This is a genomic window from Paenirhizobium cremeum (assembly GCF_047553425.1).
Taxonomy (GTDB): domain Bacteria; phylum Pseudomonadota; class Alphaproteobacteria; order Rhizobiales; family Rhizobiaceae; genus Allorhizobium; species Allorhizobium cremeum.
Map to the genome: position 1 here is coordinate 785061 of NZ_CP180217.1, position 108129 is coordinate 893189.

A 108129-nucleotide genomic window follows, 5' to 3' on the forward strand; every position below is an offset into this window, starting at 1 on the left:
GCGTCGCTGCAGCATGCCGCCTCCTGTTTGCCGCCCGGACCTTGGCGGAAACGGCAGCATGCGGCAAGCGCCGCCGTCGATCACGGTTAAGACGGCTGTCGGCGGGGAGGGCGGCGACCGGCAGGCCGAGGGTGCGACAAAAACGCCATTTCGCGCTGCGGGGAAACCGTTTGCGCCAGATCAATGCTGTGTTGCCGGGAAAGCATAGTTTCAATTTTAGCGATGAACGATGGAGGCCCGGATGTTTCGTCTTGCTGCAGTATTGTATATCCTCTGCGCCACGGTGTTGGGCGGAGGCGCTGTGACCGCGGTTTTGGCCATGAGGATGATGGAGCGGTGGCAGATCGCCGGCGCTTTCCTCGCGGGCTGCGTGGTCGCATTGCCGATTGCGGCGGTGCTCGCAAAGAAGATCTACACCGCGATGAAGCCTCCGGCTGCGGCCTGAGGGCGGGAATACACGAGGAATAAACGGGCGCGTCCAGCTTGCTGGCGTCTCTTTAGGCGGACTGGCGACAGCGGATCGTAGCTGCCAACGCGCCCGGCTCCGGCCGGCCTTCTTGGGGGAGGGTCGGCCGGATCAGTCTCTCCGCCGATTGTCCACAGGATGAATTATTCCCGGGAGGCAGCCCGTGCCGTTCCATAATCCATATCCGCGTCCGCGGCCCGATCCGCGTTTTCCGCCTCGAACTGCTGCAGCCGACGGTCGAAGCCGTTGAGGAAGCGGTCGTAGAGCTCGGCGAAGCGCTCGATATCCTCTTGGGGCCAATCCGCGACGATCCCCTGGATCGTCTCGTGCTTCACGTCCTCCACCTTTTTTAGCAGTTCCTGTCCGAGCGGCGTAATCACGACGATGGTGCGCCGGGCATCCTCCTGCGACACCTCGCGCCGAAGAAGCCCCTGCCGCACGAGATCGGCGACAATCCGGCTCGATCGGGAAGGATCGACCCGCAATTGCTCGGCGATGGCGCCGATGGTCGCTTCCTGCCCGTCCGCAAGACGCCGCACCATGGCAATCACGTCGAGATGGGAAAGCTCCATGTTCCCGCTGAGCCGGCTGATTGCCAGCTTGCCGATGAAACGGCGGCCGATCATCAACCGCATACGGCCCATCGAGCGGCCGATACGGGTGATCGTCTCGTCCAGGCTGGCGTGCGGCGCGGCGTTCTTTTCGTTCATTCCCTCTCCTTGAGGCGTTTCTGTCGGGCGAACTGGTTTTTCATGCGCCCGGCGGTCATCCTTTTCAGCTTCGCTCCCGACGCTTCGGCCCTTCTTATTATCCCTGCCTCCGCTTTCTTCACATCCCTAGCAGATATGCGGCTGGGCATAAAGCAATTTGATGCCGATGTCATGTGTATGCAATTGACAAATATTTGCGAAAGTCACATAAAATGACGATCCTCAAATCCGGAGCCCCCGTCATGGATGTGAAATCGCCGCAGAAGCCTGCCGTGGATGTGGCCGGTGCCGAGTCCTTCGTTCCGCTGGTGCCGGACCCGCGGCTGCGTCTCCTGGCGTTCCTGCTGCTTCTGACGGCGATGTTCATGGCGACGCTCGACAACCAGATCGTCTCCACCGCGCTGCCGACCATTGTCGGCGAGTTCGGCGAACTGGAACGATTCGCCTGGGTCGGCTCGGCCTACCTGCTGACGACGAGCGCCGTCATGCCGCTCTATGGCAAGCTCGGCGACCTCTTCGGCCGTAAATACGTCATCATGGCCGCGGTGGCGATCTTCACCCTCGGCTCGCTGGTCTGCGGCATGGCGATTTCCATGGATACGCTGATCGCCGCCCGCGTCTTGCAGGCGCTCGGCGGCGGCGGCATCATGGTGTCGATTTTCTCGATCAATGCCGACCTCTTCGAGGCGCGCGAACGCGCCCGCTACCAGAGCTATGCCAGCCTTGTGCTGATGGCCTCCGGCGCGGTCGGTCCGGTCCTCGGCGGCACGCTGAGCGATCTCTTCGGCTGGCGTTCGATCTTCCTCGTCAACCTGCCGATCGGCATCCTCGTGCTGTGCGGGCTGGCGTTCCTCCTGCCGTATCGCAAGCCGCACCGCCGGCCGAAGATCGATTACGCCGGCGCGCTGCTGCTGGCCGGTGCGGTGGCAAGCGTCGTGCTGTGGGCGGACAGCGCCCAGATCTTCGGCTCGCTGGTCGCGCCGCAAAGCCTCGCCGTCGTCGGCTTCGGCCTTGCCTGCGCGCTTGGCTGGGTCTTCGTCGAGCGCCGCGTCGACGAGCCCGTCGTGCCGCTTTCGCTCTTCGCCAATCCGACGGTCAATCTGCTGCTCGTCATTTCGCTCGTGTCGGGCGCGATCGGCATCGGCTCGGTGAACTATGTCGCGCTCTTCCTGCAGACGACCACCGGCCTGTCGCCAACGGTTGCCGGTCTGTTCTTCATCGCGCTCACCGGCGGCATTGCCACGGGTTCGCTCGCCGCCGGTCGCGTAATCTCGCGCACCGGCCTCTACAAGCCCTTCGCCGTCGCATCCACTGCGACCGGTGTCGTCAGCATGGCCATCTTCAGCCAGTTGCATGCCGGCACGCCGCTTTTCTTCATCGCCGCCGTCATGCTGCTTCAGGGCATCGGCGTCGGCATCGGCCAGCAGGTGCCGGTGATCGGCGTGCAGAATGCGGCAGCCCGCGGCGATGTCGGGGCTGCGACCGGAACCGTGACGCTGACCCGCATGTCGGGCGCGGCCATCGCCATTTCGATCTACGGGGCGATCATCGGCTCGCGCCTTGCCGGTGCGGCCGTCGAATTGCCGGGCGGCGTGGATTTCCGCGAATTGACCCCGCGCGTGATGGCCTCGCTGCCGGAGGCGAGCCGCGCCGCCATCGCCGAGGTCTATGCCGATGCCTTCTTCCCGCTGTTCCTTACCGCATCGGGCATTGTGGGCCTCGGCCTCGTCGCCGCCCTCCTGCTGAAGAACGTGCGCCTGCCGGTTGCCGGAAAGGCCGCAAGGCACTGAAAGGCGACCGGAGGAAAGCTTCGCGCCAGCCGCGTTTGCAAGAGTGACGGCAATTCTGTCGGCTTGAAGCGGTGAATCATGGTGTCTCGGCCTTCTTCCATGCGGTCCTTTTCGCGTTCCGCCCTCGTTACGCGCATGCTCGGCCTTTCTGCCGGAGGCCTTGCGCTCGCCAGCCTGTCGGGCTGCCTGTTCGTCACCGATACGAGCCGGATGAATGTCGAGGTCTTCCAGGACGAGGTGGCGCCCGTCTATTACGATCCCGCAAGGGTGCAGCCGGCGGCCACCCAGCCGGTGCCGCAGAAGCGCGAGCTTTACCAGACGCAGTTCCACCAGACCTACGGTCTGCCGGTCAGCAATCCGCTGCACAAGGCGCTTTACGGCGTCATCAGCGACGAGGGCCATACGCTGCCGGCGATCCCGCTCGACCGTGTCGATAGCCGCTATCTCCGCCAGGAGGTGAGCTACCAGACGACGGAGGCGCCCGGCACCATCGTTGTCGATACCAGGGCGCGTTTCCTCTATCTCGTGCAGCCCGGCGGCAAGGCGATCCGCTATGGCGTCGGCCTCGGTCGCGACGGTTTTGCATGGTCGGGCCGCGGCGTGATCGAGATGAAGCAGAAATGGCCGCGCTGGACGCCGCCGGGCGACATGGTCGAGCGCCAGCCCGATCTGCGCACCGTTTCCGCCGAACGCGGCGGCGCCGTGGGCGGTCTCAACAATCCGCTCGGCGCCCGCGCGCTCTACATCTACCAGAACGGCAAGGACACGCTTTACCGCGTCCACGGCACGCCCGACTGGCAGTCCGTCGGCAAGGCGACCTCCTCCGGCTGCGTGCGCATGTTCAACCAGGATGTGATCGACCTCTACGACCGCGTCGGAGCCAAGGCCCAGATCGTCGTCATCTGACCGCAGACGAGCCGCCCGCACAAGGGCGGGGCGGCTGAGCCTGCTCTTCGGGTCAGCCTTTCAGAGCATGGCCAGCCCCACGCCCCCCGCCGCCAGCAGCGCCACGACGATCCAGGGCGGCATTTTCCACGCGACCAGAAGGACGAAACCGGCAAGCGCCAGCGCGAAGTCGCGCGGTCCGAGGATCGCGCTCGTTGAGACAGGGCTGTAGAGGGCCGCGCCCAGAATGCCGACCACGGCGGCGTTTGCGCCGCGCATCGCCGCCTGCGCCAGCGGTCTCCGGCGGAAGTGATCCCAGAAGGGCAGCGCGCCGAGAAGCAGCAGGAAACCCGGCAGGAAGATCGCGACGAGAGCGATCGTCGCTCCGACGAAGCCGTTCGGTGCCGGTCCGGAAACGGCACCCAGATAGGCCGCGAAGGTGAAGAGCGGGCCGGGAACCGCCTGCGCCGCGCCATAGCCCGCGAGAAAATCGCCGGCGCTGACCCAGCCGCGGCCGACCGCTTCCGTCTGCAGGAGCGGCAGCACCACATGACCCCCGCCGAAGACCAGCGAACCGGCGCGGTAGAAGGCATCGAAGAGCGAGAGGCCCTGCGATCCGGCCGTGGCCGCCGCCACCGGCAGCAGGACGAGCAGCAGGAGGAAGGCCGCCAGGCAGGCTGCGCCGAAGCGGCGCGAGACGCGGAACGACAGATGGCCGGATGTCGCGGCGGGCCCGTTCCGGCAGAAAAGCAGCCCGGCGAGCGCGCCTGCCACGATGGCCGCGATCTGTCCGGCGGCGGTCGCGGAGAACACCACGATCAGCACGGCGAGAAGCGCGATTGCCGCGCGCTCGCGATCGGGCGTCAGGCTCTTCGCCATGCCCCAGACCGCCTGCGCCACCACGGCGACGGCGACGATCTTCAGCCCGTGCAGCAACCCGCTTCCGACGACCCCGCCGAAAGCTGTAGACGCCATGGCGAAGGCGACGAGCAGCAGCGCGGAAGGCAGCGTGAAGGCGGCCCAGGCGGCGAGCGCCCCGAGCGGCCCGCCGCGCAGCAGGCCGAGCGCGAACCCGACCTGGCTCGACGCCGGCCCCGGCAGGAACTGGCAGAGCGCCACGAGATCGCCGTAGCCGGCCTCGTCGATCCACCTGCGCCGCACCACGAGCTCATCGCGGAAATAACCGAGATGGGCGATGGGGCCGCCGAAGGAGGTGAGACCGAGCTTCAGGAAGGCGCTGAACACTTCTCCCGGCGTGCCCTGCGGCCGTTCGGCGGCCGGTTCATTCGTGGTTTCCGCTGATGACTTCACGAAAAAGCTCCCTGGCCCTTTTCCGCGCCATGTCAAGCGCGGCGATCCCGTAGGGCGTGGCGTTGTAGATCCTGCGATGCGTCCGTCCGACCCGCTCTGTCCGCGAGGTCAGGTAGCCCTTCTTCTCCATGGAATGCAGCATGGGATAGAGCGTCCCGGCACTCACCCTGTAGCCGTGATGCGCCAGCTCCTCGATCATCCACAGCCCATGCAGGTCGCCCTCTGCCGCATGATGCAGCACATGGAGACGGACGAAGCCGGAAAGAAGGTCCTGGTGTTCCATGGCCCACCCTGGGAAGCTCGGTTTTGCGGATAACGATATCGAAATTCGATAAAGAAGTCGCGCAACTCCATGACATCCGTATGAAGACATCCGGATGAGCGGCCGCCCGCGATATCCTCGACGGCCCGGCGGGGAGGGACGGCGGAGGAGGGATAGCCGGGGATGCGGGGACATGCGGTGCACTTGCGCATCGCTTCGGGAAAAATTCGCGCGCCTCTCGCAAAGTTGAGCCGCTCTTCCGTTGCAAGGTTAATACATTCCTGTTGCATTGCATGATATGTCGGAACAAATCGGGTTCGAGCAGCTTGCTCTGCCGTCGTTTCGCGTCGTCTCTGAATAGGAAGTTCCCTTGCCCATGTCGTCTTCGCGTAGCCTCTCCCGCAGATCCTTTCTGTCTTTGTCCGGGCTGGGGGCCGCCAGCCTTCTGGCCGGCTGTGCCTCTTCGCGCCCCGTCGTCACTCCGGGCGGTTTTGCCGTTTCCTATCGCGGCGGCATGGGCGGCCCGGTGGAATATGCCCGCTCGGAGCCGGGATCGGCCGAACTCGACGCCATGTATGGCGAAATCTACGATAACGGCTATGTCATCCCGGCCGTGCCCTACCAGAAGATCGATCCCCGCTATTATCGCCAGCGCGTGGTCGATCCGACCGGCCAGCCGCCGGGCACCATCGTCGTCGATACCCCCTCGCGCTTCCTCTATCTGGTCGAATCGGGCGGCACCGCCATGCGCTATGGCGTCGGCATCGGCCGGGAAGGGTTCGCATGGCAGGGCACCGGCGTCATCCAGTGGCGTCAGAAATGGCCGAAATGGACCCCGCCGGACGAGATGATCGCCCGCCAGCCGGAACTCGCCAAGTATTCCGCCACCAATGGCGGCATGCCGCCGGGCCTCAAGAACCCGCTCGGCGCGCGCGCGCTTTACATCTTCCAGAATGGCGAAGACACGCTCTACCGCCTGCACGGTTCGCCGGAATGGAACTCCATCGGCAAGGCCGTATCGTCAGGCTGCGTGCGCCTGATGAACCAGGACATCATCGACCTCTACGACCGCGTGCCCAACAAGGCCCGCATCCTCGTCTGGCAGTAAGAAGCCCGCCCTCTCGCCGGGGAGGGCGAAGGGTCCGGATGTGCACAAACCTTTCCTCTCCCCGCCGGGGGAGGGGCGATACGCTGGAAAACGCCCGCCAAGCGGTATGTCCGATCCGCCTCATGAGAGGATGGCCGACGGGCGGGAAGGGGTTGCCGATGTGTGGGCAGGCTCCTTCAAAGACCGATTGTCGGCTTGCTGCCCGGCTGTCTTAGGTCGGCTGTGCGCCTTCATTTCGGTCGTTCGGTGACTGTCTGACCGAGCCCCGAAGCCGCCGTCCGTCTAGGTGAATCTTATTGGGGGACGTCCTCGAAATCCTCCGGTCCCAGCGAATCCATGCAGACTGCGTAGTGATGGCCATCTATGACTACTTCAACGACCGAAAGTAGCGAGGGCTGACTTGATCTGGCCCCGTCTTCATCGACATGAAATGGCGTATCCCCAAGTTCATGTAAACCGGGCAGGTCGTCGGGGTTGTACAGATAGATGTGTCGATCGAGCAGCTGCCGGGTGTTCAGGCCATCAGGAACAGACCCGAACCGCTTGAGAAAATAGTCCTCACGGCGCATCGGTCCCTGGCTGCCGCACCAGCCCACGATCCTGGCGATCGTCGCTTCGTTCGGTCGCACGGCGGCATTGTCGCTTTGACGTCGGAATTCGAAGCGCCCATCGATCACAAACCGGCCGATACGCTGCAGCGGCTCGTAATACGTCAGGAGTTCGACGGGGCCGAGTTTCATGCGCGCGCATAAGTCATGCAGTGCAGAGTAAAAATTCCAGAGCGAGTCCTCCCGATATCCCAGAGGAAATGGCCATGACTCTGTCGTGATACTTTCGCTATCGAGGCACTTTTGGAAGACATCCTTGCCTTGATGACTAATGGTCCCAATTCCAAGCACGCAGACGTAGTTCGGCCAGAGCTCGGGCGGATGACGCTGCTCCCACTCCCGTAGATTTGCCGTCAAAGAATCCAGCGAATTCCCCGCGAGATTGTAGGCGAAGATCATTCCGAACGGCCTTGGTCGGGGAAACGATATGGTCACGCCGCCTCTTGACAGCCAGACGTGCCCACCAGGTGCCATCGACTTGAAGGCGGCGATCTTGTCCAAGGCGTCGATGAATTCGGTCTTCGACAGAGCGGACTTTACCTCGATGATCCCGTAGACGCAGTCGATGGGATAGACTTGGGTATGCTCGTCATAAAGGAGCGTGACGCCGTCAATCTTGTCGTAGATGATGAGGTCAGACTGACGCGACGTGTCCTTGATACGGCCGACAATCTCTCCGGAGCCAAGGCCGTATTTAGACGGTAGCCGACCTTCATCTAGAAACTTCCTGAGGATATTTTCCCGGATGGTTCCCTTGGAACCGTGATGCGCAACCTGGGCCGACGCTTTGAAATCTGCGTGCATCTTGCTGCTGATAGCTTGAAAGAGCGCCTTAGTGTCCATAATGGTTTCTCGCAGAAGTAGAAGGCGTATTGAACAAGCGGCAACTTTTCATCGCGAACCGGCACAAGCACGTGTTCAAGAGAAGCCGTTCCGACAAGTGTGCTATTTACGCATTGTATCCCCCGAAAGCAGTCAGTCGTCAAACGGCCCCAAAGCTGCCGACACGGCGCCGGTATTTCCTGGCGGCATCCGCGGCCTGATTTTGGAGAGCGGAAAGCCCCATAACCGGCAGACATACCGCTGCAGCCTGAGACCTGCCGTTTTTTAATCGCGCATGTCTTTGCAGAGGCCTTGCCCTCACAATGCGTCCGTCAGCACGTCCAGGAAGGCGCGCACGGCCGGGTTGGTGCGGCGGCTTTCCGGCCAGACGGCCGTGATGTTGTGCCGTTCGACCGCGAAACCGGCAAGAACGGGGACCAGTTCTCCACGCTTGACAAAGGGTGTCGCCATGAAGCTGGTGGCCATTCCGATGCCGGCTCCCGCCGCGACTGTCGCGATCACGGCTTCGCTCGCATCGACGATGATCTGAGATGGCGGCACGATCTCGATCTCGCGGTCCCCGACCCGAAATGGCCAACGGAACAATTGGCCGCTGCTCTGGTAGCGCAGGTTCACCGTCTCGTGAGCCTGGAGGTCGTCCGGATGGACGGGCGGGCCTGCCGCGGCCAGATAGTCCGGCGAGGCATAGCAGCAGAGCCGGTAGGGCGAGAGTTTCCGTGACAGGAGGCGCGAGTCGGGAAGGTCGCCGATGCGCACGGCAATATCTATGCCCTCCTCGATCAGATCCACCTTGTAATCGCTCAGCCTGAGGTCGACCGAGACCTTGCGATGATGTGCGCGAAAGCCCGGCAGCAAGGGGGCGATGACATGCAGGCCGATCGGAAGCGAGGCCGCAATGCGCAAGGTGCCGGCGGGCTCGGACCGGGCAGCCTTGGCAGCCTGTTCGATCTCCTCCGCATCGCGCAGCAGCTTCAGCGCGCGCTCGTGCAGGTCGCGGCCCTCATTGGTGAGGGTCAGCGAGCGCGTCGTGCGGGTAAAGAGCGGAACGCCAAGCTGACGTTCCAGACGCTGGACGCTCTTGCTGATCGCCGAAGGCGAAACGGAAAGCGAGCGCGCCGCAGCCGTATAGCTGCCCAGCGATCCCGCGCGGGCAAAGGCGATAAGGCCGGTCAGCCTCTCCAATCCGATTTGTTCCGTCATGGCACTATTAAAGCGAAACGGAGAGCCATTATCAATCTCAAAGTCCAGCCATATATCCGGTCGAAGCAAATCCGAAACGGAAAGAGGTTCCGATGAACGAGACGATGAAAGCCGTACGCCTGCACGAATTCGGCGGACCTGAGGTGCTGCGTTACGAGGAGGCCCCGCGGCCTGTGGCCGGAGCGGGCGAGGTGCTTGTCCGCGTGCATGCGGCAAGCCTCAATCCGCCGGATCTTTATCTGCGGGACGGCTACCGGGCGCTTCCGCCCGAGTGGCGACCCAGCCCGGTCTTTCCGTTGATCCTCGGCACGGATATCTCCGGTGTCGTCGCAGCCGTCGGAGAGAACGTTACGGAATTCGGCGTTGGCGACGAGGTCTTTTCGATGGTGCGTTTCCCGCACGATCTGATGACCGGCAGCAATGCCTATGCCGACTATGTCAAGGTCCCGGTCTCCGATCTCGCGAAGAAGCCTGCGGGCATCGACCACATTGAGGCCGCCGGCGCTCCGATGTCGCTGCTCACGGCCTGGCAGTTCCTCGTCGAACTCGGGCATGACGCACCCAATCCGCTCCAGGACCTCGCCCATGCGCCAATCGCGCTCGAAGGAAAGACCGTGCTGGTCAACGGCGCCGGCGGCGTCGGTCACCTGGCGGTTCAAGTGGCGAAGTGGAAGGGTGCCCGCGTCATCGCCGTTGCCTCTGGCAAGCACGAAGCCGTGCTGCGCGATCTCGGCGCCGATGCCTTCATCGACTACACCAAGCAGAAGGCCGAGACAGTTGCGCACGATGTCGATCTGGTCATCGACGCTGTCGGCGGCTCCAACATGGAGCGCTTCCTGACCGTAATCAAAGACAATGGCGCCCTCTATCTGGTCAATCCCCTCGGCTTTTCAGGCCGTGAGGAAGCGGCAAAACGCGGGATCACCGTTTCCACGACCCAGGTGCGCTCCAATGGCGCGCAACTGGCAGAAGCCGGGCGCCTGCTCGGCGACGGGACGATCAGGGTCGTGATCGACAGCGAGTTTCCGCTTTCGCAAACCGCCGCAGCGCATGAGCGGGCCTCCAAGGGAAGTATCCAGGGCAAGATCGTTCTCGTCAACGAATGAACCTGTGTGCCCCGACCGGAACCCGGTCGGGGAAACTCGAATCCAGGGACGGAAACCATGCTGATTGTAACCGGATATGTGAACGTCGACCCCGCCGATCTGGCGGAATTCGCCGCGGAACTGAAATCCCTTGCGGCGGCGACGCGCCAGCGTGTGGGCAACATCTCTTACGATGCGGCTCTGGATGATCCTGAAACCGGCCGATTGCTCGTCGCGGAACGGTGGAGAGACCAGGCCGCGCTCACCGCGCATCTTGAGGCAGAAGATACCCTGGCCTTCGTCAATCGCTGGCAGGGACGCATGCGGGGTGACATTCGCAAGTACGATGCCTCGAATGAACGCGCGCTTGGGGACGATTGACCGATAGAGAGGTCATGCATTCGCTGTGTTCATTGGAGCCGTGACGGGCCGGATCGACGAGAAGCTCCTCCAAGATGCCATCGCGATGCTTTGAACGCCCGCTTTCGGCCTCATCGCTTCCAGCAACGGACGGTCTCCTCCCGGCCCCGTAAAAGTCCCTCGCGTAACCCGAGCCAGGTGCCACGTCCGCCCCCGAGGCCGGCGGCCTCAGGCCACGGCGTCCAGCTCGTCCTTCAGCTTTTTCAGATTGTCGCGCAGGCTTTCCAGTTCCGAAAGCGAGCGGCCCGTCGCCTGGCCGATGGCGCGCATCACGCCGACGGCCTTGCCCTTCATCGTCCGGCCGTTCTCCGTCAGCGTGACATAGACTTGGCGCTCGTCGGCCGTATCCCGCTGCCGTGTGACATACCCCGCCTGTTCGAGCCGCTTGAGCAGCGGCGAAAGCGTGCCGGAATCGAGCCCGAGCCGTTCACCGAGCGTCTTCACCTTCAATCCGTCTTCCTCCCAAAGCGCCATCATCGCGAGATATTGCGGATAGGTGAGGCCGAGCGGCTCCAGGAGCGGCTTGTAGGCCCGCGTAAACGCATGCGCCGCGCCATAGAGGGCAAAGCAGATCTGTCGATCCAGCTTCAGTTCCTTTTCCAGTTCCTTGTCGTCCATCGGTGGATCGAAGCCCCTTGTCTGCGCGCAGGGGAATTGTCGCCAATTCCCGGTTCGGAAGCAATGTGAAAAAAGACAGTTGCACACAATTAATTTTTGCGATATACAAAATCCATCGCCAACCCCCACGACCCTATCAACCAGACAAACCTGCAAGGAGAATGACAATGGCTATCCTCTACACCGCACAAGCTTCCGCCACCGGCGGCCGCGCCGGCCGCGCCGTTACCGACAACGGCGTCCTCGACGTAACGCTCACCGTCCCGAAGGAACTCGGCGGCGATGGCGCCACCGGCACCAATCCGGAACAGCTTTTCGCTGCCGGCTATTCCGCCTGCTTCCTCGGCGCGCTGAAGTTCGTCGCCGGCAAGGAAAAGGTGAAGATTCCGGAAGACGCGAAGATCACCACCCGCGTCGGCATCGGCCCGCGTGAAGATGGCACCGGCTTCGGCATCGAAGTCGCCATCACCGCGGAGATCCCCGGCCTCGAGCGTGAAGTGGCCGAAAAGCTGGTCGCTGCCGCCCACATCGTCTGCCCCTACAGCCACGCCATGCGCACCTCGACCGAAGTTCCGGTCACTGTCGCCTGATCTCTTTCCGGCGCCGTCCCCCGCGGCGCCGGTCTGCCCCGCATGTTGATCCACCGCCAAAGGCCGGCCTTGCGCCGGCCTTTCTGCTGTTGCCGAGGGGGCCTGTCGAAAACCGGTGCATCCTCTTTAGTTATGCCCCATCGGGGCCGGATGCCGATACCGGCGCAGGACAACCGTCCAACGGTCGAAAAGCTTGTCCATGGAAAGAAAAGTGCTATATCTTATCCATGGAAAGGAATGATGACATGCTTCACGCGCTTGAAAGCCCCCAGGCTCCGGCCTCCGAAGCTGCGACCGTCACCAAGGCGGTGATTGCCGCAGCCGACCGGCTGGGTCTCTCCGCCCGCCAGCTTGCCGGTGTGATCGGCGTGTCGGAGGCGAGCGTGTCGCGCATGAAGCGCCTCGACTTCCAGCTCGAGCGCGGCACGAAGCCGTTCGAGCTTGCACTTTTCCTCATCCGCCTTTTCCGCTCGCTGGATGCGATTGCCGGTGGCGACGAAGGTGTTTCCCGCGCGTGGCTGCGCGCCGGCAATGTCGCGCTCGGCGGCGTGCCGCTCGAAAAGATCGCAACTGTTTCCGGCCTGGTCGATGTCCTTGCCTATCTGGACGCCCGCCGCGCTCTCGTCTGAGGCTGCCGCCATCTCCGGCGCCTTCTGGCGTCTGGTCGAGGCGCAGCATCAGGTGTCGACCATGAAGCTGGTCGATACCGTCGAGGAGCAGACCCTGCTCGAAAGCCTGCTGGAGGAGACCAAGCCCGTGCTTCCGCCGGAATGCGCCGGGCTCGATTATCTGCTGGCGACACCCTTCCGTTATGGCGGCGTCTATCCCCATGGCTCCCGCTTCCGCCGCGCCGGGCGAACGCTTGGCGTCTATTACGCGGCCGGCCGCGTCGAAACCGCACTGGCCGAAATGGCCTTCTATCGCTTGCTGTTCTATGCCGAATCGCCGGAAACGCCGCTGCCGGCCAATGCCGGCGACTACACCGCCTTTTCCGCCGCGATCGCCACGGAAACCGCGATCGACCTCACCTTGCCCCCACTCGTCCGCGACGAGGCGGCATGGACCGATCGCCGCGACTATACCGCCTGCCAGGCGCTGGCCGATGCCGCGCGGGAAGGGGGCGTCGAGGCGATCCTCTACCGGTCCGTCCGCGATCCCTCCGGCGGCATGAATATCGCGCTGCTGACGGCGAAGGGTTTTGCCGCGCGCGAACCCGTCGAGCGCCAGACCTGGCGCATCCGCCTGTCATCCGCCGGCATCCAGGCGCTCTGCGACTTCCCCCGCCGTCTCGTCGGTTTTTCCATCGCGGATCTCTCGAGCGACGAGCGGCTGAAGGCGCGGTTCGGGTGAGGGCGGCTACGAATAGGTTGGTCGCGAGCGCCACCGATAGCGATCTTTTGCTCAAAGTAGATCGCTATACAGCAACACCTCATGCGGATGCGCGACTCGACAGCTGTTTTAAGCGGCAAGGCGGGATATGGAAAGAGCGGACGAATGGCGTAAACCATTCGTCGAAAACGTTACTTAGAAAATTTCGCTTTTAGAGCTTCCAGTTTTGGAGCGATATCAACATCACGATGGTCGATGGTTCTAAGTCCGTACATTTTTTGCGATCCATAGTGATTTTCACTCTGAAAAACTACTTCGGAAAGAGGCGTGTGGTACTTTTGGCAATGAGAGTAATCCAAAAGGCCTTTTTCCAAGACTGCCACGTCTGAGGAGAGTTTATGTCGGTAAACGTCGGCATAGATCATACCAGACACGATGTCGGCGATTTGCAGTCCAGCAGTAATTCCCGAGTCTGCAAACATTGGAGCTTCAACGATTCGCTTCAGGAGCTTTCCTTCATTATTTCCAAATATAAAGCTCAGGTAGCTAGTCGCGACAGTGTAATCGACACCGTTCCCTTTGCGCATGTGAGCCATGCGTGAGTCCATGATAATGATGCCCTGCTCATCAGATTCTCGCAGGAACACATCAAATCTTTCAGCTAATATCTGCAATCCCTTTGTGTAAATCGAGGAGCGCGGCATAGGATTATTTACGCTCTTCAAAAAATTTACTCCGAAGGCTCTTCCTTTATATTCTTTTATGAGGTCGAGAACTTTATAAGCGAAAACCTTATTTCGTTCGGATGCTGCATTTCGAGGTGCGAATAGATCGCTACCTTTTACCTCCCAAACAACGTCTATCTTTGTCGAGGCATCGATTTCTTTGGCAAAAAACTCGCGCTTCAAACGAAGATATCCGCGATCATAGTCGCGCCATCGATCTATGGGAAGCGCGACCCCTGCCAACGTAAACATGGGCGTTATACCAGGTTTTAATGGAACCGTGTGAGCATCCGTCGTCCCGGTTTCATCAAGATAAAGTGCCCACGCGACCATTAAGTGCCCCCAAAACACAGACGGCCCTTCCTAAGAAGAGCCGCCTTAATCGCTCACTTTGATCATGCGATCCATCGTCCCTATCGGACAATTAAGTGAGCATTTCATAACTAGGTTCATTTGACCGGGCCGTCAATATGGCCATCGTTTATAAAACGACCATGCGCTGAAATGGTTTCAATTCTGGAAATTTACAAATGCTTTGCCGTTCGATCAGCCATTCAAAAATGAACGAGATGTTTCCGACTTCTAATGGGACGGTAGAAAACGCGTTTTGGTGTGAAGCAAAGTGCCGCCTCCGTCCGCCTATCTCGAAATCTCCATCAGATCGCGCCTGAGGCTGTCCGCATCGCCGGAGGAAAGCTCGGCCTCCACGGCGGCATGGGTGTCCCGCCAGATCGGCAGGGCCGCCGAAAGCACCGCTATGCCGTCTTCCGTCAGACGCAGGCGCCTGCCGCGCTTGTCCTTCGGGTCCGGCTCCACGGATACCCAGCCCCGGCGAGCGAGCGGTTTCAGCGCGGCGGTCAGTGTGGTGCGGTCCATGGCGAGCAGATGCGCCACCGGTCCCATGGGCGGCGGCTCGGGCCGGTTGAGCGCCATCATCAGCGAGAATTGCCCGTTGGTCAGCCCGAGCGCCTTGAGCGCGGTGTCGAAGCGCCGCGCCAGCGCGCGCGCCGCCCGCTGCGCATGCAGGCACAGGCACGTGTCTCGCACATGGATCGTTGTCGAAAAGGGAATCAGACGCTCATTTGACATGTGATAAATATATTGATATCAACCTTTTTGTCAAGTCGGAACGTTCCGGGGGAGTAAAGCGTTGGCGTGCCATGCACGCGATTTGGCGCAGACCGCGCACCGAGGAGGAGGAGAAAATGCAGCATCCTGTCGTATCCCGTGAAGAATGGTTGGAGGCGCGGCGAGCGCTCCTGTTGAAGGAGAAGGAGGCGACCCGTCTCCGCGACCGGCTGAACGCCGAGCGCCTTGCCTTGCCCTGGGTCGAGGTCGACAAGGACTATGTCTTCGACACGCCCTCCGGCCCGAAGACCCTTGCAGGCCTGTTCGATGGCCGCAGCCAGTTGATCGTCTATCACTTCATGCTGGGGCCCGACTGGGAGGCCGGCTGTCCCGGATGCTCCTTCCTCGCGGACCATCTGGACGGCGCGCTGCCGCATCTCAACCATCACGATGTCACGCTGGTCTGCGTCTCCCGCGCGCCGCTCGACAAGATCGAGGCCTACAAGCGCCGCATGGGCTGGCATTTCCCCTGGGTCTCGGCCTTCAACAACGATTTCAACAGGGATTTCCACGTCTCCTTCACGCGGGAGGAACTCGCCTCCGGCCATGTCCTCTACAATTTCACGCAGACGCCTGCGGAGCAGGCCCATGACGAACTGCCCGGCCTGTCGAGCTTCTACCGGGACGAGGCGGGCCGCGTCTTTCATACCTATTCGAGCTATGCCCGGGGCCCGGAGGAACTGATCGGGACGCTGATGATCCTCGATCGCGCGCCGAAAGGCCGCAATGAGGGAACCACCATGGATTTCGTCCGCCGCCACGACGAATACGAGGAACGGCCGAAGGCGGCGACCTGTTGCCATTGATGCGGCCGACCGGGAGGAAAGAGCATGGAATTTTCAAAACCTCGGGAAGAGCATCGCTTCCTTGAAAAGCTGGTCGGCGACTGGATCATCACGTCCTCCTCCAGTCACGAGGACTACGATCCCGCCGATCCCGCCAAGGTATGGACCGAGACCGTGCGATCGGTCGGCGGTCTCTGGTTCGTTGCCGAGGGCAGGGGCGTCACGCCGGGCGGAACGCCTGCCACGACGGTCATGACGCTCGGCTACGATCCGCGCGCCGGCCATTATGTCGGCACCTGGATCGGTTCGATGATGGACACCTTCTGGGTCTACAAGGGCTGGGTCGAGCCGGATGGCAGGACGCTGACGCTGGAGGCCGAAGGGCCCGATTTCGAGGCCCCCTCGAAGACGGCGGTTTATCGCGACGTCACAAAATTCCACGATGATGACCGCCGGCAGTTTTCCGGCAGCGTGCGCCAGCCCGACGGTTCATTCAAGACTTTCATGACGAGCGAAATGTTGCGCCGGGGCTGAAGGACGGTCCCGATGCCGACGGGCGGCGGGGAGGTGCGATCCTCTCGGCCGAATACCTTGGCGGGCCGTGGGGCCCGGATATTCCTGAACAGGCAATCTGAAGAGAGAGGACCTTCCCATGCAAGGCGGATTTATCTGGTACGAACTGATGACGCCGGATACAGCGGCGGCAGCCGATTTCTATACGAAGGTGGTCGGCTGGACGGCGGCCGACAGCGGCATGCCGGGCATGGCTTATACGCTGTTCAACGTGCCCGGCTTCGAGATGGGCGTCGCCGGCATGATGGAGCTGACGCCGGAGCTTGCTTCCCGCAACATCCCGCCGAACTGGAGCGGCTATGTCATGGTCGATGACGTCGACGCCAAGGCGAAGGAATTTGCCGACAATGGCGGCACGGTGCATCGCCAGCCGGAGGATATTCCGGGCATTGGCCGGTTTGCCGTGGTCGCCGACCCGCAAGGGGCGGTCATCAATCTCTTCAGGCCCAACATGCCTGATGGCCCGATGCCGCCTTCTACGGCGCCGAATGCGCAGGGCACTTTCGGCTGGCACGAACTCATGGCCGGCAACGGCGAGGAGGCCTTTGCCTTCTATGCGAAGATGTTCGGCTGGACCAAGGACATGGCGGTCGATATGGGGGACATGGGCATCTACCAGTGCTTTGCCCATGAGGGCAAGGCGATCGGCGGCATGATGACAAAGCCGGCGGAAGTACCGGCTCCCTTCTGGGGCTACTACATCAATGTCGACGGCATCGATGCCGCCCTGGAACGGGTGAAAGCCGGAGGTGGGACGATCGTCTTCGGCCCGCAGGAAGTGCCGGGCGGCAGCTTCATCCTGCAATGCCAGGACCCGCAGGGCGCCTATTTCTGCCTCGTCTCGAACAAGCGGTGAGCCGATATCGGGCAGGGGTGCGGGCTTGTCCGGCGCCACCCCTGCGCCTCAGGCCGGAACCCGCTCGCCCTGGGCCAGAGTGGAAGCAGGAGCGACGAGCCTTGCTGCATGGTCCCCGGGCGCGATCAAGCCCGTGGGGTGGGTGACGGCGATCACCGTCATCTCGCCGGCGAGCGCCCGCCGGCGCGGCAAGGCCTCAGCTTTGCGGTCTGGCCGAGGCCGGCAGGCCGAACAGCCTGTCGAAGGCGAGATTGAAGACATAGGTGAAGGCGAGAAAATAGATCAGCAGCCCGACATTGGTCACGAAGGCCTCGGCGAACGGCATGCCGAGCGTCAGCGAAAGAACCGGCGTGAGCACGAGGGCAAGGCCGCCCTCGAACAGGACCGCATGCACCGCACGGCGCAGCGCGCTTCTTCCCTTCACCGGATTGCCGCTCTCCCACCATTCGAAGAGCGTGGTAAAGACGAAATTCCACGCCACCGCCGCGATGGATGCGGCGAGCGCCGCAATGCCCGAAGAGGTCGTATCGTTTCCGAGCATCGCGAAGACCAGCATGCTGGACAGCAGGGCAAGGCCTTCGAAGGAGCAGACATAGACGATCCGGCGGACGACGGGTGACATGACGATGTGCCTCCGGGACATGGCTGGCGAGAATGCGGGAGAGCCGGGCGGTGCGCCACCGTATAGCAAATACATCGGCCCCGCAGGAAGGCGATGCGCGAAAACTCTTGTCCGCCGGACCGGCTGTTTGCTTCGGTCGGTTTCGCATATGCGGCTGCGGCCGCCCTCGGAAAGGAAGTGTCGGCAGGGAGGGAGGCGGTAGGAAGGCCAGACTGTCTCCGCTTGCGGAGAAAGGCAAAGGTTCAGCGTGTGGCGGTCTTTTTCGCGGGGCGGCGGGCCTTTGGCGCAGGTTCGCCGGTCCGCCCTTCGGCGGCGTCACGCTCCAGCCGGAGCGCCTTCAGCTTTTCGGTCTTCTTGTCCCGGGCGATGACTTCCGCCTCGATGATGCCGCGGGCTGCGCTGTCTGTCGTCTGCGCCTTGTCGCGGGCGTTGATCTTTTCCGGCTTGAAGAATTTTTCCTTGGTCGCGGTCACGGGGGTCCTCCGATGATGGGGGCCATGCGCCCGTCGGGCGCAAAGCCGGGGAAGAATGGTCAGCGGCCCGGACGGGCCACTTTCTTCGGCGCGGGCAGGAGCCCTTCGCGCTGCAATTTCTTGCGCGCCAGCTTGCGTTGGCGGCGAATGGCCTCGGCTTTTTCGCGGGTGCGTTTTTCCGAGGGCTTTTCATAGGCGCTGCGCGCCTTCATTTCACGAAACAGTCCTTCGCGCTGCATCTTCTTCTTGAGAACCCGAAGTGCCTGATCGACATTGTTGTCCCGAACGAGAACCTGCAAGTGAACTCCTTTCCTGGCGGTAGAGCACCGCCTCTGTTGACTGGTACTGACGCTTGCCGGCGGGGCCGGCGGCTGTCAGTGGTGGATGCGGATGGACGAAGGCTTGAGCCAAGGCTCGCCCTTCGCGGTTGCTTCCGGCTTTTCCGGCGGCGTCGAGACCGTTGCCAGCAGATCGATGTCCGAGAGCACGATACGTCGATCGAAGTTTTCGGTTTCGAAGCGGATGCGATACTGCTTTTCGCCGCTGTCGCTCGGCAATATGGCAACGATCCGGCACGACGTCCTGTTCCGGCCCGTGCCGGAAAAACCGTCCTTGAGGATGACGACGTCACCGACTGCGGGGTCTGTTGAAGTCATGGCCACCTCCTTTTGCTGACGTTGCGCTTTTCTCTTCACGAGGGATTGGCCGGGTCGCGGCACTGGGCCGCCGGCTGCGCAACATCCCGGCGCCTCAGCGATGCCCTTGGGCGGTGCGGAGGGCGGAATCCTCGCGAAAAAACAAAAAGGCCGGGAATGAACCCGACCTCTTCTCGTCACTCAAACCCTGAAGCGCATTGCGCTCTTGCTGCCAGTACATCCGTGGTCAGCCAGGGCGAATGACAATCACGCAGCCCGAAGGTTGTCTGCCGAGCTCTTGCCCGACCGGTTGTCGCGCACGATATCGTAGGAGATCTTCTGGCCTTCGCGCAGTTCGCGCATGCCAGCCCGTTCGACGGCGGAGATGTGCACGAACACATCCGTAGAGCCTTCGTCAGGCTGAATGAAGCCGAAGCCCTTGGTGCTGTTGAACCACTTTACGGTGCCGGTATTCATAACGATTTCCTTTCAATCGTTTGGTTCGCCGGGGAGATATTCGTCCGGCTTGATCGATGTTGAGAGGAAATCTGACCGTGCGCCGCAGCGCTTAGACAAAGGTCACAAGCAATCTTCGATAGCGTTAATATAGGCGTTACCGTCCATAATGCAATGAAAGAATGAAAAATATCCGAAATTTCGATTTTTGCGAGTGCCGGAAAAAACTGCCAAGTCCCCTGTTTTGTTTGGGATAATCTTGCCGCAGATCGATAATTTTCTGGCGGCCCAGAGGGTTGAGGTCCGGGCTTCCGGATAGCGTTGTGGCCCGTCTCGTCGTCATTTTGGGTAGCGTGCGCCACAATTTCGGCACGCTCCGGGGCGAAGGCTTCGGTCGGTTTCGCAACCTGTCATTTTGTCCGTCCGATTCTCTCCCTCGTTCTTGAAGCCTCCGTCCATGTCGTCACCCCTGCGATTGTCCCGCCGCGCCTTCTGCGCCTGTCTTGCCTGCGCTCTTGCGGCCCCGCGCGCTTTGGCGGCAATGCCGGAAGCAGCGTCGGCTGTTCCGTCTGCCGGCCCGGAGGTGTTGAAGGAGACGGTGGAGCCCCGCCTCACCGTCGCGAAAGGCGGAAACCGGGCAGCGCCGCATGTGGCCCTGACGCTCGATGCCTGTTCCGGCCATGTCGACATGCGCATTCTCTCCGTGCTGATCGAGGGCGAGATCCCCGCTACGATCTTCGTCACGGCCCGCTGGCTGCGCCGCAACGCCGAGGCGCTCGCTCTCCTGAAAGGTCGACCGGACCTGTTCGAGCTCGAGAACCACGGGCTGAACCATGTCCCGGCGATCGACCGGCCGGGCACCGTCTATGGCATAGCGACGGCGGGCTCGATGGAGGCCGTGGTCGGCGAGGTGGAAAACGGGGCGAAATGGATGGTGAAGGACGGTCTCGATGCACCGCGCTGGTTTCGTGGCGCCACCGCCCGCTACACACCCGCCGCCATCGCCGCGATCGAAGCGATGGGCTACCGCATCGCCGGCTATTCTCTGAATGCCGATCAGGGCGCCACTCTGCCTGCCGCGGCGGTCGCGAAGCGGATCGCCGCCGCCCGCGACGGCGACGTGATTATCGCCCATGTCAATCATCCCGAGCGCTACTCCGGCGAGGGCGTCGCCCGGGGCATCGAGGCGCTGAAGGCAAAAGGTGCGGTCTTCGTCCGGCTGGATACGCTCGACGGGAAGGAGATCGCCGGTGTGGCGCAGCAGTGACGAGGAGGAGACGGCGCCTCGTGCCGCCGTCCTTGCAGCCGCTTTCGGCCGTTCCGCATCGTCATGGCCCTTGCCGTGCCGGTCAAGACGCGGTTTACCATTCGCCGTTAATACTGTCCGCATAGCCGCATCTGTGCCGGTCGCACTTTTCTTCCAACCTCATTTCAGGAGGTTCAATGCCCGAGGCATTCGATTCCGATATCTTCAATCTCGCCCCGATCGCCATGTGGATCGAGGATTTCAGCGAGGTGAAGGCGCAGTTCGACATCTGGCGTGCCGAGGGCGTCACGGATATTCGAGGCTTTCTGCGGGCGGATGTTTCGCGCATTGCGGAGTGCTCCAGGCGAATCCGGGTGCTGGATGTCAACCGCAAGACGCTGGAGCTTTTCGAGGCAGACGACGCCGATCATCTTCGGGCGAACACGTCGAAGATCTTTCGCGACGACATGCTGGAAACGCACATCAACGAACTGGCCGAGCTTTTCGACGGAAAGCAGGCCTTCTCCAGCGCGACGGTGAACTACACCCTCTCCGGCAGGCGGCTCGATATCCAGCTTCGCGGCGCCGTGCTGCCGGGTTATGAGGACACCCTCGGCAAGCTGCTTCTGACGACGGAGGACATCACCGCCCGGGAAGACGCGCGGCGCGCCGAAGTCGCCCAGAGGCTCCAGGCAGAGGGCATCTTCAAGCACTCGCCCGTCTCTCTGTGGATTGAGGATTTCAGCGGCATCAGGGCGTTGATCGAGGACGTTCGCGACCGCGGCATCGTCGATTTCCGGACCTTCATGGACGTTCATCCGGAGTTCGTGCGCCAGTGCATGAGCGAGATCAGCGTCATCGACGTCAACCAGGCGACGCTTGACCTGTTCTGTGCGCCGGACCGGATGACGCTTCTGCAGCGGCAGAACGAGATCTTCCGCGACGATATGGAAAAGCCTTTCCGCGAACAGCTCATGGAGCTCTGGAACGGCAATCTCTACCACCATCGCGAGGTCATCAATTACGCGCTGGACGGCTCGGAGCGGCACATTCTGCTGCATTTCTCGGTTTTTCCCGGTCATGAGAAGGATTGGTCCCGCGTTCAGGTGGCGCTCGCGGACATCACCGCCCGCAAGAAGGCCGAAGCCTATCTCGAATATCTCGGCAAGCACGACGTTCTCACCAAGCTTTACAACCGTGCCTTCTATACGGACGAGATCAACCGGCTGGAGAGAAAGCCGCTGCGGCCGGTTTCGGTCATCATGATCGATCTTAACGGGCTGAAGGAGGCAAACGACCAGCTCGGTCACGATGCCGGCGATGCCCTGCTCAGGCGCTTCGGGGAAATCCTGAACGGCGCCGTCTCGCCGCCCAACCATGCAGCGCGGATCGGCGGCGACGAATTCGCCGTCCTGATGCCGGGGGCCGACGCCAAGGCGGCGGGCGCCATGGTCGATACGATCAACGAACTTTTGAAGATCAACAACCAGTTCTACTCGAACGCTCCGCTCGGCATGTCCCTGGGTGCGGCGACGAGCGAGCCCGGCGAGACCATGGAAGCCGTCGTCAAGCGCGCGGATACGCTGATGTACGAGCAGAAGAAAGCCTATTACGAAGCAAGGGGTATTGTTGGCATGGCGGCCGCAAGGATGGCGGGCAGGGTTTCCTGATGCATGTCGCCGGGCTTCAAGCCGGCGGGGACCCTTGTACTTTCCTGCGTGACGTGAACTGGCGTCTGCCGAAAAGCTTCCTACATGAAGCCGCGCTGTTGAACGAAGCTACGAAGGAACCTGTCCGATGGAATCTCCGGCGCGAAAGCTGACGACGCTGAAGTCGATCTCGGACGCGGAAATCGAGGCCGAGCGCGCCCTGGCGGTGCTCCGGCTCTTTTGCGCGCTGGTGCTGCTGGCGCCCCATTTCGTCGAGCCGCTACTCAGCATGCCCGGGCAGCCTTTCCGCTGGCAGGTTCCGTCGGTGCTTTCGCTTGTGACCCTGTCATTGAGCGGGCTTGTCGCGCTCTTGCTCATAGGCCTTGGGAAATTCCGAGCCTGGATGCGCTACCTGTTCTCGTTCATGGACGCGGCCATGGTGGCGGCCGTCTGCTATCTGTCTTTAAGCTTCCACCAGCTTTCCGGCGCGTGGATCTTCGCCGCGCCCGTCACCTGGTCCATTCCGCTGCTGCTGACGGTCGGCGCATTGCGCTACCAGCCGGCGATCCAGATCTGGTCGACTTTCCTGTTCTTCATCGCGCTCGTGGCTGTCGCCATGCTGCTTCCGCTGGAGATGGGCGAACAGGCCGCCATACCCGCCGGCGTGTGGGCGCTGTTTTCGCCGCTGCCGTCATTCGCGCGTTTCAGCCTCCTCGTCCTCACCGGGCTTGCCTCCGTCGTGGTGATGTATCGCGCCCGCTCGCTCTTGCGCCGCGCCCAGCAGGCGGCTTATTCCACCGCGGAATTGTCGCGCTTTCTGCCGCCGGAAGTCGTTCCGCTGGTGACCCAGGGCGATGAGTGGCGGCAGGGTCGCAGACAGGTGGTGTCGATCCTCTTCGTCGATATCCGCAATTCGACGCAGATCGCCGAGGGCCTCGATCCCAAGGCGCTGTCGAAGCTGATCCGTTCCTTCCGCTCGATCGTCCAGCGCGCCTCCCAGGCCAATGGCGGCGTGATCGACAAGTTCATCGGCGATGGTGCCATGCTGTTGTTCGGCGTGCCCGATCCATCGGAAGACGATGCGGCAAGGAGCCTGAACTGCGCCCGCGACATCCTGCGGCTGATCGACGAACGCAACGGCTCGGTCGACGACGCCGTCCGTTTCACCGTCGGCATCGGTGTCCACATCGGCAAGGTCTATTGCGGCATCGTCGGTGACGACGCGCGGCGCGAATTCACCGTGATCGGCGATGCCGTCAATGTCGCGTCCCGCATCGAACAGGCGACCAAGCAGTTCTCCACCCCGCTGCTCGCCTCCGGCGAGGCCGTCGCGGCGGCGAAGGAGGACGGCCTCTGGGAAGTCGCCAGTTCCGAACCGCTCCGCGGCCGGCAGAAGGCGATCTGCCTGATGGCGCCGAAGGCCGCGGTCCAAGCCTGAGGCATGCGCATGTGCGGCGGGGCGGAAGTCTCCCTCACGCCGCAGCAGTCAGCGTCAGGCCGATGCCCCACGGGTCTTTCAACGCATGGCCCTCGGCGGTGCGGGTCACGGGGATTTCGAGGCTTTCCAGCGTGGCGAGCGCCTTGTCGAGCGCATTCCTGTCGTTGAAGGTCAGCGAATAGTCCGAAAGGCCGGACATGCCGCCTTCGCGGACGGTGGCGCCGCGGCTGTTCCAGATATTGGCGGCGATGTGATGATGATAGGTCCCGGCGCCGAAGAAGCTTGCGCCCGGATAGGCAGCCATCTTCTTCAGGCCGAGCACGCCCTCGTAGAAACGGTCGGCCTGCGGAATATTGCCGACCTGCAGATGCATGTGGCCGATCGCCGCCCTGTCCGTCATCCCGCCCCAGGCTGTCTTCGGAGCCTTGTCGTAGAGACCCTGCAGGTCGAGAGGCAGCGTCGCCATCTCCACCGTGCCGTCCGACAGGAACCTCCAGTCCCTGACGGGGCGGTCGGCATAGACCTCGATGCCGTTGCCCTCCGGATCGGAAAGATAGATCGCCTCGCTCACCAGATGGTCGGAGGCGCCGTCGAGGCGCACGCCATGCGCCACGGCATGGGCGAGCCAGTGGCCGAGTTCGTTGCGGTCGGGCAGGAGGAAGGCGGTATGGAAGAGGCCGGCGGCGTTGCGCGGTGCCCGCGCGACATCGCCGCCGGTCGTCAGCGTCAGCAACGGCTTGCCGCCCGCGCCGAGCACCACGCCGCTCGCCGTCTGCTCGATGGCCCGCAGGCCGAGCATCGTCTCGTAGAACTGTTTCACCCGGTCGAGATCGCTCACCACCAGATGGCTCCGGCCCACATGCACCGGTCGGGTAAGCGCAAAGCTCGGGGTTTCGTCTGCCGCAAGCGTGTCTGCCATGGAAATCTCCTTCGGATCGCCGCCGCTTCGGCTTTCGGCCAAGCGCTTTCGCACCGGTCTCGCCGCCGGCGGTCGGGCCGCGCCGCCGATCCTTTTCCTCATCTCTGCCCGGCGTTAATATGGAGATGTCGCATCGTTCACGAAAGGCTGAATAAAGTGGATTTATCGTTCGACGATTGTTGACGATGACTGTTTTCTTTGCCCGGCGAAAAATTGATCCTGATCAATGCGGGAAGGGCCGCGGCGACCCATGTTACGGACAAAGAGAGGAAACGCGGCGGGGACGGTCGCAGGTTAAAGGAGAAAGTCATGTACAAGAAAATTATTGTTCCGGTGGATTGCGGACAGCTCGACAAGGGCGAGAAGATCCTGCGCAAGGCCGCTTCGCTGCTCGATGCCGGTGGTGAGATTATTCTGCTGACCGTGGTCGAGGACATGCCGGGTTATCTCGCCATCGACCTGCCGGTCGACGTCATCGAAGGCGCGATCAAGGACGGCAAGGCCAAGCTCGTCGAGATCAAGGAAAAGACCGGCATCGACGCCCGTGTCGAGATCCGTTCGGGCGCGCCGGCCCGCGAAATCCTGGCGGCTGCCGGCGAACACGGCGCCGATCTCATCATCATCGCCTCGCATATTCCGGATCTCGCCAACTATTTCATCGGCGCCACCGCCGACCGCGTCGTCCGTCACGCAAAATGCTCGGTTCTGGTTGACCGCTGAGCGGCCGGCCCTCAGACTGCCATAGAAGAACAAGGAAACACCCGGGATGGACACCGCAAGATACGAACAGATCCTGAAGGACAGGCAGCAGGAGATCTTGGCCCGCCTGCAAAAGATCGACACCGATCTTGGCCGGCCCCGGGACCAGGACAGCGAGGAGCAGGCCACCGAGGCTGAAAACGACGAGGTCCTCGAGGAGTTCGGCGAGGTCGGCGAGAAGGAGCTGAAGGCGATCGATGCGGCGCTCGACCGCCTCGCCAAGGGCACCTTCGGCACATGCGTCAAGTGTGGCCAGCCGATTTCCGAACAGCGCCTCGCAGCCGTGCCCTACACGCCCTTCTGCCAGGAATGTGCATCCGGCAAGTAAGATATCCGGCCCGTCTTCGTTTTAACGGAGGCGGGCCGGTTTCAAATGATCCCGTCAAATCGTTTCGCCTTCGTCAGGTTGGTCCTCAAGGCATCTTGAGCAATGCGCCGATGGTGCCGCCGACGAGCAGCACGAGGCCGATCAGGGTGGTGAGTGCCGCGCCCGGCCCGCGTTTCCTGGCGTCGGAGTAATATTCCGTGGCATAGAGGGCACGCGCCGCCGTCCAGCAAAGGCCGAGCAGCCCGGCCACGGCATCCGAGGTATAGGTGCCGAACAGCCAGAGTGCCGGCAGGAACAGCACCAGCTGTTCCGCGGTGTTCTGCTGCACCCGGAAAACCCGTTCGAAATCGAGATTGCCGGACACCTTGGGCGCCTCGACGCCGAACTGCTTGCGGGCGCGCGCCACCTTCACCATGAACCAGACATAGGTAATCAGCGCCGCGAATGTGGCGAGCACGGTGAAACGCATGGCGTCGATCCTCGAAAAACAGCCGGAACGGCGAGGAATTTCTAGGTTAAACCGAAACGCTCCGCAAGGCGCGGGCACGCTCTGGCGATTGCCGCCTGACAAGGCGGGGGAAAGGCGCGGGGCGCGCCGGCGCGATCACGGAGTATTCCACCTCCGCCCGAAGGTTGACTTGTCCGGTGCCCTAAATTCGCTCATGATCTAATTGATGGCATGCAAGATGAAACATCAGGAAGTCCCGCGTCGATGACCGATCAGTTCCGCTTCGGGCGGCCCTACGATTTTCACGAACTGGTGGCCGATGGCATTGTCCACGCCGTCGGCGTGGTTTTCGCGCTGGTCGGTGCTACCGCGCTGATTTTCTATGCGACGGTCTGGTCTTCCCATGCGGAAATGGCGGCGGCCTGGATCTATGGCCTCGGTCTTGTCATCGCGCTCGGCGTTTCCTGCACCTACAACATGTGGCCGCATTCGCGCACCAAGTGGATACTGCGCCGTTTCGACCATTCGGCGATCTTCGTGCTGATTGCCGCCACCTATACGCCGTTCCTGGTCAAGGGTTCGGATGACTGGCGCATCATGGCGCTGCTCGGCGCGGTCTGGCTCACGGGCGTCATCGGCATCTGGCTGAAGTGTCGCTATCCCGGCCGCTACGACCGGCTGGCGATCCTGCTCTATCTCGCCATGGGCTGGAGCGGCGCCATCGCCCTGGGCCCGATTTCCAAGATCCTGCCCGGCATCACCATCACCCTCATCCTCGCCGGCGGCATCCTTTATTCGGCCGGCGTGATCTTCCACGTCTGGGAGCGCCTGCGCTTCCAGAACGCCATCTGGCACGGCTTCGTGCTCACCGCCGCGATGGTGCATTACTCGGCGGTGTTTACCGCGATCACTCTCTGAGGTTTCGCCAGCCTTTTGCTGATCTTGGAGCCATTTTCGATCCGAAACGGAATGAGATGGCGGTTACGATCCAGCTCAGTAGTGAGCCAAAAACGATGGCAAAGCCGAGTATCCCGATAAGCGTGCCCGAGGCCAGTGATGATGCGTCAAAGGGAAGGCCACCTGCTGCATAGGAGATGGCCAGCGAAATTAACGCCAGCACGAGTTGCGGCAACAACAAAACGGTCGAAATCCGCCAGCACTCGTCCCATTCCGCGAGACGGCCCTCGCGTTTGCGAAAATATGCTCCGGTTAGTAACCCGCTGGCGAAAGTTACACCTGTACCGGCACTTGATCCCACTTTCTCGACTACATTGAAATGAAGAAGCAGGGCAACCAGTGCTATCAGGGCTGCGGTGAACGCGAGCGATATCAAGAAATAACGAATAACAAGCGGCACAATGAAGTTTGGCATGGAGGCCTCCGTCGAAAATGGCTAATGAAACCACGACAACTTGAGGGTGATTCTTGCGAACATTCAAGTGGTGCGAGAGGGTCTGGTCTTTCTGATGCGCGTCAGGGAAGCCGGTGCGCCCTTCACCGCCCCTTGAGCAGCACCACCGCGTATCGGCAGGCTTCGCTGCTCTCGTTCACGAAAGCGCAGTCGGCGGGCGGGCCGAGCGCCAGACAGTCTCCCGCTGCGATGTGGTGGCGCGTCTCGCCCTCGAGGAAGACGAGGCTGCCCTCCTGCACCCAGATCATCTGCTGAAGGAAGGCGAAGGCCGCTGCATCGTAGGGAACCCTGGCGCCGGCCGGCAGGGAAACCTCGACGATTTCGAGCGGCATGTCGACAGCAGGTGAAACCTGCCGCCGCACATAGCCTGTTTCAGGATCGGTCCACACCGGCTGGTCCTGCGCCCGGGAAAGCCGCCTGCCATTGGCTTCGGCCCGCGCAATCAGGGTGGAGACGCTGAGCGACAAGGCACCGGCGAGCTTGCCGAGAAAGGCGGCCGTCGGGCTGCTCTCGCCTCGCTCCACCTTGTTTATCATCGCGCGGGAAACGCCGGCCCGTTCGGCAAGGTCGCTCAGCGACCAGTTGCGCGCGGTGCGTTCAGCGCGGATTCTTTCCCCTAGACAGCGGTCGAAATCGTCTGATAAATTGGACATATCGCCAATATAGTGGACAATATTCCATGCCGCAACCCGTTCTCATCCGTGATGCCGTCGAGGCCGATCTCCCGGCGATCCGCGACATCTACAATCATGCGGTCGAGCACACGACCGCGATCTGGAACGATGTGCTGATCGACGTCGACAATCGCCGTGCCTGGCTGGAACTGCGCCGTGCGAAGGGCTTTCCGGTTCTGGTGGCGGAAAGGGACGGCAAGGTGGCGGGCTACGCCTCCTATGGCGATTGGCGCGCCTTCGACGGCTATCGCCACACCGTCGAGCATTCCGTCTATGTCGACAAGGATTGCCGTGGCGCGGGCATCGGCAAAAAGCTGATGCTGGAACTGATCGCGCGGGCGAAAGCCGCCGGCATGCATGTGATGATCGCCGCGATCGAGGCGGAGAACACGCCGTCCATTGCCCTGCACGAGCGCCTTGGCTTCCGCCTCGTCGGCATTCACCGGGAAGTCGGCATCAAGTTCGGCCGCTGGCTCGATCTGGCCGCGATGGAACTGAGGCTGTAAAGCTTTCGAAGGCGCCAAGATCGCGTCTGCCCTCGTAGCGCCGCATCTCCGGCGCCTTGCCCCTGTTGCGGCGATAGTGCCAGCGCGCATAGACGAGGAAGGCCGGCAGGCTTGCCGGCCAGAGGAAGCTTGCGGCAAGCCCCAGAATGCGGGCGCCGTCCCAGCGGTTGCCGTTCGCCATGCCCTCGACATAGGTCAACCCCATGAAGAGCGCGGCGGGCAAAAGCCAGAGAATGAGCGCGAGCGAGGACATTGCGCAATTACCGACAAAACGAATCAATCTTTCTGAGATTACTCCGGAAATATGGCGTTTTGGCAAGCTCTGTTTGCGACGCACAATACGGTTGCGACGCACAATCGCGACCGGCCTATTCGATGCGGGCGCGCAGCATGTCGCCGCGGATGAGGATCGCCGGCTTTGCGCCGGGCGTATTCGGCAGGGCGCTGTCGACGAAAGAGGCCGTGGCCTCCACCAGATAGCTGACCGCCGTTGGCTGCAGGAAGCGCAGCGTCGCGTCGAGCATCTTGCCGGAAATCGCGATCGTTTCGTTTTGCATGACCCGCTTGAAGGTGATCCGCGCTCTCAGTGCCGCGCCTGAGATCGTCAGGTTTTCCGCATGCCCGTCGAGGCTGATATCGCCGGCGTCGCTGCGGATGTCGACGGCGGAGAAATCGCCGTCGAGCCGGGTGCGCGCGGCCTTCTGGTCGATGATGACAGCAGCCCCCGGCCGAATGTCGGCGGCAAGCTCCATGGTGCAGTCCGACCAGTCGAAGAAACGCGGTGTGCTGCCGACATCGACGATCAGCGTATCTCCGTCGATGCGCATCGCCCCCCGCGCCGGGCAGGCATCGGAGAACCAGCCGGAACGCCAGATCGCGCCCCAGCCCCGGCGCTCGCCCCTCAGCTCGGCGATATGCGGGCCTTCCGCGCCGGTGGTGATACGGATGTCGCTTGCCGATCCCTCGACGCGGATCGTCGAGACCTTCGAGAGGTCGACGGGGCCGGCGAGGCTGTCGCGCGTGGAAACGAAGGCGACGGCGCCGTCGATCAGGGCGAGCGCGATAATCGTGCCGGCGACGGAGAGGAGGGCGGTTCGGATTTTCATGGGAGTGCTCCTTTGGACGTGGGGATGTCCTTATCGAGCATGCCGGTTGCCCTGGCCGCGACCTCGATCGTGTTTCAGGTCGACCTCGAACGCGCTTTCGGGCCATATGGAGATATCAGACCGAATTCGTCACACCCGCCGACCTGCCCATGATCTTCGTACCGCTATCGTTTGCCGTCTCGCTTTTCCTCCTGGCCTTTCTCGTGCGGCTGTTGCTGCAGGGGCGGGAAAGCCTTGGCAGCAATCATCTCTTCGTCCTGCTGGTCGCGCTTTACGTGGCGCAGACGGTGCTGGTCGGCCTGCGCTGGGGCTATGGCGTGACCGCCATCCTGCCGATCCTGTCGCTTTTTGCGAGCCTCGTGCCGCCGCTCACCTATCTTGCCTTCCGCGATCTTGCCCGCGAGGAGGGGAACGGCCTTTCCGCCCGAGACTGGCCGCATCTGATGCCGACGCTCGTGCTGGCCGTGCTGCTCGTCGTCTGGCGCGATCTGATCGACCTGCTGATTATCGGCGAGTTCCTGGGGTACGGGATGCGGCTCGCCTGGCTCGCCCGCCTCGGCACTGACGGGCTCGTGGCCTCGCGTCTCGACGGTTCGCTCCGCTCCCATCGCTCGCTGGTGCTGGCGGCGCTGACGCTCATGTCGTCGGCCCTGACGGACATCGGCATCAGCTTTGACATGGCGTTCGGCGGCGGCCGCCATTCCGCCGCGGTGGTCTCGGCGGCGACCACCGTCATCCTGCTCCTGCTCGGGATTGCCGCCGTCGTCGCCGGCGCCGAAGAGGGGGCGGGCGGAGAGGAGGAGGCATCGCCTGCAGACGAAGTCAGGGCATACTCCCCGACACCGGAGGTTTCCGGCGCGGACGGGGAAGTCGCGGCCGGTCTCGACCGGCTGATCCGCGAGCGGCGCCTTTATGCCGATGCCGGCCTCAATCTCGGCAAGCTCGCCCGCCGCATGGGCCTGCCGGCCCGCGCCGTTTCCCATGCGGTCAATCGCGTCCACGGCATGAGCGTTTCGCAATACGTCAACAATTTCCGCATTGCCGAAGCCTGCCGGCTTCTCGCGGAAACCGACATGCCCGTCACCCGCATCGTCTTCGAGGCGGGCTTCATGACCAAGTCGAATTTCAACCGGGAATTCCTGCGGGTAACGGGAACGAACCCCACGCGCTGGCGCGGGGAAAAGGCCGCCGCCATTTGTGCGGATCAGCCGCCGAAATAGTTGAAATAGGCCCAGACCAGCACGAAGACCGCGATAACGCCGGCGGCGATCAGCGCCTTCTTCAGGCCCGGTGGCACCTTCTTCGGTTCCTTCGGCTTCTGCGGTTTCCTGAATTCGACGACATTGCTCACGCGGATGATTCCCTTGGATGCTGTGGCGCGGAACTTAGAGCAATTCCAGCAAAAGTGGGAACCGGTTTTGCGTTCGCAAATGCGTAAAACAAAGAAGTAAAGCATGTCGCGCAAAAGTGCGAAGCGGTTTTATGGGGTAGCGGGGAGGCGAGGAGGTGGGGTGTTTCCGGCTCTGCTGCAATGGAGTTTTCTACGATAAGCCATTCGCTTGCGGCTTCACCCCCTGTGCCCGGCAGGGCAGAGGGGGTATCCGCAGAATGTCGCAGCTTGTGTCACCGCTTCCGCAACGGCTCGACCTATGTAAGCCTTTGCGTGATCGATACCCATCACCGCCCTCTCACAACCATCAAGCCTCAGGTTCGAACACCATCGAATGACCGTTGATGCAGTAGCGCAGGCCGGTCGGCTTCGGACCGTCGGGGAAGACGTGGCCGAGATGGCCGCCGCAATTGGCGCAGCGGATTTCCGTCCGCACCATGCCGTAGGAGGCATCGCGGTGTTCGGTGACAGCACCGGGCTTCACCGGCTCGAAATAGCTCGGCCAGCCGCAGCCGGCGTCGAACTTGGTGTCGGAATAAAACAGCGGCTCGTCGCAGGCCGCGCAGCGGTAGAGGCCTTTTTCGAACGAGTTCCAGTAGGGTCCGGTGAAGGCCCGCTCGGTGCCGTGCTCGCGCAGGATTCGGTATTGTTCCGGCGTCAGCTGCTCGCGCCACTCGGCTTCGGACTTCTCGATCTTCGGCTTGACGGGATCTGCCATGGTCATCTCCTTGTTCTCCCCCTAGATAGGACGCCGATCCATCCGCGGCAATGCCGGTGATACCGTCGCCCCCGGCATGTCGGCCGGGCATGGCCGCCGACCTGGTTCCCGGCAGGATTGACAAACTACCTATCGATAGGTAGGCATGTTCCATGAGCAATCTCTCTACCACCTCCGACGACATTCTTCGCTGTGCCCGCAAGCTTATCATTGAAGGGGGCTATAACGGCTTCAGCTATGCCGATATCGCCGAGGTGGTCGGCATCCGCAAGGCCAGCATCCATCATCACTTCCCCGCCAAATCCGATCTGGTTCGCGCCCTGGTCGCGCGTTATCGCGAGGAGATGGAGGCGGGGGTCGCCGCGCTCGAACGCGAAGTGACGGACCCCGCCGCGCAGTTGCGCGCCTATGCCGGATACTGGCGGGCCTGCATCGTCGATGATAGCGAACCCTTTTGCGTCTGCGCCCTGCTGGCGTCCCAGATCCCGGTCCTTCCGGAGGATGTTGTCGTGGAGGTGAGGGCCCACTTCCGCGGCCTGTCGCGCTGGCTCGCCTCGGTGCTGCGGCGGGGCGGCGAGCAGGGCGTCATCGCGCTTTCCGCGCCCGCCGAGGCGGAGGCCGAGGTTTTCATGGCCACGGTTCACGGCGCCATGCTGTCGGCCCGCGCCTATGGCGATCCGGCCGTCTTCGGGGCGATCGTCGATCCCTTGCTTCTGCGTCTCGAAGCGCGCGACTGATGCCGCGCGGCGCAATCGTTTTTGTCGTATTTACCTACCGACTGATAGGTAGGTCGAAATCCCGTTTCGAAACCCTTGAAAGGATCTCCGCATGTTCGGTATCTCCCCGCTCGGCTGGCTGCATACGCTCGGCAGCCTGCCCGCCATCCCCGTCGCCTTCTATATGTTCGCCCGCCATGGGCGCATTGTACCCCGCTCCATTCCGGGCGGCATCTATTTCGTCTCGATGCTGATCGGCGCCGCCACGGTGGTTCTCGTCGCTCACCAGCCGGTCAGCTACGTCATCGGCCTCATCACCGCCTTGCTGGTGCTTGCCGGTTACGGAGTGGGGCGGCTGCCGGTTCCTCCGCGCTTGGCGCGCTATGTCGAGACCGTCTGTCTCAGCCTGTCCGCCTTCTTCCTGATGGTGCCCACGGTGAGCGAAACCCTGCGGCGGGTGCCTGACGGGCATCCCTTCGTTACCGCGCTCGATGCGCCGCTTCTCCTCGGTTTCCAGGCCGGCTTGCTCGTCCTTCTCGTGGTCGGCCTTTCGGCGCAGATAATCCACCTGCGCCGAAAGGGGACGGCGCGCGGCTTGGTCGAGTAGCCGCCGGACAAGGGCGGCGGGTCGTCCTGCACGGCGCCCCGCCATGCGCGCCATGGTCCCCGTCGCGTGCGTTCAAATCATCTTGAAGGCGTTGTCCGTCGGTTTTTTCCTGTCTTTTTCCGAACTTGCTTGAGGCTGCCGGCCATTTATCCTAACAACGGACGCATCGAAGATGTCGGGGGATCGGGCTGCGGGAAGCGGCAGGGGAGTATTGATGACAGGAGACGGGGCTGCCCTGACCTTTCTTGCCATGGCCCTGCCGTTTGTGGCTGCGCTTCTTGCCCCGCTTGTCGTGCGCCGACTGGGTGCCAATGCCGCGTGGCTTATTGCGCTCGCTCCGCTGGCCGTGTTTGCCCATCTCCTCGGCTTTTTGCCGGAGATCGCCAGGGGCGAGGTCGTCACCGGCGGCTATGCCTGGGTGCCGAGCCTGAACCTCAGCTTCTCCTGGTTTCTCGACGGCCTGTCGCTTACCTTCGCGCTGCTGATAACCGGCATCGGCACGCTGATCGTGCTCTATGCCGGCGGCTATATGAAAGGCCATCCGCAGCAGGGACGCTTCTTCTCCTTCATCCTCATGTTCATGGGCGCCATGCTCGGCGTGGTGATGTCGGACAGCTTCCTGATGCTCTTCGTCTTCTGGGAGCTGACCTCGATCACCTCCTTCCTGCTGATCGGTTTCGATCATCAGCGGGAAGCCTCGCGCCGGGCGGCGCTGCAGGCGCTGGTGGTGACGGGCGGCGGCGGGCTTGCTCTGCTGGCCGGCCTGATTTTCATCTGGAACATCACCGGCGTCACCCAGCTTTCCCTTCTGGTTCACACCGGCGATCTCCTGCGCGCAAGCCCGTTTTATGTCACCGCGCTTTTCCTCGTGCTGGGCGGCGCCTTCACCAAGTCGGCGCAGTTTCCTTTCCATTTCTGGCTGCCCAACGCCATGGAAGCGCCGACCCCGGTTTCCGCCTACCTGCATTCGGCGACCATGGTGAAGGCCGGCGTCTATCTCCTGATGCGGCTCAATCCGGTCATGGGCGAAACGCCCGCCTGGGAAATCCTCCTGCCGTTCTTCGGCGGCATCACGCTGCTCGTCGGCGCGCTGCTCGCCATCCGCCAGACCGACCTCAAGCTGATGCTGGCCTACACCACCGTCGCCTCGCTCGGCCTTCTGGTTCTGCTGACCGGCTTCGGTTCGACCTATGCGGTCGAGGCCGCCGTCCTCTATCTGGTCGCCCATTCGCTGTTCAAGGGCGCGCTCTTCATGGTCGCCGGCATCGTCGATCACGAGGCGGGCACCCGCGACGTGACGAGGCTCGGCGGACTGCGCGCCGCCATGCCGGTCACCTTCGCCGCCGCCCTTCTCGCCGCCATTTCCATGGCTGGCCTGCCGCCCTTCTTCGGCTTCCTCGCCAAGGAGGAGATCTATGCGGCGCTGGCGGGGTCCGGCCCGCGCGCCGTGCTCTTCGCGCTTGCGGCGATCCTCGGCAATGCGCTGATGTTCGCCATCGCCTTCGCCGTCGCCTTGAAGCCTTTCCTCGGGCCGAAGGTGGAAACGCCGAAACACGCCCATGAGGGGCCGCTTCTTCTGTGGTTCGGGCCGCTGCTCCTGGCGCTTGCCGGCCTTGCGGCGGCGGTCTTTTCGGGTCCGTGGCATCGGGCGGTTTCCTCCCCCATGGCCAGCGCCGTGGCGGGGACGGCAAAGGCCGTGACGATCGATCTCGTGCCGCATCCCGGCCTGCCGCTCGCGCTTTCCGGGGCGACGGTCGCCCTCGGCATTCTCGTCTATCTCGGCCTTTCCCGCGCCCGCCTTGCGATGGAGCGCCTGCTCGATATTCTCGGCCCCGGTCCGGATCGCGGTTTCGATGCCTTCATTCGCGGCCTCGTGCGCCTTTCCTTTCAGGTGACGCGCGTGATCCAGAACGGCCGGCTGGATGTCTACGTTACCTTCACCTTCGCGCTGCTGGCTCTGGCGCTTCTCGTGCCGCCCGTCCTCTTCGATGAATTGCCGAAGCTGCCGGCCTGGCCGGCGGATGCGCGGTTCCATGAACTCGCCTTCTTCGCCATAGCCGTCATCGGCCTCTTTGCCGTGCTGCGGGTGAACGACCGGCTGACGGCGATCGTCTCGCTCGGCATCCAGGGCTTCGCGGTGGCCATCATCTATCTGCTGTTCGGCGCGCCCGACCTGTCTTTCACCCAGTTCATGGTCGAAACGCTTTCTGTGGTCATCCTGGCGCTGGTGATGACGCGGCTGCGGCTTTCGCCGGCCGATCCCCGCACCCTGCTCGAACGTGTCGTCGACGGCACGATTGCGGTTGCCTGCGGGCTCGGCTTCTCGATGCTGCTGTTGAAGTCGACGGAAATCCCCTTCGATGCGGTGCTCACCGATTTCTTCAACACCTATTCCAAGGTGATCGCCCACGGCGCCAACGTCGTGAACGTCATTATCGTCGATTTCCGCGGCACGGACACTCTGGGCGAAATTGCCGTGGTGATGATTACCGGCCTTGCGATCCTGGCGCTGATCCGCATCCGGGTCGCTCCGAAGGGAGGCAAGTGATGACGATCGTTCCTTGTCTCTCTCCGGCGTGCTTTTACGGAGGCCACGCATGAATACGGTCATCTTCCGCACCTTCGCCCCCTTCGTCACCGCGCTGATGCTGCTGTTTTCGGTCTTCGTGCTGCTGCGCGGCCATAACGAGCCGGGCGGGGGCTTTATCGGCGGCCTGATCGCCGCCTCGGGATTTGCGATCTACGGCATTGCCTTCGGCGTGCAGGCGGTGCGCCGCGCGCTCTTCTTCCACCCGCTGTCGATTGCCGGCGCCGGACTGTTGCTGTCGACGCTCTCCGGCCTGATCTCGGCGCCCTTCGGCATGCCCTTCATGACGGGGCTGTGGATCTATCCCGAAATCCTCGGCGTCGAGGTGCCGCTCGCCACGGTGATGTCCTTCGATGTCGGCGTCTATCTGGTCGTCGTCGGCGCGATCACCTCCATCGCGCTCGCGCTGGAAGAAAGGGGGCTGGACTGATGGAAGCGCTGCTCTGCGGCCTCGTCGGCATCTTCTTTGCCGCGGCCTTCTACCTGCTGATGTCGAAGCATGTCGTGCGCATCCTGCTCGGCGTCGCCATCCTCGGCAATGCGGTGAACCTCATGCTGTTCACCGCCGGCCGCCTGACCCGCGAAGTGCCGCCGATCATTCCGGCCGGGGCCGATGCGCTGCCCGCCGGTGCCGCCAATCCCCTGCCGCAGGCCCTCATCCTGACGGCGATCGTCATTTCCTTTTCCTTCTTCTGCTTCCTGCTGGTGCTTGCCTATCGCGCCTATGAGGATCTCGGAACCGACGACACCGATGACATGCGCGTCGCCGAACCGAAGGGCGAACCGCTGCCGCCGCTGGGGTATTGATGATGAATTCTGCGAAGATGTTTCCGCGCTCGGCTGATGGTTGGTGCTCCGTAGCTACCCACTATTCCAAGGGCACCCCCCTCAAGGGGGAACTGCCCGGCAGGGCAGAGGGGGGTAACTCCCTGCCATCGGAGGAGCGCCTCTGATGGCCGCATCGTCCCCCGTCGATTTCTCCCGTACCCTGGTGATGGCGCCGGCTGCGGCAGGCGACTGGCTGGTCATCCTGCCGGTGGCGCTCTGCCTTGCCTGTGGCGCGGTGCTGATGATGCTGCGCCAGTCGACCCGGCTGCATCCCTATATCGCCATTGCTGGCCTCGCCGCTCTGGTGCTCACCGATGCGGCGCTTCTGGCGCGCGTCGCCTCGCAAGGGCCGGTGACGATGATGATGGGGCGCTGGCTGCCGCCCTTCGGTATTGCCTTCACCGTCGATCTCACCGGCGCGCTGCTGGCCTTCACCGCCGCCATCGTGGCGCTCGCGGGCGGGATCTACGCGATGAAGGATATCGGCACGAGCGGCCGCCGCTACGGTTTCTATCCCTTCCTGATGGTGATGATGGCCGGCGTCTCCGGCGCCTTCCTGACCGGCGACATCTTCAATCTCTACGTCTGGTTCGAAGTGCTGCTGATCTCCTCCTTCGGCCTCCTGATCCTCGGCTCGGAGCGCGAACAGATCGACGGCGCGCTGAAATATGCGGTGCTGAACCTGATCGCCACCACGCTTTTCCTGATCGCCGTCGGCTATCTCTATGCTGTCTTCGGCACGCTCAACATGGCCGACATCGCCAGCAAGGCCGGTGAATTGCCGGAGAGCGCGCCGCTGATGACGTTGTCCGCCCTCTTTCTTCTGGCCTTCGGCATGAAGGCGGCGGCCTTTCCGGTGAATTTCTGGCTGCCGGCCTCCTACCATACGCCCCGCATCGTGGTCTCGGCGCTGTTTGCCGGCCTGCTCACCAAGGTCGGCGTCTATGCGCTCTTGAGGGTCGTGGTCATGCTGCTGCCGCTCGAGCGCGAGGCGCTGAGCCTCGTCATCGCGGTTGCCGCATCGCTCACCATGGTGCTGGGTGCCATGGGCGCGCTGGCGCAATCGGATATCCGCCGCCTTCTCGGCTTCGTCGTCATCTCCGGCATCGGCAACATGCTGGCCGGCATCGCCATCGGCGGCGGGACGGGCCTCTCTGCCGCCATCGCCTATGCGCTCCATTCGATCGTGCTGATGACGGCGCTCTATCTTCTGGCGGGGGAGGCCGCCCGCCGGGGCGGTTCCTACCGTCTGGAAGACCTCGCCGGGCTCTGGAGCGCGGCGCCTGCCTTCGGCGGCCTGTCGCTCGCCCTGTTCTTCGCGGCAAGCGGCCTGCCTCCCTTTTCCGGCTTCTGGCCCAAGGCCATGCTGGTCAAGGCCTCGCTCGACATTGGTGCGTGGTGGCTCGCCGGCGCGGTGCTTCTGTCGGGCTTTCTCACCACCATCGCCTTCGGCCGTCTTTTCCTGCTCGCCTATTGGCGACCGGCGCCCGTATCCGCCCCGGCCGGTGCGGACGGCGTTCCGGCCGCGGGCCTTCCGGTTTCGAGAGCGGGCTTTGCCGCGATCCTTCCGGTTGCCGCGCTTGCCGCCCTCGTCGTCGGCTTCGGCGTCTTTCCGGAGCGGCTGATCGCCGTCAGCTTCGATGCCGCCGTCGGGCTCGGCGATCCCTCGGCCTATTATCTCTCCGTCTTTCCTGAAGGAGGGGCGCCGTGAACCTCTATATCGTCAATCTGCTGATGGCCGTCGTCTGGGTCGCCGTCACCGGCAGCGCCTCGCTGCACAACCTTGTCCTCGGCTTCGTGCTGTCGATGCTGGCGCTGCGCCTGATCCGCGAACGGCTCGGCGGCGTGCGCCACGCCGTGCGCCCGCTGCGGATTCTGGCGCTTGCCGGTCTGTTTTTCGTCGAACTGGCGAAATCCGCCTGGAAGGTGGCGCTGATGGTGATGAAGCCGAGGATGGAGGTGCAGCCCGGCATCTTCGCCTATCCGCTGACGCTCACCCGCGATTTCGAAATCGGCCTGCTTGCCAATCTCATTACGCTTACCCCCGGCACGCTCTCCGTCGATGTCTCAGACGACAGGAAGACGCTCTACGTGCACGCTCTCGACTGCTCGGATGTCGAAGGCGCCCGCCGCGATATCGCTGCCGGTTTCGAGCGCAGGATCAGGGAGGCCTTCGAATGACCGCGACCGACGCCCTCATCGGCATGGCCTGCAATTTCGCGCTCGTCGTGCTCGGGCTTTCGCTTCTGCTCACCGTCTACCGGGTCGTGCGCGGGCCGACCCTGCCGGACCGGGTGCTGGCGCTCGATATGCTGGTCGGCATCGCCATCGGTTTCATCGCCGTCATCGCCATCAGGACGCGATATGCGCTCTATGTCGATATCGCCATCGCGCTTGGCCTTGTCGGCTTCCTTGCAACCGTCGCCTTCGCGCGTTTCATCCTGGCGCGCGCGCTGGTGAAGGGGCAACCGGCCGGGGACGGCGCGGTGCCGCTTGCCGAAGCGGGCGGCGGTCCCGGCGCCGCCGGTCCGGCCAACGATCCGTCCCGGAAAGGTTCCGACTGAGGGCCGTCATGGTTTCGATCGTCACCCTTGTGCTCATCGTCGCCGGCGCTCTCTTCGCGCTGGTGGCGGCCATCGGCATCAACAGGCTGCCGGATCTCTATACCCGCATGCATGCGGCCTCGAAGGCCGGCACGGTCGGATCGGGATTGCTGCTTTTGGCGCTCGGCCTGCATTCCGGCGATGTCGCCGTTTTCAGCCGCGCGCTTGCCGGGTTCTTCTTCTTCATCCTGACGGCGCCCTTGTCTGCGCATCTGCTCGCCCGCGCCGCCCATAAGGCCGGCTACACTTTATCCACTGTTTCCGTCATTGATGAATTGAAGAACAAGACGCCTTAAATACTGGCTTCTTAAGTGCCCTAATATTCAGGATGTTTCACTATCGGTGCGGTTGCAGCATTGGCGGAAATTGCAATGTCTAAATTAAAAGGTGAGCAGGCTCCCCATATTTGGTGAAAAATATTAAGTGGACTTTTGTCCGAATGGTGATAATCGATTTAGTCGAGCACAGATCTTGAGAACTTGGCTGTTGCAACGGAAAATTCATCCGGCATTTGTTGTATTCAAAAGTACTACACTTGGGAGGGGTTTCGCGTCGTTGTAAAGACAGGTGCGGGATCGGGCAGGTTTTGTCCACCGCGTCAGCCGGAATCTAGGGGTGGATTCCAGGTCGGAAACGGCAGGGTCGTCACGGAGGCATCACCTGTTTGCTTAAGGAGTGGCGTTTGTCTTGCGGCAGGCGTCTGGCAGGCATTTTTTGAACAGGAGAAGTGAAATGACTGAAACCGCATATGGCCAGGGCCATGATCTGTTGGTGGAACTGACCGCCGACATCGTGGCGGCCTATGTCAGCAACCACGTGGTTCCGGTCGCAGACCTTGCCAATTTGATTTCCGACGTCCACTCGGCGTTGAGCAATACGTCTGCGCCGGCGCCCGTCGTGTCGGTGGTTGAAAAGCAGAAGCCGGCGGTCGCCGTGCGCAAGTCCGTGCAGGACGACCAGATCATCTGCCTGGAATGCGGCGGCGCTTTCAAGTCGCTCAAGCGCCACCTGATGACCCACCACAATCTCGGCCCGGAAGAATATCGCGAAAAGTGGGATCTGCCGGTCGATTACCCGATGGTGGCGCCAGCCTATGCCGAGGCGCGTTCGCGTCTCGCCAAGGAAATGGGCCTCGGCCAGCGCCGCAAGCGCGGCAAGTGAGCCAGAGCCAAAGCAGAAGAACCGGGCGTCAGCCCGGTTTTTTTATGCCTGAATAGAGGAAATTAATCCCATATGAAATCATCATTTTAAGGAAATCTCCAACGGATTCAGGGAATTTTGTGATGCATGCTGCTTTTCACGTCCCCGTTTTCCGCTAGTGTTGTATGAATAAATTCCTACAATTTAGGAGTATTCATATGTCACCCGATAGTGCCGTTCCTTCCTCCCTGCCGGGTCCTGCGAAAGCTTCGCCCGCCCGCCGCATTCTCTGCATGATCGTGCGCCAGATTACCGCCGAACTGCTGGCCATGACCGGCGACGGCAGCAAGGAACGCAGCGATCGCCGCCGCGCCGTCTGCCATGTGCGGCAGATCGCCATGTATGTCTGCCACGTCGCCCTTCAGATGCCGCTCGCCGAGATCGGCGATGCCTTCGGCCGTGATCGCACCACCGTCGCCCATGCCTGCCATGTCGTGGAGGACCGCCGCGACGATCCGGCCTTCGACGCTTTCGTCGCCATCATCGAGCGGCTGGCTGAGACGCTGCTTCTTCTTCCCGGGAGCCGCTCATGAAGAAGAAGGGTGTCACGGAAGCGCACACGGCCCGCAAGGCCCACGACGACGCTGGCGATCCCATCCGTCGTCCGCTCCTCAGGCTCCTGCGCCTGTCGCTGAAAGGCCCGCTCGTCATCGCCGGCATGGAGGGGGAGACCGCAAGCCTTGCGCTCGCGGACGGGCGGGCGGCGCCTGTTCCGGTAGCGGTGCTGCGCCACGCCGTATCCGCGGGTCTTCTGGTGCGGGAAGGAAGCAGCCTCTCGTCCTGCGAGGGAACGGCCACCTGGCTGCGCCGCGCCATGGCGGAGGAAGCCGACGACGCTTTCGCGGATCAGCATCGGGATGTTGTCCCGGCGACGGTCGAGACCGGGGAGGGGCGATCCGTCACCCGCCGCAATCTGGCCGAATCGCCGCTTTCGGCGCTTTCACGCCTGAAGGAAAAATCCGGCGGGGCCTATCTCGTCGAGGAGGCGCTCGCCGCCGGCGAACGGTTCGCCGCGGATTTCGAGCGTGCCGGCCTGCAGCCGCGCATCACCGCCTCCTGGGAGCCCAGGCTTGCCGGCCGCATGCGCGCGCAGCCCGCAGCCGCCGGAGATCTCACGGACTCGGCACTCGGCGCCCGCGACCGCCTGAATGCGGCAATCGAGGCTATCGGGCCGGAGCTTTCAGGCGTTGCGCTCGATGTCTGCTGCTTCATGAAGGGATTGGAGACCGTCGAGCGCGAGCGCCAGTGGCCGGCGCGCTCCGCCAAGCTGATGCTGCGCACGGCCTTGATGGCGCTTGCCCGCCACTATGCGCCGCCACCCCAGCGCAGCCGCCGCGCTCACCGCTGGGGTGCTGAGGATTACCGTCCCGAACTCGGATGAGGCGGGGTCAGGATGTCGCCGAAGCGACCAGATGGCGGGCGGCCTCCTCGCGGATACGCTGGATCATCGAGCGCAGGCCGTTGGCGCGCTGCGCCGATAGATGCTCGATCAGGCCGATCTGGGAAAACAGGTCGATGGCGTCGAGCTTGACGATCTCGGAGGCGTGCTTGCCCGAATAGGCGGCAAGCACGATTGCCACCAGACCGCGCACGATGTGGGCGTCGCTGTCGCCGGAAAAATCGATCACCGGGTCGGCGCCCTCGTGCACGCGGGTGGAAAGCCACACCTGGCTTGCGCAGCCCTTCACCTTGTTTTCCGCCGTTTTCTCGGCTTCGGGCAGATCGGGCAGCGCCTTGCCGAGTTCGATGACATAGCGATAACGATCCTCCCAATCCTCGAGATAGGCGAAGTCGTCGATCATCTGCTGCAAGGTCGTCATGGGTCGGAAATCCTTCCTGTTCCCTTGGATATAAGGGATAGCTCGCAAAGATGGAACAGTTCTAAAGCATGTCGCGCGAAACTATCGTGCGGTTTTGCGCCAGCGTCATGCCCGGCGTCTTGCAATGAAACGAGGATTTGGAGCGTGCGGAGCGAGTCTGGAAAGTTGCGACCCTTTTCAGGAGCAACCCGCAAGCTGGACAGGTGTTCCGCCCGGCCTGCTCCAGGGATCGGCGGAACCCTATCGTCTTCCGCCGGCGTGAAAGAAAAAGGCCGCGCGGTTTTTTCCGCGCGGCTCGGCAATATGGCCGTAAGGTCCTGTGGGACAGGCAGACAGGCAACGGAACCGGCCGGGAAATCCGGAAGGCGGTTTCGATGCAAGCGGGTGGCGGGGCCGGTTCGGCCCCGGAGAAATGGTTCAGAGCTTCGGCGGCGTATAGGGCTTCGGGCCGTTGCCGTTCTTCGGGCGCGGCTCCGGCGTCACCGTGCCGGTGATGATCTCGGAAATGGTGGTCGGCTCGGCGGCGGTTTTCGCCTCGGTCGTGGCGGCGGGAGCCGGCTTCAGCGTCATGGCCGGCGCGGCGGGTTCAGCCGTGTTCTGGTCGGCGAACTGGCTGTCGAGGATCTGGTAGGCGACATAGGCGCCCTCGCGGGCCCGGTGGCCGAGCGCGGTCAGCGTTTCCGCGCCCTTTTCGCAGACGTCGGGCTTCTCGGTGCAGATGGCGGAGATATATTGGTAGGCATCGGTCACGACGGCGATGGCGTCGCCGACGGCGACCTGCGGGCCGGTCGCTTCATCATTGGCGGGCCGGGTGCTGAAATAGGACAGCGCGACCAGCACCATCGAAAACCAGAACGTTCCCTTGATTAGAAACCACATCGTCTTCACCAATCCCGTGTTGCCGGTCCTGCCCGGCCTGCGCCGGGTTGTTTCCCGGTCGTCTTCAGCGACACTACGGTGGGGGTGCAAAGATCGCTTTGCAAAACTCCCTCGGATTCGCGCAAAATTCGATTAAAAGTTGAACGATTGGCCCGTTGATGGACATTCGTGTCGAATTGTAGCGACCGCCGTTAAGCATAACTATGGCGAAGCCCCGGCAATCCACCGGCTTTGCCGCGACCGCGCTGCCACAAAGGTTAATGCGGTTGAGAAATATGAGACAATTCCGTCGCTTACGCCCCGTTAACCACGATTTTGAAAGCTTCCCGGAATTGTCCCGATATGGGCCAGAGAGGGCCTGCGAAGGGCTTTCGAAGGCCCTGCCTTATCTTTTCCTTAAGCGCGGAAGGCCTATGTTCGGCTCACGAAATGAGTCGTTTCGCGGGTATAAGTCGTGTTGGTATTGCGTAACATTGCGGGTAGGGCGGAGGCGATCCTGGATCGTGCGGCCGGCAACTGCCTGTCGTGGAGCGCCGATGGAGACCCGGTCGAACCCGGCGAGGTCGTGCTGGTGCGCCGCCTTGCCGCAGGATTCGTTATCCCGCTCGTCGCGGTTCCGCTTGCTCTAGCCTATCTCCTCGGACCGGCCACCGCGCTGCCGCTCGGCGTCGCGCTGGTGATTGCCGCCTTCCTCGTCTGCTGCGTCCTCTTGGTCGCCGGTCATCGTTATGGCGCCGCCCTGCGCCGCAGCGAGGAGAAGGAACGGCCGGCGGGGCTCTCGGTCGATTTCTGCCCCGGCCTCGTGCTGTGCCTCGATCCGGTCGGCATCGTGCGCTCGGCCGGCGGCCGCGACCGCGACTGGTATCTTTCTTTCCTGCGCGATCCCTTCGATCGTCCCTTTGCCGAGCAGGTCCATGTCTCCGATCGCATCGCCTTCGTGCAGGCGCTGGACGAACTGCGCCAGGGTGTGGATGCCGAGGTGATCGACCTGAGGCTCGAGCGTCCGGTTCTCGGGCTCGATCACAAGCAGTTCATGCATGTACGTCTCGACATGTCGGCCGAGCGCGCCGCCGATGGCAGCCTTCGCGCGATCCATGTCCAGGTGCTCGACATCGCCGGCGAGATGCAGATCCGCGACATCGCCGCCCGCAGGCAGGACGAGGCCGTGGCCGCCCATGAGGCGAAGTCGCGCTTCCTCGCTGCCGTCAGCCACGAACTGCGCACGCCGCTCAACGCCATCCTCGGCTTCTCGGACATTCTCGCCGGCGAGTATTTCGGCAAGCTCGAAAACGACCGTCAGCGCGAATATGTCCAGTTGATCCGCCAGTCGGGGGCCCATCTGCTTTCGGTGGTCAATGCCATGCTCGACATGAGCAAGATCGAGGCCGGCCGTTACGAACTGGTGCTGGAAACCTTCCCGGTCGCCGAAGCGGTCGCCGAATGCGAAAAGATGCTGTCGCTGCAGGCTGCCGGCAAGGGCGTCGCTCTGACGAGCCGTGTTCAGCGCGGTCTCGGCGAGGTGGTGGCCGATGGTCGCGCCGTCCGTCAGGTCTTGATCAATCTCGTCGGCAATGCCATCAAGTTCACGGAAGCCGGCGGCGCCGTCATCATCGATGCGATGCGCGAAGGCCCGGACCTGAAGATCGTCGTCAGCGACACCGGCATCGGCATTGCGCCCGAGAAGATGGCGCTGGTCGGCAGGCCTTTCACGCAGATCCACGACGATCTGAACCGCGGCCACGAAGGATCGGGCCTCGGCCTGTCGCTGGTGAAGGGGCTGACCGCCCTGCACGGCGGCACCTTCCGGATGGAAAGCCGTCCGGGCGAGGGCACGGTGGTCACGGTAACCTTCCCGGCGGACGGTTCGGGGGCGGCCGCCGTTCTCGCCGGCGGGGACAATATGGTCGAGTTTCCGCCACGGCTGAAGCCGCTGGAAATGCAGGTCCGCGAATTGGGCAGGAAAGAGACTGTGTATGACGAAGCGAAAGCGAAAATCGCCTGAAAGGAAGCCGGCATCGCGGGTGCCGGGCTTGCTTTCTGCGGGGTTTGCCGCGCTCGTGCGCGGTGCCTCCCGCCATCCACGCCTGATCGGCGGGGTGGCGAGCTTTGCCGTTGCTTTCGGTTTCGTCGCCGCCAATGCGCTCTGGTACCAGCCGGGTCGTCATCCCTCGCCGATCTTCCGCACACGCGACGCTTCCGATTTCAACGCGCTGGCCGGTGTCGCCCGCAATCCCATGCTGGAACAGGACCCCGCCAACACCACGACCTTCAAGATCGAGCGTGCTCCTGCCGAGGGTGAGGCCGTGGCGACCGAAGCTGCCGCCGTCGAGCGGGCCGAGACCCTTCCGCCGAGCGGCGATCTCGATGGCGACGGCGTGAGCGAGCTTGCGGTTGCCGTGCAGGCGGAACTTGCCCGCCGCGGCCTTTATGCGGGTGATCCGGACGGCGTGATCGGGCCGCAGACGGAAGCGGCGATCGCCCTTTTCCAGAAATCGGTCGGCATGGAGCCGAACGGCCTCGTCAGCGACGAGCTTCTGGCGGCGCTGAGGGTCGACAACAGCGCGACCGCCGCCGTGCCGAAACAGCGCCCGCCGACCGATGTCTCGTCGCAGGACGCCGCAAAGGACCCGGTCGCCGCCGCGATCCGCAGCGCCGAGAAGGCGGTTGTCACCGCGCCCGCCCGTTCGGCCGCGAAGCCGGAAAAGACCCCGGCGCAAACCGCGGCAAAGACCCTACAGGCGAAGCCGGCCGCGCCGCAGCCTCCGGCTGCCATTCCGGCTTCCGCGAGCAACGATGATGCCGAGGCGCAACCCGCGAGCCTGACCGCCGCGCCCGATCCCGGCCTCGTGATGGAGATACAGCGCGGCCTGTCCAACATCGCCTATACCGACGTCCGCATCGACGGCGTGGCCGGCGAGGCAACCCGCGCCGCGATCCGCCGTTTCCAGCGGCATTACCGCCTGCCGGAAACCGGCGAGCCGAATGCCGCGGTGCTGAAGAAGCTCAAGGATATCGGCGCGCTCTGAGCGAGAGTACTGGGCTTGCCAGGTACGAAATCGCGCCTCGGTTGTGGCGACTTTGACCATTCCAACCTTTGCAAATCGTTAACTGCTGCGACCGATACTGTTCTCGGGCTGGGAGGACCGATTGCATGAGCGCCGTGGAAAGACTGTTGCCGGAGGAAGAGTCCGTTTCGACCGGCTCTCCGCATGCCGATGCGGATGCACTCCGCAGCATCGTCGGCAAGCTCGCCCGGGAGGCCTCGACGCTCGGCGTCGATCTGGTCGATATCGCCGGCGCGATCCAGGACGTGGCGGCGATGTCGAAGCGCCATTCCGATACCTTCGATGCGGTGACGCGCACCGCGCTTGCGATTGCCGAAACCAACAACGATGTCGCCTCCACACTGCGCGCGACCGATGAAACCGCGGCCGAGGCCCGCCATATGCTTGGCGATTCGGCGAGCCGGCTTGCCGGCGCCGTCGACAAGATCGACCGGATGGTCGCGGTCTCGCAGGAGATTTCGAGCGAAATCGGCACCTTCGCCGTGTCGCTTTCCAATGTCGACAAGGTTGCCGAGGAGATCGGTTCGATTGCGCGCCAGACCAATCTCCTGGCGTTGAATGCCGCAATCGAGGCGGCGCGTGCGGGCGAGACGGGCAAGGGCTTTGCCGTCGTCGCCGCCGAGATCCGCGCACTCTCGCTGCAGACCTCCCAGGCGACCGGTTCGATCCAGGCGATCCTCAACGAAATCCGCAGCAGGATCGCAAGGCTCTCCGAGGCGGGCAGGGGTGCCAGCGAAAGCGCGCTTGGCGTGCGTGACACCTCCCAGGCGATGAACCAGTCCTTCTCCACCATGGAGGGCGTCATCACCCGCATTCTCGACGGCTCCTCTGCCATGGCGAAGACCACGGAAATGGTCGACCGCCAGTGCAGCGATTTCGTCACCACCCTCGGCTCTGTGGCAAAGGAGGTCCGGCAGTCGGACGCCGCGCTTCAGAACGCGGCGGTGCGGGTCGACAAAGTTGTCAATCTGTCGGAGACCCTGATCCAGCTCACCGCCAGCGCCGGCATCGAGACCGAGGACAGCCGGTGGATCGACACCGCCCGCGATGTGGCGGCGGCGATCTCCTCCGCCTTCCAGCGCGCCGTCGATGGCGGCCGCATCGGGTTGTCGGCGCTTTTCGACCAGGCCTATCGGCCGATCCCCGGCACCGATCCGGTGCAGATGCTTGCAGCCTTCACCGAATTTACCGATCGGGAGCTTCCGGGCATCATCGAGCCCGTTCTCGCCCTCTCCGACCGCATCGGCTTCTGCGCGGCGGTGGATACCAACGGCTACCTGCCGACCCATAGCCGCAAGTTTTCCCAGCCCCAGCGCCCCGGCGACCCCGTGTGGAACGCCGCCAACTGCCGCAACCGCCGCATCTTCAACGACCGTGTCGGCCTTGCCGCCGGCCGCTCGACCGCGCCCTTCCTCGTTCAGACCTATCGCCGCGACATGGGCGGCGGCAATTTCGTGGTGATGAAGGATATCTCCGCTCCGATCACGGTCTCGGGCCGTCATTGGGGCGGCCTGCGCCTCGCCATCCGCGTCTGACTGCGCCTTACGCCGGTTGCGGCTGCCGGGCGGCTTGCATCGTCCGGCAAAGCTTTTAACCATGGGGCATCAAGGAGATTCCCCGATGGCCCATGAACTGAACCGCCCCGATCCGGCCTTTGCCGTCCGCCGCAACGTCAATCTCGAGACGGACGAGATCTGGCAGGCCCGCGTCGATCTGGCCGCCTGTCTGAGAACGGCGGCGCGCCACGGGCTGGAAGAGGGCATCTGCAACCATTTCTCCGCCGTCGTGCCGGGCCATCCCGATCTCTTCCTGGTCAACCGCCTCGGTTATGCCTTCGAGGAGGCGAGCGCCTCCAACCTGCTGATCTGCGATTTCGACGGCAACGTTCTCTCCGGCGATGGCGAGCCTGAGGCGACGGCCTTCTACATTCATGCCCGCCTGCACAGGATGTCGCCCCGCGTCGGCGCCGCCTTCCACACCCATATGCCCAACGCCACCGCGCTCAGCATGCTGGAAGGCGAACCGCTGGTCTGGGCGGGCCAGACGGCGCTGAAATTCTATGGCCGCACCGTGGTCGACGAGGACTACAACGGCCTGGCGCTCGACGAGCGGGAAGGCGACCGCATCGCCGCCGTCCTCGGCGACAACGACATCCTCTTCATGAAGAACCACGGGGTCATGGTCTGCGCCGCAAACATCGCCGAGGCCTGGGACGATCTCTACTACCTGGAGCGCGCCGCGGAAGTGCAATTGAAGGCGATGAGCACCGGCCGCCCGCTCCTTCCGGTCAAGCCCGAGGTGGCCGCCGCCGCGGCCCGCCAGATGCGCGACGGCGACCCCGAAAGCGCCCGCCTGCACCTCGAAAGCATCAAGCGCGTTCTCGACCGCAAGGACCCGGACTACAAGCTCTGAGGTGTGGGACGGCGGGGCGTCGGGCGGTTTTCCGGGGCGGGACGCGCGTTGACGCAAAAACGGAGCGGAGGCGAAGTCGTCGGGTTGCGTAGCGGCCGGGCAGAGGGGTGCCCCACGCCCACAGTTCTGTCGCCCACCGTGGATTCCGTTGTCGCCGGAAATGTTCTATGAGCGTTTCAAGGATTGCAGCGAGACGATGAAGAGATGCCGGGAGAGGCAATGACGGTAGGGGACAGCCGTGAAATGACGGGCGTCGCGAAAAGCACGCTTGCAGGCGCATTGCAGGACAGCGGGATGAGCGACCGGCATCGCGATATCCTCGAAGCGGCCGCCGCCCTCTTTGCCGAGCGCGGTTATGCGGCGACCTCGGTGCGCGATATCGGCGAACGGGTGGGGCTGCTCGGCGGCTCGCTCTATCACTACATCAAGTCGAAGGAAGCGCTGTTCGTCCGCATCCACGATATCGCCCTGCAGGTGGCGGAGGACCGCATCCGCGCGGCCATCGCGCCCGTGTCCGATCCGTGGGAACGGCTTGAGGCGGCCTGCGTCACCATGATGGAAATCCAGCTCGATCCCAATTCGCTGACCATGCCGCTGATGAACGACTTCGCCTCGGCCCCGGCGGAGATCCGCGAACGGCTGGTCGAAAAACGCGATGCCTTCGAACAGGTATTCCGCGACCTGATCGCCGCCCTGCCGCTCGACCCGGCGCTCGATCGTGGCGTCTATCGCCTGCTGCTGCTGACCCTGCTCAACAACGTCTCCGGCTGGTATCGCCCCGGCCGCATGACCCCCGACGAACTCGGCCGCCAGATCGTCCGCATCTTCAGGCACGAGGCGGCGAGGGGATAGCTCCCGGACACAGCCTGCGCCTTTCGGCACATGGCCGCCCGCCGGTGTCCGGTTGGCGGCAACTGTCTTGTCAAGGCCGAGGCGTCCTTCCCGTCATGCCGGACTTGTTCCGGCATCCAGCGGCGCGATGTCCATCGCGCGAAAGACTCTTATGCGATCAGGGACTTGATCGTGCTGGATCCCGGAACAAGTCCGGGATGACGATGGTGGGTGCGGCACTGTCCGGTCACGATAGACGGTTGGCGTAGGATTTCGCCCCCCTCCGGCCCCATCCCGCAACGCACTCGACGCAAACCGTCAGCCGCGCCGCGCGGCCTCGATGGCGGCGACGTCGATCTTCTTCATCGTCATCATCGCGTCGAATGCCCGCTTCGCTTCGGGGCCGCCTCCGGTGAACGCCTCGGTCAGGGTGCGTGGGGTGATCTGCCAGGAGATGCCCCATTTGTCCTTGCACCAGCCGCATTCGCTTTCCTGCCCGCCATTGCCGACGATGGCGTTCCAGTAGCGGTCGGTTTCCGCCTGGTCCTCCGTGGCGATCTGGAAGGAAAAGGCTTCGCTGTGCTTGAAGGCCGGCCCGCCATTGAGGCCGATGCAGGGAATGCCGGCGACGGTGAATTCCACCGTCAGGACGTCGCCCTGCCTGCCGGACGGAAAATCGCTCGGAGCCCGGTGAACGGCGCCGACGACGCTGTTGGGAAAGATCGACGCATAAAAGCGCGCCGCGGCCTCGGCATCCCGCTCGTACCAGAGGCAGATCGTGTTCTTGGCAATGGTCATGGCGTGTCTCTCCTCCCTTGATCCGCCCGGCGCAACGCGCGGCGGTTTTCCTGCTGAATTGTGCCGGACCACGAAGCGCCGGATTGCCGTCGTGTCGTGTGTCGCGCCCGGTTCCACCGGGAGCGCCCAGGGTCCGTTCAACCTCGCATCCGTCAGCGCGGCGTCGGCGTCGGAATGGTGCCGTGGTTCGGATCGTTCGCATCCTGCCGCTGTCGCTCGGGCCCGGATCTCGCGGTTTCGCGCCGCCGGTCCGCCTGCCGGATCGCCCGGATGCTGGTCGCCTCGTCGATGAGATCGGTCAGTTCGTCTTCGGACAGACCGGACAGATCGAAGGTTCTTGCCATGACACTCTCCTTTGCTGGCTTCGGTGTTCGGGGAGGTAACGCTGGACGTCGAAAAACGTGCCGTCGCATGGCGAATTTCCTGCGAGGAGGCAAAACGATAAGCCCGGCCCTGAGGCAACTCCGGCAGGAACGGGAACCGGCTTCGCTTTGGAAATTGCAGGAGAACGAAGGGAGGAAACCCTGAAGCGCTGCCTTCTCGCCCGCTTGCCGGCATGTCTTGCCGGCTGCGCGATTTACACAAGGCGGCGCCTGCCCTATTCGGGCAGGGCCGGCACCCACCTTGCGGGTGCCAAGAACACTTCCGGGGATCTGATCGCCATGCGACTTCGTTCCGATATCTTCGTGTCGGCGCTTCTGCGCCGGGTCTTCGCCGCCGGCGGCTTTGCCGCGGTGGTCTCGAAGGGCGTCGAGGAAGCGGGTGCGATCTTCGTCAGGCAGCGGTTCCGCGACGGGCTGGAAACGCTCTACGGACCGGCGCCGCAGGCCCTGCTCGGCGAGGAGGATCGCGACAGCCGCCTGTTCGAGGCGAGGCTGGAAAAGGCGGAGCCGGAAGCGGTCGACGAAATGCTTGCGCGCGAGCGCCGCTGGGACCCGGATTGCTGGGTGGTGGAGCTTGAAACCGACGAGATCGGCGACCTTCTGCCCATGGCGAAGGAAGGCAGGCCATGACGGTTCTCGGGCGCGGCTGACCCGCCCGGAATGCCGACCGTCAGCGCTGCCGCGCCTTCAGCACCTGCCGGCTGTGTTCGTCTACGCTTTGCAGGATCGCTGCGACGGGCTTGATCGCCTGCGGCTTTGCCGGCGCGGTCGTGGGGTCCTCGCCGCCGGCGGAATGGAAGGTGTAGCTGTCGGCGCGGCGCCAGGTATCGACCCGTTCCTCGCATTCGATCGGATCGAGGCTTTCGATCAGCCGTTCGGCGCGGGACATGCCGCCCTCGTCGCGGGAAAGATGCGGATAGAGGCTTTTCAGCACGAAGGCGATTTCGGCGGGCGCCATGGCGACGCCGACAAGCGTGGTGGCAAGCTGGCGGCCGGAAATATCGAGCAGGATGCGTTCGGCGAGCCAGCGGCTGGAAGACAGCGTGTCGGCGAGCGTCGTGGCGAGAAGGCCGGCCTCCCGGTTGCGGGCGAAGCGCACCAGGAGCGCCTCCTGCAGCGAGGTGACGGTCCTGAGGCCGAGGCGATCGGCGGGCGGACGGTTGACATGGGCGGCGAGCCGCCTGATTTCGCCGCGCAGTTTCTCCTCGCGCTCCAGCCGTCCGTCATCGGCGGCGGCCGGTCCCGATGCCGCCGCAGCCGCCGTCGCCGATGGGCCGCTCCGCTCGCCGTCCGGGGTCGTTGCGGCCGGTTTCGGGTGTTCCGCGGGCGTCCGGCTCTTCGGCGTATCGAGATGCCGCATTCCGACCAGCGCATCGATCACGGTGGGCGAAAGCGCCTCGCGCCGGACGATGGCGCGGGCATGCGCGGCCCCTTGCGTGCGGGCGATCATGATTAGAAGGTCATCGGAAAGGCAGGGCGAGGAGGCGAGAAAGGGGGCGGCGATGGCAATCGGCTGGGATGCGATGAAGAGGGCGACGGCGGTCGGGATGTTGGAGCATTGGGAAAGGGCCGCGACCGCCTGCCGTCTCGCCTCTTCGCTGGAGGCGTGGAAGAGCGGCGTGAAGAGTTCGGCGAACTGCCTGAGTTCCGACTTGGTGGGGAAGGCAATCTCATCGAAACTGGTGACGGTGGCCATCAGCACTACGTCCTTCTTCCTTACGCCCACCGGCTTTTCCAGCTCACGAAACCGACTGTTCATGATACGACCCACGCTCACGCAATACCCGTGTTCCAGATTAGAACGAATTTGTTAGCAAGCTGTTAACTAAGCTGTGGCCAAATCAGGGCATGGGGGTGCATAAGCATGATTCGTGTATCTCTAATTTAGTGCAGTTCGCGTGTCCCTCCCGGTGGGCGGCTTCTACCTCCGGCAGGTTCGCGCTGAGAAAGGCACGATTGGCTCCGGCCCATGGGCCGCATGGCATTGCCGTCCGCCGGAGACGTGCTGGCCCTTCATCGAAAGGGCAGGGTGAGATCGCACGTCCTCATCCGTCTCGATCTGGAAAACGGAGACGAGAATGGCGGAAATTATCAGGATCAAGGATCGGTTGTCGCTGGCGGACAGGCGCGTGCGACGGGACGGGACGGCGGCGCAAATCCTGCTGTTCACCGGCATACGCTACGAGCGTTACGAGCCGCCGCGGATAACAGAGAAACGCCTGCCGGCGCTGCCCCGCCCGCTCGACGGCGGCATGGACCAGAGGCCCTGACGCCTGCGGCTGGACGTCTGTCGCGAAAGGCGTCGAGCGGTTTTGCTTGCCGCGACGACCGGCAGCACGACAAATAGAGCGCCGGTGGCGCACCCGTTCCCGGCAGTTTGCGGCAGGGCAGAGGGGGGCGGAATGCCGCCACGTCAGAAACGCCCGAACCCAAAAGACCGGGCTCAAAGCCCTTCCACGGGCGCGCAGACGGCCTCATCCAGGAAACTGTCGGCCTGCTCCTCGAGGCTCGGCTGCGGCGCCATGGCGCGGAGCACCGCATAGCCTGTATTGCTCCTTGCCTCGACGATGATCGATTCCGTCAGGGCGGCGACCGGTGTCTTGCGGATTCTCGCCATCTGCACGGGGTTTGCCACCAGCACGTCGAGATTGCCCGAGACCGAGGTGCGGTCGTTCATGCTGAAGATTTCGTTGGAATTGGCGTCGTAGAGCGCCAGCGACCAGAAGGCCGGCCCGCGCGGCGCAAGCAGCCGGAGCGGCCGCCGTTCGATGTCGAAATGACAGACGGCGACCCGGAGATAAGGATCGCCGTTGGAAAGCCCGGCCGCATCCGGCGTGTCGGCAAGCGCATAGAACCGGTTGGCATTGCCCTCCGCCTTCACCCGCGTATAGGCGTCGCGGCCGGTATAATGCGGCAGCGAGAGAATGATGATGATATGCAGCACCACGGCGCCGACGAGGCCGGTCGCGACGGCATAGAGGAATTTATTCATTGCCGCACCCGATCGTCTCGACCTTCGGCATTTCGAGCCCGATCAGCCCGGAACTTCCCGCCGCCGGCGTATCGAGCAGCGTCAGCACCAGCGAAAAGCGCCCGGCATCCGGCAGCGCCAGCCAGTTGCCGGCATGGGCGGTGGGCGAAATCACGATCTCGAAGCTGCCGTCGCGCTTGCGCAGGATGCTCTGCGAATTGTGCGAGCCGGGAAGCTCGGCCCGCGTCGAAAGCGGCCGGCCGGCGGCATCGGCGGCATAAAGCGTCCAAAAGCGGGCGGTCGGCGTGCGCCCGGAGAGCCGGTAGCTGCAGGTGCCGATGAGCTGGCGGCCGCTCTCGTCATGGCCGGCGGTAAACGTCAGCCCTTCCGCCGAACCGTAAAGCAGTCGCCCGGCCTTCGCCCGGTGGGATTTCGCATAAGGATCGGCGGCATCCGTCTGCGCCTGCGGGAAGGCGCTCCACACCCCGAGCCGGATCGCGCCGAAGCCGACCGAGGCATTGAGCGCCGAAAGCGCCGACAGGATCCCGCCGCCGAAGGCGATGACGAGCGTAACGGCGATGAGCAGTGGAACACGCAACACGGCTGGCTCTGGACCCTCTTGAAATGCAACGCGGCCCGCCCCGCGCCGGGTTCCAGCGGTATCACTGATTCTGGGGAAGGGGAAGGCGAGGGGTGTGGGGGGGCGTATTGCATTCGCCTAAAGCCTTGAATTATTTGATGCATGTCAGTAGCAGGGGAGGGAGGATGTCTCCCTTTTGTGTCTGTGCATTACACTGGATGCAATAGTGGTAACCGATATGGATGTCGAGTACGAAGACTGTAGATGTCACCGCAATGAGACACGCCACCAGAGAGTCATCAAGTTGAGAGAACAAAAAAAGAACGTTATACTGCTGCACAAGGATCAAGCAGCATTGACCAACCGGAATGGCTATGTGATTTTGAACTGAAAATTGTACTACTTCGTGGGGAAAACGTGGATCATCTCGGGCAACATCAGAAAGCACGCGGCGCGTTTTTCACTCCGTTCGAAATTAGTCAATTCATCAGTAATTGGGCTATTCGCACTGGCGGCGATCGCGTCCTTGAACCCTCATGCGGTGACGCGGCGTTCCTGCTTCCAAGTGCATCGAAGCTAGTTGAGCTTGGCGCGTCCCCAAAAGAACTGCCTCGTCTCCTCTACGGTGTGGATATTCATGGGCCTTCGGTTGCGGAAGCTGGCAGTCGCCTCACGCAGAAGGGGTTCGCGGCCTCGATTACGGAGAGCGATTTCTTCGACCATGAGCCCCAGCAGTTATATGATGCCGTAATAGGCAACCCCCCTTACGTACGTTATCAAGATTTTTCCGGCGCGGCGCGGGCGAAAAGCTTGAGGGCTGCGCTTGCGCATGGCGTTCGGCTTACATCGTTAGCCAGTTCTTGGGCAGCATTTACCATACATGCATCTGAGTTCCTTAACGACAATGGGCGGTTGGGTTTGGTTTTGCCTGCCGAACTTATGTCGGTGAATTATGCCGGAGAAGTTCGGCGTTTCTTGATGAGTCGATTTGCCAAGGTGCGTTTAGTCGTTTTTGAGCAACTACTTTTCCCCGGCGTCCTCGAAGAGGTAGTCTTGTTGCTCGCGGAGGGACGCGGAACCGCGAAGAGCTTTGAAGTGTATCAGGCGCGTGACGCAAGCAGCTTGGCCAGTCTCGACACATCATCATGGCGTGGATTTGTACCGGCTGCCGATGAGAAGTGGACACCCGCTCTTATACCGAACGACGCCCTTGATGCGTATCGCGAACTTACGCAGGGTGATAGCTTCGTGCGCATGGTCGATTGGGGCGACACATACCTAGGGTCGGTGACCGGCAATAATAGTTACTTCACAATGTCGGCAGCAACAGTATCGGACTTGGGCTTGCGCAAGTCTGAGGTTTTGAAGATCTCTCCGCCCGGCGGTCGGCACCTGAAAGGCTTGACGTTCAGTGAACGAGCATGGGGGCAGTTGGCCAAGGAAGGTGCACGATGCTTCCTGTTCGCGCCCTCAGTATCAGATATGTCGAGCGGAGCGAAATCATACATTGAACAAGGCGAGCGTGATGGTGTGCCCAAGGCATACAAATGTAAGACGCGAACGCCGTGGTGGCGTGTGCCACTGGTAGCACAGCCTGATTTGTTGTTCACATATATGAACCATGACCGACCGAGGCTTACGACCAACGAGGCAGGGGCGCTAGCTCTAAACTCTTTGTACGGCGTTAAGCTCAAATCTGAATTGAGGGAACTAGGCAAATCAATGCTTCCAATTGCTTGCTTGAACACCGTGACACTTCTGGGTTCGGAGGTTGTCGGTCGCTCATATGGTGGCGGTCTCCTAAAACACGAGCCGCGAGAAGCCGATTTGATGCCGGTTCCTACACCTGCAATTTTGAAAGCCGCCGCTAACGAGTTAATGCTGATAGCCCCTCAACTAGCCGTCACACTGAGACAGAACAAGCTGTTGAAGGCTGTGGAAATGGTGGATGCAATCATATTGGAGCGTCATCTTAAGCTGGACGCCGTGCAATTGGGCCAGTTGAGACAGGCGCGCGAAGCGCTGTTTCAACGACGCGTCGCAAGAGGAAAGAAGTAGTAGTGCCTAGGATTGATGACCTTCTTGAAACGGCACTAAAGTCGTTGCCTGCAAAACCAGACGACAATGCGAACCAAAGCGACAAGAAACGGTACAGCGAGCGTGTCTCTGAAGTCGTGGCCCAAGCATTGGCGGCTGAATTACGGCATCGCGGATTGAAAGAAGCTCGTCCGGCCCCTCCGGGGGCTTTGGACAGCTCGGGAGCTGAACGCCGAATGGCTGGTGGCCTTGGAGCAAAGAAGGTCGATGTCACATGGGCCACCGAAGAAGCGGGCTTGCTTCTCGCCATTTCGGTGAAAAGCATTAATTTCAGGGACAAGAAGACTGGCAATTTCCAAAAGAACTTGGTCAATCGGCGCGGCGATATGCTTATGGAAGCAGTCACGCTTCACCGTCGTTTTCCTTATGGTGTCCTGGCGGGTTTCTTCTTCATGGACAAGGGCGCTGAAAACGATAACACCGCTCGACGCAAATCTACGTTCTTGAACGCCAATGCCCGTTTGCGGCTATTCACCGGCCGCAATGATCCTGCCGGCCGCGATGAACAATTCGAGCGCTTTTATCTCATCTTGTTGGAGGCATCGCCTACCTCGCTCGATTTGAGGGCATACGAGGTTGGAAAACCAGACGAGCAGGTGCCGTTGGACAAAGTCATAACCGGGTTGCTCACCATAGTTGCTGAGCGGAACCCCGACTTTTATGAACTTGATGACGATGGAAATCTGCGTTCTGCCGTCTGACATGACTACAAGTGTGCAAAGCGAATTTATATAACGAGAAATTTGCGAGGGGATATTCATGTCTCTTCCGGGGGGGCGGTGTCGCCATGGGATGCCACTAGTTTGGGCGTGCTAAACGATATCCCGGCAATACTTGCGATCTTTTCGCTCCAGCTTCTGCCGCGACATAGAGAGTATAATGGCCAGAGCATGCTTGTCCGCAGGTGCATCCTAATCGACACCCAAAACACCGCTCCAGCAGTTGCCAGCTGGAGCGCTTTTTCAAATTCCTGACACCTAGCCCTGCGGACACAACCTCCACCGTATCCCACCCCTCAAGCCGCATCCGTCCTCTCGCCCTCGGCCGGGGGGCCGAAGTGCCAGCCGTTGCGGCCGTCGGCCTTGACGGCGTAGAGGCCGCGGTCGGCGGCGTCGAGGGTTTCGGAGAAGCTGGCTTCGTCGGCGATCGAGCCGCAGCCGATACCGATGCTGATGGTCACGTGGCGGTTGCGGTCGCCGGTGTGGTCGTGCGGGATGGCAAGCGCCCGGACCGCCCGGCGCATGCGCTCGGCGAACATGCCGGCGCGGGCGGAATCGGCAAGCGGCATCAGCGCCAGGAATTCCTCCCCGCCATGGCGCGACAGGTGGATTGCGTCAGGCAGTTCGCGGCGCATGCTTTCGGCGACGGCGCGCAGGCAGGCGTCGCCGGCGCTGTGGCCGTAATTGTCGTTGAAGGCCTTGAAATGGTCGATGTCGATCAGCAGCAGCGCCGATTGCGCAAGGTCCTCCGCCCGATACCAGCGGCGAAGGCGCGCCAACTCGGCCTCGGCGCCCCGCCGGTTGGGAAGCTGGGTCAGGGGATCGGTGACCGACAGACGCTCCAACTCGCCGTTCTGGCGGGAAAGCTCGCGCTTCAGCGCCTCGTTCTCATGCGCCTGCAGGAAGGCGATCTGCCGCTCCGCCTCCAATTGATGGCTGGAGATCAGCGTCAGCGCCGCCGTCGGTATGTAGAGGGCGAGGTGATAGAGCACGTAATCGAGGCTGACGCCCTTCAGGAACCAGATGAAGCCGTAGTTCAGCAGGAAACAACAGAGCGTCGCATAGAGCGTGATCTTCAGGGGAGCCCTGACGGCGATGGTGATGACCATCTGGAACACCGCCGCGGCATAGTAATAATGCAGCGCCGCCGGGCTTTCGCTTGCCGTCAGCACGATGCACCAGACGAGATTGCCTGACAGCACCACGGCGAGCGTCGCCGCCTCCTTGCGGGCGATCGGCCGCCGGCCCATCTGGTATTGGCTGAGCGCCATCGCCAGCGGCAGCATCAGCCCGAAGCGCAGCGACAGCGACAGCCAGACGATGTCGCCGAGCAGCATCGCGTCGACGGCGGCATAGATCAGATAGAACAGCGTGACGGTAAACGTGGTCTGGTTCAGCGAATGGCTGCGGGCCACCGCGCGGTCGCGCTCATAGGCCGAACGTTGTTCGTCCGTCAGGCGCGGGCGTGGGTCCAGACCAAGCCAGTTGTCCATCAAACATCGTCCAAGGCGCGAAAGAAAAGGGAAGCCCCGCTCGGGACCGGCGCAACAAATAGGTCGTTCGACTTAATCAGCCTTTAAAGCAACGAAAAACGCGCCTGAAACGGGCGGGCTTGACGCTCCGTGGTTAACGGCGGGTAACCGTCGGGGCAAGCGGCGTTTCAGCCCCGGATACTAAGGGGTTTTTGCCGGTCCGGCCGTCTCATTCCGAGCCACGCAGTTCGGCGCTTGCAAGCTTCTGTATCGGCCGGGCCGGCGGCTTTGCTTCCTTCAGCATGCGGGCGATATCGCGAATCAGCCGGGTCGAGCCGGCCGACAGCGAACGCGGCCGGACCGGGGCGGGCAGGGCCTCCTCGCCGTCCTTCGGCGCGGCCTTTGCCACCTTCTCGCCGGTCACCTCCTTGCCCGGGTTCTCGAAGCCGGGAATGGGCCTGAGATCGATGCCCTGATGGGCATAGTCCATCAGCTTCTTGAAGGTCATGGCCGGCACCGAGCCGCCGGTCATGTTGTTGGTCGAGGTATAGTCGTCATTGCCGAACCAGACGGCGGCGGCGTAGTTGCCCGTGAAGCCGCAGAACCATGCGTCGCGATAGGCCTGCGTGGTGCCGGTCTTGCCGCCCGTCAGAACCCCGTCGACGGCGGCGCGCCGCGCCGTGCCGATATAGGGAACCTTGGTCAGCATCTGCAACATGGAATGGGCTGCCTGCTCGGAGAGGACGCGCTGAGGCTGCGGTTCGTCGCGGTCGAAATCGTAGAGCACGTCGCCATTATAGTTCATGATCTGCTGGATGCCGTGGCGGCGCGACTGGTAGCCGCCGGTCGGAAACACCGCATAGGCGGTCGCCTGGTCGAGCACGGTCACTTCCGAGGTGCCGATCGGGATCGTCACGTCTTTTCGGATGGGTGTTTCCACGCCGAATTTCTTCGCCTCCGCCATGATATCGTTAATGGCGTTGGGGCCGAGCCTGTCCTTGGCGAGACGCACCGGGATGGTGTTGATCGACTTGACCAGCGCCGTCTCGATGTTGATGCGGCCGGCATAGCTGTTGCCGTAGTTCTTTGGGCTCCAGTTGCCCCAGGAAATCGGGCCGTCGGTGATCGGCGTCTCCGGGGTGAGCCCGCTCTCCATGGCCAGCGAATAGGTGTAGATCTTGAAGGAGGAGCCCGGCTGGCGCAGCGCCCGCGTGGCGCGGTTGAACTGGCTTTCGCCGTAGTCGCGTCCGCCCACCATGGCGCGCACGGCGCCGCCGTTCTCGATCAGCACCAGCGCGCCCTGCTTGACGTGATAGGCCTCGCCATATTCGCGCAGGCTGGAGGCGACGGCCTCCTCCGCGGCCTTCTGCAGGCCGGTATCGACGGTGGTGCGCACGACAAGCGAATGATCGGGGAATTTCGCCGCGATCCTTTGCACCTCGTCGAAGGCCCAGTCGAGGAAGAAATCCGGCGCCTCGGCCTGGCCGCGGTCGACCACGGTCGCCGGGTTGCGCCGGGCGGCGATCACCTGTCCCTCGGTCATGATGCCGCCCTGCACCATGTTGGACAGCACCTCGTTGGCGCGGGCGCGGGCCGCCGGCAGGTTGACATGCGGCGCGTATTTCGCCGGCGCCTTGAACAGGCCGGCGAGCATGGCGCTTTCGGCGAGCGTCACCTCGGTGATCGGCTTGCCGAAATAGAATTGCGAGGCTGCCGCCGCCCCGAAGGTGCCGCCGCCCATATAGGCGCGGTCGAGATAGAGCGAGAGGATTTCCTTCTTGCTGAGATTGGCCTCGAGCCACAGCGACAGGAAGGCTTCCTTGATCTTGCGCTCGATCGAGCGTTCATTGGTGAGGAACAGGTTCTTGGCGAGCTGCTGGGTCAGCGTCGAGCCGCCCTGCACGACGGAACCGGCCTTGGCGTTTTCGCTCATGGCGCGGATCAGGCCGAGGAAGTCGATGCCGAAGTGATCGAAGAAGCGGCGGTCCTCGGTGGCGAGAACGGCCTTGATGAGATGGTCCGGCAACTCGTCGATCGGCACCGAATTCTCGTGGATGATGCCGCGATGGCCGATCTGGTTGCCGTAGCGGTCGAGGAAGGTGACGGCGAAGTTGTCGTGGTTGCGCCAGTCCTTCTTGGTCTCCTCGAAGGCCGGCTGGGCGAGCGCCAGAAGCACGACGAAGCCGGCGGTGCCGAGCGTCATGCCTTCGCCGAGCACCTCGAAGAACAGCCTTTTGAGGCCGCGCACCCGGAAGCGGCGGAAGAAGATGGTGATCTCCTCCCAGGCTTCGGTGAATTTGAAGCCGGCGTTCCACAGCGTGGAATCGATCCAGCTATCGATGCGCAGGAAGATATGGCGCTTGAGGCGCGGCTTCTTTTCCGGTTCCGGCGGCAGGTTGTCGGCCACGCAATTGCTTCCCAGGAATGCTGCGGACAGGCGTCCGCGACTGTCGATCCGGACCGTCCGATACGGGGGTGCCCGCAAAACGCAGCCGGCCCCTGGATCGTTCGACCCTTGACGCGACCGCCGGCAGGGGCCAAGAGCATGACGAACCGGCCGGCAAATCGGTGAATGCTGATAGATTGTCGATTTGTACGCAAAGAACAAGAAAAAAGCGGGGCGCAGTCCGCCCCGGTGACGGGCAATGACCGAACTACCCTACTGGAAGACCAAGACCCTTGCCGAAATGACGCTTTCCGAATGGGAAGCGCTGTGCGACGGCTGCGGCCTCTGTTGCCTCAACAAGCTGGAAGACTGGGACACCGGCGAGGTGGTGTTCACCTCCGTTGCCTGTCGCCTGCTCGACGGGGAAAGCTGTCGTTGCAAGGATTATGAAAACCGCAAGGCGACCGTGCCGGACTGCATCCAGCTCACCGTCAAGGGCGTGGACGAGATCGGCTGGCTGCCGCCGACCTGCGCCTACCGGCTGATCGGCGACGGCGAGGATCTCTACTGGTGGCATTATCTCGTTTCCGGCGACCGCGAGACGGTGCATGCGGCGGGCATCTCCGCCCGCGGCCGCACGGTGTCCGAAGAGGACGTCGATGTCGAGGACTTCGAGGACTACGTGGTCGACTGGCCGCTGAGGGTGGGAGAGGGCGGCCGCTGAACGCCGCTGCCGCCGGGTGATGCGCTATCCGGCAGACCGGTTGCCGCGCATCAGGCCGATGAAGAAGATGCCGCCGGCAAGGCCGGTGATGATGCCGATCGGCATGTCCTGGGGCGGAATGATGATGCGCGCGGCGATGTCGGCGACCACCAGCAGGATCGCCCCGGCGAGCGCCGACAAAGGCAGCACCCGCCGGTAATCGCCGCCCACGACCCCGCGCACGATATGCGGCACCATCAGCCCGACGAAGGAGATGATGCCGGAAAACGCGACGGCGGCGCCGGTCAAAAGGGCGCAAACGACGAAGGTCGCCAGCCGGAAGCGGCCGGCGTTGAGGCCGAGCGTCGTCGCACTCTCGTCGCCGAGCGTCATGGCGTTGAAGTTGCGGGCGTTGAGGAAGATGTAGAGGCCGCATCCGAAAAGGGCCGCCAGCGGGTAGGGCAGGTGCGACCACTGGGCAAGGCCCAGCCCGCCCAGCATCCAGAAGACCACGGTATGGGTGGCGCGGGGATCGCCGAGCAGGATCGCGAGGCTTCCGAGCGAGGAGATCACGAAGGAGATCGCCACGCCGGAAAGGATCAGCCGGCCCGCATCGGCGGAATGCGTGAAGCGCGCCGTGGCGATCACCAGCGCCGTGCTGCCGAGAGCCCCCGCGAAAGCGAAGAGCGGCACCGTCACCGCCCCGAGGATCATGCCGGTATGCAGCATGGCGACGATGGCGCCGAGGGCCGCCCCTGAGGATATGCCGAGCAGATGCGGATCGGCGAGCGTATTGCGCGTCACCGATTGCAGCGCGGCGCCGACGAGCGCCAGGCTCGCGCCGATCGTCGCGCCGAGGATGACCCGCGGCGCCCTGACTTCCCAGACGATGTTGTCGCGGCCCGCCGACCAGCTTGCCTCTATTCCCTCGATCCCGAGATGGCTGGCGACGACCTTCCAGACGACATCGAGCGGAATGCCCGTGGAGCCGACGCTGACGCCGAACAGCATGGTGCCGCCAAGGGCGAGCGCCAGGCCGGCGATCAGCAGCGGCATGGCGTGGATCAGTGCGTGGCGCGGACCGCGGACGAAATTCCGATGACTCATCAGTTGCTCTTCGGATGGAAGGCGGTGGCAAGCGCCTTCACCGCCTCGATATTGCGCGGGCCGGGCGTGGCCTGGGCATAGGGCAGGATCACGAAACGGTTGTTCTTCACCGCCGGAATATCCTTGAAGGCTGGGTTCCGGCGCATGAAATCGATCTTCTCCGCTGCGCTGACCGCGCCGTAATCGACAATCAGCACGATATCGGGATTGCGCTCGATGACCGGCTCCCAGCCGACCTCCGTCCAGCTCGTTTCGACATCCTCCATGATGTTCCTGCCGCCGGCCGCCTCGATGAGCGCCGTCGGCATGGCGAAGCGGCCGGCGGTGAACGGCTTTTCCTCGCCGGAATCGTAGACGAACACCTTCGGCGCCTCGCCCGCGCCGGCGACGGTCGCCGTCGCCGCCGCAATCTCCCGCTTGTAGCCGTCGACCAGCGCGGCCGCCTTTTCCTCGACGCCGAAGATGCGCCCGATGTTGAGGATGTCGTTGTACATGTCGTCCATGGACGACTTGTCCTTCTTCATGATGTGGATGCAGCTTTCGGTCAGTTCATAGACCTTGATGCCGAGGGGTAAGAGCGTGTCCGGGGTGAGCTCTCCCCCGACCTTGAGGCCGTAGTTCCAGCCGGCGAAGAGGAAGTCGGCGTCGGCTGCGAGCAGCACTTCCTTGGTCGGCCGCTGCGGCGCCAGTTCCGGCAGGCTGCCGAGGCGCTCCTTCAGCGCGGCGTCCATCTTGTACCATCCGGAAATGCCGGAATAGCCCGCCATGTTGCCGGTGAGGCCGAGCGCCAGCATCATCTCCGTCAGGTTGATGTCCTGCGAGACCGCGCGCTTCGGCGCCGCCTCGAAGGTGACGTCGCGATTGCAGCTTTTGACCGTGACGGGAAAGCCGGATGCTGCCGCCATGGAGGCGGCAAGGCTGAAGGTGGCGGCAAGAAGAAGGGCTAGGCGCATCAGATACTCCCCTGAACATGCGTTTCGAGATGAAAGGAAAAGCGGGGACGGCCGGTCGCCGGATTGCGGTCGATCACGGTTTCCACGGAAAAGGTTTCGCGAATGGCATCGGGCGTCAGGACGCCGGCGGCGGGACCGCAGTCGACCTGTCGTCCGTCGCGCAGCACCAGAACCCGGTCGGCATGGGCCGAGGCGAGGGCGAGGTCATGCAGCGATACGATGACGGTCGTCGGAAGCGCCGACAGCAGGGCGAGCACCTCGAGCTGGTGGCGAATGTCGAGATGATTGGTCGGCTCGTCGAGGATCAAAAGGTCCGGCTTCTGCACCAGCGCCTTGGCGATCAGCACGCGCTGCTTTTCCCCGCCGGACAGCGAGGTGAAGGACCGGTGCGCCAGATCGGCAAGGTTCAGGAGGTCGAGCGCCGCGCCGATGGCGAGACGGGTCTCCCTGCGGTCAGCTTTTCCGGCATGGGGCGCAAGGCCGAGTTCGACCACCTCGGCGACCGTCAGCCCGAAATCGCCGGCCGGCTCCTGCAGGACCGTCGCCACGCGCCGGGCGACATTGCGAAGCGGCATCCGCCAGATATCCGCGCCGTCCAGCGAGATACGCCCCGCAAGCGGCCGATGAAAGCGGTAGAGGCAGCGCAGCAGGCTGGACTTGCCCGCGCCATTCGGGCCGACGATGGCGAGCATTTCGCCGGCGGAAACGGAAAAGCCGATATCCCGGACGATCGGCGCACGCCGCGAGGGCCCCCACGCGAGATCCTCCACGAGGAGCGCGGCGGGACTAGCTCCGTGAAGATAGGGTGAAAGCTCCATCGCAAGCCTCCGCGAACGCACGGGGGCTCAAGCGAGAATCAGTCGGGCAAAGATCGGAAGAGAAATCTACAATCGCCATCGTCATTCCCCCAGGCACACCCCGGCCAGGTTTCGTTGATCGTCGACGGCAGGTCTCCTGACTCACGGGTCAAAGCGCCTTCGCACCTTCCCAGCCTTTCGGGCCAGTGGCGCATGTTGCGAAGGAACTCGCCGTTCACAGTTGCGGGGGCAGCCACGGATTTGCGCCCTGATGGGTACGTCGCACCGTGTTCCCTTTTAATCCCCTGAAAGCGTATGCCGTTGGGGGAACCTTCAACGACCGGCATGTAACTTTGTAACGGCCATGAAGTCAACTGCCGATATCAGGTTTGTAAGGCTTCGGGCGCGAAGGGGCCTCCTTCCGCCAAAAGCACAAGCGACAAACAACGTCCAATCGCCGATCCCCTCCCGTGTCGGGAGGGGCATCCCTGATGTGGTCCTCGGGTGCTTCCTTGATCGGGCGGGGATATCGCAGCGGATTTCAGGCGGTGCGGCCGGTGGATGCGCCGTTTCGCTCGAGGCGCTGTGCGATCAGGTGGTCGAGGGAAAAGAGGCCCGGCCCGCGGGCGATGACCACGAGCAGGCAGGCGGCCCAGGTGCCGTGGGTCGGCCAGGCGTCCGGATAGACGAAGATTTCGATCACCAGCGTCATGCCGAGCAGCGCCAGGGCGGAGAGACGGCTGGCAAGTCCCAAGACCAGCAGGACCGGAAAGAGATGTTCGGCAAACGCGGCCATGTGGGCGGCAAGCCATGGGCTGAGCAGCGGCAGCCTGTATTCGTTCTCGAACAGATAGATCGCATTTTCCGAGACGCGCCAGCCGTCGAGCTTTGTCTGGCCCGACTGCCAGAAGACGCCGGCAATCGAAAGCCGTGCGACCAGGGCGATGAAGCCGTTCGGAATGCGTTCGAGCATTGCTATGCCGGAGAGCGCTCTGTGCAGGAGCGGCTGGCCCTGCGCCGGGGCCATGGTCATCGGATGTGGCATGGGTTTTCCTCCCTGATCGTGATGTCGATGAATGCGCCGCTGGCCAGGAGTGTGGCGAGAGCGGCCGCAAGGTTGAAGGCGTCCGTCTCCCGGACGGCGAGGTCGGCGGCTTCCGCCAGCGAAAGGCCCCGGACGAGCGCGTCGAAGAAGGCGGCGGCGCCGGGCGGCAGACGATGAACTTCGACGGTCATCGCCGGACGCGCGATGAGGGCGTCCTCGCCCGCCCAGTCGTCGACCGGCGCAAGCTCCGCCTCGCCGGCATTCATCGCCCAGATGGTGACGGCGGGATGGGCGAAGCGCAGGACGGCGAGGGACGGATGCGGCGTGAAGGTGAGATCCGCCAGCCGTTCGGCAGGCACCTGCGCCAGCGTTTCCGCCGCCAGCGGCACGGCATCGGCTGCATGATAGGCGTGCCCGCGGGCGATCTCCAGCCGGATGACGTCGGGCAGGTAGGGCAGGCCCGCCGCCGGCGCGAAGGTCGAGACGAAATCGGCGAAGCCATCGCCATAGTGCATGAGCAGCGGAGAGCGAGGCGGATGCGCGGCGATATATGCCGCGGCCATGGCGGCGAAGAAATCGGGTCCGACGATTGCCTCGCTCGCTGGAAAACGCGACGCAAGCGCCGCAGTGAGCCCGGCGCGCACATTGTTGCGATAGATGGAAAAGCGCCGTTCCGGCCGCGCGCCGGTCCATGCGCGCAGCCCGGCGGGAACGGGACTTGTCCAGTCGGCAAGGGCTTCGGCGAAGCGCGCCTGTGTCGTTGCGGTCATGGCGGCCTCACGCGGCATGGCCGCGGCGCGCACGGCCGAGCACGGCTTCGGCGGCCTGCGCCTCGGCAAGCAATATCGGCCATTCCGGCACGTCGTTATCCCACTCAATCAGGGTGGCGACCGGGCCGGTGCGCGACAGGACGGTTTCGTAGAGCGCCCAGACCGGGTCCTTGACCGGTGTGTCGTGCGAATCGACGAGCAGCGGTGCGCCGGCATCGTCCAGAGTCTCGGAATGGCCGCTCAGATGGATTTCCCGCACATGCGCTAGCGGGAAGCCGGCGAGATAGGCGCAAGGGTCGAGATTGTGATTGGTCGAGGCGACGAAGACGTTGTTCACGTCGAGCAGCAGGCCGCAGCCCGTGCGCCGGGCGATCTCCGACAGGAATTCGGTTTCGGCAAGCGTGCTTTCCTCGAAGAGCAGATAGGTCGCCGGATTTTCCAGGAGCATCTGCCGGCCGAGACGCTCCTGCACCATGTCGATGTGTTCGACGACCTGGCGCAGCGTCTCGTCGGTATAGGGAAGCGGCAAGAGGTCGTTCAGGAAGACCTCGCCATGGCTCGACCAGGCGAGATGTTCGGAAAAGCTGTCCGGTTCGTAGCGGTCGCAGAGGGTTTTCAGCCGGGCGATGTGCTCGCTGTCCAATGGCTGCATTGCGCCGATCGACAGACCGACACCGTGGATGGAAAGCGCGTAGTCGGCCCTGATGCGGGCCAGCCTGGCATGTGGCGGGCCGCCCGCGCCCATGTAGTTTTCCGCATGCACCTCGAAGAAGCCGACGGGCTGGCGTGCCGCATCGATCTCCGCGAAATGCTCGGGCTTGAAGCCGACGCCGGCTGAGGCGGGCAGCAGGGAAGATTTCATCGCAGGTTCTCCGGGTTTCCGTCGGTGCCGCGGCGCGGTTTTGCCCGCGCCGCGTTGGTTTTCCTGTGTCAGACCGGTGCCGGGCCCTGCATCAGCGAGCCGTTGCCATCGGGCGTCTTGATGGTTGTGCAGGTGCCGGCCGGCACCAGCTTCCAGGCATTCTTCTGATAGTCGATCTTCGAGGTGCCGGCGCAGGTGGTGCCGGGGCCGGCGGCGCAGTCGTTCTGCCCCTTGAGGGCCACGCCGTAGCACTTCTCCTTCTGTGCCTCCTGCGCGGAAGCGCCAAGGTTGCCGGCGAGCACGAGGGCGGTGGCAAGCGACGTGGCCAGCGCGGTGCAGCGTCTGTTCATGGTGATGTCCTTTTTCGATGATGAAGGCAGAGGGTGGAAATCAGGCCGGCGTGAGCGAGCCGTGGCCGCCGCCCGGCACCATCATCGTCGTGCATGTGCCGGCGGGAACGAGCTTGAAGGACTGCTTGTCGTAGTCCATCGTCGCCTTGCCGGCGCAGTCGTGCTTGCCGGCGGCGCAATCGTTCTGTCCCTTCATCGCGACGCCGTAGCATTTTTCCTTGGCGGCATCCTCTGCGAGGGCCGGCGCGGCGAGGGAGGCGAGTGCGGAAGCAAGCGAGCCGGCAAGCGCCAGAGTGACAAAGCCGTTTTTCATCGTTAGTTCTCCTCATGTGGCAAGCCCTGATTGGCTTGGACATCGGGAGCTACGCAGCCGCCGGGGAAAACATTACGCGGGGTTTTCGCTTTCTTTGGCCGTCGTAATGGCGCAGTGAAGCGTTGTCTTGCGAAATAAATGCTGAAAATCAATGTGTTGACGAGCCGAAAAATTCGTCTCGATCGCTGCGGTAACAAAAACGTGTAGGCCGACGTAGAGGGTATAGTGAAGCAGTTGGAACGGGAAGCGCAGTGGGCCGAATGGATGCGCGGAGCGCTGGATGGCGACGCGGCGGCCTATGACCGTTTCCTGCGCGCGGTGACGCCGCATCTGCGCGCCATGGCCAGAAGGCGCTGCGAGCAGTTTGGCGCGCCTGCCGGCGAGGCCGAGGATATCGTTCAGGAGGTCCTGATCGCCGTGCATCTGAAGCGCGGCAGCTGGGACCCGGGCCGGCCCATCGGTCCATGGCTTTCGACGATCGTGCGCAACAAGCTGATCGACAGCCTGAGGCGGCGCGGGCGCCGCATCGACGTGCCGCTCGAGGACGTGATGGCGACGCTGGAAGCGGAAGAGGGCGCGGATGTCGCCGACAGGCTGGACGCCGAGACCGTTCTCACGCGGCTGAAGGAGCCGCAACGGGACATCGTGCGTTCGATTTCGCTGGAGGGCGCCGGCGTGAAGGAAACCGCCGAGCGGCTGAAGATGAGCGAAGGTGCGGTCCGGGTGGCGCTGCACCGGGCATTGAAGACGCTGTCCGCCCTTTACCGGAGTGAAGCATGAAGACGGACGAACTGATCAGGCTGCTTGCGGAAGACGCGCCGGTGCGCATGCGCCTCGGCCGGATGCTGGTCCCGGCGCTCGTCTTCGGCATACTGGCTTCGGCGGGGCTTTTGCTTTCGACGGTCGGGCTGCGCGTCGATCTCGCAACGGCGATCGAGACGGCGCGTGTCGCCTTCAAGATCGGTGCGACGCTGCTGCTTGCCGTTCTCGCCTGCGTGGTCGTCGCCCGGATCGGCCAGCCCGGCCTCGCCGTCCGTTCCCAGGCTCTCTTGCTCCTTGTGCCGGCCGCCCTGCTGCTCGTGGCGATCCTTGCCGAGCTTTTCGTCCTGCCGAGAGGGGAATGGACGACGCGCCTTCTCGGCCTGCACGCGGCCTTCTGCGTTTTCTTCATTCCGGTGCTGTCATTGGCGCCGCTTGCCGGCCTTATGATCGCGCTGCGCCAGGGGGCTCCGGGAAATCCGGGCCTTGCGGGCGCCGCCGCCGGGCTTGCGGCGGGCGCCGTGGGGGCCGCCATCTATGCCTGGCATTGCCCGGATGACAGCCCACTTTTCATCGCCACCTGGTATACGCTCGCCATCGCCTTGGTGACGGCCGCAGGCTACGGGCTCGGCCGGAAGGTGCTGAGGTGGTGAGGGCGGGTATTCTCTCCCCCGTCATGCATGCGACAAAAAATCTTCCATTCGCTCCTTGACCCTCCCATGATGGGAAGGTGCATCTATGGTGCGGTCCTCCCTCGCTTCCCATATGGGGTGGGGGATATCGCAACGGTTTTCAGGTTTCGCGGCCGGTCGAAGCGCCTGTTTCGGGCGAGGCTGCGAGACCGGGGGTGACGATGATGAACGAGATGCCGAGAAACAATGCGCCGGCCGCCCAGCCGATCATCCTGCCGGTCGAGGGCATGACCTGTGCCTCCTGCGTCAAGCGGGTCGAGAAGGCGGCCGCCAAGGTGCCGGGCGTTGCGGCAAGCGCGGTGAACTTTGCCACCGAGACGCTGAGTGTGACGCCGGGGCCCGGTTTTTCGGCGGAAGCTCTGGTCAAGGCGGTGCAGGATGCGGGCTATGAGGCGAAGGCCGAGACGGTGACGCTCGATATCGAGGACATGACCTGCGCCTCCTGCGTCTCAAGGGTGGAAAAGGCCCTGAAGAGCGTGCCGTCCGTCGAGAGCGCCTCCGTCAACCTTGCAACCGGCAAGGCGGTGGTGACAGTGCTTGGCGGCAGAAGTGCCGTTCCCGCTCTCACAAAGGCGGTCGAGAGGGCCGGCTATAAGGCGAAGCTGCAGGCCGAAGCCGGCGAGACGGATACCCACGAGGAAGCAAAGGAGCGGGAGATTTCCCGCCTGACCCGCGACTTCTGGATCGCGCTGGTGCTGTCGCTGCCGCTTTTCGTGATGGAGATGGGCAGCCACATCTATCCGCCGCTGCATCACAGGCTGATGGACATCTTCCCCGGCAACCTCCTGAATTACATCCAGTTTACGCTCGCGACGCTGGTGCTTTTCGGCCCCGGCCGCCGTTTCTTCGTCAAGGGCGTTCCGGCGCTTTTGCGCGGCGGGCCGGACATGAATTCGCTGGTCGCGATCGGCACCGGTGCCGCCTATCTCTATTCGCTGGCGACCACCTTCGCGCCTGACGCGCTGCCCTATGAGGCACGGCACGTCTATTACGAGGCGGCGACCGTGATCGTGACGCTGATCCTGCTCGGGCGGTTGCTGGAAGCGCGCGCCAAGGGCCGCACCGGGGCCGCGATCAAAAAGCTTGCCGGCCTGCAGGCCAAGACCGCCCGCGTCGAGCGCGACGGCGAAACGCTGGATATCGCCGCGTCCGACGTGGTGGCCGGCGATGTCGTGGTGGTGCGTCCGGGCGAGCGCATTCCGGTCGACGGCAGCGTGATCGACGGAGCCTCCCATGTGGACGAGGCAATGATCTCCGGCGAGCCGGTGCCGGTCGAGAAAACCGCCGGCGCAACCGTGATCGGCGGCACGATCAACGGCAAGGGGTCCTTCCGTTTCCGCGCCGAACGGGTCGGCTCCGACATGATGCTCTCGCAGATCATCCGCATGGTGGGCGAGGCGCAAGGGGCGAAACTGCCGATCCAGATGGCGGTCGACAAGGTGACGGCCTGGTTCGTTCCGGCGGTGATCGGCATTGCCGTGCTGACCTTCCTCGTCTGGCTCGTTATCGGGCCGGAGCCTGCCTATACCTACGGCCTAGTTGCGGCCGTCGCCGTTCTCATCATCGCCTGCCCCTGCGCCATGGGGCTCGCCACGCCGACCTCGATCATGGTCGGCACGGGGCGCGCCGCCGAACTCGGCGTTCTCTTCCGCAAGGGCGAGGCGCTGCAGACGCTCAAGGATGTCGACACGGTTGTCATGGACAAGACCGGCACGATCACCAAGGGCCGGCCGGAACTGACCGATATCGCCGTGGCCGAAGGCTTCGGGGAGGATCGGGTGCTGACGCTTGCCGCAAGCCTCGAGGCGCGCTCCGAGCATCCGGTGGCCGAGGCGATCGTCAAGGCTGCAACGGCGCGCGGGCTTGCGGTCGAAGCGGCCGACGCCGTCGAGGCGGTGGCGGGCTACGGTATCGCCGGCAGGGTTTCCGGCGTCACGGTGGCGGCCGGCGCCGACCGTTATATGGCAAAGCTTGGCCTCGACGTATCGATCTTCGGCGAGACGGCGGCACGGCTGGCAGCAGAGGGCAAGACGCCGCTTTATGTCGCGCTTGACGGCCGGCTTGCCGCTGCGATTGCCGTTGCCGATCCGTTGAAGCCGACCAGCATTCCGGCGGTGAAGGCGCTGAAATCGCTGGGATTGTCGGTGGTCATGGTGACGGGCGACAACCGCCGGACGGCGGAAGCGATCGGGCGCGCGACCGGCATCGACGAGGTGGTGGCGGAAGTGCTGCCCGAGGGGAAGGTGAAGGCGATCGAGGCGCTGCGCGACAAGGGCCGCAAGGTGGCCTTCATCGGCGACGGCATCAACGATGCGCCCGCACTGGCCAGCGCCGATACCGGCATTGCGATTGGAACCGGAACGGATGTCGCCATCGAAAGCGCCGACGTGGTGCTGGTTGGCGGCGACCTCTCGGGCGCGGTGCATGCCGTGGAAATCAGCCGCAGGGTCATCCGCAATATCGGCCAGAATCTTTTTTGGGCCTTCGGCTACAACATATTGCTGATCCCGGTTGCCGCGGGCATCCTCTACCCGCATTTCGGGATCATGCTCTCGCCGATGGTGGGCGCCGCGGCCATGGGGCTTTCGAGCGTCTTCGTCCTGACCAATGCCTTGAGGCTGAAGCGGGCCACCGTGGCGGATATCGGCACGGCGGGGGCGGCATGATGCAAGCGGTTTCGAAGGAAGGCCATCGGGTTGGAGAACGGAAGGGAAAGGAGTGACGCATGAACATCGGTGAAGCCTCTCTCGCCTCCGGCGTTTCGGCCAAGATGATCCGCTATTACGAGGAAATCGGCCTGGTTCGCCCCGCCACACGCACCGCCAGCAATTACCGCATCTATGGCGAGGACGAGGTGAACCGGCTGCGCTTCGTGCGGCGCTCCCGCGATCTCGGCTTCTCGCTGGAGGAGACGGAAAAGCTGCTGGCGCTCTGGGCCGACAAGGAAAGGGCGAGCGGCGAGGTGAAGAAACTCGCGCTCGACCACATTGCCGAACTCGAGGAAAAGATCGCCTCGATGAAGGCCATGGTGGCGACGCTGAGCGAGCTTGCGGAAAGCTGCCACGGCGACCACCGGCCGAGCTGCCCGATTCTCGCGGATCTCGCCGGCAGCGGCAAGAGGACGCGGGCCCACCGGAACTGATCCTGGTTTTTGCCTCTTGACCTTCCAATTGTAGGAAGGTGCAAGAAGGACCGGTCCGATAGGTCGGAAACGGAAGGAAGAGACGATGAACGAGATAGTGCGATTTGCGGTGGAAGACATGACCTGCGGCCATTGCGAAAAGGCCGTGACCAGGGCGCTGGGCGAGGCCCTGCCGGGCGCTGCGGTGACGATCGACCTGAAATCCCACGAGGTCTCGGTGGCCGGCGACGCTGCCAAGGCCGAGGAAGCGATACGCGAGGCCGGCTATACGCCGGTCCGGAAAAGCGCCTGACGGCGCGGGCCCTGGCGCATCGAGCTTTCCGAAGATCGGTATCGATTTTCGGAGAGCTCGATGCGCAGATTCAATAATTCGGAGCGTCCTTTGTGCGTCCTGATGGACGCACGGCGCTCCAGGGTAAGGGGTCCGAAAACGGCCGGGAGCGATCCCGGCCGTTTTCTTTTTGTGGGTTGGGTTTGTTCTTCAATGGATTGAGAACGAAAAAGACGGAGCGCTGTGCGCCCGCTAGTCCAGTTTGCCGCACCATGTCTTTCCGTCGTTTTCATGCTTGCGGCAATCTGAAATCTTCATGTATATGAATTTATATATGTTTTGATTGAAAGGGTGACCGGTGAGCAAGGACTATCTCGACATCACGAAGGAAATCTCCAATGGTCTCAAGATCTTGCGCAAGGACGTTCCGGATGTGATGGCCGGCTTCTCCGCCCTGGCGCAGGCCGCCACCAAGGCAGGCGCGCTGGACAAGAAGACCAAGGAACTGGTGGCGCTTGCCATTGCGATCTCTACCCGCTGCGACGGCTGCATCGGCTTCCACACCGAGGCGCTGGTCAAGCTCGGCTGCAGCAAGGCGGAATTCGAGGAAACGCTGGGCATGGCCGTCTACATGGGCGGCGGCCCGTCGCTGATGTATGCCGGCCATGCGATGACCGCTTGGGAACAGTATGGCGGGGCGGCTGAGTAGGGGGAAGGCGCGATCCGCCCAGTATTGGCGTTTCTCCGGCGGAGGCCTGGGCGCTAGCTTGAGCCTCTGTTTTCCGAGGAGCCCCCGCCATGCGCCGCATTGTCCCGATCCTGCTTTTTTTCGCCGGCATGCCTTTCGCAGCGAATGCGGCCTAGCCGAACTTCTACGAAAAGGAGATCGGTTCGATGAAGGATTGCGACGCGATTTTTACCGCCACTACGCCGGACTGGCAAAACCGGCCGGAATTCATCACGCGTAACCTCTCGGGTGGACGCAAACAGGTCGTGCAATGCCTGCCCGACGGCGTTGTCGAACTCTCTTGCGATCCGCAGAACCACCACGCGATGGCGGCGGTGCTGGAAGGCGAGACGCTGCCGGCCTGCAGCAAGATCACGCCCGGCATCAAGGTTCGCAATGTGGATACGTTGATGGAGCGGTAGTGAGGGGACGGGTTTCACCCCATCCCTCGGTGGCCAGCCGGTATCAAATAGCTGTGTGGAGCGACCGGAAGGGGAAAATCCGAAAATAGGAAAATAATCCTTGACGGCGTGACGGTGGTTTGATAGGGTTCAGGCATCGTCGGAGAGTTGCGGCCGGAGCGGAGTGTTTCGGGGCGCGGTCTTCGGCAAAGGGATTTCAGCAGGGCTCGGGCGACCGGGCCTTTTTTATTGGCCGGTGGTTGCCTTGCGAAGCCGGCGGTGAGCGGGAGGCGGCGATGCGCAAGGAGCGGGAAATCGATCTCATGCTGTCGGGCCGCAAGCCTTTTGCTTTCGAGCGTGAGGGCGAAGGCGAGGGCTGGAGCTTCGAGCAAATCGGGCGCGCGGCCGAGCGCGTGGTGCTGGAATTGAAGTCGGCCGAGGGGCTTTCCGCCGCCGACCGCTATGAGCTGCTGCTCAATGAGTTGATGGGCGAGATGGCGCGGCAGTTCGAACTGTTTCGCAGCCTGAGGGCTTCGGCGGAAGCGATGCTTTCGCGGATCGAGGCGGATGGGGGAGCGGCCGACGATGCGGCGGCAAAGCTTGCCCGCGCCGACGCCAAGGCGGCGACCGATGCGATCTCATTGATTGTCCGCACGCTGGAAAAGGTCGATGCCCTGCAAAGGCAGTTTGCCCGCGACCGGGCGGAGGCCGAGGAACAGCGAGCCGAGAGCGAGGATCATGACCGGATACGACAGGAACTCGCCGACCTCATCGAAGAGCGGGCACTGGAGCGCGCCGCTGCCATGCTGGCCGCGCGCGGCGACGGCTCTGGAGATGCTGATGGCGAGGGGATCGGCTGTGCAGGGCCTGGGTATGCCGGGCTTGGGGCCGGATGCGGGCCTCCCGGATAACCGGGCGACAAGCCGGAAGAAGAAAGCAAAGGAACGCCATCGGATCGCCGCGTCGGCGAGAGCGGTGGCTGCGGCCACGGACGACATGGTCAAGGGTATCGGCACGATCGCGGACAGGGTGACGGGCATGCGTCGGTTGACCGCCGCGTTGGAGGGCGTTGCCGCCGCCGGCTCCAGCGTGTCGACGAGCCCGCCGGACGGACATGGTCCCGGATCGGCGAAAGCGCAGGCGCAAGCCATCGCGGCCGGGGCGACGCATGCGCATCCGAAAGAGGTTTCGGCGGGCGGGCAGGGCACGATGCAGCCGGCCGGCAGCGCGGCGGCGGCCGCCACGCCCGGTAGTGGACGGGGTGCGGCAGGCTTTGGGGGTGAGGCTGGCTGCGCTGTGGATGAAGGCCCCGAAGGCGGACGCGGTTCCATTGGGCGGTCCGATGGAGGGCGGGGTGAGGTGGCTCACACCGGAGGCGGTGACGTCGGGAATGGATGGGCTGCGAATGGGCAGGCCGAGAGGCGTTCGGCCGAAGGCGAACGCGCGGGGAATGCGCGGGCGGATAACACGCGGGAAAAAGGAAGGCATGCCACCGGCGCGGTGGCGGGTCTCGATGCCCTGCTGCGCTCGGCGCCTTCGGGTGCGATTGCCGCGATGCGGCGCGACTGGCGTTTTCTGGCGCGGGCCGAGCAATTGCCGCCGCCGGGCGACTGGCTCACATGGCTGATGATGGGCGGGCGCGGCTCCGGCAAGACAAGGGCGGGCGCGGAATGGGTTCAGGCCATCGTCCGGGCCGCCGGGCCGAAGACGGATTTGAGGATCGCGCTGGTGGCGGAAACGCTGGGCGATGCCCGCGAGGTGATGATCGATGGCCCCTCGGGGCTGGTGCGTATTGCAACCCGCATGCGGCCGGAGGTGGAGATTACGCGCAGGAGGCTCGTCTGGCCGAACGGCGCGGTGGCGCAGATCTTCTCCTCGGAAGATCCCGAAAGCCTGCGCGGCCCGCAATTCCACTTCGCCTGGTGCGACGAACTGGCGAAATGGAAGCATGCGCAGGAGACCTTCGACATGCTGCAATTCGCGCTGCGTCTAGGGACCGCGCCCCGGCAGGTGGTGACCACCACGCCGCGGGCCGTGCCGCTTCTGAGGCGGCTGATCGCCGAGCCCGGAACCCGGCTGACAAGGCTTTCGACCGCGGCCAATGCCGGCAATCTCGCTCCCGGCTTCATCGCCGCGCTGGAGCGCCGCTACGGCGGCACGCGGCTCGGACGGCAGGAACTGGGCGGCGAACTGATCGAGGATCGCGAGGATGCGCTGTGGAAGCGCGACCGTCTCGAAGGCATCATCATAAGGCTGACCGAACCGCTGAGGCGCATCGTCGTCGCGGTCGACCCGCCGGCGGGCAGCGGCGAGCGCTCCTGCTGCGGTATCGTCGTGGCCGGCCTGATGGAAAACGGGCAGGCGGTGGTGCTGGCGGACGTGTCAGTCGAGGGCCGGAGCCCGGCAATATGGGCAAGGGCCGTCGCCTCCGCCTATCGCCGCTTCGAGGCCGACCGGGTGGTGGCGGAAGTCAACCAGGGCGGGGAAATGGTGGCGGCCATGCTGAAAAGCGTGGAGGCGAACCTGCCCGTCAGCATGGTCCGGGCGACGCGCGGCAAGTTCCTGAGGGCCGAGCCGGTGGCGGCACTCTACGAACAGGGCCGGGTCCTGCACGCGGCCCGGTTTCAGGAGCTGGAAGACCAGATGTGCGACTTCGGCCCGGAGGGGCTCTCGTCGGGACGCTCGCCCGACCGGCTGGATGCGTTGGTCTGGGCGCTGACGGCACTTCTCCTCGAAGGCGCGGGCGAACCGCGAATCCGCGGCGTCTGATGCCTATCGCCGCTTCCCCGAACCCGGCACGGGGCCGGGTCCGGCACGATTGACAAGTTTCGCGGAACGTACAATCCTGAGTGGAGGTTTCGGGGGAGGGGTCCATGAAGAAACTGATGGTGGCCGCGCTTTGCGCGGAGCTCGCAGGCTGCGCGACATCCGGAGGTGGTGGCAATGTGACGCCGATCTCCATGGCCGATTTTCTCGCCAAGCTGAGTTGCGAACTCTACAGGAGCCGCGAGGAATTCGGCTATCTGAAACGTGACGACTGGGTGGTCTCCGCCGCCTTCGAACTCAAGATGAACTATGAAGGCGGCCTGAACCCTTCGGCAACCTTCAGCGACACGCTCTCGACACCGGGGGAAAGCCTGTCCTTCGCCCTGCCGTTCGGCGTGAGCCGGAAGGGTTCGCGAACCTATAACCAGAATTTCGTGATTTATCTGTCCGACAAGTCGGAGAAGGCCTGCAGCATCCATGTCCCGGATGCGAGCCCTGTCGTCGGCACGCTCGGTACGCGCGAACTGATTGCCGAGAACCTTCGCGCCGAGACATTCGTCAAGGAGATGGGAGGTGCGATTGAGGTGACCGGCATTCAGGGGGCGGAGAAGGCCGTGTTTTCCGGCAAGACGGAATTCGCCTTCACCGCCCGTATTTCGGACGCTGGGCCGACCTGGGTATTGACCCATTTCACCGGGCCGGGACCGCTGGTTTCCGCCTCGCGCACGAATATCGGTACGCTCACCATGGTCTTCACCCGCTTGCCGCCAAAGCCGGCGGCGCCACCGCCGAAAAAACCGCAACCGCAGTTCACCAAATTGCGGGCTGCGCCCTCGGCCGAGGCCCCGGCAGCGGTCCAGCCGGATTGGCTGCGACGCGGCATCGAAGGCTTCAAGGTGCTGGAGTTCAACCGCGATCTCAGGGAGTGAATGCGATGCCGGCCGTCCTGCGGCCGGCACTGCCAAAGGAAACGGCCGGTCCCTCGATGGAGGGCCGGCCGTTTTGCTTCGGGTCGTTCGACGCCGGGATTGCCTGGAACCGGAATGAGAACCGGGATTACTTGGAAGAAGACGCGGACGGCTGGTTGCTGCCCTGGCGCATCTGGCGCCATTCGCTTTCGAGACGCTCCATGACATGGGCGGGAATGGTGGCGGCATTGGTCTTCGTCTGGGTCGTGCTGTTGGTCTGCATCGATCTACTCCTCACGGCTCAAGGTTAGGCCAGAAATGCTGTCTGCAGGTGCCTAAACGCGGAATAAGCCGGAAGGTTCCACAGAGTTAAATCTTTGTAAATATGAGGGTTAAGCTCCTCAAACGATTGAAATTATTTTAAACGTTTGAATTCCTCAGGAAATTTTCGCGTTCCACGCCGCAGACGGTTTTCGGGCCGGAGACGTCTATCCAGATGTGCAACTATAAAGATTATTGAATTGTAATTATATTTTTAGTTGCATTGAATCGCAGGGAAAACACGACGGATGCTCCCCGGCAGGCTGCCATCGGCCGGGCCGGGAGGGTGTCACGTCAGGGAAGAGGGGAAAGCGATGAGCAGGATCAACCGGGGTTTCTTCTACGACCGGGTGCGCATGGCATTGTTCAACGGGCGCATCCAGCCGCCGCAGGCGCAGGGCATGGAGGCGATCCTCGACCACTGGGAGGCGACGAGCCCCGGCAATGACGACCGGTGGCTCGCCTACATGCTGGCCACCGCCTTTCACGAGACGGCGCGCACCATGCAGCCGGTGCGCGAGACATTGGCGCCGACCGACGACAGGGCGATCGCCATTCTCGACCGGGCGTTGGCGCGCGGACAGCTTCCCTGGGTCAGCAATCCCTATTGGCGGCGCGACGCGCAGGGCAAGTCCTGGCTCGGGCGCGGGCTGGTGCAGCTCACCCACAAGACGAACTACGCCAAGATGAGCTCGCTGGTGGGTGTCGATCTCGTGGCCGATCCGGCGCAAGCCATGCGCATGGATGTGGCGATCAGGATCATGTTCATCGGCATGGAAAGGGGCACTTTCACCGGGGTGCGGCTCGACCAGGTCTTCAATCCGAACCGCGAGGACTGGGTGAATGCCCGCAAGATCATCAACCGGCTCGACCGGGCCCTGCAGATCGCCGACTACGGGAGGGCCTTCTATGGCGCGATCAGCTATACGACCTGACCTGCTCTTGGCCGGCCTGCTGTTTTCCGCGACCGGAACGGCGGCGGCCGACGAGGTGATCGAACTCGGCTGCAGCGCCGAGGTGATCTATTACTGCCATCCGGCCTGCGAGGAGGGTGGCGGTTTCGCCGATTTCTCCTTCAGCACGAAGGACGGCAAGGTGAACTATTGCCGTGGCGAGCGCTGCGACGAGGGCCGGATCGGCGAGGTGAAGACGGCGACGGGCGTGCGCGACGACGAGCGCTATGTGATCTTCCGAATTTTCGGTGAGGGCGAGGTTCCGTTCGAGGTCTCGGGCGCCGCCTCGCTGAAGACGGGCGTCTTCGGGGCCGAGGGGGATGTTGGGCGCATGATCGGCACCTGCAGCGCCGGCACGGACCGCTGAACGGCAAGCGAGCGATTGAGCCCCGCGCGCGGTCATGCTATCGCGGCACGGGCCGGACCGATACGTCGGCCCCCGTGAGACCTGCCTTCGGAGCCGATGCCCTTGATCCGCCATATCGTGTTCTTTTCCGTGCCGGACAAGGCCAATCTGGAGCGCGTGCGGTCGGGGCTTTCGATCCTGACCGAAATACCCCATGCGCGGCATCTGGAAATCGGCACGAGCGTCAAGAGCGATCTCTACGACACCAGCGTCGATCTCATCGTCTATGGCGAGTTCGACGACGAGGCGGCGCTTGCCGCCTACCGGGCGCACCCGCTCTACCAGGAGTCGATTGCGCGCGTGAAGCCGCTCCGCGAACTGAGGATCGCCGCCGATTACGATGTCGCCCATGCGGTGACGCGGCCGGTCTGAAGAGCGGGCCAAGGCCCTGCCTGTTTCAGGCAAGGGCTTTTCCATACATAACGACCGAAGGAAGCTGCCGATGAAACTGTCGTTTCGTCTGCCGTGGCGTGGCCCGGCGGAAAGTTCACCCGTGTCCGCAAATACGGTGAGCGATACCAAGGGGGCTGTCGGGGCGGGCGGGCTGTCGCTGATTGCGTCGGAAGCGCCCGCGCACTGGACGGGCCGCTCCTATGGGGCGCTTGCCCGCGAGGGCTTCATGAGAAACCCCGTCGCCCACCGCACGGTGCGGCTGGTGGCGGAGGCGGCCGCGGCAATCCCGTGGCTTGCCTATGAGGACGGCCGAGAGCTGACCGATCATCCGGTGCTGGCGCTGATCGCAAGGCCGAACCCGCGCATGGGCGGGCCGGACTTCCTGGAAGCGCTCTATGGCCACCTGCTGCTCTCCGGCAATGCCTATGTCGAGCCGCTGGCGCTCGGCGGACGGCCGGCCGAACTGCACCTGCTTCGCCCGGATCGGGTAAGCGTGGTGACGGGAGCCGACGGCTGGCCGGAGGCCTATGACTACCGCGCGGATACCGGACGGCGCCGGATCGCAGTGGGACGGGATGGGGAGGGGCTGCTGCATCTGAAGCTCTTCCATCCATTGGACGACCAGACGGGTTTTCCGCCGCTGGCCGCAGCCCAGGTCGCGCTCGACCTGCACAATGCGTCGGGCCGCTGGAACAAGGCGCTGCTCGACAATTCCGCCCGTCCTTCCGGCGCTCTGGTTTACCAGCCGAAGGAGGGCGGCAACCTTTCCGCCGACCAGTATGAGCGGCTGAAGCAGGAGCTGGACGAGGGTTATTCCGGGCCGATGCGAGCCGGCCGTCCGCTGCTGCTGGAGGGCGGGCTCGACTGGAAGTCGATGGGGCTTTCGCCGAAGGACATGGACTTCGTAGAGGCGAGGAACGGAGCGGCACGCGACATCGCGCTCGCCTTCGGCGTGCCGCCCATGCTGCTCGGCATTCCCGGCGACAACACCTATGCCAATTATCAGGAGGCCAACCGCGCCTTCTACCGGCTGACCGTTCTGCCGCTGGTCACGCGCACCGCCGCACGGTTTTCGGCATTCCTTTCAGGCCTTTACCTGAGACCGTTGAATCTCGTTCCCGATCTCGATCAGGTGGCGGGACTTTCCGCCGAACGCGATGCGCTATGGGCGCGGGTGGGGGCGGCGGACTTCCTCTCGGAGGAGGAAAAGCGCGAGGCCGTGGGATACTGAACGAAGGACGTTTGCGCGGCGATGACCGAGCCTTTTGCGCGATGGACATCGCGCGGCTGGATGCCGGATCAGGTCCGGCATGACGGAGGAAGGGGCGACGCCGAAAGCCCGTCGTTTCCATCTGAATCAGAAAGTGAAGGACTTAAAGCACTGCATCGGGAAGCGGAATCGAAGTGTGAGGTTCTGCAGCCAAGCGATTCTTTCGACTCGACAAAAACGCCCCGCTTAAAGCGCCGCGTGAAGGCGCTTCCGTTCGTTCGACGAATGGAGAAGGGGAGACCGGCCGCCGCCATCGTAAGACGAAATCCTGGCGGGATCGTGCGGCCGGTCCGATTTCATCCTAGCTGCGAGAGATTAAAAATGACTGACTTCAGCCACGACGGCGGCGTTTCCGCCGCCCGCCTGATCGGCGCGGTCGCGGGCTCGGCGATCTCGCTCGTCTATCTCCTGCCTAAGGGAAATCGCGAGGCGGCGACCCGCTTCCTGACCGGCGTTGCCTGCGGCCTGATCTTCGGCGGACCTGTTGGGCTGTGGCTGGTGCGCAAGCTCGACGTGGCCGCAAGCCTCTCGCCGCAGGAGACCATGCTGGCGGGGGCGGCAGCCGCAAGCCTTTCGGCCTGGTGGGCGCTCGGCGTGCTGGCGCGGCTGGCCCAGCGCTATGGCGGCCGGCCGGGCGAACCCTGACCGCGACACGGCAGGCATCTTCATCGGCTCCGCCGTGACGCTTCTCCCACTGCCGTCATCCCGGCCTTGAGCCGAGATCCAGTGCGATCAAGTCCTTGATCGCAAGAGAGTCTTTCGCGCGATGGACATCGCGCTGCTGGATGCCGGAACACGTCCGGCATGACGGGGAGGAGCCTCATCGGCGGCCGGACCAAACACATCATTCCATGACGAGGAGTAGGACGATGACGCCGAAGCGCGAACAGCCTTCGCTGACCCATACCCGTGCCAACCTGACGCTGAAGGGTGTCTCCGGTGACGGCAGTTTTTCCGGCTATGCCAGCCTGTTCGGCGAGGTGGACCTCGGCCGTGACACGATAGAGCCCGGAGCCTTTTCGAAATCGCTGAGGGCGCGCGGTGCCGCCGGTGTGCGGATGCTCTTCCAGCACGATCCGGCCGAACCGATCGGCACATGGACGGTGATCCGCGAGGACGAGCGCGGCCTTTATGTCGAGGGCGTGCTTTCTCCTGGCGTGGCGCGCGCCCGCGAGGTGCATGCGCTGATGAAATCCGGCGCGCTGGACGGGCTGTCCATCGGTTTTCGCACCGTGCGCGCCCGCACCGACAGGGCAAGCGGCGTGCGCCGCATCCTCGAGGCCGATCTCTGGGAGATCTCGGTGGTGACCTTCCCCATGCTGCCGGCGGCACGGGTCTCGAACGTGAAACATGCGCGGTTCTACCGCGACAGGGAAACCGAGCTCGTCCGCGCCATGCGTCGGGCAGCGCGGGCAATGGCGACGAGTGTCTTCAGGAAAGGATGACGAGAATGGAAAACATGCATGACAAGCAGCCGGCAAAGCATGGGCTGCCTCGGGAAGTGGCCCCGGAAGTGAAGGCCGTTCCGGACGGCGTGACGGCGGCCTTCGAGGACTTCATGGGCGCTTTCGAGGCGTTCAAGGAGGTCAACGACCGCAGGCTTTCGGAAATCGAGGAAAAGCTCGTTTCCGACGTCGTGACCCGCGACAAGGTGGAGCGCATCAACAAGGCGATGGACGACCAGAGCCGGATGATCGACGAGATGCTCTTGAAGAAGATGCGTCCGTCGCTTTCCCGAGGCGGGGCAGGCGAGATCGAGGCGGCCGAGCACAAGGCGGCCTTCGACGCCTATATCCGCCGTGGCGACGAAAGCGGCCTGCGCGAACTGGAAGCCAAGGCGATGAGCGCGGGTGCGCCCGCCGACGGCGGTTATCTGGTGCCGCCGGAAACCGACAGCGAGATCGGCCGCCGGCTTTCCGTCGTCTCGCCGGTGCGTGCGCTGGCGACCGTCAGGCAGGTTTCGGGTTCGGTGCTGAAAAAGCCCTTCTCGCCGGCCGGCATGACGGCGGGCTGGGTGTCGGAGACCGCGGCGCGGCCGCAGACGGCAACGGCCCAGCTTGCCGAACTCTCCTTCCCGACCATGGAGCTCTACGCCATGCCGGCCGCAAGCCAGGCGCTGCTCGACGATGCGGCGGTCGATATCGAGGCCTGGATCGCCGGCGAGGTGGATATCGCCTTTGCCGAGCAGGAGGGCACGGCCTTCGTGACCGGCGACGGCGTGAACAAGCCGAAGGGGCTGCTTTCCTACGATCAGGTGGCCGATGGCGCCTGGGAATGGGGCAAGATCGGCTATGTGGCGACGGGGGCCGCGGGCGCATTTTCCGCCGCCGGTGCCTCGGACGTGCTGGTCGACGTGGTCTATGCGCTGAAGGCCGGTCATCGCCAGAATGCAAGCTTCCTGATGAGCCGCAAGACGCAGGGGCAGATCCGCAAGTTCAAGGATGCCGACGGCAACTACATCTGGCAGCCACCGGCCAAGGCAGGTGAGGCGGCCTCGCTGATGGGCTTCCCGGTGGCCGAGGCCGAGGACATGCCGGCGATTGCCGCCGGCGCGACCTCGATCGCCTTCGGCGACTTCCGCGCCGGCTACCTCGTGGTGGACCGGGTGGGGGTCCGCGTTCTGCGCGACCCCTATTCGGCCAAGCCCTACGTCCTGTTCTACACCACCAAGCGCGTCGGCGGCGGGGTGCAGAACTTCGAGGCGATCAAGCTGGTGAAGTTCTCGGCGAACTGATGGGGCGGATGGGGGCGTGTCCCCGTCCTTCAGCCCCTCCGTGAACGGGAAGAGGGAATGGACGCGGTTCGGCATTCCTAACCCTTCCCCTTGTGGGGAGGGGTCCGCAGGACGCAGGCGGGAGGGGTTTTTATTCGGGGCAAAGACCCCTCCCCAACCCCTCCCCACAAGGGGGAGGGGCTCCACACAGCCGCCCCGTGCCTTCGTTTCAAACGGGTGCCGGCCTCTGCCCACCAATCCGACCTCCGCCCACCAAACAGGAGACATTCATGATCTATATCCCGACCGTGCCGCCCGCGGGCGAGCCGGTGACGCTGGCCGAGGCGAAGGCGCATCTCAGGGTCGATATCGACGACGAGGATGCGCTGATCGAGGGGCTGATTACGGTGGCCCGCGAGCATCTCGAACGCGAGACTGGTCTTGCGCTGATGACGCAGGGGTTCCGGCTGGCGCTCGACCGCTGGCCTGACGATGGCGTGATCCGCATCGAACGTGGCCCCGTCAGAGCAATCGAGACCGTGACCGTCTACGACGAGGCGGGAGAGCCGTCCCCCGTGTCGCTCGACGATCACCTGCTGGAGGGCAACAGCCGCCCGGCGCGGCTGTGGCTTCGCGAGACGCCGGCGCCGGGCCGCGCGATCAACGGCATCGAGATCGATTTCATCGCCGGTTTCGGCGACACCGGCGCAGACGTGCCCGGCACGCTGAAACGGGCGATGCTCTCCCATGTCGCCCTGATGTTTTCCGTGCGCGGCGCGGTCTCGCTGGAGGACCAGCCGGCGGCGATGCCGGCGGGCTACGAACGGCTGATCGCGCCCTATTGCCGGCGGAGGCTCTGACCATGGGGATTGCCGATTTCGACCCCGGACGGCTCAGCGCCCGGCTGGTGCTGGAACGTCCCGTGCCGGTCTCCGACGGACAGGGCGGAGCGACGGAAGCTTTCGAGGCGGTTGCCAGCGTCTGGGCGCTGGTCACGCCGCTTGCCGCAAAGGTCGAGGAACGGGCTGGCGCCGAGACGGTGGAGATCACCCACGACATCTGGGTGCGCCGGCGTGGCGACCTCGTCTCCGGCATGCGCTTTGTGAAGGGTCTCAGGCATTTCACGGTGGAAAGCGTGCGCGATCCCGACGAGAGCGGCCGCTATCTCGCCTGCCGCTGCAGGGAGGAAGGGCGATGAAGGCCGCGATCCGCCTGACGGGCGGCGATCTCAAGACCGCGCTGTCGCGGGCGCTTTCGGCACGCCTTGTCCGGCGGTCGATGGAACTTCGCGAAAGCGGCGAGCCGACGTCCAGGGCTGGCCGCGGTGGCGGGGCGACCGATGAAACGACGGAGGGCGGAAGCCATGGCCAACCCGGTTAATGAACTGCTGAAGGCGATCCATGCACGGCTAATGGCCGATGCGGCGCTCCTTGCCCTGATCGGCGCGGACGGCATCCGGGACCGGCGCGTAGCGGGTCTGCCGCTTCCCGCGCTGGTGATCGGTGAGGCAGAGACGCGGGATTTCTCGACCGCGAGCGAGGACGGAGTGGAAATCCTGCTGACGCTGGAAGCCTGGTCGAAGATTGGCCGGCGCGAGGCGGAAGAGATCGCCGGGACAGTGCGAAGGCTGTTGCATGACGCGTCGCTGGATGTGTCGGGTCATGCGCTGGTGAGCCTTGTCCACCGGGGAAGCATCAGCCGGCGTGAGCCGAAGACGACGCTTTTCGTCGCCGAAGTGCAGTTCCGGGCCGTTCTGGAACCGCTTGTATCAGCCGGTTGAGCCGGCGCGTTTTTCGATACGGGACAGGCTGAAGAAGGCCGCGAGCGAGATGACGGCGAGGCCCGCGCAATAGGCGAGCACGGCATTGGGACCGCCGCGATCGATGAGGAACGTGACGATGACGGGCGCGATCGCCATGGCGAGATTGGCCGGCAGCGACAACTGCGCCGAAAGCTGCGCATAGCGGCTGGCGGAGAAGAAGCCGAGCGGCAGGAGCGCCCGCGACAGCGCCGAGATGCCCGATCCGAAGCCATAAAGCGCGATGAACAGGAAGAGCGGCAGGGTGGCGCCGCCGGAGAGCGCGAGCACCGGCATGGCGATGAACATCAGCACGCAGGCGATCTTGCCGGAAAATAGCGGCGAGGCCTTCCTGCCGGCCAGCGTATCGACGGCGCGGGCAGCGATGCCGAGCACTGACCTGAGCGAACCGAGCTGCAGGGCGACGGCGGCGGATGCGCCGGACTGCTGCAGCAGCTCGAGGAGCGACGGGGCGAGGCCGAGGGTGAGCAGGCTGAAGGTGATGGTGATGACCGCGATCAGCCGGAAGGCGAGGCGGGACTGGTCGGGCGACAGCGCGAGCGGCTCCCGATCCGCCGAGGCCTGTCCTTCCGCATTGCCATCCGATGGCGGGGGCAGGCCGAAGAGATGCAGCGGCGCGAGCAGCAGCAGATGCAGGAGGGCAGCACCCATGAGCGTAGGCCGCCAGCCATAGAGATCGCCGAAGAAGCTAAGCGCAGGCCAGGCGAAAGTTGCCGATAGACCGGTGAAGATCATCAGAAGGCCGATGCTGCGCTTGGCATCGGAACCTTCGCGCTCGACGACGGCGGCATAGCAGGGAACGGACAGTCCGAAGGCGCCGCCGAAACCGATGACCAGCCAGGCGGCGAAATAGCTTGCCGGACCCTGCGCTATCGAAAGCATGAACAGGCCGGCGCTGAAGGCAAGCGAACCGGCGGCAAGGACGCGGGCTGCGCCATGACGTTTCAGCAGCCGTCCGACCAGCGGACCGGCGAAACCCGAAACCAGCATCATCACCGTGAGGCCGGCAAAGGCCATCTCGTTCGACATGCCGAGATCGGCGGCGATGCGCCGGCCGAAGACGCCGGGCATGTCGAAGCTCACGCCCCAGCCGGCGATCTGGCTGACGGCGAGCAGGGCGATGAGGCGGAGGCGCGAAGACGACATGAAGAAATTCCGGAGGGGCCATTTCCTCTACGGCTTTCCTAAGTCGCGGGCAACCGGCGAGCCTCCCGGAAAATCCACGGAACGAACGGACAAGAGAAGGAAACCGACATGGTCGCACAGAAGGGCAAGGACCTGCTGCTCAAGGTTCTGGATGGAAGCGCATACATGACTGTCGCCGGGCTGCGCTCGAAGCGGCTCGCCTTCAATGCCGAGACGGTCGACGTGACCGACGGGGAAAGCGCCGGACGCTGGCGGGAACTGCTGGCCGGAGCCGGCGTGCAGCGCGCCTCGCTGTCCGGCGCGGGCCTGTTCAAGGACCAGGCCTCGGACGCGCGGGTGCGCTCGGCTTTCTTCGCCGGCGAGATTGTCTCGTGGCAGGTGGTCATTCCCGACTTCGGCACTGTGACTGGCCTCTTCCAGATCACCGCGCTCGAATATGCCGGCGCGCATGACGGCGAGGTGACTTTCGAACTGGCGCTGGAATCGGCGGGACAGCTTTCCTTCGGGGCGCTCTGATGCGGGGCGCGGGCGATCTTGCGCCTTCGGTCTTCAGGGCGAACCGCAGGCGCGGCGAGGTGGAGGCGGTGATCGACGGCGAGCGCCGCATTCTCTGCCTGACGCTCGGCGCGCTGGCCGAGCTGGAAACGATGTTTCAGGCCGATAGCCTGGCAGGGCTTGCCGAGCGCTTTTCCAGCGGGCGGCTGAAGGCGGCGGATCTGATGAGCATCATCGCCGCGGGCCTGCGCGGCGGCGGCAACCGTTTCAGCGACGAGGACGTGGGCTGCATGGCGGTCGAGGGGGGCGTGGCGGGTGCCGCCGCGGTGGTGCGCGAACTGCTGACGCTGACATTTGCCCCTGATGAGGCGAGCAGGACGATCGACGGGTCCGGCAAGTCCTCCCAGGACCCTTGCCAGGACCCTTGAGAGCCGCAGGCGGCGGGGCGGGAGCGCGTCCCTTCCCCTGGGGGGCGGTGCTCGACACCGGCCTTTGCCGCCTGCGGCTAGATCCGACGCGTTTCTGGGAGCTGAGCCTCGTCGAGTTTGCGGCGATGACGGGTGCATTTGCGCCGCGGCCTGCGCGGTTGAGGCGGGATGGGCTGGAGATGCTGATGCGGGCCTTTCCGGATTGAGGGGATGGGTTTCGTTTATCTGCCACGAGTCTGCACCTAACCCCAACTGTCCCTGCCCCTCACTCTGACCCTAACCTTCTCCCCGCTTGCGGGGAGAAGGTGCCGTAGGACGCAGGCGGATGAGAGGCCGAAAGGGTCTTTCGGCCCAAGGACTTGGGCTGGCTGGGTGCCTGTGACGAGCACAGGCATGACGGTGCGGAACGTATCGAACTCGCCTCCGTTTTGTTCAAAGGAGCATTCAACCATGAATGACGACGGTCTTTCGTTTGCGGTCGAGCTGGATGCTTCGGCGGCGCTGAAGGCGCTTGACGATCTTGAAAACCGCTCGGCGAGTTTCGGCCGGGCGCTGACCGGGGCGCTGAAGAGCGCCACCATCGGCGGCAAGGGGCTCGACGATACGTTGCGATCGCTGGGCCTGCGGCTTTCCGACGTGGCGCTGGCCTCCGGGCTGAAGCCGCTCGAAACCATGCTTTCGACGCTGACCTCGGGGCTGATCTCGTCGCTGACGGCGGGGTTCGGTTCCATCCTGCCCTTTGCCGATGGCGGCGTGCCGGGACGGGTGACGCCGTTTGCAACGGGCGGCGTGGTCTCCGCGCCGACCTATTTTCCGCTGGGCGGCGATCTCGGCCTGATGGGCGAGGCGGGGTCCGAGGCGATCCTGCCGCTGAGGCGCGCGGCCGACGGTTCGCTCGGGGTCGCTGCGGCCGGCGGCGGGACGACCCAGATCAACTTCAACGTGACGGCGACGGATGCGGCGAGCTTCGCCCGCAGCGAAGGCCAGATCACCGCGATGCTGGCACGCTCGGTCGGGCGCGGCCGGCGGAATCTGTAAGGAGGCATGCCGATGGTAGACGGCTTTCACGAGGTGCGGTTTCCGCTGCGCCTGTCGTTCAACGTGACGGGCGGGCCGGTGCGGCGCACCGACATTGTCAACCTGTCGAACGGCAGGGAGGCGCGCAACCGCCGCTGGCGCGACAGCCGGCGCGCTTACGATGCGGGGTCCGGGATGCGCTCGGTGGCGGACCTTTACGAGGTGCTGTCCTTCTTCGAGGCGCGGGGCGGCGCTCTTCACGGCTTTCGCTTCCGCGATCCGGTGGACGGGAAATCCTGCGCGCCCGACCGGGCGGTAACGCCCTTCGACCAGGTGATCGGCGAGGGGGACGGCGAGACCGTGACCTTCCAGCTTGCGAAGACCTATGGGGATGTGGCGGGCGAATGGCGGCGGGTGATCGCCAAGCCGGTGGTGGGAACCGTGCGGCTTGCGGTCGAGGGCGTTGAACTCCCGGCTTCCGCCTTCACCTGTGATGCGGCGACCGGTCTTGTTGTCATCGATGAGGATTATATTCCTCAGTCCGGCGCGCTGGTACAGGCGGGCTTCGAATTCGACGTGCCGGTGCGCTTCGATGCCGAACGCATCGATCTCAACCTCGAGGCCTTCCGGGCCGGTCGCATTCCGACCATTCCGCTGATCGAGATCCTGCCATGAGAAAGATACCGGAAGCGCTGGCCGCCCATATCGAGGGCGGTGTGACGACGCTCTGCCGCGCCTGGCGGGTGACGCGCCGCGATGGCGTGGCGCTGGGTTTCACCGAGCATGACCATCCGCTGGTGTTTGCCGGCACGACATTCCGGGCGGCGAGCGGCTTTATCGCGAGCGAGGCGCGGGAAACGGGCGGCATGGCGGCGCCGGCGGCGGAGGTGACCGGCGGCTTCTCCAGCGAGGCGATCACCGAGGCCGACCTTGCGGCCGGGTGCTACGATGGCGCACGGGTGGAGGTTTTCCTCGTCAATTGGCAGGAACCGGAGGCGCAGCACCTGCTGGTGTCCGTGAAGGAAATCGGCGAGGTCTCGCGGGCCGGCGAGGCCTTTACCGCCGAACTCAGGAGTTTCGCCCACCGGCTGTCGCAGGAAAAAGGGCGGATCTACAATCGCCGCTGCGACGCGAGCCTCGGCGACGGTCGCTGCGGCATCGACATGACGGCGGGCGGGCGGCGGCTTTCCGGGACGGTGGTTGCAGTCGAGAGCCGGGACCGGATCGTGGTGGCGCTGTCGGCAAGCGTCGGGGACGGGCATTTCCGGCTCGGCCGGCTGGTTTTCGATACCGGTCCCAATGCCGGCCTCTCCGTTCAGGTGGAGGACAGCGAGGCGGCGACGGGCGGGGTGCGGCTCAGACTCTGGTTGCCGCTGGAGGGATTGCCGGAGGCGGGGGATGCGGTGACCGTTTCCATCGGTTGCGACAAGGCGTTTTCCACCTGTCGCGACCGGTTTTCCAATGCCATGAACTTCCGGGGTTTTCCGCATATGCCGGGCAGCGACTTCGCCTATTCCTACGTGAAGGGCGAGAGCCTGCATGACGGGAGCGTGCTTTATGAGTGAGGCTGGTTCGCCAAGCTGAACGTTTCGCACCCCGTAGGTGATATGGGGCGATCGCGTATTGATGACATCGGGCGATGCGCCTGAGCCCCTCCCCCTTGTGGGGAGGGGTTGGGGAGGGGCCTTCGCTCCGCATCAAAACCCCTCCCGCCTGCGTCCTGCGGACCCCTCCCCACAAGGGGGAGGGTTAAGAATGCCGCAACGCCGCGCGTTCCTTATCCATCGCCTGACAGTAAACGGCGAGAAGGTGCCGGCAGCGGGATGAGTGGCAATCCCTTACGCTTTCAATCAAGGAATTTACCATGACCGAGATCGGCAACCGCGTTCTGGCTGCGGCCGGGCGCTATATCGGCACGCCATATCGTCATCAGGGATCGGCGGCGGGGATCGGTTGCGATTGCCTCGGGCTGGTGCGCGGCGTTTGGCGCGATCTTTACGGCGAAGAGCCGGAGGTAGTGCCGGCCTATGCGCCGGATTGGGCGGAAAGGGCGGGTAAGGAGCGGCTGCTCGATGCCGCCATGAGGCATTTCGTGCCCGTTTCAAGTCTTGCGGAAGCAGAAGCGGGCGATCTCTTGGTCTTCCGCTTCCGTCCGCAATTTGCCGCCAAGCATGCCGGCATTCTCGCCGGTCCCGACCACTTCATCCATGCCTATGAGCAGGCGGCTGTGATCCGCTCGGCGCTGGTGCCGGCGTGGAGACGGCGGGTCGCCGGCGTCTTTCGTTTTCCCGACATTCTCTGAGGTCCTTCCATGGCGACCATTCTTTTCCAGGCGGCGGGCGCGGCACTCGGCTCCGTCTTCGGCCCGCTGGGCGCTGTGATCGGCCGGGCCGCCGGCGCGCTTGCCGGCAGCGCTGTCGACCGCATGCTGATCGGCGGTTCGACGGTGACGGGGTCGCGTCTCTCGGCGGCGAGACTGCCGGGGGCCTCGGAGGGAACGGCGATCCCGCGGCTTTACGGCACAGCAAGGCTCGGCGGCACGCTGATCTGGGCGACGCGCTTCGAGGAGGAGGTGACCACCGAACGCGCCGGCGGCAAGGCGACGGGAACGCGGGTGAAGACCTACAGCTACTTCGCCAATGTCGCCTTCGGACTGTGCGAAGGACCGGTGGCGGCGATCCGAAGGGTGTGGGCCGACGGGCAGGAAATCGACCTGACCGGCCTGGAGATGCGCTTCTATCCGGGGTCGGAAAGCCAGCTTGCCGATCCGCTGATCGATGCGAAGCAGGGGGCGGGCAATGCGCCTGCTTATCGCGGACTTGCCTATGTGGTGTTCGAACGGCTGCCGCTCGACGATTTCGGCAACCGCATTCCGCTGCTGCAGTTCGAGGTGATCCGTCCGGTCGGCAGGCTGGAAAGGGATATCCGCGCCGTGACGATCATTCCGGGTGCGACCGAGCACGGCTATGCTGCAACGGCTGTTTCGGAAAAGACAGGGGACGGCGAGGAGCGCATCCTCAACCGCAATACGCTGACAGCGCCGACCGACTGGCAGGCCTCGATCGACGAATTGCAGGCGTTTTGCCCGAATCTCGAAAACGTGGCGCTGGTGGTGAGCTGGTTCGGCACCGATCTGAGGGCCGGCGAATGCCGGGTGGTGCCGGGCGTCGAGGTCTCTTCCCGCGACGACGAAAGCCGGACGTGGCGTGTCTGCGGCATGGGCCGGGATGAGGCGCGGCTGGTGAGCCGCCACGAGGGCGGACCCGCCTATGGCGGCACGCCCGACGATGCAAGCGTGGTCGAGGCGATCAGGGATCTGAAGGCGCGCGGGCTGAAGGTGACGCTCTATCCTTTCCTGATGATGGACGTGCCGGCCGGCAACGGCCTGCCCGATCCCTATGGCGGCGCGGAACAGGCGCCCTATCCCTGGCGCGGGCGCATCACCTGCCATCCGGCGCCGGGACGGACCGGTTCTCCCGACCGGACCGCCGCCGTGCGGGCAGCGGTCGAGGCCTTCCACGGTTCGGCTGAGGCCAATGATTTCACGGTGTCGGGAACCGCCGTCGCCTATGCCGGCGCGGACGAGGGCTATCGCCGGTTGGTGCTGCATTATGCGTTGCTGGCCAAGGCGGCCGGCGGCGTCGACGGCTTCCTGATCGGCTCGGAGCTGCGAGGACTGACGACGCTGAGGGACGGGGCGGACGCCTTTCCCTTCGTCGAGGCGCTGGTGGAACTGGCGACGGATGTCAGGGCGATCCTCGGGGCCGGCACGAAGATCACCTATGGCGCGGACTGGAGCGAATATTTCGGCCATCATCCGCAGGACGGGACGGGAAACGTCCATTTCCACCTCGATCCGCTCTGGGCCAGCCCCGCGATCGATGCGGTCGGCATCGACAATTACATGCCGCTCTCCGACTGGCGCGACGGCGATCTGGAGGCCGGCAATCCCGATGGTTTTGCCACGCCCGACGATGCATCGGCGATGGCCGTGCAGATTGCCAGCGGCGAGGGCTTCGACTGGTATTATGCGAGCGATGCCGACCGGGCCGCGCGCATCCGCACGCCTATTACCGACGGGCTGGCCGGCAAGCCCTGGGTCTTCCGCTACAAGGATATCGCCGGCTGGTGGGCGAACCGGCACTACGACAGGGTGAACGGTGCGGAGAAAGCTTTGCCGACGGCATGGACGCCGGGGATGAAGCCGGTCTGGTTCACCGAACTCGGCTGTCCGGCAATCGACAAGGGCGCGAACCAGCCGAATGTCTTCGTCGATCCGAAATCGGCGGAAAGCGCCTTGCCGCATTTTTCGGGAGGGCTGAGGGCCGACAGCCAGCAGCGGCGGTTTCTGGAAGCGCATCTGGGGTATTGGCAGGGCACGGGCGCGCCGGCCGGCATGGTCGATCCGGAAAGGCTGTTTCTCTGGTGCTGGGATGCGCGGCCGCAGCCGGCCTTTCCGCTCGACACCGGGCTCTGGGCCGATGGCGGCAACTGGCGGACGGGCCACTGGCTGAACGGGCGGCTGGGCACGGCGACACTTGCCGATACGCTCGCCGCAATCCTCGACGACCACGGTTTTTACGACTACGACGTGTCGGAAGTGGCAGGCGATCTCGGCGGCTATGTGCAGGGCGACCTGGCTTCCGCCCGCGGCCTGATCGAGCCGCTGGCCGAGGCCTTCCTGATCGACGTGATCGAGGACGGCGCCGTCCTGCGTTTCCGTTCGCGGGCGGCCGCCGGGCTGGCCGCAACGGCAATGCCGGTTCTTGCCGATATCGAGGACGAACCGCTTTGGCGGGAAACGCGCGGCCATGACAGCGATTTCGCCGCCGAAGCGATGCTGACCTTCTACGACCCGGCGGCCGATTACGCCGAGGCGAGCGTTCGCTCGCGCCGGGTGGAAGCAGCGACGACGCGCCAGCTCGCCCGCGATTTCGCGGCCGTCATTCCCGAGGAAACGGCGCTCGCGGCAGCGGAATCCATGCTGCGCGACCACCGTATCGGGCGTCGGCGGCTGGAACTTTCACTCGGACCGGGCGAAATCGAGGTGCAGCCAGGGGATATCCTGGCCTTTCCCGAGGGACCTACAGGACGCTTTCTTGTCGAGGAGATCGACGACGGTGCGGCTCGGCGGCTGACGCTGCGGGAGGTGGCGGCGGCGACATCCGCGCGCAGGGTCTCGACGGCGGACGGGCGCGTTCCGGACAATCCGGCATCGGCGGGCTTTGCACCGCTTCTCGCCTTCATGGACCTGCCGCAATACGCGGCGGGAGAGGCGGCGGGCTTCGCGCGGGTCGCGGGCTTCTGCCGGCCATGGCGGCGCATCGCGATATCCGCCTCCGCCGAGGCGGAAGGCTATGGGCTGCGCACCGTTCTCGAACGCCCGGCGACCATGGGCGTGCTGACCGCTCCGCTGCTGCCCGGCGTCTCGGGGCGCTTCGACATGGCGCGGACGCTGGACGTGACGCTTTCCTTCGGCGGTCTTTCCTCGGCAAGCCGGCTCGCAGTGCTGAACGGCGCGAACCGGCTGGCGGTGCGCTCGAGCGGCGGGAGCTGGGAAGTCCTCGCCTTTGCCGACGCAAAAGAGGTTGCTCCGGGACGCTGGCGACTGACTGCCCTGCTGCGCGGTCTTGCCGGCACGGAGGATGCGATGGCGGCGGGGGCCGAGGAAGGCGCGGCGGTCGTGCTGCTGGACGAGGCGGTGAAGCCGGTCGGCCTTGCCGGAGAGGAGGCGGGGCTGGCGCTCAACTATATCGCGGAAGCCGTGGGCGGAGCGGGACCGGCCAGGGGACCGTTCGTCTTTGCCGGCGGCACGAGGGCGCAAACGCCTCTCGCGCCGGTGCACCTTCGGGCCGCGAGAGCGCCGGAGGGCGATATCGCACTCGGCTGGGTGCGTCGCGGTCGCGTCGACGCCGACAACTGGTTGGGTGCCGACATTCCGCTCGATGAGGCGGAGGAGGCCTATCGGATCGAAATCCTCGACGGGGATGCAGTGGTGCGCACCGCGGAGGCCGATGAGGCGCACTGGATCTATCCACGGGCGCTGGAGCTTGCCGATTTCGGGGTGGCGCAGACGTCGCTCAGGTTTCGCGTCCGGCAGATCGGGCGGCTGGCGGCGGGTGTCGCTGCCGAGGCGGCGGTGACGGTTGGGTGATGCCCATGCAGCCGTCATGCCGGATCAAGTCCGGCATGACGGAGGTCGGTCGGGCCTTTTTCGATGGAGCGGCCGGATAGCGAACAACCGAAAACAATCAACCAAGCAGCAAAAAGGAGCATGACATGAACGACCTGAAACAATGGTATCAGTCGAAAACGGTGTGGGGCGCGCTGATTGCAATCGGGGCTTCGACGCTTCGGCTTGCTGGCTTCGAACTCACTGCCGCCGACCAGTTGCAGCTTGCCGATATCGCGGTTTCCGCCGCCGGCGCGCTCGGCGGCCTGCTTGCGATCTACGGACGCCTGAAGGCCACGCAGGGCATCGAAACACGCAAGATGAACTGATCGTAACCAGCATTCATTTGCCATTCAGACGTCATGCGATACATAATCGGGCAACAGTAAAAGTAGTCCGGAAGAATTAGCTATGGCATCACTGATGGTCATCACGGGTCTGGCGGCGGGCCTCGCGGTTCCCTCGTGGCCCTATTTCGCGTCCGATGCCACGACGCCGGCCCCCGTGCTCGTTCAGTCGCAGGACGACAACAACCGCGCAAGAACCGATTGCCGTGCGGCGGCCGCAAGGGCGGTCTCCGAGATCGGCGGGCAGCTTCTTTCCGTCCGCCAGTCCGGTGGTCAGTGCATCATCACCGTGCTCGTGCCCGGCAACGGCAACGAGCGTCCACGCAAGGTCACGATGCAGGTTTCGGAATAACCGAGCTTTCGAACAATGGACCGTCCCGGCACAGGACCGTGCCGGGACGGATGCAGGCAGGCAGGGGGCAAATCTGATGCGCATTCTCGTCGTCGAGGACGATGTCAATCTCAACCGGCAGCTCGTCGAGGCGCTGCAGGAAGCAGGCTACGTTGTCGACAAGGCCATGGACGGCGAGGAGGGGCATTTTCTCGGCGATACCGAGCCCTACGACGCCGTCATCCTCGATATCGGCCTGCCGGAAATGGACGGCATCACCGTTCTCGAAAAATGGCGGGCGGCGGGCCGGGTCATGCCGGTGCTGATCCTGACCGCGCGCGACCGCTGGAGCGACAAGGTGGCCGGCATCGACGCCGGCGCCGACGATTATGTCGCCAAGCCCTTCCATGTCGAGGAAGTGCTGGCACGCATCCGCGCGCTGATCCGCCGGGCGGCGGGTCACGCCTCCTCGGAAATCGTCTGCGGCCCGATCCGCCTCGACACCAAGAGTTCCAAGGCAACCGTCAACGGCGTGGCGCTGAAGCTGACCTCGCACGAATACAGGCTGCTCTCCTACCTGATGCATCACATGGGCGAGGTTGTATCGCGCACCGAACTCGTCGAGCATCTCTACGACCAGGATTTCGACCGCGATTCCAACACCATCGAGGTCTTTGTCGGACGGCTGCGCAAGAAGATCGGCATCGACATGATCGAGACGGTGCGGGGTCTCGGCTACCGCATCCAAGCGCCCTGAAATGGCGCTGAAATCCCTCACGGCAAGGGTTCTCCTGCTGGCGACGCTCTGGTCGGCGGCGGCGCTCGTGACCATTGCCGTGGTGATCTCGGCCCTTTATCGGCAGGGTGTCGAACGCGGTTTCAACAACCTGCTGCGCGCCCAGCTCTACAACGTCATCAACTCGGTCTCCGTGAGCGACGGCAACAGCCTCGCCGGCAGTCCGGCACTCGGTGACCTGCGCTTTTCCCAGCCGGAAAGCGGCTGGTACTGGCTGGTCGAGCCGCTCGGCAGCTATGGCGCGGCCCCGCTCGCCTCCACCTCGCTCGGCATGGCCAACCTGCCGGTGCCGGGGCTGGAGGAATATCCCTTCGACGAGCATTACGAGCGCTTCTATCCGATGGAGGACGCCGCCGGAAACCGGCTGAGGGTGGCCGAGACCGAGGTCGTGCTCGACGGCGAGGGGCGCGCGGCGCGTTTTCGCGTTTCCGGCAATCTCGAAGTGGTCGAGGAGGAAATTTCCTTCTTCTCGACCAGGCTCTATGCAGCTCTCGCTCTGTTCGGCTTCGGCGGGCTCGTGGTCAACGGCCTTGCCATTCTCTACGGCCTGAAACCGCTCGACCGGGCGCGGCGGGCGCTGGAAAAGATCCGCGGCGGCGAGGCGGAGCGCATCGAAGGCGAGTTTCCGCGCGAGATCCAGCCGCTCGCCAATGAGATCAACGCGCTGATCGACAGCAACCGGCGCATCGTCGAGCGCGCCCGCATGCAGGTCGGCAATCTCGCCCATTCGCTGAAGACGCCGATCGCCGTCCTGCTCAACGAGGCGAGGACGCTCGACAAGACCCATGGCGAGGTGGTGGTAAGCCAGGCCGAGGCCATGCAGGGCCAGGTGACCTCCTATCTCAACCGTGCCCGCATCGCCGCCCAGAGGGACTCGGTGCTTGCCCGTACCGAGGCGGAGCCGGTGCTCGAACGCCTCGTCAGGGTCATGCGGCGGCTCAATCCCGAGACCGAATTCCGCCTCAGCGTCGCTCCGGGGCTGATCTTCGCGATGGAGCAGCAGGATGTCGAGGAAACCGTGGGCAACCTTCTCGAAAACGCGGCGCGCTTCGCCAAGAAGCTGGTCACAGTGCGCGCCGTGCATACCGATTCCGGCGCGGGCGGAACCGACGCCTCCCGGCGTAACTGGATCGAGGTCACCGTGGACGACGACGGGCCGGGGCTGAAGCCGGACCAGATCGGCGAGGCATTGAAGCGCGGCAAGCGGCTGGACGAGAGCAAGCCGGGAACCGGACTCGGCCTTTCGATCGTCAAGGAGATTTCCAGCGAATATCAGGGGGCTTTCGGCCTCTCCCGTGCGGAAATCGGCGGATTGAAGGCGAGACTTGTGCTGCCGGCCGTGACAAGAGACACTGCATGATCGATATTTTCCATGAAAAAACAATGCCGGCCATAAAGATGCCATGTGCATGCCGCAGCAGAGCGAGGATTGACGTGACAATCGGATGTTTCGACGAGACCTGGGCTGGATCGATGGGAGATACGCGCATTCGTTCGGTGGCGCTGGCGGCGCTGACGGCGCTGGCATTGACCGGCTGCTCCACAACAGGGGGATCGCGCGGCGGCCTCGTGTCGTCGGGCAAGGCGGACGCCTCGGCCCTTTATATCTCTGCGCTGCAGGGCGGCATTGTGTCGCGGTCTGGCGTCAAGCTTTCCAATAGCGAGCGTCAGCGGGCGCTCGAAGCCGAATACCGCGCGCTGGAGGCGGCTCCCGGCGGCCAGCCGGTGGCCTGGACGAGCGACGGCGTCAGCGGGCAGGTGGTCGCGGCGGCGCCCTATCAGGTCGGCCAGCAGAACTGCCGCCAATATACCCACAAGCTGGTAGACAACGGCAAGCAGATCGAGGCGAGGGGCGCGGCCTGCCGCAACAGCGACGGCACCTGGACGCCCTTGACATAAGTCAAGGCTTGCTGGCGTTCTCTCCCTTACTGCTCGGCTTGCGGCCAAACGCCTCAACTTTGCGTCATCGGCCGTTTGTCTGTTGGAATGAGCTTCGGCTTGAAGTAATTGGGCGCCATGCTGTTCTGGATCATTTCCGCTCTCCTGACGGTTGCCGTCGCCGTCGTCCTGTTGCTGCCCCTGCTCAAGGAGTCGGTCGCGGAGCCGGATGACGACAGCGGAGAAGCGGCCGTTTACCGCGACCAGTTGCGAGAACTCGAGCGCGACAAGGGCCTTGGGCTGATCTCCGCCGAAGACGCCGACTATGCCCGCGCCGAGATCGGACGCCGGTTGCTGTCCGTGTCCGCGGGCAAGCCGCAGGCCGACGCTGCGAAGGCCGTTCGAAAGAGCCGCCATCCGCTGGCGCAAGCCTTCGTCATCCTCTGTCTTCCCGCGATCGGGCTCGGGCTCTATCTGCTGACCGGCAGTCCCGGTACTCCTTCGGCGCCGCTTGCCGAGCGGCTGGAAAACCCCGGCAACAATCTTGAGCTTCTGGTCGCCAAGGCCGAGCGTCACCTGGCGGAAAATCCCAATGACGGGGCGGGCTGGGATGTGCTGGCGCCGATCTATTTCAAGAGCGAACGCATCGGCGACGCCGAACTCGCCTACCGCAATGCAATCCGGTTTCTCGGGCCTAACCCGGCGAGGATGAGCGGTCTCGGCGAAGTGCTTGTGGCGGGCAATGGCGGTATTGTCACCGAGGATGCCCGCTCGGCCTTCGAGGAGGCGCTGCGCCTCGATGCCAACAATCCGCGCGCCGAATTCTATCTGGCGCTGGCGCTCGAACAGGCGGGCAAGCGGGCGGAGGCGAAGGCCGCCTTCGAAAAGCTTCTGGCTGCCTCGCCCAAGCAGGCGCCGTGGGTGCCTCTGGTCAGCCAGCACATCGCCGCCAACAGCGGCGAAGCACCCGCAGCCGCACCGGCGGCGCCCGGAAATCCGACGGAGGCCGAGGTGGCGGCCGCCCAGGACATGTCCGCCGGCGACCGCATGGCGATGATCCGCGGCATGGTGGAAAGCCTGGACGCCAAGCTCAAGCAAGACCCGAAGAACTTCGAGGGATGGATGCGCCTCGTGCGCTCCTATGCGATGCTCAAGGAACCGGAACGCGCGGTCGGCGCATTGAAGGACGGACTTGCTACCTTCCCCGCCGACGGGGCGGAAGGCAAGCAACTGATCGCCATGGCCCGGGAACTCGGCCTGCCGGTTGAGGAGGCACTGAAATGACCCGCAAGCAGAAGAGACTGGCCGTCATTGCCGGCGGCATGAGCTTCATCATCGCAGCCGTGCTGCTGATGATGTTCGCCTTCGGCCAGTCGGTCGCCTATTTCTACATGCCCGCGGACCTCGAAAAGACGGCCGTCGGCCCGGGCACCCGCATCCGTCTCGGCGGCCTCGTGGCCGAGGGATCGGTGGTCCGCGGGGAAGGCTCGACCGTCAAGTTCTCCGTCACCGACGGGACCGGCACGGTGCCCGTCACCTATACCGGCATCCTCCCGGACCTCTTCCGCGAGGGACAGGGCGTGGTGACCGAAGGCGTCTTCGACACCTCCGGCGGTTTCGTCGCCGACAGCGTGCTTGCCAAGCATGACGAGAACTACATGCCGAAGGAAGTCGCCGACCGGCTCAAGAAGGACGGCGTCTGGGAAGGCGAGGGGAAGACCCAATGATTATCGAACTCGGACACTATGCCCTGGTGCTGACGCTGGCGACGGCGCTAATCGTGTCCGTGCTTCCGGTGATCGGCGCGCGAAAGGGCGACAAGGCGCTGATGTCGGTCGCCGTCACCGGCACGCTGGCGGAATTCGCGCTGGTCGTCTTCTCCTTCGGCGTATTGACCTGGGCCTATATGGTCTCCGACTTTTCGCTGCAGAACGTGTGGGAGAATTCCCATTCGCTGATGCCGGCGATCTACCGTTTCTCGGGCGTCTGGGGCAATCATGAAGGCTCGATGATGCTCTGGCTGCTGATCCTGAGCCTGTTCAGCGCCCTCGTCGCCTTCTTCGGGCGGAACCTGCCGGAACGACTGAAGGCCAATGTGCTGGCCGTGCAGGGCTGGATTACAACGGCCTTCACCCTGTTCATCCTTTTGACCTCGAACCCGTTCATCCGCATTTCGCCGGTGCCGGCGGAAGGCAAGGATCTGAACCCCGTACTGCAGGATGTCGGCCTCGCCATCCATCCGCCGCTCCTCTATCTCGGCTATGTCGGCTTCTCGGTCTGTTTCTCCTTCGCCGTCGCAGCCCTGATCGACGGACGGATCGATGCGGCCTGGGCCCGCTGGGTGCGGCCGTGGACACTCGCCGCCTGGACCTTCCTCACCGCCGGCATCGCCATGGGTTCCTACTGGGCCTATTACGAACTCGGCTGGGGCGGCTGGTGGTTCTGGGACCCGGTCGAAAACGCCTCCTTCATGCCCTGGCTTGCAGGCACGGCGCTTCTGCATTCGGCGCTGGTCATGGAAAAGCGCGATGCGCTGAAGATCTGGACCGTACTGCTTGCCATCCTGACATTCTCGCTGTCTCTGCTCGGAACCTTCCTCGTGCGCTCGGGCGTTCTGACCTCGGTGCATGCCTTCGCCACCGATCCGAGCCGCGGCATCTTCATTCTCTGTATCCTGACGCTCTTCATCGGCGGGGCTTTCACGCTGTTTGCGCTTCGTGCGCCGATGCTGAAGGCGGGCGGCCTGTTCCAGCCTATTTCGCGCGAAGGGGCGCTCGTTCTCAACAACCTCATCCTGACGGTCTCGACCGCCACGGTGCTGATCGGCACGCTCTATCCGCTGCTGCTCGAAACGCTGACGGGCGAAAAGATTTCGGTCGGCGCGCCGTTCTTCAACCTGACCTTCGGCCTTCTGATGACGCCGCTTCTGGTGGCCGTGCCGTTTGGGCCGCTCCTGGCGTGGAAGCGTGGCGATCTGCTCGGCGCCATGCAGCGGCTGTTCGCGGCCGCTGTCATCGCCTTCCTGTTCGCCATCCTCGTCTACTACGTCGAAAACGGCGGACCGGTGCTGGCCGTGTTCGGGCTTGCCGCCGGTTTCTTCCTGGTTTTCGGGGCGCTTTCCGATCTCTGGTATCGCTCAGCCTTCGGCAAGGTGCCGTTCAAGGTCGCCCTTGGCCGTCTGAACGGCCTGCCGCGCTCGGCGATCGGCACGGCGCTCGCCCATCTCGGCTTCGGCGTCACCGTGCTCGGCATCGTTGCCGTCACCACCTTCGAGACCGAAACCGTCCTCGAGATGAAGCCCGGCATGGTGGCCGAGGCCGGCGGCTACACCATTACCTTCGACGGCATGAAGCAGGCTGTCGGGCCGAACTACACCGAGGATCGCGGCCACTTCACCATCCGCCAGGGCGGCGTCGACAAGGGCGATTTCTGGTCCTCCAAGCGGCTCTACACGGCGCGGCGCATGCCGACGACGGAAGCCGGCATCCGCACCTTCAACCTCGTCAGCCAGCTCTATGTTTCGCTCGGCGATCCGATGGACGACGGCGGCATCGTCGTCCGCGTCTGGTGGAAGCCCTATATTCTCTGCATCTGGTACGGCGCGCTCATCATGATGGTCGGTGGCTTCGTCTCGCTCTCCGACCGCCGCCTGCGGGTCGGTGTGCCGAAGCGGGCAGCCAAGGTCGTGGCACCGGCGGCGCTGGGAGCGGCGGAATGAGGACGGTAGCTTCTTCTCGGATAAACCCCTCTCCAACCCCTTCCCACAAGCGGGAGGGGCTTAACCGCCTCACTTGGCTGTCAGGGTGGGCGCAAGACCTTGCCGCGCGTTTTCTCCCCCCTCGTGGGGGAGAGGGCCGGCAGGCCAGAGGGGGACTTGCTTCATTCCTTCTGATTTTTCTCCTCCTTGCCCCCCTTCCGGCGCTGGCCGTCAATCCGGACGAAATCCTGCCCGACCCGAAGCTCGAGCAGCGGGCGAGGGATCTTTCGGCGCAATTGCGCTGCATGGTCTGCCAGAACCAGTCGATCGATGATTCGAATGCCGAGCTTGCCCGCGACCTGCGGCTCCTCGTGCGCGAGCGGATCGTCAACGGCGACAGCGACCAGCAGGTGATCGACTACGTCGTGTCGCGCTATGGCGAATTCGTGCTGCTGAAACCGCGCCTGTCCATGCACACGCTGCTGCTCTGGGGGCTTCCCGGAGTGCTCTTCGTCATCGGTCTCGGCGTTGCTTTCGGTTATGCCCGCGGCCGGGCAAAACCCGTTCCGCAGAAGCTTTCCGCCGACGAGGAAGCACGTCTCGGCAAGCTGCTCGACGAGTGACGGAGGCCGTCCGGCCCGCGCGTGACATCGCGTTTTCGGGCCTTTCGGAAAGATTACCAAGTTTTCATCCTCCGTACAGTTCGCAGTAAGGTGACGCGGCCTATATCTCCTTCATCCACCGCTTCCCGCCGGGTTTTCCCGGTCTCCAGCAAGAAGAACAGATGAAGGTAACATCCATGTCTGAAAAGAACGGTCGCTCCAACCTCAAGACGATCCTGAAGAACTCGACCGCTGCCGGCCTTGCCGCGCTGATGCTGGCCGGCGCTCTTCCGGTCGCCGTCAATTCGGCCTACGCGGAAGCCGTCAAGGTTCAGGCCGCACAGGTTCCGAGCTTCGCCGACGTCGTGGCCGCCGTTTCGCCGGCCGTCGTTTCCGTCCGCGTTCAGTCCAACGTCCAGAACACGTCCGACGAGAGCAACTTCTCGTTCAACTTCGGCGGGCGCGGCTTCGACGATCTTCCCGACGACCATCCGCTGAAGCGCTTCTTCAAGGAATTCGGCATGCCCGGCCCGGACGGCAGGGACCGCGGTCCGAATGCCGGCCCGCGTGAACACCGGGAAGGCAAGGGCCGCCTGCGCCCGACCTCGCAGGGCTCCGGCTTCTTCATCTCCGAAGACGGCTACATCGTCACCAACAACCACGTCGTCGACGACGGCGCCGCCTTCACCATCGTGATGAACGACGGCAAGGAACTCGATGCCAAGCTGGTCGGCAAGGACAGCCGCACCGACCTCGCGCTGCTCAAGGTCGACAATCCCAAGCAGAAATTCACCTATGTCGACTTCGCCGATGACGAGGCGATGCGCGTCGGCGACTGGGTCGTTGCCGTTGGCAACCCCTTCGGTCTCGGCGGAACGGTGACGGCCGGCATCATCTCGGCCCGTGGTCGCGATATCGGCTCCGGCCCCTATGACGACTACATCCAGATCGACGCCGCCGTGAACCGCGGCAATTCGGGTGGCCCGGACTTCAACCTGGCCGGCCAGGTGGTCGGCATCAACACCGCCATCTTCTCGCCTTCCGGCGGCAATGTCGGTATCGCCTTCGCCATCCCGGCATCGGTCGCCAAGGACGTGATCGCAAAGCTCAAGGAAGGCGGCAGCGTGCAGCGTGGCTGGTTGGGCGTTCAGATCCAGCCGGTGACCCAGGATATCGCCGACTCGCTCGGCCTGTCCGAAGCGAGCGGCGCGCTGGTTGTCTCGCCGCAGGCCGGTTCGCCGGGCGACAAGGCCGGCATCAAGCAGGGCGACGTCGTGACCGCCGTCAACGGCGAGCCGGTCAAGGACCCCCGCGATCTCGCCCGCCGTATCGCTGCCTTCGCACCTGGAACCCAGGTCGACGTATCCCTGTGGCGTGAAGGCAAGGCGGTTTCCGTCAAGGTCGATCTCGGCACCCTGCCGAGCGAGCAGGCGCTCGCCGGCGAAGGAAGCGAGGGCAGCAGCCAGGCTCCGGCCACCGAGCAGGCGCTCGCCAACATGGGCATCTCCGTTGCTCCGGCTGAAGATGGCAAGGGCCTGTCGATCATCGATGTCGATCCGGACTCCGACGCCGCCGACAAGGGCATGAAGGCCGGCGAGAAGATCACCTCCGTCAACAACCAGCCGGTCGCCTCGGCGGCCGACGTGATGAAGGTGATTGACCAGGCCAAGAAGGACGGACGCACCAAGGCGCTGTTCCAGATCGAATCGGACAACGGCAGCCGCTTCGTGGCCCTTCCGATCAACCAGGGCTGATGCCCCTCGGCACTGACTGACCGCGGGGCGCCGAAGATCGGGTCTTCGGCGCCCCGTTTGTATAAACCGAAAACAAGGACGAGAGCATGAATTCCGGAGGAAGCGGGACTGTGGGACCAGCCGATTCCGGTTGTGCCGATGGCATGGCCGGCGGTAATGTCGCGCACATGAAGATATTGGTTATTGAAGACGACCTGGAAGCCGCCGCCTACATGACGAAGGCTTTCCGTGAGGCGGGCATTGTCGCCGATCATGCCAGCGATGGCGAAAGCGGCCTGTTCATGGGGTCGGAGAATGCCTATGACGTGATGGTCATCGACCGCATGCTGCCGCGCCGCGACGGGCTGTCCGTCATCAGCGAACTCAGGAAGCGCGGCATCGATACGCCGGTGCTGATCCTTTCCGCGCTCGGGCAGGTCGACGACCGGGTGACCGGCCTTCGCGCAGGCGGCGACGACTACCTTCCCAAGCCCTACGCCTTTTCAGAATTGCTGGCCCGCGTCGAAGTGCTCGGCCGCCGCAAGGGCAAGCCGGAACAGGATATGATGTATCGTGTCGGCGATCTCGAACTCGACCGGCTGTCCCACGAGGTCAAGCGCGCCGGCAAGGAGATCCTGCTGCAGCCGCGCGAATTCCGCCTTCTCGAATACCTGATGAAGAATGCCGGCCAGGTGGTGACCCGCACCATGCTGCTCGAAAACGTCTGGGACTATCATTTCGATCCCCAGACCAACGTCATCGACGTGCATGTCTCCCGGCTTCGCTCCAAGATCGAGAAGGATTTCGACAAGCCGCTGCTGAAGACCGTTCGCGGCGCAGGTTACATGATTAAGGACGAAGGCTGACATCGGGATGAGCCGCGCCAAGCTCCTGTTCAAGTCGACGGCCGTCCGGCTGTCGGCCCTTTATATCGGCCTTTTCGCCCTGTGCGCGGCGCTGCTCGTCATCTATGTGACGGCGCTTTCCGAGCGCATCCTCTACACCCAGACGCGCGACTCGCTGAAGGAAGAGGTTCAGGAAATCACGACGGCCTATGAGCGTGGCGGCATCAATCGCCTTCTCGCGATCATGGAGCGCCGCGCCCGTCAGCCGGGTGCCAATCTTTACGTGATCGCCGGACCGAATGGCGAGATCCTCGCCGGCAACGTCGCCTCGGTGCAGCCCGGCGTGTTCGATCACGAGGGCTGGACGGACTTTCCCTTCCGCTACGAGCGTTACAACGAGAGCGGCGACGTGCAGCGGCACGTGGCTGCGGGCCATGTCTTCTTCCTCGACAACAGCCTGAGAGTGCTGGTCGGCCGGGATCTTGGCGAACCCACAAAACTGCGGCTGCTGGTGCGCCAGGCCCTGATGGTGGCGCTCGCGATCATGGGGACCGGCGCGGTCATCATCTGGTTCGCGATCGGCCGCAATGCCCTGAAGCGCATCGACCGCGTCTCGGCCGCCAGCAAGAAGATCATGGCGGGCGATCTCTCGGAGCGGCTGCCGGTGTCCGGCTCCGGCGACGAGTTCGACCGTCTCTCCTCTTCGCTGAACGAGATGCTGGGCCGCATCGAGAAGCTGAACGAGGGTCTGCGCCAGGTCTCGGACAATATCGCTCACGATCTGAAGACGCCGCTGACCCGTCTGCGCAACAAGGCCGCCGACGCGCTGAGCGAGGACGACGACGCGACCCGCAGGACGGCTCTGGAAGGCATCATCGCCGAATCCGACCAGTTGATCCGCACCTTCAACGCGCTCCTGATGATCTCGCGCGTCGAGGCGGGCTCGATCGCAGCCGAACTGACGGACATCGATCTTTCGGCCATCGCCGCCGACAGCGCGGAGCTTTACGAACCGGTGGCGGAGGAGGCGGGGCTGACGCTCGAAACCGAGATTGCGCCGGGTCTCTCCGTAAGGGGAAATCGCGAACTCGTCGGCCAGGCAATCTCCAACCTCATCGACAACGCCATAAAATACGGCGCCGAGGGCGATCGCGACCGCAAGGTGAAGGTGACCGTCGCCAAGACCGGCGCCGGAGTGGAGCTCAGGGTTTCCGACAGCGGGCCGGGCGTTGCCGCCGACAAGCGGGAAGAAGTGGTCAAGCGCTTCGTTCGCCTGGACAAGAGCCGATCCAAACCCGGAACGGGTCTTGGTCTCTCGCTGGTCTGCGCGATCATGGCGCTGCATGGCGGTCGCCTCGAACTTTCCGATACCCATCAGGACGACGCCCCCGACAACGGCTTGACCGCAGCCATGGTCTTTCCCGGCCAGAAGCCCTAACTTTGCCTCGCGAAACGGGATTCGGGGAAGAGGACCCCGGCAATTTCGCCCGGAGGGAGGCCTGTGAGATGAGGCAAGCAGAGACGACACTTCTGGCGGAGGTTGCGGCGGATGTGATCCGGCCATTCAACCAGGCGGAGCTGAAATCGGTCCTATCGACGCTCAAGGATGCGGGCAGGAACGAACCGGCCATCGCGGATCTGCTGGCGAATGAAGGGCCGCTGAAGAGCTTCGTCACGGCGGCGCTGACGCTTTCTCCTTACCTGCGGGATGTGGCGAACCTTTCGCCGTCGCTGCTCGCCGATGCCATTGAAAAGCCGATCGTGCCCATGCTGGAGACGCTGGTCGCCACGGCGCGCGATGCCTGGAAAGGCGAGCCCGGCGGACCGCCGGCCACAGAGGCGCAGGTGATGTCGCGGCTGAGGGTCGCCAAGCGCAAGGCAGCCTTCCTCACCGCGCTTGCCGATCTGGCGCGGATTTTCGACGCACGCGATACCACGCGCTGGCTGAGCGCCATTGCGGACGCATCGGTGGCGGCCGCGATCGATCATCTGCTCGTCGCAGGCCAGGAGGCGGGCAAGCTGACCCTCAAAAACCCTTCCGAGCCTTCGAAGGGAAGCGGCCTGATCGTGCTCGGCATGGGCAAGCTAGGCGCTTGCGAACTCAACTATTCCTCCGATGTCGATCTCGTCGTCTTCTTCGAGCCGGAAGCCGGCATTCTCGTCGTGCCGGAGGATGCGACGGAGACCTATGGCCGGATGATGCGCCGGCTGGTGCGCATCCTGCAGGAGCGCACGGCCGACGGCTATGTCTTCCGCACCGATCTTCGCCTGCGTCCCGATCCGGGTTCGACGCCGCTTGCCGTGCCCGTGGAGGCGGCGCTTCTCTATTACGAGGGGCGGGGGCAGAACTGGGAGCGCGCCGCCTATATCAAGGCCCGTCCCATCGCCGGCGACCTTGTGGCCGGCGAGCAGTTCCAGCGGGAACTGGTCCCCTTCGTTTTCCGGAAATATCTCGACTATGCGGCGATTGCCGACATTCATTCGATCAAGCGGCAGATCCACGTCCACAAGGGCCACGGAGCGATTGCGGTCAAGGGACACAATGTCAAGCTCGGCCGCGGCGGCATCCGCGAGATCGAATTCTTCGCCCAGACGCAGCAATTGATCGCCGGCGGGCGCATGCCGGAACTGAGGGTGCGGCCGACGGAAGCCGCTCTTCGCGCGCTTGCCGGCGCGAACTGGATCGACGGCGAGACCTGCGAGGAACTGATCGCCTGTTACTGGTTCCTGCGCGATATCGAGCATCGCATCCAGATGGTCCATGACGAGCAGACTCATCTTCTGCCCGATACGGAGGCGGAACTTCGCCGCATCGCCTTCATGACCGGCTTTTCCGACACGGCCGGTTTCTCCGCCAGGCTGGAAAACGTGCTGAAGACCGTCGAGCGCCGTTACGCGCGTCTGTTCGAGCATGAGGAAAAGCTGTCGACGGCGACGGGAAACCTGGTCTTCACCGGACAGCAGGACGACCCGGACACGCTGAAGACGCTGAAAAGCCTCGGCTTCGAGCGGCCGGAGGATATTTCCCGCGTCATTCGCACCTGGCATTACGGCCGCTATCGCGCCACGCAATCCGTCGAGGCGCGAGAACGCCTGACAGAACTGATGCCCGAGCTTCTCAAGGCCTTCGGCGAAAGCCGCCGTGCGGACGAAGCCCTGCTGCGCTTCGATAATTTC

The 108129-nt window shown here is 64.0% G+C and carries 125 protein-coding genes and 1 riboswitch (2 of these 126 running past the window's edge); of the genes, 84 read left to right on the forward strand and 41 right to left on the reverse strand.

Annotated features, from left to right (window positions below; genetic code table 11):
- Positions 1 to 15 carry the 5' end (the start) of a TIGR03808 family TAT-translocated repetitive protein gene (locus tag ACLBKR_RS03770; protein WP_414900692.1) on the reverse strand. Its footprint begins 1359 nt before the window's first position, so 15 of the gene's 1374 nt are visible here — the first part of the coding sequence; its start codon is at positions 13 to 15; the stop codon falls past the left edge of the window.
- Between the two features lie 286 nt (positions 16 to 301).
- Here ACLBKR_RS03770 and ACLBKR_RS03775 point away from each other — a divergent pair, with 286 nt between their 5' ends.
- Positions 302 to 445: a hypothetical protein gene (locus ACLBKR_RS03775; RefSeq protein WP_414900694.1), complete on the forward strand. Its 144-nt coding sequence runs from the start codon at positions 302 to 304 to the stop codon at positions 443 to 445.
- Between the two features lie 164 nt (positions 446 to 609).
- On the opposite strand, the gene ACLBKR_RS03780 is transcribed toward ACLBKR_RS03775, so the two are convergent.
- Entirely contained in the window at positions 610 to 1176 is a 567-nt protein-coding gene (locus tag ACLBKR_RS03780; RefSeq protein WP_414900696.1) for a MarR family winged helix-turn-helix transcriptional regulator, read from the reverse strand.
- A gap of 242 nt (positions 1177 to 1418) precedes the next feature.
- Between ACLBKR_RS03780 and ACLBKR_RS03785 the strand changes: the two genes are divergently transcribed.
- Positions 1419 to 2966, forward strand: a complete 1548-nt coding sequence (locus ACLBKR_RS03785; RefSeq protein ID WP_414900698.1) for an MDR family MFS transporter — start codon at positions 1419 to 1421, stop codon at positions 2964 to 2966.
- Between the two features lie 135 nt (positions 2967 to 3101).
- The gene (locus ACLBKR_RS03790; RefSeq protein ID WP_113338982.1) at positions 3102 to 3872 is read left to right on the forward strand and encodes a L,D-transpeptidase; all 771 of its coding nucleotides are present in this window, start codon (positions 3102 to 3104) and stop codon (positions 3870 to 3872) included.
- Between the two features lie 60 nt (positions 3873 to 3932).
- Here the strand turns inward: ACLBKR_RS03790 and chrA are convergent, their stop codons facing one another.
- Together chrA and ACLBKR_RS03800 are read right to left on the reverse strand one after the other, a co-directional pair.
- Positions 3933 to 5162 (reverse strand): chromate efflux transporter, encoded by a 1230-nt coding sequence (gene chrA, locus ACLBKR_RS03795; RefSeq protein ID WP_414900700.1) that lies wholly within the window; start codon positions 5160 to 5162, stop codon positions 3933 to 3935.
- The gene (locus ACLBKR_RS03800; protein WP_414900702.1) at positions 5134 to 5445 is read right to left on the reverse strand and encodes a PadR family transcriptional regulator; all 312 of its coding nucleotides are present in this window, start codon (positions 5443 to 5445) and stop codon (positions 5134 to 5136) included. The genes chrA and ACLBKR_RS03800 overlap by 29 nt, the downstream gene beginning before the upstream one ends.
- A 355-nt stretch (positions 5446 to 5800) precedes the next feature.
- On the opposite strand from ACLBKR_RS03800, the gene ACLBKR_RS03805 reads away from it, so the two are divergent.
- A complete protein-coding gene (locus ACLBKR_RS03805) occupies positions 5801 to 6532 on the forward strand; it encodes a L,D-transpeptidase (RefSeq protein WP_112831470.1) in 732 nt (243 codons plus the stop codon).
- Positions 6533 to 6825: 293 nt separating this feature from the next.
- Here ACLBKR_RS03805 and ACLBKR_RS03810 read toward each other — a convergent pair whose 3' ends face one another.
- Complete coding sequence (locus ACLBKR_RS03810) at positions 6826 to 7983, reverse strand: DUF6602 domain-containing protein (RefSeq protein WP_113487738.1); 1158 nt, start codon at positions 7981 to 7983, stop codon at positions 6826 to 6828.
- 297 nt (positions 7984 to 8280) lie between these two features.
- The gene (locus ACLBKR_RS03815; RefSeq protein WP_113487736.1) at positions 8281 to 9183 is read right to left on the reverse strand and encodes a LysR family transcriptional regulator; all 903 of its coding nucleotides are present in this window, start codon (positions 9181 to 9183) and stop codon (positions 8281 to 8283) included.
- A gap of 92 nt (positions 9184 to 9275) precedes the next feature.
- Here ACLBKR_RS03815 and ACLBKR_RS03820 point away from each other — a divergent pair, with 92 nt between their 5' ends.
- Together ACLBKR_RS03820 and ACLBKR_RS03825 are read left to right on the forward strand one after the other, a co-directional pair.
- Positions 9276 to 10289: an NADP-dependent oxidoreductase gene (locus ACLBKR_RS03820; RefSeq protein WP_113439733.1), complete on the forward strand. Its 1014-nt coding sequence runs from the start codon at positions 9276 to 9278 to the stop codon at positions 10287 to 10289.
- A 57-nt stretch (positions 10290 to 10346) separates the two neighbouring features.
- On the forward strand, positions 10347 to 10649 hold the full coding sequence (locus ACLBKR_RS03825; protein ID WP_113338927.1) for a putative quinol monooxygenase: 303 nt from the start codon (positions 10347 to 10349) through the stop codon (positions 10647 to 10649).
- A 207-nt stretch (positions 10650 to 10856) separates the two neighbouring features.
- On the opposite strand, the gene ACLBKR_RS03830 is transcribed toward ACLBKR_RS03825, so the two are convergent.
- Positions 10857 to 11306, reverse strand: coding sequence for a MarR family transcriptional regulator (locus ACLBKR_RS03830; RefSeq protein WP_113447137.1), 450 nt, complete (start codon positions 11304 to 11306; stop codon positions 10857 to 10859).
- 167 nt (positions 11307 to 11473) lie between these two features.
- Here ACLBKR_RS03830 and ACLBKR_RS03835 point away from each other — a divergent pair, with 167 nt between their 5' ends.
- The 3 genes from ACLBKR_RS03835 (at position 11474) to ACLBKR_RS03845 (ending at position 13246) form a co-directional block, all read left to right on the forward strand.
- Positions 11474 to 11896, forward strand: a complete 423-nt coding sequence (locus ACLBKR_RS03835) for an organic hydroperoxide resistance protein (RefSeq protein ID WP_112830770.1) — start codon at positions 11474 to 11476, stop codon at positions 11894 to 11896.
- A 245-nt stretch (positions 11897 to 12141) separates the two neighbouring features.
- The gene (locus ACLBKR_RS03840) at positions 12142 to 12525 is read left to right on the forward strand and encodes an MbcA/ParS/Xre antitoxin family protein (RefSeq protein ID WP_113338981.1); all 384 of its coding nucleotides are present in this window, start codon (positions 12142 to 12144) and stop codon (positions 12523 to 12525) included.
- Positions 12485 to 13246, forward strand: a complete 762-nt coding sequence (locus ACLBKR_RS03845) for an RES family NAD+ phosphorylase (protein WP_113487734.1) — start codon at positions 12485 to 12487, stop codon at positions 13244 to 13246. Before ACLBKR_RS03840 ends, ACLBKR_RS03845 begins: the two co-directional genes overlap by 41 nt.
- Before the next feature lie 170 nt (positions 13247 to 13416).
- On the opposite strand, the gene ACLBKR_RS03850 is transcribed toward ACLBKR_RS03845, so the two are convergent.
- Together ACLBKR_RS03850 and ACLBKR_RS03855 are read right to left on the reverse strand one after the other, a co-directional pair.
- Complete coding sequence (locus tag ACLBKR_RS03850; RefSeq protein WP_113338925.1) at positions 13417 to 14283, reverse strand: DUF3800 domain-containing protein; 867 nt, start codon at positions 14281 to 14283, stop codon at positions 13417 to 13419.
- A 306-nt stretch (positions 14284 to 14589) separates the two neighbouring features.
- Positions 14590 to 15039: a MarR family transcriptional regulator gene (locus tag ACLBKR_RS03855; RefSeq protein WP_113338924.1), complete on the reverse strand. Its 450-nt coding sequence runs from the start codon at positions 15037 to 15039 to the stop codon at positions 14590 to 14592.
- A 116-nt stretch (positions 15040 to 15155) separates the two neighbouring features.
- Between ACLBKR_RS03855 and ACLBKR_RS03860 the strand changes: the two genes are divergently transcribed.
- The 3 genes from ACLBKR_RS03860 to ACLBKR_RS03870 all read left to right on the forward strand — a co-directional run bounded on the left by ACLBKR_RS03860 (position 15156) and on the right by ACLBKR_RS03870 (position 17292).
- Positions 15156 to 15884: a DUF899 domain-containing protein gene (locus ACLBKR_RS03860; RefSeq protein ID WP_113338923.1), complete on the forward strand. Its 729-nt coding sequence runs from the start codon at positions 15156 to 15158 to the stop codon at positions 15882 to 15884.
- Between the two features lie 24 nt (positions 15885 to 15908).
- Complete coding sequence (locus tag ACLBKR_RS03865) at positions 15909 to 16397, forward strand: DUF1579 domain-containing protein (protein ID WP_113338922.1); 489 nt, start codon at positions 15909 to 15911, stop codon at positions 16395 to 16397.
- 118 nt (positions 16398 to 16515) lie between these two features.
- Positions 16516 to 17292 (forward strand): VOC family protein, encoded by a 777-nt coding sequence (locus ACLBKR_RS03870; protein WP_113338921.1) that lies wholly within the window; start codon positions 16516 to 16518, stop codon positions 17290 to 17292.
- Positions 17293 to 17488: 196 nt separating this feature from the next.
- On the opposite strand, the gene ACLBKR_RS03875 is transcribed toward ACLBKR_RS03870, so the two are convergent.
- The 5 genes from ACLBKR_RS03875 to ACLBKR_RS03895 form a co-directional block, all read right to left on the reverse strand.
- Positions 17489 to 17914 carry a PACE efflux transporter gene (locus tag ACLBKR_RS03875; protein WP_244711946.1) on the reverse strand — a complete coding sequence of 142 codons (426 nt, stop codon included), beginning with the start codon at positions 17912 to 17914 and terminating at the stop codon, positions 17489 to 17491.
- A gap of 242 nt (positions 17915 to 18156) precedes the next feature.
- Entirely contained in the window at positions 18157 to 18387 is a 231-nt protein-coding gene (locus tag ACLBKR_RS03880; protein WP_112830777.1) for a hypothetical protein, read from the reverse strand.
- A 59-nt stretch (positions 18388 to 18446) separates the two neighbouring features.
- Entirely contained in the window at positions 18447 to 18686 is a 240-nt protein-coding gene (gene rpsU / locus ACLBKR_RS03885; RefSeq protein WP_112830778.1) for a 30S ribosomal protein S21, read from the reverse strand.
- A gap of 75 nt (positions 18687 to 18761) precedes the next feature.
- Positions 18762 to 19043, reverse strand: a complete 282-nt coding sequence (locus ACLBKR_RS03890) for a cold-shock protein (RefSeq protein ID WP_414900711.1) — start codon at positions 19041 to 19043, stop codon at positions 18762 to 18764.
- 246 nt (positions 19044 to 19289) lie between these two features.
- On the reverse strand, positions 19290 to 19499 hold the full coding sequence (locus ACLBKR_RS03895) for a cold-shock protein (RefSeq protein WP_112830780.1): 210 nt from the start codon (positions 19497 to 19499) through the stop codon (positions 19290 to 19292).
- A gap of 436 nt (positions 19500 to 19935) precedes the next feature.
- Here ACLBKR_RS03895 and ACLBKR_RS03900 point away from each other — a divergent pair, with 436 nt between their 5' ends.
- The 3 genes from ACLBKR_RS03900 to ACLBKR_RS03910 all read left to right on the forward strand — a co-directional run bounded on the left by ACLBKR_RS03900 (position 19936) and on the right by ACLBKR_RS03910 (position 23811).
- Positions 19936 to 20745 (forward strand): polysaccharide deacetylase family protein, encoded by an 810-nt coding sequence (locus ACLBKR_RS03900; protein WP_414900714.1) that lies wholly within the window; start codon positions 19936 to 19938, stop codon positions 20743 to 20745.
- 176 nt (positions 20746 to 20921) lie between these two features.
- Positions 20922 to 22394, forward strand: coding sequence for a diguanylate cyclase domain-containing protein (locus ACLBKR_RS03905; protein ID WP_414900716.1), 1473 nt, complete (start codon positions 20922 to 20924; stop codon positions 22392 to 22394).
- Positions 22395 to 22521: 127 nt separating this feature from the next.
- The gene (locus ACLBKR_RS03910) at positions 22522 to 23811 is read left to right on the forward strand and encodes an adenylate/guanylate cyclase domain-containing protein (RefSeq protein ID WP_414900718.1); all 1290 of its coding nucleotides are present in this window, start codon (positions 22522 to 22524) and stop codon (positions 23809 to 23811) included.
- A gap of 34 nt (positions 23812 to 23845) precedes the next feature.
- Here ACLBKR_RS03910 and ACLBKR_RS03915 read toward each other — a convergent pair whose 3' ends face one another.
- Entirely contained in the window at positions 23846 to 24730 is an 885-nt protein-coding gene (locus ACLBKR_RS03915; RefSeq protein ID WP_113487724.1) for a VOC family protein, read from the reverse strand.
- 309 nt (positions 24731 to 25039) lie between these two features.
- Between ACLBKR_RS03915 and ACLBKR_RS03920 the strand changes: the two genes are divergently transcribed.
- The gene (locus ACLBKR_RS03920) at positions 25040 to 25450 is read left to right on the forward strand and encodes a universal stress protein (protein ID WP_112830784.1); all 411 of its coding nucleotides are present in this window, start codon (positions 25040 to 25042) and stop codon (positions 25448 to 25450) included.
- Between the two features lie 46 nt (positions 25451 to 25496).
- Positions 25497 to 25817 carry a TraR/DksA C4-type zinc finger protein gene (locus tag ACLBKR_RS03925; protein WP_113487722.1) on the forward strand — a complete coding sequence of 107 codons (321 nt, stop codon included), beginning with the start codon at positions 25497 to 25499 and terminating at the stop codon, positions 25815 to 25817.
- A gap of 85 nt (positions 25818 to 25902) precedes the next feature.
- Here ACLBKR_RS03925 and ACLBKR_RS03930 read toward each other — a convergent pair whose 3' ends face one another.
- Complete coding sequence (locus ACLBKR_RS03930; protein ID WP_112830786.1) at positions 25903 to 26286, reverse strand: MAPEG family protein; 384 nt, start codon at positions 26284 to 26286, stop codon at positions 25903 to 25905.
- 243 nt (positions 26287 to 26529) lie between these two features.
- Here ACLBKR_RS03930 and trhA point away from each other — a divergent pair, with 243 nt between their 5' ends.
- Positions 26530 to 27183, forward strand: a complete 654-nt coding sequence (gene trhA / locus ACLBKR_RS03935) for a PAQR family membrane homeostasis protein TrhA (RefSeq protein ID WP_112830787.1) — start codon at positions 26530 to 26532, stop codon at positions 27181 to 27183.
- Here trhA and ACLBKR_RS03940 read toward each other — a convergent pair.
- Together ACLBKR_RS03940 and ACLBKR_RS03945 are read right to left on the reverse strand one after the other, a co-directional pair.
- Positions 27173 to 27637 carry an ABZJ_00895 family protein gene (locus ACLBKR_RS03940; protein ID WP_113338912.1) on the reverse strand — a complete coding sequence of 155 codons (465 nt, stop codon included), beginning with the start codon at positions 27635 to 27637 and terminating at the stop codon, positions 27173 to 27175. The genes trhA and ACLBKR_RS03940 overlap by 11 nt on opposite strands.
- 122 nt (positions 27638 to 27759) lie before the next feature.
- Entirely contained in the window at positions 27760 to 28329 is a 570-nt protein-coding gene (locus tag ACLBKR_RS03945) for an XRE family transcriptional regulator (protein WP_113338911.1), read from the reverse strand.
- Positions 28330 to 28355: 26 nt separating this feature from the next.
- Here ACLBKR_RS03945 and ACLBKR_RS03950 point away from each other — a divergent pair, with 26 nt between their 5' ends.
- Entirely contained in the window at positions 28356 to 28856 is a 501-nt protein-coding gene (locus ACLBKR_RS03950) for a GNAT family N-acetyltransferase (protein ID WP_112830790.1), read from the forward strand.
- On the opposite strand, the gene ACLBKR_RS03955 is transcribed toward ACLBKR_RS03950, so the two are convergent.
- Positions 28807 to 29109, reverse strand: a complete 303-nt coding sequence (locus ACLBKR_RS03955; protein ID WP_113338910.1) for a hypothetical protein — start codon at positions 29107 to 29109, stop codon at positions 28807 to 28809. The two genes, ACLBKR_RS03950 and ACLBKR_RS03955, sit on opposite strands and share 50 nt — an antisense overlap.
- 115 nt (positions 29110 to 29224) lie before the next feature.
- Positions 29225 to 29962: a hypothetical protein gene (locus ACLBKR_RS03960; RefSeq protein ID WP_113338909.1), complete on the reverse strand. Its 738-nt coding sequence runs from the start codon at positions 29960 to 29962 to the stop codon at positions 29225 to 29227.
- Positions 29963 to 30111: 149 nt separating this feature from the next.
- Between ACLBKR_RS03960 and ACLBKR_RS03965 the strand changes: the two genes are divergently transcribed.
- On the forward strand, positions 30112 to 31182 hold the full coding sequence (locus tag ACLBKR_RS03965) for a helix-turn-helix domain-containing protein (RefSeq protein WP_113338908.1): 1071 nt from the start codon (positions 30112 to 30114) through the stop codon (positions 31180 to 31182).
- On the opposite strand, the gene ACLBKR_RS03970 is transcribed toward ACLBKR_RS03965, so the two are convergent.
- Positions 31167 to 31313, reverse strand: coding sequence for a hypothetical protein (locus tag ACLBKR_RS03970; protein ID WP_244711931.1), 147 nt, complete (start codon positions 31311 to 31313; stop codon positions 31167 to 31169). The two genes, ACLBKR_RS03965 and ACLBKR_RS03970, sit on opposite strands and share 16 nt — an antisense overlap.
- Before the next feature lie 346 nt (positions 31314 to 31659).
- The gene (gene msrB, locus ACLBKR_RS03975; protein WP_113338980.1) at positions 31660 to 32070 is read right to left on the reverse strand and encodes a peptide-methionine (R)-S-oxide reductase MsrB; all 411 of its coding nucleotides are present in this window, start codon (positions 32068 to 32070) and stop codon (positions 31660 to 31662) included.
- A 152-nt stretch (positions 32071 to 32222) separates the two neighbouring features.
- On the opposite strand from msrB, the gene ACLBKR_RS03980 reads away from it, so the two are divergent.
- The 12 genes from ACLBKR_RS03980 to ACLBKR_RS04035 all read left to right on the forward strand — a co-directional run bounded on the left by ACLBKR_RS03980 (position 32223) and on the right by ACLBKR_RS04035 (position 41992).
- Positions 32223 to 32807, forward strand: coding sequence for a TetR/AcrR family transcriptional regulator (locus tag ACLBKR_RS03980; RefSeq protein ID WP_112830793.1), 585 nt, complete (start codon positions 32223 to 32225; stop codon positions 32805 to 32807).
- Positions 32808 to 32898: 91 nt separating this feature from the next.
- Entirely contained in the window at positions 32899 to 33393 is a 495-nt protein-coding gene (locus tag ACLBKR_RS03985) for a hypothetical protein (RefSeq protein ID WP_113439722.1), read from the forward strand.
- Positions 33394 to 33607: 214 nt separating this feature from the next.
- Complete coding sequence (locus ACLBKR_RS03990) at positions 33608 to 35941, forward strand: putative monovalent cation/H+ antiporter subunit A (RefSeq protein WP_113448332.1); 2334 nt, start codon at positions 33608 to 33610, stop codon at positions 35939 to 35941.
- Positions 35942 to 35990: 49 nt separating this feature from the next.
- Positions 35991 to 36410 carry a Na+/H+ antiporter subunit B gene (locus ACLBKR_RS03995; RefSeq protein ID WP_112830795.1) on the forward strand — a complete coding sequence of 140 codons (420 nt, stop codon included), beginning with the start codon at positions 35991 to 35993 and terminating at the stop codon, positions 36408 to 36410.
- Complete coding sequence (locus ACLBKR_RS04000; protein WP_113448331.1) at positions 36410 to 36787, forward strand: Na+/H+ antiporter subunit C; 378 nt, start codon at positions 36410 to 36412, stop codon at positions 36785 to 36787. Before ACLBKR_RS03995 ends, ACLBKR_RS04000 begins: the two co-directional genes overlap by 1 nt.
- 145 nt (positions 36788 to 36932) lie before the next feature.
- Entirely contained in the window at positions 36933 to 38519 is a 1587-nt protein-coding gene (locus ACLBKR_RS04005) for a Na+/H+ antiporter subunit D (RefSeq protein WP_113448330.1), read from the forward strand.
- Positions 38516 to 38989, forward strand: a complete 474-nt coding sequence (locus ACLBKR_RS04010) for a Na+/H+ antiporter subunit E (RefSeq protein ID WP_113338903.1) — start codon at positions 38516 to 38518, stop codon at positions 38987 to 38989. The genes ACLBKR_RS04005 and ACLBKR_RS04010 overlap by 4 nt, the downstream gene beginning before the upstream one ends.
- Positions 38986 to 39372, forward strand: coding sequence for a cation:proton antiporter (locus tag ACLBKR_RS04015; RefSeq protein WP_113338902.1), 387 nt, complete (start codon positions 38986 to 38988; stop codon positions 39370 to 39372). The genes ACLBKR_RS04010 and ACLBKR_RS04015 overlap by 4 nt, the downstream gene beginning before the upstream one ends.
- A gap of 8 nt (positions 39373 to 39380) precedes the next feature.
- Positions 39381 to 39707, forward strand: coding sequence for a monovalent cation/H(+) antiporter subunit G (gene mnhG, locus ACLBKR_RS04020; RefSeq protein ID WP_414900729.1), 327 nt, complete (start codon positions 39381 to 39383; stop codon positions 39705 to 39707).
- Positions 39708 to 40143: 436 nt separating this feature from the next.
- Complete coding sequence (locus ACLBKR_RS04025) at positions 40144 to 40572, forward strand: MucR family transcriptional regulator (protein WP_112830800.1); 429 nt, start codon at positions 40144 to 40146, stop codon at positions 40570 to 40572.
- A 197-nt stretch (positions 40573 to 40769) separates the two neighbouring features.
- Positions 40770 to 41144 (forward strand): helix-turn-helix domain-containing protein, encoded by a 375-nt coding sequence (locus ACLBKR_RS04030; RefSeq protein ID WP_113426235.1) that lies wholly within the window; start codon positions 40770 to 40772, stop codon positions 41142 to 41144.
- Entirely contained in the window at positions 41141 to 41992 is an 852-nt protein-coding gene (locus tag ACLBKR_RS04035; RefSeq protein WP_414900731.1) for a DUF6456 domain-containing protein, read from the forward strand. Before ACLBKR_RS04030 ends, ACLBKR_RS04035 begins: the two co-directional genes overlap by 4 nt.
- A 7-nt stretch (positions 41993 to 41999) precedes the next feature.
- Here ACLBKR_RS04035 and ACLBKR_RS04040 read toward each other — a convergent pair whose 3' ends face one another.
- Both ACLBKR_RS04040 and ACLBKR_RS04045 read right to left on the reverse strand, forming a co-directional pair.
- Positions 42000 to 42431, reverse strand: coding sequence for a SufE family protein (locus tag ACLBKR_RS04040; protein ID WP_112830802.1), 432 nt, complete (start codon positions 42429 to 42431; stop codon positions 42000 to 42002).
- Positions 42432 to 42848: 417 nt separating this feature from the next.
- Entirely contained in the window at positions 42849 to 43310 is a 462-nt protein-coding gene (locus ACLBKR_RS04045; protein ID WP_113426233.1) for a DUF5330 domain-containing protein, read from the reverse strand.
- A 454-nt stretch (positions 43311 to 43764) separates the two neighbouring features.
- On the opposite strand from ACLBKR_RS04045, the gene ACLBKR_RS04050 reads away from it, so the two are divergent.
- From ACLBKR_RS04050 to ACLBKR_RS04070, 5 genes are all read left to right on the forward strand, one after another.
- Positions 43765 to 45312 (forward strand): sensor histidine kinase, encoded by a 1548-nt coding sequence (locus ACLBKR_RS04050; protein ID WP_113438604.1) that lies wholly within the window; start codon positions 43765 to 43767, stop codon positions 45310 to 45312.
- Positions 45284 to 46336 carry a peptidoglycan-binding domain-containing protein gene (locus ACLBKR_RS04055; protein WP_113438603.1) on the forward strand — a complete coding sequence of 351 codons (1053 nt, stop codon included), beginning with the start codon at positions 45284 to 45286 and terminating at the stop codon, positions 46334 to 46336. The genes ACLBKR_RS04050 and ACLBKR_RS04055 overlap by 29 nt, the downstream gene beginning before the upstream one ends.
- Before the next feature lie 125 nt (positions 46337 to 46461).
- Positions 46462 to 47910 (forward strand): methyl-accepting chemotaxis protein, encoded by a 1449-nt coding sequence (locus ACLBKR_RS04060; RefSeq protein WP_414900735.1) that lies wholly within the window; start codon positions 46462 to 46464, stop codon positions 47908 to 47910.
- Between the two features lie 85 nt (positions 47911 to 47995).
- On the forward strand, positions 47996 to 48787 hold the full coding sequence (locus ACLBKR_RS04065) for an aldolase (RefSeq protein WP_113338897.1): 792 nt from the start codon (positions 47996 to 47998) through the stop codon (positions 48785 to 48787).
- A gap of 219 nt (positions 48788 to 49006) precedes the next feature.
- Positions 49007 to 49639: a TetR/AcrR family transcriptional regulator gene (locus tag ACLBKR_RS04070; protein ID WP_414900737.1), complete on the forward strand. Its 633-nt coding sequence runs from the start codon at positions 49007 to 49009 to the stop codon at positions 49637 to 49639.
- Between the two features lie 297 nt (positions 49640 to 49936).
- Here the strand turns inward: ACLBKR_RS04070 and ACLBKR_RS04075 are convergent, their stop codons facing one another.
- Together ACLBKR_RS04075 and ACLBKR_RS04080 are read right to left on the reverse strand one after the other, a co-directional pair.
- Positions 49937 to 50410, reverse strand: a complete 474-nt coding sequence (locus ACLBKR_RS04075; protein ID WP_112830821.1) for a VOC family protein — start codon at positions 50408 to 50410, stop codon at positions 49937 to 49939.
- A 158-nt stretch (positions 50411 to 50568) separates the two neighbouring features.
- Positions 50569 to 50760 (reverse strand): hypothetical protein, encoded by a 192-nt coding sequence (locus tag ACLBKR_RS04080; RefSeq protein ID WP_112830808.1) that lies wholly within the window; start codon positions 50758 to 50760, stop codon positions 50569 to 50571.
- A gap of 318 nt (positions 50761 to 51078) precedes the next feature.
- Between ACLBKR_RS04080 and ACLBKR_RS04085 the strand changes: the two genes are divergently transcribed.
- Positions 51079 to 51429 (forward strand): DUF1491 family protein, encoded by a 351-nt coding sequence (locus tag ACLBKR_RS04085; RefSeq protein ID WP_112830822.1) that lies wholly within the window; start codon positions 51079 to 51081, stop codon positions 51427 to 51429.
- Between the two features lie 40 nt (positions 51430 to 51469).
- Here the strand turns inward: ACLBKR_RS04085 and ACLBKR_RS04090 are convergent, their stop codons facing one another.
- Positions 51470 to 52558, reverse strand: coding sequence for a DUF2336 domain-containing protein (locus ACLBKR_RS04090; protein WP_414900740.1), 1089 nt, complete (start codon positions 52556 to 52558; stop codon positions 51470 to 51472).
- Positions 52559 to 52877: 319 nt separating this feature from the next.
- Here ACLBKR_RS04090 and ACLBKR_RS04095 point away from each other — a divergent pair, with 319 nt between their 5' ends.
- Positions 52878 to 53069: a hypothetical protein gene (locus ACLBKR_RS04095; protein ID WP_112830810.1), complete on the forward strand. Its 192-nt coding sequence runs from the start codon at positions 52878 to 52880 to the stop codon at positions 53067 to 53069.
- 173 nt (positions 53070 to 53242) lie between these two features.
- Here the strand turns inward: ACLBKR_RS04095 and ACLBKR_RS04100 are convergent, their stop codons facing one another.
- A complete protein-coding gene (locus ACLBKR_RS04100) occupies positions 53243 to 53791 on the reverse strand; it encodes a DUF1254 domain-containing protein (RefSeq protein WP_113338894.1) in 549 nt (182 codons plus the stop codon).
- The gene (locus ACLBKR_RS04105) at positions 53784 to 54371 is read right to left on the reverse strand and encodes a DUF1214 domain-containing protein (protein WP_113442622.1); all 588 of its coding nucleotides are present in this window, start codon (positions 54369 to 54371) and stop codon (positions 53784 to 53786) included. The genes ACLBKR_RS04100 and ACLBKR_RS04105 overlap by 8 nt, the downstream gene beginning before the upstream one ends.
- Before the next feature lie 396 nt (positions 54372 to 54767).
- Between ACLBKR_RS04105 and ACLBKR_RS04110 the strand changes: the two genes are divergently transcribed.
- Positions 54768 to 56408, forward strand: a complete 1641-nt coding sequence (locus ACLBKR_RS04110) for an N-6 DNA methylase (RefSeq protein WP_113448324.1) — start codon at positions 54768 to 54770, stop codon at positions 56406 to 56408.
- Between the two features lie 2 nt (positions 56409 to 56410).
- A complete protein-coding gene (locus ACLBKR_RS04115; protein ID WP_414900743.1) occupies positions 56411 to 57148 on the forward strand; it encodes a hypothetical protein in 738 nt (245 codons plus the stop codon).
- A gap of 314 nt (positions 57149 to 57462) precedes the next feature.
- Here the strand turns inward: ACLBKR_RS04115 and ACLBKR_RS04120 are convergent, their stop codons facing one another.
- Both ACLBKR_RS04120 and ACLBKR_RS04125 read right to left on the reverse strand, forming a co-directional pair.
- Positions 57463 to 58659 (reverse strand): diguanylate cyclase domain-containing protein, encoded by a 1197-nt coding sequence (locus tag ACLBKR_RS04120; RefSeq protein WP_414900745.1) that lies wholly within the window; start codon positions 58657 to 58659, stop codon positions 57463 to 57465.
- Between the two features lie 208 nt (positions 58660 to 58867).
- Positions 58868 to 61045, reverse strand: coding sequence for a PBP1A family penicillin-binding protein (locus ACLBKR_RS04125; RefSeq protein WP_113437495.1), 2178 nt, complete (start codon positions 61043 to 61045; stop codon positions 58868 to 58870).
- A gap of 238 nt (positions 61046 to 61283) precedes the next feature.
- On the opposite strand from ACLBKR_RS04125, the gene ACLBKR_RS04130 reads away from it, so the two are divergent.
- Positions 61284 to 61748, forward strand: a complete 465-nt coding sequence (locus ACLBKR_RS04130; protein ID WP_113338891.1) for a YcgN family cysteine cluster protein — start codon at positions 61284 to 61286, stop codon at positions 61746 to 61748.
- A 24-nt stretch (positions 61749 to 61772) separates the two neighbouring features.
- On the opposite strand, the gene ACLBKR_RS04135 is transcribed toward ACLBKR_RS04130, so the two are convergent.
- The 8 genes from ACLBKR_RS04135 to ACLBKR_RS04170 form a co-directional block, all read right to left on the reverse strand.
- Positions 61773 to 62834 carry a FecCD family ABC transporter permease gene (locus ACLBKR_RS04135; protein ID WP_414900748.1) on the reverse strand — a complete coding sequence of 354 codons (1062 nt, stop codon included), beginning with the start codon at positions 62832 to 62834 and terminating at the stop codon, positions 61773 to 61775.
- A complete protein-coding gene (locus tag ACLBKR_RS04140) occupies positions 62834 to 63787 on the reverse strand; it encodes an ABC transporter substrate-binding protein (protein ID WP_113437496.1) in 954 nt (317 codons plus the stop codon). The genes ACLBKR_RS04135 and ACLBKR_RS04140 overlap by 1 nt, the downstream gene beginning before the upstream one ends.
- Positions 63787 to 64605: an ABC transporter ATP-binding protein gene (locus tag ACLBKR_RS04145; RefSeq protein WP_113338889.1), complete on the reverse strand. Its 819-nt coding sequence runs from the start codon at positions 64603 to 64605 to the stop codon at positions 63787 to 63789. Before ACLBKR_RS04145 ends, ACLBKR_RS04140 begins: the two co-directional genes overlap by 1 nt.
- 108 nt (positions 64606 to 64713) lie before the next feature.
- Positions 64714 to 64934, reverse strand: a riboswitch (cobalamin riboswitch).
- A gap of 191 nt (positions 64935 to 65125) precedes the next feature.
- A complete protein-coding gene (locus ACLBKR_RS04150; RefSeq protein ID WP_414900751.1) occupies positions 65126 to 65629 on the reverse strand; it encodes a DoxX family protein in 504 nt (167 codons plus the stop codon).
- Positions 65614 to 66399 carry a DNA-binding domain-containing protein gene (locus ACLBKR_RS04155; protein WP_113426482.1) on the reverse strand — a complete coding sequence of 262 codons (786 nt, stop codon included), beginning with the start codon at positions 66397 to 66399 and terminating at the stop codon, positions 65614 to 65616. Before ACLBKR_RS04155 ends, ACLBKR_RS04150 begins: the two co-directional genes overlap by 16 nt.
- 7 nt (positions 66400 to 66406) lie before the next feature.
- Positions 66407 to 67261 carry a DUF692 domain-containing protein gene (locus tag ACLBKR_RS04160; protein ID WP_414900754.1) on the reverse strand — a complete coding sequence of 285 codons (855 nt, stop codon included), beginning with the start codon at positions 67259 to 67261 and terminating at the stop codon, positions 66407 to 66409.
- A gap of 68 nt (positions 67262 to 67329) precedes the next feature.
- Positions 67330 to 67611, reverse strand: coding sequence for a DUF2282 domain-containing protein (locus tag ACLBKR_RS04165; RefSeq protein ID WP_112830032.1), 282 nt, complete (start codon positions 67609 to 67611; stop codon positions 67330 to 67332).
- A gap of 40 nt (positions 67612 to 67651) precedes the next feature.
- The gene (locus ACLBKR_RS04170; protein WP_112830031.1) at positions 67652 to 67924 is read right to left on the reverse strand and encodes a DUF2282 domain-containing protein; all 273 of its coding nucleotides are present in this window, start codon (positions 67922 to 67924) and stop codon (positions 67652 to 67654) included.
- Positions 67925 to 68149: 225 nt separating this feature from the next.
- Here ACLBKR_RS04170 and ACLBKR_RS04175 point away from each other — a divergent pair, with 225 nt between their 5' ends.
- The 10 genes from ACLBKR_RS04175 (at position 68150) to ACLBKR_RS04220 (ending at position 77611) form a co-directional block, all read left to right on the forward strand.
- Positions 68150 to 68704 carry a sigma-70 family RNA polymerase sigma factor gene (locus tag ACLBKR_RS04175; RefSeq protein ID WP_112830030.1) on the forward strand — a complete coding sequence of 185 codons (555 nt, stop codon included), beginning with the start codon at positions 68150 to 68152 and terminating at the stop codon, positions 68702 to 68704.
- Complete coding sequence (locus ACLBKR_RS04180) at positions 68701 to 69336, forward strand: DUF1109 domain-containing protein (RefSeq protein WP_113338886.1); 636 nt, start codon at positions 68701 to 68703, stop codon at positions 69334 to 69336. The genes ACLBKR_RS04175 and ACLBKR_RS04180 overlap by 4 nt, the downstream gene beginning before the upstream one ends.
- A gap of 203 nt (positions 69337 to 69539) precedes the next feature.
- Entirely contained in the window at positions 69540 to 72041 is a 2502-nt protein-coding gene (locus ACLBKR_RS04185; RefSeq protein WP_113488168.1) for a heavy metal translocating P-type ATPase, read from the forward strand.
- A 59-nt stretch (positions 72042 to 72100) separates the two neighbouring features.
- On the forward strand, positions 72101 to 72517 hold the full coding sequence (gene cueR / locus ACLBKR_RS04190; RefSeq protein WP_113338885.1) for a Cu(I)-responsive transcriptional regulator: 417 nt from the start codon (positions 72101 to 72103) through the stop codon (positions 72515 to 72517).
- Between the two features lie 85 nt (positions 72518 to 72602).
- Positions 72603 to 72809 (forward strand): cation transporter, encoded by a 207-nt coding sequence (locus ACLBKR_RS04195; RefSeq protein WP_113338884.1) that lies wholly within the window; start codon positions 72603 to 72605, stop codon positions 72807 to 72809.
- A 337-nt stretch (positions 72810 to 73146) separates the two neighbouring features.
- Positions 73147 to 73497 carry a carboxymuconolactone decarboxylase family protein gene (locus ACLBKR_RS04200; RefSeq protein ID WP_113338883.1) on the forward strand — a complete coding sequence of 117 codons (351 nt, stop codon included), beginning with the start codon at positions 73147 to 73149 and terminating at the stop codon, positions 73495 to 73497.
- Positions 73498 to 73682: 185 nt separating this feature from the next.
- On the forward strand, positions 73683 to 73937 hold the full coding sequence (locus ACLBKR_RS04205; protein WP_113488163.1) for a hypothetical protein: 255 nt from the start codon (positions 73683 to 73685) through the stop codon (positions 73935 to 73937).
- Between the two features lie 275 nt (positions 73938 to 74212).
- Positions 74213 to 74827, forward strand: a complete 615-nt coding sequence (locus ACLBKR_RS04210) for a hypothetical protein (protein ID WP_414900759.1) — start codon at positions 74213 to 74215, stop codon at positions 74825 to 74827.
- Positions 74828 to 75470: 643 nt separating this feature from the next.
- Entirely contained in the window at positions 75471 to 76685 is a 1215-nt protein-coding gene (locus tag ACLBKR_RS04215) for a DNA-packaging protein (protein WP_113338970.1), read from the forward strand.
- Between the two features lie 104 nt (positions 76686 to 76789).
- A complete protein-coding gene (locus tag ACLBKR_RS04220; protein ID WP_113338880.1) occupies positions 76790 to 77611 on the forward strand; it encodes a hypothetical protein in 822 nt (273 codons plus the stop codon).
- A 127-nt stretch (positions 77612 to 77738) separates the two neighbouring features.
- On the opposite strand, the gene ACLBKR_RS04225 is transcribed toward ACLBKR_RS04220, so the two are convergent.
- A complete protein-coding gene (locus tag ACLBKR_RS04225) occupies positions 77739 to 77873 on the reverse strand; it encodes a hypothetical protein (protein ID WP_280520011.1) in 135 nt (44 codons plus the stop codon).
- A gap of 352 nt (positions 77874 to 78225) precedes the next feature.
- Here ACLBKR_RS04225 and ACLBKR_RS04230 point away from each other — a divergent pair, with 352 nt between their 5' ends.
- The 11 genes from ACLBKR_RS04230 (at position 78226) to ACLBKR_RS04280 (ending at position 85426) form a co-directional block, all read left to right on the forward strand.
- Positions 78226 to 78846 carry a hypothetical protein gene (locus ACLBKR_RS04230; RefSeq protein ID WP_113338879.1) on the forward strand — a complete coding sequence of 207 codons (621 nt, stop codon included), beginning with the start codon at positions 78226 to 78228 and terminating at the stop codon, positions 78844 to 78846.
- Complete coding sequence (locus ACLBKR_RS04235; RefSeq protein WP_162748265.1) at positions 78821 to 79231, forward strand: hypothetical protein; 411 nt, start codon at positions 78821 to 78823, stop codon at positions 79229 to 79231. Before ACLBKR_RS04230 ends, ACLBKR_RS04235 begins: the two co-directional genes overlap by 26 nt.
- Positions 79232 to 79333: 102 nt before the next feature.
- Entirely contained in the window at positions 79334 to 79642 is a 309-nt protein-coding gene (locus ACLBKR_RS04240) for a Dabb family protein (protein WP_113338969.1), read from the forward strand.
- A 70-nt stretch (positions 79643 to 79712) separates the two neighbouring features.
- Positions 79713 to 80894: a phage portal protein gene (locus ACLBKR_RS04245; RefSeq protein ID WP_113338877.1), complete on the forward strand. Its 1182-nt coding sequence runs from the start codon at positions 79713 to 79715 to the stop codon at positions 80892 to 80894.
- Positions 80895 to 81254: 360 nt separating this feature from the next.
- The gene (locus tag ACLBKR_RS04250; RefSeq protein WP_113338876.1) at positions 81255 to 81578 is read left to right on the forward strand and encodes a DUF6107 family protein; all 324 of its coding nucleotides are present in this window, start codon (positions 81255 to 81257) and stop codon (positions 81576 to 81578) included.
- A gap of 224 nt (positions 81579 to 81802) precedes the next feature.
- Positions 81803 to 82378 (forward strand): HK97 family phage prohead protease, encoded by a 576-nt coding sequence (locus ACLBKR_RS04255; RefSeq protein ID WP_113338875.1) that lies wholly within the window; start codon positions 81803 to 81805, stop codon positions 82376 to 82378.
- 5 nt (positions 82379 to 82383) lie between these two features.
- Complete coding sequence (locus tag ACLBKR_RS04260; RefSeq protein WP_414900764.1) at positions 82384 to 83667, forward strand: phage major capsid protein; 1284 nt, start codon at positions 82384 to 82386, stop codon at positions 83665 to 83667.
- A 269-nt stretch (positions 83668 to 83936) separates the two neighbouring features.
- The gene (locus ACLBKR_RS04265; RefSeq protein WP_113338874.1) at positions 83937 to 84506 is read left to right on the forward strand and encodes a head-tail connector protein; all 570 of its coding nucleotides are present in this window, start codon (positions 83937 to 83939) and stop codon (positions 84504 to 84506) included.
- 2 nt (positions 84507 to 84508) lie between these two features.
- Positions 84509 to 84844, forward strand: a complete 336-nt coding sequence (locus ACLBKR_RS04270; RefSeq protein WP_113338873.1) for a phage head closure protein — start codon at positions 84509 to 84511, stop codon at positions 84842 to 84844.
- Positions 84841 to 85026: a hypothetical protein gene (locus tag ACLBKR_RS04275; protein ID WP_113488175.1), complete on the forward strand. Its 186-nt coding sequence runs from the start codon at positions 84841 to 84843 to the stop codon at positions 85024 to 85026. The genes ACLBKR_RS04270 and ACLBKR_RS04275 overlap by 4 nt, the downstream gene beginning before the upstream one ends.
- Entirely contained in the window at positions 85010 to 85426 is a 417-nt protein-coding gene (locus ACLBKR_RS04280) for a DUF3168 domain-containing protein (protein ID WP_113488174.1), read from the forward strand. Before ACLBKR_RS04275 ends, ACLBKR_RS04280 begins: the two co-directional genes overlap by 17 nt.
- On the opposite strand, the gene ACLBKR_RS04285 is transcribed toward ACLBKR_RS04280, so the two are convergent.
- The gene (locus tag ACLBKR_RS04285) at positions 85415 to 86611 is read right to left on the reverse strand and encodes an MFS transporter (protein ID WP_113488173.1); all 1197 of its coding nucleotides are present in this window, start codon (positions 86609 to 86611) and stop codon (positions 85415 to 85417) included. The genes ACLBKR_RS04280 and ACLBKR_RS04285 overlap by 12 nt on opposite strands.
- Before the next feature lie 108 nt (positions 86612 to 86719).
- Between ACLBKR_RS04285 and ACLBKR_RS04290 the strand changes: the two genes are divergently transcribed.
- The 21 genes from ACLBKR_RS04290 to ACLBKR_RS04390 all read left to right on the forward strand — a co-directional run.
- Positions 86720 to 87127 carry a phage major tail protein, TP901-1 family gene (locus ACLBKR_RS04290; protein WP_112831351.1) on the forward strand — a complete coding sequence of 136 codons (408 nt, stop codon included), beginning with the start codon at positions 86720 to 86722 and terminating at the stop codon, positions 87125 to 87127.
- Positions 87127 to 87534 (forward strand): gene transfer agent family protein, encoded by a 408-nt coding sequence (locus ACLBKR_RS04295; RefSeq protein ID WP_113448311.1) that lies wholly within the window; start codon positions 87127 to 87129, stop codon positions 87532 to 87534. The genes ACLBKR_RS04290 and ACLBKR_RS04295 overlap by 1 nt, the downstream gene beginning before the upstream one ends.
- Before the next feature lie 47 nt (positions 87535 to 87581).
- Entirely contained in the window at positions 87582 to 87740 is a 159-nt protein-coding gene (locus tag ACLBKR_RS04300) for a phage tail assembly chaperone (protein WP_414901725.1), read from the forward strand.
- Between the two features lie 244 nt (positions 87741 to 87984).
- Complete coding sequence (locus ACLBKR_RS04305) at positions 87985 to 88572, forward strand: phage tail tape measure protein (RefSeq protein WP_113488170.1); 588 nt, start codon at positions 87985 to 87987, stop codon at positions 88570 to 88572.
- Positions 88573 to 88584: 12 nt separating this feature from the next.
- Complete coding sequence (locus tag ACLBKR_RS04310; RefSeq protein WP_414901727.1) at positions 88585 to 89226, forward strand: TIGR02217 family protein; 642 nt, start codon at positions 88585 to 88587, stop codon at positions 89224 to 89226.
- Positions 89223 to 90116 carry a DUF2163 domain-containing protein gene (locus ACLBKR_RS04315; protein ID WP_113488169.1) on the forward strand — a complete coding sequence of 298 codons (894 nt, stop codon included), beginning with the start codon at positions 89223 to 89225 and terminating at the stop codon, positions 90114 to 90116. Before ACLBKR_RS04310 ends, ACLBKR_RS04315 begins: the two co-directional genes overlap by 4 nt.
- 299 nt (positions 90117 to 90415) lie before the next feature.
- On the forward strand, positions 90416 to 90853 hold the full coding sequence (locus ACLBKR_RS04320) for an NlpC/P60 family protein (RefSeq protein WP_113488149.1): 438 nt from the start codon (positions 90416 to 90418) through the stop codon (positions 90851 to 90853).
- 9 nt (positions 90854 to 90862) lie between these two features.
- A complete protein-coding gene (locus ACLBKR_RS04325; RefSeq protein ID WP_414900770.1) occupies positions 90863 to 94705 on the forward strand; it encodes a baseplate multidomain protein megatron in 3843 nt (1280 codons plus the stop codon).
- 125 nt (positions 94706 to 94830) lie between these two features.
- Positions 94831 to 95052, forward strand: a complete 222-nt coding sequence (locus ACLBKR_RS04330) for a hypothetical protein (RefSeq protein WP_112827455.1) — start codon at positions 94831 to 94833, stop codon at positions 95050 to 95052.
- Positions 95053 to 95134: 82 nt separating this feature from the next.
- The gene (locus ACLBKR_RS04335; protein ID WP_112827454.1) at positions 95135 to 95422 is read left to right on the forward strand and encodes a hypothetical protein; all 288 of its coding nucleotides are present in this window, start codon (positions 95135 to 95137) and stop codon (positions 95420 to 95422) included.
- A gap of 76 nt (positions 95423 to 95498) precedes the next feature.
- Complete coding sequence (locus ACLBKR_RS04340) at positions 95499 to 96158, forward strand: response regulator transcription factor (RefSeq protein ID WP_112827453.1); 660 nt, start codon at positions 95499 to 95501, stop codon at positions 96156 to 96158.
- Position 96159: 1 nt separating this feature from the next.
- A complete protein-coding gene (locus ACLBKR_RS04345) occupies positions 96160 to 97557 on the forward strand; it encodes an ATP-binding protein (RefSeq protein WP_113338861.1) in 1398 nt (465 codons plus the stop codon).
- 113 nt (positions 97558 to 97670) lie between these two features.
- Entirely contained in the window at positions 97671 to 98096 is a 426-nt protein-coding gene (locus ACLBKR_RS04350) for a hypothetical protein (protein ID WP_112827491.1), read from the forward strand.
- 117 nt (positions 98097 to 98213) lie between these two features.
- The gene (gene ccmI, locus ACLBKR_RS04355; protein WP_113338860.1) at positions 98214 to 99359 is read left to right on the forward strand and encodes a c-type cytochrome biogenesis protein CcmI; all 1146 of its coding nucleotides are present in this window, start codon (positions 98214 to 98216) and stop codon (positions 99357 to 99359) included.
- Complete coding sequence (ccmE, locus tag ACLBKR_RS04360; protein WP_112827450.1) at positions 99356 to 99802, forward strand: cytochrome c maturation protein CcmE; 447 nt, start codon at positions 99356 to 99358, stop codon at positions 99800 to 99802. The genes ccmI and ccmE overlap by 4 nt, the downstream gene beginning before the upstream one ends.
- Entirely contained in the window at positions 99799 to 101793 is a 1995-nt protein-coding gene (locus ACLBKR_RS04365; RefSeq protein ID WP_414900775.1) for a heme lyase CcmF/NrfE family subunit, read from the forward strand. The genes ccmE and ACLBKR_RS04365 overlap by 4 nt, the downstream gene beginning before the upstream one ends.
- A gap of 170 nt (positions 101794 to 101963) precedes the next feature.
- Positions 101964 to 102395 carry a cytochrome c-type biogenesis protein CcmH gene (locus tag ACLBKR_RS04370; RefSeq protein ID WP_244711962.1) on the forward strand — a complete coding sequence of 144 codons (432 nt, stop codon included), beginning with the start codon at positions 101964 to 101966 and terminating at the stop codon, positions 102393 to 102395.
- Positions 102396 to 102571: 176 nt separating this feature from the next.
- Positions 102572 to 104128, forward strand: a complete 1557-nt coding sequence (locus ACLBKR_RS04375; protein ID WP_414900777.1) for a Do family serine endopeptidase — start codon at positions 102572 to 102574, stop codon at positions 104126 to 104128.
- Between the two features lie 143 nt (positions 104129 to 104271).
- Positions 104272 to 104973: a response regulator transcription factor gene (locus ACLBKR_RS04380; protein WP_112827490.1), complete on the forward strand. Its 702-nt coding sequence runs from the start codon at positions 104272 to 104274 to the stop codon at positions 104971 to 104973.
- 7 nt (positions 104974 to 104980) lie between these two features.
- Complete coding sequence (locus ACLBKR_RS04385) at positions 104981 to 106390, forward strand: sensor histidine kinase (RefSeq protein ID WP_414900779.1); 1410 nt, start codon at positions 104981 to 104983, stop codon at positions 106388 to 106390.
- 68 nt (positions 106391 to 106458) lie between these two features.
- Positions 106459 to 108129: the 5' portion of a bifunctional [glutamine synthetase] adenylyltransferase/[glutamine synthetase]-adenylyl-L-tyrosine phosphorylase gene (locus ACLBKR_RS04390; protein ID WP_414900781.1), read on the forward strand. Its footprint extends 1287 nt past the window's final position; 1671 of the gene's 2958 nt are visible here — the first part of the coding sequence; its start codon is at positions 106459 to 106461; its stop codon lies beyond the right edge, outside the window.

Bases quoted from the DNA above. Each gene is read 5' to 3' on its own strand.
- ACLBKR_RS04085 (WP_112830822.1), top strand. From the start codon at position 51,079: ATGCGACTTCGTTCCGATATCTTCGTGTCGGCGCTTCTGCGCCGGGTC.
- ccmI (WP_113338860.1), top strand. From the start codon at position 98,214: ATGCTGTTCTGGATCATTTCCGCTCTCCTGACGGTTGCCGTCGCCGTC.
- cueR (WP_113338885.1), top strand. From the start codon at position 72,101: ATGAACATCGGTGAAGCCTCTCTCGCCTCCGGCGTTTCGGCCAAGATG.
- ACLBKR_RS03875 (WP_244711946.1), bottom strand. From the start codon at position 17,914: ATGTCACCCGTCGTCCGCCGGATCGTCTATGTCTGCTCCTTCGAAGGC.
- trhA (WP_112830787.1), top strand. From the start codon at position 26,530: ATGACCGATCAGTTCCGCTTCGGGCGGCCCTACGATTTTCACGAACTG.
- ACLBKR_RS04290 (WP_112831351.1), top strand. From the start codon at position 86,720: ATGGTCGCACAGAAGGGCAAGGACCTGCTGCTCAAGGTTCTGGATGGA.
- ACLBKR_RS04220 (WP_113338880.1), top strand. From the start codon at position 76,790: ATGAAGAAACTGATGGTGGCCGCGCTTTGCGCGGAGCTCGCAGGCTGC.
- ACLBKR_RS04180 (WP_113338886.1), top strand. From the start codon at position 68,701: ATGAAGACGGACGAACTGATCAGGCTGCTTGCGGAAGACGCGCCGGTG.
- ACLBKR_RS04195 (WP_113338884.1), top strand. From the start codon at position 72,603: ATGAACGAGATAGTGCGATTTGCGGTGGAAGACATGACCTGCGGCCAT.
- ACLBKR_RS04260 (WP_414900764.1), top strand. From the start codon at position 82,384: ATGGAAAACATGCATGACAAGCAGCCGGCAAAGCATGGGCTGCCTCGG.
- ACLBKR_RS03820 (WP_113439733.1), top strand. From the start codon at position 9,276: ATGAACGAGACGATGAAAGCCGTACGCCTGCACGAATTCGGCGGACCT.
- ACLBKR_RS03790 (WP_113338982.1), top strand. From the start codon at position 3,102: ATGCTCGGCCTTTCTGCCGGAGGCCTTGCGCTCGCCAGCCTGTCGGGC.
- ACLBKR_RS03855 (WP_113338924.1), bottom strand. From the start codon at position 15,039: ATGTCAAATGAGCGTCTGATTCCCTTTTCGACAACGATCCATGTGCGA.
- mnhG (WP_414900729.1), top strand. From the start codon at position 39,381: ATGGTTTCGATCGTCACCCTTGTGCTCATCGTCGCCGGCGCTCTCTTC.
- ACLBKR_RS04150 (WP_414900751.1), bottom strand. From the start codon at position 65,629: ATGCCACATCCGATGACCATGGCCCCGGCGCAGGGCCAGCCGCTCCTG.
- ACLBKR_RS04280 (WP_113488174.1), top strand. From the start codon at position 85,010: ATGGCCAACCCGGTTAATGAACTGCTGAAGGCGATCCATGCACGGCTA.
- ACLBKR_RS04335 (WP_112827454.1), top strand. From the start codon at position 95,135: ATGGCATCACTGATGGTCATCACGGGTCTGGCGGCGGGCCTCGCGGTT.
- ACLBKR_RS04305 (WP_113488170.1), top strand. From the start codon at position 87,985: ATGAATGACGACGGTCTTTCGTTTGCGGTCGAGCTGGATGCTTCGGCG.
- ACLBKR_RS04230 (WP_113338879.1), top strand. From the start codon at position 78,226: ATGAGCAGGATCAACCGGGGTTTCTTCTACGACCGGGTGCGCATGGCA.
- ACLBKR_RS03945 (WP_113338911.1), bottom strand. From the start codon at position 28,329: ATGTCCAATTTATCAGACGATTTCGACCGCTGTCTAGGGGAAAGAATC.
- ACLBKR_RS03900 (WP_414900714.1), top strand. From the start codon at position 19,936: ATGTCGTCACCCCTGCGATTGTCCCGCCGCGCCTTCTGCGCCTGTCTT.
- ACLBKR_RS03980 (WP_112830793.1), top strand. From the start codon at position 32,223: ATGAGCAATCTCTCTACCACCTCCGACGACATTCTTCGCTGTGCCCGC.
- ACLBKR_RS04365 (WP_414900775.1), top strand. From the start codon at position 99,799: ATGATTATCGAACTCGGACACTATGCCCTGGTGCTGACGCTGGCGACG.
- ACLBKR_RS04170 (WP_112830031.1), bottom strand. From the start codon at position 67,924: ATGAAAAACGGCTTTGTCACTCTGGCGCTTGCCGGCTCGCTTGCTTCC.
- ACLBKR_RS03845 (WP_113487734.1), top strand. From the start codon at position 12,485: ATGTCCTTGCCTATCTGGACGCCCGCCGCGCTCTCGTCTGAGGCTGCC.
- ACLBKR_RS04000 (WP_113448331.1), top strand. From the start codon at position 36,410: ATGGAAGCGCTGCTCTGCGGCCTCGTCGGCATCTTCTTTGCCGCGGCC.
- ACLBKR_RS04330 (WP_112827455.1), top strand. From the start codon at position 94,831: ATGAACGACCTGAAACAATGGTATCAGTCGAAAACGGTGTGGGGCGCG.
- ACLBKR_RS04090 (WP_414900740.1), bottom strand. From the start codon at position 52,558: ATGAACAGTCGGTTTCGTGAGCTGGAAAAGCCGGTGGGCGTAAGGAAG.
- ACLBKR_RS04310 (WP_414901727.1), top strand. From the start codon at position 88,585: ATGGTAGACGGCTTTCACGAGGTGCGGTTTCCGCTGCGCCTGTCGTTC.
- ACLBKR_RS04210 (WP_414900759.1), top strand. From the start codon at position 74,213: ATGCGCAAGGAGCGGGAAATCGATCTCATGCTGTCGGGCCGCAAGCCT.
- ACLBKR_RS04340 (WP_112827453.1), top strand. From the start codon at position 95,499: ATGCGCATTCTCGTCGTCGAGGACGATGTCAATCTCAACCGGCAGCTC.
- ACLBKR_RS03960 (WP_113338909.1), bottom strand. From the start codon at position 29,962: ATGAAAATCCGAACCGCCCTCCTCTCCGTCGCCGGCACGATTATCGCG.
- ACLBKR_RS03870 (WP_113338921.1), top strand. From the start codon at position 16,516: ATGCAAGGCGGATTTATCTGGTACGAACTGATGACGCCGGATACAGCG.
- ACLBKR_RS04315 (WP_113488169.1), top strand. From the start codon at position 89,223: ATGAGAAAGATACCGGAAGCGCTGGCCGCCCATATCGAGGGCGGTGTG.
- ACLBKR_RS03950 (WP_112830790.1), top strand. From the start codon at position 28,356: ATGCCGCAACCCGTTCTCATCCGTGATGCCGTCGAGGCCGATCTCCCG.
- ACLBKR_RS03785 (WP_414900698.1), top strand. From the start codon at position 1,419: ATGGATGTGAAATCGCCGCAGAAGCCTGCCGTGGATGTGGCCGGTGCC.
- ACLBKR_RS03920 (WP_112830784.1), top strand. From the start codon at position 25,040: ATGTACAAGAAAATTATTGTTCCGGTGGATTGCGGACAGCTCGACAAG.
- ACLBKR_RS04060 (WP_414900735.1), top strand. From the start codon at position 46,462: ATGAGCGCCGTGGAAAGACTGTTGCCGGAGGAAGAGTCCGTTTCGACC.
- ACLBKR_RS04130 (WP_113338891.1), top strand. From the start codon at position 61,284: ATGACCGAACTACCCTACTGGAAGACCAAGACCCTTGCCGAAATGACG.
- ACLBKR_RS04205 (WP_113488163.1), top strand. From the start codon at position 73,683: ATGAAGGATTGCGACGCGATTTTTACCGCCACTACGCCGGACTGGCAA.
- ACLBKR_RS04215 (WP_113338970.1), top strand. From the start codon at position 75,471: ATGCGGCGCGACTGGCGTTTTCTGGCGCGGGCCGAGCAATTGCCGCCG.
- ACLBKR_RS04040 (WP_112830802.1), bottom strand. From the start codon at position 42,431: ATGACGACCTTGCAGCAGATGATCGACGACTTCGCCTATCTCGAGGAT.
- ACLBKR_RS04065 (WP_113338897.1), top strand. From the start codon at position 47,996: ATGGCCCATGAACTGAACCGCCCCGATCCGGCCTTTGCCGTCCGCCGC.
- ACLBKR_RS04185 (WP_113488168.1), top strand. From the start codon at position 69,540: ATGAACGAGATGCCGAGAAACAATGCGCCGGCCGCCCAGCCGATCATC.
- ACLBKR_RS04160 (WP_414900754.1), bottom strand. From the start codon at position 67,261: ATGAAATCTTCCCTGCTGCCCGCCTCAGCCGGCGTCGGCTTCAAGCCC.
- ACLBKR_RS04155 (WP_113426482.1), bottom strand. From the start codon at position 66,399: ATGACCGCAACGACACAGGCGCGCTTCGCCGAAGCCCTTGCCGACTGG.
- ACLBKR_RS04080 (WP_112830808.1), bottom strand. From the start codon at position 50,760: ATGGCAAGAACCTTCGATCTGTCCGGTCTGTCCGAAGACGAACTGACC.
- ACLBKR_RS04245 (WP_113338877.1), top strand. From the start codon at position 79,713: ATGAAACTGTCGTTTCGTCTGCCGTGGCGTGGCCCGGCGGAAAGTTCA.
- ACLBKR_RS04135 (WP_414900748.1), bottom strand. From the start codon at position 62,834: ATGAGTCATCGGAATTTCGTCCGCGGTCCGCGCCACGCACTGATCCAC.
- ACLBKR_RS04025 (WP_112830800.1), top strand. From the start codon at position 40,144: ATGACTGAAACCGCATATGGCCAGGGCCATGATCTGTTGGTGGAACTG.
- ACLBKR_RS04225 (WP_280520011.1), bottom strand. From the start codon at position 77,873: ATGCAGACCAACAGCACGACCCAGACGAAGACCAATGCCGCCACCATT.
- ACLBKR_RS03780 (WP_414900696.1), bottom strand. From the start codon at position 1,176: ATGAACGAAAAGAACGCCGCGCCGCACGCCAGCCTGGACGAGACGATC.
- ACLBKR_RS04250 (WP_113338876.1), top strand. From the start codon at position 81,255: ATGACTGACTTCAGCCACGACGGCGGCGTTTCCGCCGCCCGCCTGATC.
- ACLBKR_RS03860 (WP_113338923.1), top strand. From the start codon at position 15,156: ATGCAGCATCCTGTCGTATCCCGTGAAGAATGGTTGGAGGCGCGGCGA.
- ACLBKR_RS04120 (WP_414900745.1), bottom strand. From the start codon at position 58,659: ATGGACAACTGGCTTGGTCTGGACCCACGCCCGCGCCTGACGGACGAA.
- ACLBKR_RS03985 (WP_113439722.1), top strand. From the start codon at position 32,899: ATGTTCGGTATCTCCCCGCTCGGCTGGCTGCATACGCTCGGCAGCCTG.
- ACLBKR_RS04320 (WP_113488149.1), top strand. From the start codon at position 90,416: ATGACCGAGATCGGCAACCGCGTTCTGGCTGCGGCCGGGCGCTATATC.
- ACLBKR_RS03925 (WP_113487722.1), top strand. From the start codon at position 25,497: ATGGACACCGCAAGATACGAACAGATCCTGAAGGACAGGCAGCAGGAG.
- ACLBKR_RS03915 (WP_113487724.1), bottom strand. From the start codon at position 24,730: ATGGCAGACACGCTTGCGGCAGACGAAACCCCGAGCTTTGCGCTTACC.
- ACLBKR_RS04045 (WP_113426233.1), bottom strand. From the start codon at position 43,310: ATGTGGTTTCTAATCAAGGGAACGTTCTGGTTTTCGATGGTGCTGGTC.
- ACLBKR_RS04285 (WP_113488173.1), bottom strand. From the start codon at position 86,611: ATGTCGTCTTCGCGCCTCCGCCTCATCGCCCTGCTCGCCGTCAGCCAG.
- ACLBKR_RS03865 (WP_113338922.1), top strand. From the start codon at position 15,909: ATGGAATTTTCAAAACCTCGGGAAGAGCATCGCTTCCTTGAAAAGCTG.
- ACLBKR_RS03815 (WP_113487736.1), bottom strand. From the start codon at position 9,183: ATGACGGAACAAATCGGATTGGAGAGGCTGACCGGCCTTATCGCCTTT.
- ccmE (WP_112827450.1), top strand. From the start codon at position 99,356: ATGACCCGCAAGCAGAAGAGACTGGCCGTCATTGCCGGCGGCATGAGC.
- ACLBKR_RS04255 (WP_113338875.1), top strand. From the start codon at position 81,803: ATGACGCCGAAGCGCGAACAGCCTTCGCTGACCCATACCCGTGCCAAC.
- ACLBKR_RS04015 (WP_113338902.1), top strand. From the start codon at position 38,986: ATGACCGCGACCGACGCCCTCATCGGCATGGCCTGCAATTTCGCGCTC.
- ACLBKR_RS03955 (WP_113338910.1), bottom strand. From the start codon at position 29,109: ATGTCCTCGCTCGCGCTCATTCTCTGGCTTTTGCCCGCCGCGCTCTTC.
- ACLBKR_RS04345 (WP_113338861.1), top strand. From the start codon at position 96,160: ATGGCGCTGAAATCCCTCACGGCAAGGGTTCTCCTGCTGGCGACGCTC.
- ACLBKR_RS04030 (WP_113426235.1), top strand. From the start codon at position 40,770: ATGTCACCCGATAGTGCCGTTCCTTCCTCCCTGCCGGGTCCTGCGAAA.
- ACLBKR_RS03805 (WP_112831470.1), top strand. From the start codon at position 5,801: ATGTCGTCTTCGCGTAGCCTCTCCCGCAGATCCTTTCTGTCTTTGTCC.
- ACLBKR_RS04350 (WP_112827491.1), top strand. From the start codon at position 97,671: ATGGGAGATACGCGCATTCGTTCGGTGGCGCTGGCGGCGCTGACGGCG.
- ACLBKR_RS04375 (WP_414900777.1), top strand. From the start codon at position 102,572: ATGTCTGAAAAGAACGGTCGCTCCAACCTCAAGACGATCCTGAAGAAC.
- ACLBKR_RS03850 (WP_113338925.1), bottom strand. From the start codon at position 14,283: ATGGTCGCGTGGGCACTTTATCTTGATGAAACCGGGACGACGGATGCT.
- ACLBKR_RS04325 (WP_414900770.1), top strand. From the start codon at position 90,863: ATGGCGACCATTCTTTTCCAGGCGGCGGGCGCGGCACTCGGCTCCGTC.
- ACLBKR_RS03840 (WP_113338981.1), top strand. From the start codon at position 12,142: ATGCTTCACGCGCTTGAAAGCCCCCAGGCTCCGGCCTCCGAAGCTGCG.
- ACLBKR_RS04275 (WP_113488175.1), top strand. From the start codon at position 84,841: ATGAAGGCCGCGATCCGCCTGACGGGCGGCGATCTCAAGACCGCGCTG.
- ACLBKR_RS03810 (WP_113487738.1), bottom strand. From the start codon at position 7,983: ATGGACACTAAGGCGCTCTTTCAAGCTATCAGCAGCAAGATGCACGCA.
- ACLBKR_RS03910 (WP_414900718.1), top strand. From the start codon at position 22,522: ATGGAATCTCCGGCGCGAAAGCTGACGACGCTGAAGTCGATCTCGGAC.
- ACLBKR_RS04380 (WP_112827490.1), top strand. From the start codon at position 104,272: ATGGCCGGCGGTAATGTCGCGCACATGAAGATATTGGTTATTGAAGAC.
- ACLBKR_RS03940 (WP_113338912.1), bottom strand. From the start codon at position 27,637: ATGCCAAACTTCATTGTGCCGCTTGTTATTCGTTATTTCTTGATATCG.
- ACLBKR_RS03965 (WP_113338908.1), top strand. From the start codon at position 30,112: ATGATCTTCGTACCGCTATCGTTTGCCGTCTCGCTTTTCCTCCTGGCC.
- ACLBKR_RS04100 (WP_113338894.1), bottom strand. From the start codon at position 53,791: ATGAATAAATTCCTCTATGCCGTCGCGACCGGCCTCGTCGGCGCCGTG.
- ACLBKR_RS04095 (WP_112830810.1), top strand. From the start codon at position 52,878: ATGGCGGAAATTATCAGGATCAAGGATCGGTTGTCGCTGGCGGACAGG.
- ACLBKR_RS03990 (WP_113448332.1), top strand. From the start codon at position 33,608: ATGACAGGAGACGGGGCTGCCCTGACCTTTCTTGCCATGGCCCTGCCG.
- ACLBKR_RS04145 (WP_113338889.1), bottom strand. From the start codon at position 64,605: ATGGAGCTTTCACCCTATCTTCACGGAGCTAGTCCCGCCGCGCTCCTC.
- ACLBKR_RS03835 (WP_112830770.1), top strand. From the start codon at position 11,474: ATGGCTATCCTCTACACCGCACAAGCTTCCGCCACCGGCGGCCGCGCC.
- ACLBKR_RS04165 (WP_112830032.1), bottom strand. From the start codon at position 67,611: ATGAACAGACGCTGCACCGCGCTGGCCACGTCGCTTGCCACCGCCCTC.
- ACLBKR_RS03825 (WP_113338927.1), top strand. From the start codon at position 10,347: ATGCTGATTGTAACCGGATATGTGAACGTCGACCCCGCCGATCTGGCG.
- ACLBKR_RS04070 (WP_414900737.1), top strand. From the start codon at position 49,007: ATGACGGTAGGGGACAGCCGTGAAATGACGGGCGTCGCGAAAAGCACG.
- ACLBKR_RS03895 (WP_112830780.1), bottom strand. From the start codon at position 19,499: ATGAATACCGGCACCGTAAAGTGGTTCAACAGCACCAAGGGCTTCGGC.
- ACLBKR_RS03905 (WP_414900716.1), top strand. From the start codon at position 20,922: ATGCCCGAGGCATTCGATTCCGATATCTTCAATCTCGCCCCGATCGCC.
- ACLBKR_RS04055 (WP_113438603.1), top strand. From the start codon at position 45,284: ATGACGAAGCGAAAGCGAAAATCGCCTGAAAGGAAGCCGGCATCGCGG.
- msrB (WP_113338980.1), bottom strand. From the start codon at position 32,070: ATGGCAGATCCCGTCAAGCCGAAGATCGAGAAGTCCGAAGCCGAGTGG.
- ACLBKR_RS04235 (WP_162748265.1), top strand. From the start codon at position 78,821: ATGGCGCGATCAGCTATACGACCTGACCTGCTCTTGGCCGGCCTGCTG.
- ACLBKR_RS03995 (WP_112830795.1), top strand. From the start codon at position 35,991: ATGAATACGGTCATCTTCCGCACCTTCGCCCCCTTCGTCACCGCGCTG.
- ACLBKR_RS04140 (WP_113437496.1), bottom strand. From the start codon at position 63,787: ATGCGCCTAGCCCTTCTTCTTGCCGCCACCTTCAGCCTTGCCGCCTCC.
- ACLBKR_RS03930 (WP_112830786.1), bottom strand. From the start codon at position 26,286: ATGCGTTTCACCGTGCTCGCCACATTCGCGGCGCTGATTACCTATGTC.
- ACLBKR_RS04270 (WP_113338873.1), top strand. From the start codon at position 84,509: ATGGGGATTGCCGATTTCGACCCCGGACGGCTCAGCGCCCGGCTGGTG.
- ACLBKR_RS04265 (WP_113338874.1), top strand. From the start codon at position 83,937: ATGATCTATATCCCGACCGTGCCGCCCGCGGGCGAGCCGGTGACGCTG.
- ACLBKR_RS03890 (WP_414900711.1), bottom strand. From the start codon at position 19,043: ATGACTTCAACAGACCCCGCAGTCGGTGACGTCGTCATCCTCAAGGAC.
- ACLBKR_RS04035 (WP_414900731.1), top strand. From the start codon at position 41,141: ATGAAGAAGAAGGGTGTCACGGAAGCGCACACGGCCCGCAAGGCCCAC.
- ACLBKR_RS03830 (WP_113447137.1), bottom strand. From the start codon at position 11,306: ATGGACGACAAGGAACTGGAAAAGGAACTGAAGCTGGATCGACAGATC.
- ACLBKR_RS04385 (WP_414900779.1), top strand. From the start codon at position 104,981: ATGAGCCGCGCCAAGCTCCTGTTCAAGTCGACGGCCGTCCGGCTGTCG.
- ACLBKR_RS04295 (WP_113448311.1), top strand. From the start codon at position 87,127: ATGCGGGGCGCGGGCGATCTTGCGCCTTCGGTCTTCAGGGCGAACCGC.
- ACLBKR_RS04005 (WP_113448330.1), top strand. From the start codon at position 36,933: ATGGCCGCATCGTCCCCCGTCGATTTCTCCCGTACCCTGGTGATGGCG.
- ACLBKR_RS03800 (WP_414900702.1), bottom strand. From the start codon at position 5,445: ATGGAACACCAGGACCTTCTTTCCGGCTTCGTCCGTCTCCATGTGCTG.